Source organism: Aeromonas sp. 603079 (assembly GCF_049172135.1).
Classification (GTDB): domain Bacteria; phylum Pseudomonadota; class Gammaproteobacteria; order Enterobacterales; family Aeromonadaceae; genus Aeromonas; species Aeromonas veronii.
Window position 1 is genome coordinate 1 of the sequence record NZ_JAAKPX010000014.1, and the last position, 115343, is coordinate 115343.

At 59.9% G+C, this 115343-nt stretch carries 104 protein-coding genes and 1 riboswitch (1 of these 105 running past the window's edge); of the genes, 64 read left to right on the forward strand and 40 right to left on the reverse strand.

Translation table 11 applies throughout. The features are described 5' to 3' along the window. Positions 1–131 precede the first annotated feature (131 nt). The 6 genes from G5287_RS11835 to G5287_RS11860 form a co-directional block, all read right to left on the reverse strand. Positions 132–2687, reverse strand: coding sequence for a TRAP transporter permease (locus G5287_RS11835; protein WP_421231340.1), 2556 nt, complete (start codon positions 2685–2687; stop codon positions 132–134). A 103-nt stretch (positions 2688–2790) separates the two neighbouring features. Then, positions 2791–3762, reverse strand: coding sequence for a TAXI family TRAP transporter solute-binding subunit (locus G5287_RS11840; protein WP_005339950.1), 972 nt, complete (start codon positions 3760–3762; stop codon positions 2791–2793). A gap of 413 nt (positions 3763–4175) precedes the next feature. Then, positions 4176–6329, reverse strand: coding sequence for a S9 family peptidase (locus tag G5287_RS11845; RefSeq protein ID WP_227341535.1), 2154 nt, complete (start codon positions 6327–6329; stop codon positions 4176–4178). Positions 6330–6563: 234 nt separating this feature from the next. Continuing rightward, positions 6564–6995 (reverse strand): DUF411 domain-containing protein, encoded by a 432-nt coding sequence (locus G5287_RS11850; protein WP_005339953.1) that lies wholly within the window; start codon positions 6993–6995, stop codon positions 6564–6566. A gap of 46 nt (positions 6996–7041) precedes the next feature. Then, positions 7042–7365 (reverse strand): hypothetical protein, encoded by a 324-nt coding sequence (locus tag G5287_RS11855; protein WP_021231559.1) that lies wholly within the window; start codon positions 7363–7365, stop codon positions 7042–7044. Positions 7366–7453: 88 nt separating this feature from the next. Beyond that, entirely contained in the window at positions 7454–8176 is a 723-nt protein-coding gene (locus G5287_RS11860) for an SDR family oxidoreductase (RefSeq protein ID WP_005348556.1), read from the reverse strand. A 142-nt stretch (positions 8177–8318) separates the two neighbouring features. On the opposite strand from G5287_RS11860, the gene G5287_RS11865 reads away from it, so the two are divergent. The 5 genes from G5287_RS11865 (at position 8319) to G5287_RS11885 (ending at position 13440) form a co-directional block, all read left to right on the forward strand. Beyond that, positions 8319–9161 (forward strand): LysR family transcriptional regulator, encoded by an 843-nt coding sequence (locus G5287_RS11865; protein ID WP_199416573.1) that lies wholly within the window; start codon positions 8319–8321, stop codon positions 9159–9161. A gap of 101 nt (positions 9162–9262) precedes the next feature. Beyond that, entirely contained in the window at positions 9263–9859 is a 597-nt protein-coding gene (locus G5287_RS11870; RefSeq protein WP_005339958.1) for an NAD(P)H-dependent oxidoreductase, read from the forward strand. A gap of 67 nt (positions 9860–9926) precedes the next feature. Then, positions 9927–11780, forward strand: coding sequence for a monovalent cation:proton antiporter-2 (CPA2) family protein (locus tag G5287_RS11875; RefSeq protein WP_139732146.1), 1854 nt, complete (start codon positions 9927–9929; stop codon positions 11778–11780). Next, positions 11777–12163: a SirB2 family protein gene (locus tag G5287_RS11880; RefSeq protein ID WP_164537853.1), complete on the forward strand. Its 387-nt coding sequence runs from the start codon at positions 11777–11779 to the stop codon at positions 12161–12163. Before G5287_RS11875 ends, G5287_RS11880 begins: the two co-directional genes overlap by 4 nt. A 290-nt stretch (positions 12164–12453) precedes the next feature. After that, the gene (locus tag G5287_RS11885) at positions 12454–13440 is read left to right on the forward strand and encodes a helix-turn-helix transcriptional regulator (protein ID WP_005339987.1); all 987 of its coding nucleotides are present in this window, start codon (positions 12454–12456) and stop codon (positions 13438–13440) included. Positions 13441–14310: 870 nt separating this feature from the next. On the opposite strand, the gene G5287_RS11890 is transcribed toward G5287_RS11885, so the two are convergent. Together G5287_RS11890 and rsmD are read right to left on the reverse strand one after the other, a co-directional pair. Then, a complete protein-coding gene (locus G5287_RS11890; RefSeq protein WP_227341533.1) occupies positions 14311–14622 on the reverse strand; it encodes a DUF1145 domain-containing protein in 312 nt (103 codons plus the stop codon). Next, entirely contained in the window at positions 14606–15235 is a 630-nt protein-coding gene (gene rsmD / locus G5287_RS11895) for a 16S rRNA (guanine(966)-N(2))-methyltransferase RsmD (protein WP_075112753.1), read from the reverse strand. The genes G5287_RS11890 and rsmD overlap by 17 nt, the downstream gene beginning before the upstream one ends. Positions 15236–15345: 110 nt before the next feature. Here rsmD and ftsY point away from each other — a divergent pair, with 110 nt between their 5' ends. The 10 genes from ftsY (at position 15346) to hutH (ending at position 27191) form a co-directional block, all read left to right on the forward strand. Continuing rightward, positions 15346–17076 carry a signal recognition particle-docking protein FtsY gene (ftsY, locus tag G5287_RS11900; protein WP_227341532.1) on the forward strand — a complete coding sequence of 577 codons (1731 nt, stop codon included), beginning with the start codon at positions 15346–15348 and terminating at the stop codon, positions 17074–17076. Positions 17077–17134: 58 nt separating this feature from the next. Continuing rightward, positions 17135–17803 carry a cell division ATP-binding protein FtsE gene (gene ftsE / locus G5287_RS11905; protein ID WP_005339995.1) on the forward strand — a complete coding sequence of 223 codons (669 nt, stop codon included), beginning with the start codon at positions 17135–17137 and terminating at the stop codon, positions 17801–17803. Continuing rightward, entirely contained in the window at positions 17803–18756 is a 954-nt protein-coding gene (ftsX, locus tag G5287_RS11910) for a permease-like cell division protein FtsX (protein WP_005342860.1), read from the forward strand. Before ftsE ends, ftsX begins: the two co-directional genes overlap by 1 nt. 451 nt (positions 18757–19207) lie before the next feature. Continuing rightward, entirely contained in the window at positions 19208–20062 is an 855-nt protein-coding gene (gene rpoH / locus G5287_RS11915) for an RNA polymerase sigma factor RpoH (protein WP_005339997.1), read from the forward strand. Positions 20063–20187: 125 nt separating this feature from the next. Further along, complete coding sequence (gene can / locus G5287_RS11920) at positions 20188–20847, forward strand: carbonate dehydratase (RefSeq protein WP_005339998.1); 660 nt, start codon at positions 20188–20190, stop codon at positions 20845–20847. 11 nt (positions 20848–20858) lie between these two features. Next, positions 20859–21563: a histidine utilization repressor gene (gene hutC / locus G5287_RS11925; RefSeq protein WP_041202413.1), complete on the forward strand. Its 705-nt coding sequence runs from the start codon at positions 20859–20861 to the stop codon at positions 21561–21563. Between the two features lie 154 nt (positions 21564–21717). After that, positions 21718–22953, forward strand: coding sequence for an imidazolonepropionase (gene hutI / locus G5287_RS11930; protein WP_227341531.1), 1236 nt, complete (start codon positions 21718–21720; stop codon positions 22951–22953). Then, positions 22946–23890 (forward strand): formimidoylglutamase, encoded by a 945-nt coding sequence (gene hutG, locus G5287_RS11935; protein ID WP_421172666.1) that lies wholly within the window; start codon positions 22946–22948, stop codon positions 23888–23890. The genes hutI and hutG overlap by 8 nt, the downstream gene beginning before the upstream one ends. Before the next feature lie 54 nt (positions 23891–23944). Next, positions 23945–25654, forward strand: a complete 1710-nt coding sequence (hutU, locus tag G5287_RS11940; RefSeq protein WP_421172667.1) for a urocanate hydratase — start codon at positions 23945–23947, stop codon at positions 25652–25654. 4 nt (positions 25655–25658) lie between these two features. Beyond that, positions 25659–27191, forward strand: coding sequence for a histidine ammonia-lyase (gene hutH, locus G5287_RS11945; protein WP_421231341.1), 1533 nt, complete (start codon positions 25659–25661; stop codon positions 27189–27191). Between the two features lie 145 nt (positions 27192–27336). Here the strand turns inward: hutH and G5287_RS11950 are convergent, their stop codons facing one another. Both G5287_RS11950 and G5287_RS11955 read right to left on the reverse strand, forming a co-directional pair. After that, complete coding sequence (locus tag G5287_RS11950) at positions 27337–28434, reverse strand: calcium:proton antiporter (protein WP_266134562.1); 1098 nt, start codon at positions 28432–28434, stop codon at positions 27337–27339. A 265-nt stretch (positions 28435–28699) separates the two neighbouring features. Further along, complete coding sequence (locus G5287_RS11955; RefSeq protein WP_421231342.1) at positions 28700–30229, reverse strand: EAL domain-containing protein; 1530 nt, start codon at positions 30227–30229, stop codon at positions 28700–28702. Between the two features lie 495 nt (positions 30230–30724). Here G5287_RS11955 and G5287_RS11960 point away from each other — a divergent pair, with 495 nt between their 5' ends. Continuing rightward, entirely contained in the window at positions 30725–32653 is a 1929-nt protein-coding gene (locus tag G5287_RS11960) for an EAL domain-containing protein (RefSeq protein ID WP_421231343.1), read from the forward strand. Positions 32654–32717: 64 nt separating this feature from the next. Here the strand turns inward: G5287_RS11960 and G5287_RS11965 are convergent, their stop codons facing one another. Continuing rightward, entirely contained in the window at positions 32718–33641 is a 924-nt protein-coding gene (locus tag G5287_RS11965) for a 1-aminocyclopropane-1-carboxylate deaminase/D-cysteine desulfhydrase (protein ID WP_216952742.1), read from the reverse strand. An 86-nt stretch (positions 33642–33727) separates the two neighbouring features. Between G5287_RS11965 and G5287_RS11970 the strand changes: the two genes are divergently transcribed. The 27 genes from G5287_RS11970 to G5287_RS12100 all read left to right on the forward strand — a co-directional run bounded on the left by G5287_RS11970 (position 33728) and on the right by G5287_RS12100 (position 63421). Next, positions 33728–34591 carry an MSHA biogenesis protein MshI gene (locus tag G5287_RS11970; protein WP_421205609.1) on the forward strand — a complete coding sequence of 288 codons (864 nt, stop codon included), beginning with the start codon at positions 33728–33730 and terminating at the stop codon, positions 34589–34591. Positions 34592–34691: 100 nt separating this feature from the next. After that, positions 34692–35285 carry a PilN domain-containing protein gene (locus G5287_RS11975; protein WP_421231344.1) on the forward strand — a complete coding sequence of 198 codons (594 nt, stop codon included), beginning with the start codon at positions 34692–34694 and terminating at the stop codon, positions 35283–35285. Then, positions 35285–35932, forward strand: a complete 648-nt coding sequence (pilO, locus tag G5287_RS11980; protein ID WP_421231345.1) for a type 4a pilus biogenesis protein PilO — start codon at positions 35285–35287, stop codon at positions 35930–35932. The genes G5287_RS11975 and pilO overlap by 1 nt, the downstream gene beginning before the upstream one ends. Next, positions 35925–36254, forward strand: a complete 330-nt coding sequence (locus G5287_RS11985) for a SctD/MshK family protein (RefSeq protein WP_106844136.1) — start codon at positions 35925–35927, stop codon at positions 36252–36254. The genes pilO and G5287_RS11985 overlap by 8 nt, the downstream gene beginning before the upstream one ends. Positions 36255–36324: 70 nt before the next feature. Further along, positions 36325–37998 (forward strand): pilus (MSHA type) biogenesis protein MshL, encoded by a 1674-nt coding sequence (gene mshL / locus G5287_RS11990; protein WP_421231346.1) that lies wholly within the window; start codon positions 36325–36327, stop codon positions 37996–37998. A gap of 92 nt (positions 37999–38090) precedes the next feature. Beyond that, a complete protein-coding gene (locus G5287_RS11995) occupies positions 38091–38987 on the forward strand; it encodes an ExeA family protein (protein ID WP_216952746.1) in 897 nt (298 codons plus the stop codon). Beyond that, positions 38984–40066: a tetratricopeptide repeat protein gene (locus G5287_RS12000; RefSeq protein WP_266134568.1), complete on the forward strand. Its 1083-nt coding sequence runs from the start codon at positions 38984–38986 to the stop codon at positions 40064–40066. The genes G5287_RS11995 and G5287_RS12000 overlap by 4 nt, the downstream gene beginning before the upstream one ends. A gap of 73 nt (positions 40067–40139) precedes the next feature. Next, positions 40140–41849 carry an MSHA fimbrial ATPase MshE gene (gene mshE, locus G5287_RS12005; protein WP_106844139.1) on the forward strand — a complete coding sequence of 570 codons (1710 nt, stop codon included), beginning with the start codon at positions 40140–40142 and terminating at the stop codon, positions 41847–41849. Positions 41850–41852: 3 nt separating this feature from the next. Continuing rightward, positions 41853–43073 carry a type II secretion system F family protein gene (locus G5287_RS12010; RefSeq protein WP_005340027.1) on the forward strand — a complete coding sequence of 407 codons (1221 nt, stop codon included), beginning with the start codon at positions 41853–41855 and terminating at the stop codon, positions 43071–43073. A 145-nt stretch (positions 43074–43218) separates the two neighbouring features. After that, positions 43219–43680, forward strand: coding sequence for a hypothetical protein (locus tag G5287_RS12015; RefSeq protein WP_421231347.1), 462 nt, complete (start codon positions 43219–43221; stop codon positions 43678–43680). 77 nt (positions 43681–43757) lie between these two features. Continuing rightward, complete coding sequence (locus G5287_RS12020) at positions 43758–44429, forward strand: prepilin-type N-terminal cleavage/methylation domain-containing protein (RefSeq protein ID WP_106844142.1); 672 nt, start codon at positions 43758–43760, stop codon at positions 44427–44429. A gap of 14 nt (positions 44430–44443) precedes the next feature. Continuing rightward, entirely contained in the window at positions 44444–44875 is a 432-nt protein-coding gene (locus tag G5287_RS12025) for a prepilin-type N-terminal cleavage/methylation domain-containing protein (protein ID WP_106844143.1), read from the forward strand. A 58-nt stretch (positions 44876–44933) separates the two neighbouring features. Further along, entirely contained in the window at positions 44934–45422 is a 489-nt protein-coding gene (locus tag G5287_RS12030; protein WP_128834795.1) for a type II secretion system protein, read from the forward strand. Then, complete coding sequence (locus G5287_RS12035) at positions 45409–45969, forward strand: type II secretion system protein (protein ID WP_128834797.1); 561 nt, start codon at positions 45409–45411, stop codon at positions 45967–45969. The genes G5287_RS12030 and G5287_RS12035 overlap by 14 nt, the downstream gene beginning before the upstream one ends. After that, on the forward strand, positions 45969–46898 hold the full coding sequence (locus G5287_RS12040; protein WP_421231348.1) for a PilW family protein: 930 nt from the start codon (positions 45969–45971) through the stop codon (positions 46896–46898). Before G5287_RS12035 ends, G5287_RS12040 begins: the two co-directional genes overlap by 1 nt. Before the next feature lie 37 nt (positions 46899–46935). After that, positions 46936–47361 (forward strand): MSHA biogenesis protein MshP, encoded by a 426-nt coding sequence (locus G5287_RS12045; RefSeq protein ID WP_144716014.1) that lies wholly within the window; start codon positions 46936–46938, stop codon positions 47359–47361. Continuing rightward, on the forward strand, positions 47358–51014 hold the full coding sequence (locus tag G5287_RS12050; protein WP_421231349.1) for a DUF6701 domain-containing protein: 3657 nt from the start codon (positions 47358–47360) through the stop codon (positions 51012–51014). Before G5287_RS12045 ends, G5287_RS12050 begins: the two co-directional genes overlap by 4 nt. 204 nt (positions 51015–51218) lie before the next feature. After that, positions 51219–52259: a rod shape-determining protein gene (locus G5287_RS12055; RefSeq protein WP_005340051.1), complete on the forward strand. Its 1041-nt coding sequence runs from the start codon at positions 51219–51221 to the stop codon at positions 52257–52259. Positions 52260–52301: 42 nt separating this feature from the next. Then, positions 52302–53195 carry a rod shape-determining protein MreC gene (mreC, locus tag G5287_RS12060; protein WP_005342907.1) on the forward strand — a complete coding sequence of 298 codons (894 nt, stop codon included), beginning with the start codon at positions 52302–52304 and terminating at the stop codon, positions 53193–53195. Next, entirely contained in the window at positions 53195–53680 is a 486-nt protein-coding gene (mreD, locus tag G5287_RS12065; RefSeq protein WP_227341518.1) for a rod shape-determining protein MreD, read from the forward strand. Before mreC ends, mreD begins: the two co-directional genes overlap by 1 nt. Positions 53681–53682: 2 nt before the next feature. Then, the gene (locus G5287_RS12070; protein ID WP_421231350.1) at positions 53683–54270 is read left to right on the forward strand and encodes a Maf family protein; all 588 of its coding nucleotides are present in this window, start codon (positions 53683–53685) and stop codon (positions 54268–54270) included. 95 nt (positions 54271–54365) lie between these two features. Then, positions 54366–55835, forward strand: coding sequence for a ribonuclease G (gene rng, locus G5287_RS12075; RefSeq protein ID WP_005340056.1), 1470 nt, complete (start codon positions 54366–54368; stop codon positions 55833–55835). Further along, complete coding sequence (locus G5287_RS12080; protein ID WP_421231351.1) at positions 55836–59729, forward strand: YhdP family protein; 3894 nt, start codon at positions 55836–55838, stop codon at positions 59727–59729. It begins immediately after the preceding gene. A gap of 34 nt (positions 59730–59763) precedes the next feature. Beyond that, complete coding sequence (locus G5287_RS12085) at positions 59764–60084, forward strand: Dabb family protein (RefSeq protein WP_042052565.1); 321 nt, start codon at positions 59764–59766, stop codon at positions 60082–60084. Positions 60085–60109: 25 nt separating this feature from the next. Continuing rightward, positions 60110–60943 (forward strand): carbon-nitrogen hydrolase family protein, encoded by an 834-nt coding sequence (locus G5287_RS12090; protein WP_421172672.1) that lies wholly within the window; start codon positions 60110–60112, stop codon positions 60941–60943. Between the two features lie 133 nt (positions 60944–61076). Continuing rightward, positions 61077–62525 carry a metalloprotease TldD gene (gene tldD / locus G5287_RS12095; protein ID WP_421172673.1) on the forward strand — a complete coding sequence of 483 codons (1449 nt, stop codon included), beginning with the start codon at positions 61077–61079 and terminating at the stop codon, positions 62523–62525. A gap of 32 nt (positions 62526–62557) precedes the next feature. Further along, complete coding sequence (locus tag G5287_RS12100; RefSeq protein ID WP_041209636.1) at positions 62558–63421, forward strand: SIS domain-containing protein; 864 nt, start codon at positions 62558–62560, stop codon at positions 63419–63421. Positions 63422–63489: 68 nt separating this feature from the next. On the opposite strand, the gene G5287_RS12105 is transcribed toward G5287_RS12100, so the two are convergent. The 8 genes from G5287_RS12105 to G5287_RS12140 all read right to left on the reverse strand — a co-directional run bounded on the left by G5287_RS12105 (position 63490) and on the right by G5287_RS12140 (position 70987). Next, positions 63490–64125 (reverse strand): DUF2057 family protein, encoded by a 636-nt coding sequence (locus tag G5287_RS12105; RefSeq protein ID WP_227341513.1) that lies wholly within the window; start codon positions 64123–64125, stop codon positions 63490–63492. A gap of 41 nt (positions 64126–64166) precedes the next feature. Further along, positions 64167–65240 (reverse strand): porin, encoded by a 1074-nt coding sequence (locus G5287_RS12110; protein ID WP_421231352.1) that lies wholly within the window; start codon positions 65238–65240, stop codon positions 64167–64169. 102 nt (positions 65241–65342) lie between these two features. After that, positions 65343–66797: a PTS N-acetylmuramic acid transporter subunit IIBC gene (gene murP, locus G5287_RS12115; protein ID WP_421231353.1), complete on the reverse strand. Its 1455-nt coding sequence runs from the start codon at positions 66795–66797 to the stop codon at positions 65343–65345. A gap of 96 nt (positions 66798–66893) precedes the next feature. Beyond that, positions 66894–67790 (reverse strand): N-acetylmuramic acid 6-phosphate etherase, encoded by an 897-nt coding sequence (murQ, locus tag G5287_RS12120; RefSeq protein WP_227341511.1) that lies wholly within the window; start codon positions 67788–67790, stop codon positions 66894–66896. A 262-nt stretch (positions 67791–68052) separates the two neighbouring features. Beyond that, positions 68053–68256: a hypothetical protein gene (locus G5287_RS12125; RefSeq protein ID WP_041209699.1), complete on the reverse strand. Its 204-nt coding sequence runs from the start codon at positions 68254–68256 to the stop codon at positions 68053–68055. A gap of 181 nt (positions 68257–68437) precedes the next feature. Beyond that, positions 68438–68641: a hypothetical protein gene (locus G5287_RS12130; protein WP_216952760.1), complete on the reverse strand. Its 204-nt coding sequence runs from the start codon at positions 68639–68641 to the stop codon at positions 68438–68440. Positions 68642–68800: 159 nt separating this feature from the next. Further along, on the reverse strand, positions 68801–69523 hold the full coding sequence (locus tag G5287_RS12135) for a MarC family NAAT transporter (RefSeq protein WP_151287145.1): 723 nt from the start codon (positions 69521–69523) through the stop codon (positions 68801–68803). Positions 69524–69667: 144 nt separating this feature from the next. Next, the gene (locus G5287_RS12140) at positions 69668–70987 is read right to left on the reverse strand and encodes an MFS transporter (RefSeq protein ID WP_421231354.1); all 1320 of its coding nucleotides are present in this window, start codon (positions 70985–70987) and stop codon (positions 69668–69670) included. A 166-nt stretch (positions 70988–71153) separates the two neighbouring features. Between G5287_RS12140 and G5287_RS12145 the strand changes: the two genes are divergently transcribed. After that, complete coding sequence (locus G5287_RS12145; RefSeq protein ID WP_216954501.1) at positions 71154–71834, forward strand: adenine nucleotide alpha hydrolase; 681 nt, start codon at positions 71154–71156, stop codon at positions 71832–71834. On the opposite strand, the gene G5287_RS12150 is transcribed toward G5287_RS12145, so the two are convergent. From G5287_RS12150 to G5287_RS12170, 5 genes are read right to left on the reverse strand one after another with little or no spacing between them, the layout of a single operon-like run. Beyond that, entirely contained in the window at positions 71831–73033 is a 1203-nt protein-coding gene (locus G5287_RS12150) for an HD-GYP domain-containing protein (RefSeq protein ID WP_216952761.1), read from the reverse strand. The two genes, G5287_RS12145 and G5287_RS12150, sit on opposite strands and share 4 nt — an antisense overlap. Further along, on the reverse strand, positions 72972–75638 hold the full coding sequence (locus G5287_RS12155) for a response regulator (RefSeq protein WP_216952762.1): 2667 nt from the start codon (positions 75636–75638) through the stop codon (positions 72972–72974). The genes G5287_RS12150 and G5287_RS12155 overlap by 62 nt, the downstream gene beginning before the upstream one ends. Beyond that, positions 75639–76703: a SpoIIE family protein phosphatase gene (locus tag G5287_RS12160; RefSeq protein WP_421231355.1), complete on the reverse strand. Its 1065-nt coding sequence runs from the start codon at positions 76701–76703 to the stop codon at positions 75639–75641. A 6-nt stretch (positions 76704–76709) separates the two neighbouring features. Beyond that, positions 76710–77081 carry an anti-anti-sigma factor gene (locus G5287_RS12165; protein WP_216954502.1) on the reverse strand — a complete coding sequence of 124 codons (372 nt, stop codon included), beginning with the start codon at positions 77079–77081 and terminating at the stop codon, positions 76710–76712. A 15-nt stretch (positions 77082–77096) separates the two neighbouring features. Continuing rightward, positions 77097–78317: a PAS domain-containing protein gene (locus G5287_RS12170; RefSeq protein ID WP_216952764.1), complete on the reverse strand. Its 1221-nt coding sequence runs from the start codon at positions 78315–78317 to the stop codon at positions 77097–77099. A 174-nt stretch (positions 78318–78491) separates the two neighbouring features. Between G5287_RS12170 and G5287_RS12175 the strand changes: the two genes are divergently transcribed. Next, the gene (locus G5287_RS12175) at positions 78492–78767 is read left to right on the forward strand and encodes an HAD family acid phosphatase (protein ID WP_321537281.1); all 276 of its coding nucleotides are present in this window, start codon (positions 78492–78494) and stop codon (positions 78765–78767) included. A 72-nt stretch (positions 78768–78839) separates the two neighbouring features. Here G5287_RS12175 and G5287_RS12180 read toward each other — a convergent pair whose 3' ends face one another. Next, on the reverse strand, positions 78840–79106 hold the full coding sequence (locus tag G5287_RS12180; RefSeq protein ID WP_106844155.1) for a hypothetical protein: 267 nt from the start codon (positions 79104–79106) through the stop codon (positions 78840–78842). A 169-nt stretch (positions 79107–79275) separates the two neighbouring features. Here G5287_RS12180 and G5287_RS12185 point away from each other — a divergent pair, with 169 nt between their 5' ends. Next, on the forward strand, positions 79276–80097 hold the full coding sequence (locus G5287_RS12185; protein WP_201937502.1) for an HDOD domain-containing protein: 822 nt from the start codon (positions 79276–79278) through the stop codon (positions 80095–80097). A gap of 130 nt (positions 80098–80227) precedes the next feature. Then, positions 80228–80725 (forward strand): GNAT family N-acetyltransferase, encoded by a 498-nt coding sequence (locus tag G5287_RS12190; protein WP_227341506.1) that lies wholly within the window; start codon positions 80228–80230, stop codon positions 80723–80725. Between the two features lie 153 nt (positions 80726–80878). On the opposite strand, the gene G5287_RS12195 is transcribed toward G5287_RS12190, so the two are convergent. Together G5287_RS12195 and G5287_RS12200 are read right to left on the reverse strand one after the other, a co-directional pair. Beyond that, on the reverse strand, positions 80879–81055 hold the full coding sequence (locus G5287_RS12195) for a hypothetical protein (protein WP_005340085.1): 177 nt from the start codon (positions 81053–81055) through the stop codon (positions 80879–80881). Positions 81056–81561: 506 nt separating this feature from the next. Beyond that, positions 81562–82839, reverse strand: a complete 1278-nt coding sequence (locus tag G5287_RS12200; RefSeq protein WP_019446508.1) for a cation:proton antiporter — start codon at positions 82837–82839, stop codon at positions 81562–81564. 216 nt (positions 82840–83055) lie between these two features. Here G5287_RS12200 and metH point away from each other — a divergent pair, with 216 nt between their 5' ends. After that, the gene (gene metH / locus G5287_RS12205) at positions 83056–86751 is read left to right on the forward strand and encodes a methionine synthase (protein ID WP_421231372.1); all 3696 of its coding nucleotides are present in this window, start codon (positions 83056–83058) and stop codon (positions 86749–86751) included. A 231-nt stretch (positions 86752–86982) separates the two neighbouring features. After that, positions 86983–87879 (forward strand): 30S ribosomal protein S6--L-glutamate ligase, encoded by an 897-nt coding sequence (gene rimK / locus G5287_RS12210; RefSeq protein WP_005340088.1) that lies wholly within the window; start codon positions 86983–86985, stop codon positions 87877–87879. Between the two features lie 95 nt (positions 87880–87974). On the opposite strand, the gene G5287_RS12215 is transcribed toward rimK, so the two are convergent. Next, complete coding sequence (locus tag G5287_RS12215) at positions 87975–89219, reverse strand: sensor histidine kinase (RefSeq protein WP_043822633.1); 1245 nt, start codon at positions 89217–89219, stop codon at positions 87975–87977. After that, complete coding sequence (locus tag G5287_RS12220) at positions 89216–89884, reverse strand: response regulator transcription factor (protein WP_005340090.1); 669 nt, start codon at positions 89882–89884, stop codon at positions 89216–89218. The genes G5287_RS12215 and G5287_RS12220 overlap by 4 nt, the downstream gene beginning before the upstream one ends. Positions 89885–89972: 88 nt before the next feature. On the opposite strand from G5287_RS12220, the gene G5287_RS12225 reads away from it, so the two are divergent. The 10 genes from G5287_RS12225 (at position 89973) to G5287_RS12270 (ending at position 102556) form a co-directional block, all read left to right on the forward strand. Next, positions 89973–90395: a hypothetical protein gene (locus G5287_RS12225; protein WP_005340092.1), complete on the forward strand. Its 423-nt coding sequence runs from the start codon at positions 89973–89975 to the stop codon at positions 90393–90395. A gap of 86 nt (positions 90396–90481) precedes the next feature. Continuing rightward, the gene (locus tag G5287_RS12230; protein WP_042052581.1) at positions 90482–90967 is read left to right on the forward strand and encodes a hypothetical protein; all 486 of its coding nucleotides are present in this window, start codon (positions 90482–90484) and stop codon (positions 90965–90967) included. A 260-nt stretch (positions 90968–91227) separates the two neighbouring features. Then, the gene (gene aerA, locus G5287_RS12235) at positions 91228–92691 is read left to right on the forward strand and encodes an aerolysin AerA (protein WP_319920168.1); all 1464 of its coding nucleotides are present in this window, start codon (positions 91228–91230) and stop codon (positions 92689–92691) included. Between the two features lie 270 nt (positions 92692–92961). Next, positions 92962–93074, forward strand: a riboswitch (TPP riboswitch). 280 nt (positions 93075–93354) lie between these two features. After that, positions 93355–95346, forward strand: a complete 1992-nt coding sequence (gene thiC, locus G5287_RS12240) for a phosphomethylpyrimidine synthase ThiC (RefSeq protein ID WP_421231356.1) — start codon at positions 93355–93357, stop codon at positions 95344–95346. After that, a complete protein-coding gene (thiE, locus tag G5287_RS12245; RefSeq protein ID WP_421231357.1) occupies positions 95343–96950 on the forward strand; it encodes a thiamine phosphate synthase in 1608 nt (535 codons plus the stop codon). Before thiC ends, thiE begins: the two co-directional genes overlap by 4 nt. Beyond that, positions 96940–97734, forward strand: a complete 795-nt coding sequence (locus tag G5287_RS12250; protein ID WP_421231358.1) for a HesA/MoeB/ThiF family protein — start codon at positions 96940–96942, stop codon at positions 97732–97734. Before thiE ends, G5287_RS12250 begins: the two co-directional genes overlap by 11 nt. Further along, positions 97731–97937 carry a sulfur carrier protein ThiS gene (gene thiS / locus G5287_RS12255; protein WP_421231359.1) on the forward strand — a complete coding sequence of 69 codons (207 nt, stop codon included), beginning with the start codon at positions 97731–97733 and terminating at the stop codon, positions 97935–97937. Before G5287_RS12250 ends, thiS begins: the two co-directional genes overlap by 4 nt. Before the next feature lie 85 nt (positions 97938–98022). After that, positions 98023–98790, forward strand: coding sequence for a thiazole synthase (locus tag G5287_RS12260; protein WP_204480810.1), 768 nt, complete (start codon positions 98023–98025; stop codon positions 98788–98790). Between the two features lie 35 nt (positions 98791–98825). Continuing rightward, the gene (thiH, locus tag G5287_RS12265) at positions 98826–100046 is read left to right on the forward strand and encodes a 2-iminoacetate synthase ThiH (RefSeq protein ID WP_421231373.1); all 1221 of its coding nucleotides are present in this window, start codon (positions 98826–98828) and stop codon (positions 100044–100046) included. A 557-nt stretch (positions 100047–100603) separates the two neighbouring features. Further along, the gene (locus G5287_RS12270; RefSeq protein WP_421231360.1) at positions 100604–102556 is read left to right on the forward strand and encodes a helix-turn-helix domain-containing protein; all 1953 of its coding nucleotides are present in this window, start codon (positions 100604–100606) and stop codon (positions 102554–102556) included. A gap of 113 nt (positions 102557–102669) precedes the next feature. On the opposite strand, the gene G5287_RS12275 is transcribed toward G5287_RS12270, so the two are convergent. Together G5287_RS12275 and G5287_RS12280 are read right to left on the reverse strand one after the other, a co-directional pair. Continuing rightward, on the reverse strand, positions 102670–103110 hold the full coding sequence (locus G5287_RS12275) for a hypothetical protein (protein ID WP_421231361.1): 441 nt from the start codon (positions 103108–103110) through the stop codon (positions 102670–102672). A gap of 66 nt (positions 103111–103176) precedes the next feature. After that, a complete protein-coding gene (locus tag G5287_RS12280; RefSeq protein ID WP_421231362.1) occupies positions 103177–103590 on the reverse strand; it encodes a GNAT family N-acetyltransferase in 414 nt (137 codons plus the stop codon). Positions 103591–103877: 287 nt separating this feature from the next. Between G5287_RS12280 and G5287_RS12285 the strand changes: the two genes are divergently transcribed. Then, positions 103878–104459 carry a penicillin-binding protein activator LpoB gene (locus tag G5287_RS12285; RefSeq protein WP_257725757.1) on the forward strand — a complete coding sequence of 194 codons (582 nt, stop codon included), beginning with the start codon at positions 103878–103880 and terminating at the stop codon, positions 104457–104459. A gap of 89 nt (positions 104460–104548) precedes the next feature. Here the strand turns inward: G5287_RS12285 and G5287_RS12290 are convergent, their stop codons facing one another. Together G5287_RS12290 and G5287_RS12295 are read right to left on the reverse strand one after the other, a co-directional pair. Then, the gene (locus tag G5287_RS12290) at positions 104549–105184 is read right to left on the reverse strand and encodes a Vat family streptogramin A O-acetyltransferase (RefSeq protein WP_257725758.1); all 636 of its coding nucleotides are present in this window, start codon (positions 105182–105184) and stop codon (positions 104549–104551) included. A gap of 23 nt (positions 105185–105207) precedes the next feature. Then, positions 105208–105525, reverse strand: a complete 318-nt coding sequence (locus G5287_RS12295) for a DUF6968 family protein (protein ID WP_058056329.1) — start codon at positions 105523–105525, stop codon at positions 105208–105210. Between the two features lie 350 nt (positions 105526–105875). Between G5287_RS12295 and G5287_RS12300 the strand changes: the two genes are divergently transcribed. Further along, positions 105876–106766, forward strand: coding sequence for a sensor domain-containing diguanylate cyclase (locus G5287_RS12300; protein ID WP_159158084.1), 891 nt, complete (start codon positions 105876–105878; stop codon positions 106764–106766). Between the two features lie 152 nt (positions 106767–106918). On the opposite strand, the gene G5287_RS12305 is transcribed toward G5287_RS12300, so the two are convergent. Continuing rightward, complete coding sequence (locus G5287_RS12305) at positions 106919–107173, reverse strand: hypothetical protein (RefSeq protein WP_421231363.1); 255 nt, start codon at positions 107171–107173, stop codon at positions 106919–106921. 64 nt (positions 107174–107237) lie between these two features. Between G5287_RS12305 and G5287_RS12310 the strand changes: the two genes are divergently transcribed. Continuing rightward, positions 107238–108512: an amino acid permease gene (locus G5287_RS12310; RefSeq protein ID WP_421231364.1), complete on the forward strand. Its 1275-nt coding sequence runs from the start codon at positions 107238–107240 to the stop codon at positions 108510–108512. Between the two features lie 66 nt (positions 108513–108578). Here G5287_RS12310 and G5287_RS12315 read toward each other — a convergent pair whose 3' ends face one another. Continuing rightward, a complete protein-coding gene (locus G5287_RS12315) occupies positions 108579–109217 on the reverse strand; it encodes an exopolysaccharide biosynthesis protein (RefSeq protein WP_201298789.1) in 639 nt (212 codons plus the stop codon). 248 nt (positions 109218–109465) lie between these two features. Between G5287_RS12315 and G5287_RS12320 the strand changes: the two genes are divergently transcribed. Then, positions 109466–110089 carry an outer membrane beta-barrel protein gene (locus G5287_RS12320; RefSeq protein ID WP_421231374.1) on the forward strand — a complete coding sequence of 208 codons (624 nt, stop codon included), beginning with the start codon at positions 109466–109468 and terminating at the stop codon, positions 110087–110089. Positions 110090–110180: 91 nt separating this feature from the next. On the opposite strand, the gene G5287_RS12325 is transcribed toward G5287_RS12320, so the two are convergent. Then, positions 110181–111104 carry a GGDEF domain-containing protein gene (locus G5287_RS12325; protein WP_421231365.1) on the reverse strand — a complete coding sequence of 308 codons (924 nt, stop codon included), beginning with the start codon at positions 111102–111104 and terminating at the stop codon, positions 110181–110183. A gap of 504 nt (positions 111105–111608) precedes the next feature. Here G5287_RS12325 and amt point away from each other — a divergent pair. Then, entirely contained in the window at positions 111609–113036 is a 1428-nt protein-coding gene (amt, locus tag G5287_RS12330; RefSeq protein WP_421231366.1) for an ammonium transporter, read from the forward strand. 82 nt (positions 113037–113118) lie between these two features. On the opposite strand, the gene G5287_RS12335 is transcribed toward amt, so the two are convergent. The 4 genes from G5287_RS12335 to G5287_RS12350 form a co-directional block, all read right to left on the reverse strand. Further along, a complete protein-coding gene (locus G5287_RS12335; RefSeq protein ID WP_421205526.1) occupies positions 113119–113586 on the reverse strand; it encodes a glycine zipper 2TM domain-containing protein in 468 nt (155 codons plus the stop codon). Positions 113587–113705: 119 nt separating this feature from the next. Continuing rightward, a complete protein-coding gene (locus tag G5287_RS12340) occupies positions 113706–114182 on the reverse strand; it encodes a GNAT family N-acetyltransferase (protein WP_139405189.1) in 477 nt (158 codons plus the stop codon). Positions 114183–114294: 112 nt separating this feature from the next. Then, the gene (locus G5287_RS12345) at positions 114295–114699 is read right to left on the reverse strand and encodes a nitrous oxide-stimulated promoter family protein (RefSeq protein WP_139405190.1); all 405 of its coding nucleotides are present in this window, start codon (positions 114697–114699) and stop codon (positions 114295–114297) included. Between the two features lie 88 nt (positions 114700–114787). Continuing rightward, positions 114788–115343, reverse strand: the 3' end of a protein-coding gene (locus tag G5287_RS12350; protein WP_421231367.1) for an aminopeptidase P family protein. Its footprint extends 1247 nt past the window's final position; 556 of the gene's 1803 nt are visible here — the last part of the coding sequence; the start codon falls outside the window, past its right edge; its stop codon occupies positions 114788–114790.

Here is a 115343-nt window from a genome sequence, read left to right on the forward strand (position 1 = left end):
GTCCGTTTCACACCTTGTCCCATCGGGTTCTCCATTTATTGGGGGGGAAAGGTGTAAACCATATTCAGGACGGGACATATCCATAAAAAGAGGGCCGCAATCGCGGCCCTCTGTCTTATTTGCCTGGCGGATTAACCGGCCTTGACGCTGCGGCGACGCTGCAGCCAGACGATCACCCCGAACAGCAGGAAGCCCGGGATCCACATCCACTCCTTGCGCCAGCGATCGGTGGGCGCCTTGACGGTGAGGATCTCCTGATCGAACTCCAGCCCCATGGTGGCGGCCGGGCTGCCAAAGGCGACGTTGTCGATCAGCGTTTTGCCATCTTGCTCATAGAGGCTCAGCCCCAGATTGGCCAGCCGATCTTCGCCATTTGCCCCATCCGGTACGGCGACCAGCAGGGTGAACTTGCGTGGCTTGCCCACTGCATCTTCACCGAGGATCCGCAGCCGCAGGGTGCTCTCCGCCTCCACTTCACCCATGGTCTGGGCCAGCTGGGCAGGCGGGGTCTCGCGATAGGGGTCGTGCACCATGTCCATCCAGAAACCCGGGCGGAACAGGGTAAAGGCGACCAGCAACAGCAGCACGCTCTCGTACCAGCGGCTCTTCACCAGGAACCAGCCCTGGGTGGCGGCGGCGAAGATCAGCATGGCGATGGTCGCCACGATGAAGATCAGCACCCCGTGGGCGAAGTCCACGTCGATCAGCAGCAGATCGGTGTTGAAGATAAACAGGAACGGCAGCGCCGCGGTACGCAGGCTGTAGTAAAACGCCGTGATCCCGGTCTTGATGGGATCGCCCTTGGAGACAGCGGCAGCCGCGAAGGAAGCCAGCCCCACCGGCGGCGTCACATCCGCCATGATGCCGAAGTAGAAGACGAACAGGTGCACCGCGATCAGCGGCACGATCAGCCCGTTTTGCTGCCCCAGCGTCACCACCACTGGTGCCAGCAGGCTGGAGACCACTATGTAGTTGGCAGTGGTCGGCAGCCCCATGCCAAGGATCAGGCTCAGCAGAGCGGTTAGCAGCAGCATCAGCAGCAGGTTGCCCATGGAGAGGAACTCCACCAGATCCGCCAGCACCAGACCGACCCCGGTCTGGGAGACCGCACCCACGATAATCCCCGCGGTGGCGGTGGCAATGCCGATACCGATCATGTTGCGGGCACCGGCGACCAGCCCTTCCCGCAGATCCACCACGCCGTCAGCGACGGTGCCGTAGTCGTGCTTGCCGTCCTTGCGCAGCCAGTTGAGCAGCGGGCGCTGGGTCAGCAGGATGATCACCAGCATCACGGTCCCCCAGAAGGCCGACAGCCCCGGCGAGAGGCGTTCCACCATCAGGCACCACACCAGTACCACCACCGGCAGCAGGAAGTGCAGGCCGGAGAGCAGCACGGCGCGGGTGTTGGGCAATTCGGTGAGCGGCTTGTCGGGATCTTCGGCAGGCAGCGGTTCATTGCTGGCGGCGATCTTCAACAGGGCCACATAGGTGGCAGCCAGCAGTACCGAGATCCCCGGCAGGGCGTAGTCACCCAGTGCAGGTTTGAGCCAGCCGAGGCCATAGTAGACCGCCAGTGACAGGCCGCTGATGAGGGCCGCGCCAAAGGCAAAACCGGTCAGGCGACGCAGCCAGGGTTTGGGTTGATGGTTGCCGATGGGCTGCATGCCCAGTTTCAGCGCCTCCAGATGGACGATGTAGAGCAGCGCTATGTAGGAGATGGTGGCAGGCAGGAAGGCGTGCTTGATGATCTCCACATAGGGGATGCCCACGTATTCGACCATCAGGAAAGCCGCAGCCCCCATCACAGGTGGCATGATCTGGCCGTTGACCGAGGAGGCCACTTCCACCGCCCCCGCTTTCTCTGAACTGAAGCCCACCTTCTTCATCATCGGGATGGTGAAGGTGCCGGTGGTCACCACGTTGGCAATCGACGAGCCGGAAATCAGACCGGTCAGGCCGGAGGCGACCACTGCTGCCTTGGCCGGGCCGCCGCGCAGGTGACCGAGCAGGCTGAAGGCGAGCTGGATAAAGTAGTGACCGGCACCGGCACGCTCCAGCAGGGCGCCAAACAGCACGAACAGGAACACGAAGCTGGTGGAGACGCCAAGGGCAATGCCGAACACCCCTTCGGTGGTGATCCACTGGTGGTTGGCCAGCGCGGTAAAGCCTACCCCGCGATGTGCCAGCAGTCCCGGCATCCAGGGGCCCGCCAGGCTGTAGATCAGAAAGACGATGGCGATGACCGCGAGTGCCGGCCCCAGGGCGCGGCGCGCCGCTTCCAGCAGCAGCGGAATGCCGATGCAGGCGGTCACCAGATCGGCGGTGGTGAGGGTGCCGGGACGCAGTGCCAGCGCTTCATACATCACGAACAGGTAAGACGCGGCGCCAGCAGCGATCAGACCGAGGGCGATATCGCCGAGGGGAACCCGATCCCGCGGCGAGGAGCGAAATGCCGGGAACACCAGAAAAGCGAGCAACAGGGCAAAGGTGAGGTGAATGGAGCGGGTTTCGGTGTCATTGAGTACGCCAAACCCCACCATGAAGGGGAGTGGCGAGGCGATCCAGAGCTGGAACAGCGACCAGGCCAGCGCCAGTGCGGTGATGAGCCAGCCCATGATGCCAAGCGGCAGGCGAGCGCCCACATCCTGGGCGATCAGTTCCTCGGTAGAGAGTTGTTTATCTTGCATAGGGTTAACTTGTGCCAACGAGTACAACAAGAGCGACACCCGCCCCCGCAATCAGGCGGCAGACGGGTGTCGAAGAGAGTGACAAAGGCCCCGGGGCCTTCAATCAGAGCCAGCCGCGCTCTTTGTAGTAGCGGGCAGCCCCTTCATGCAGCGGTGCAGAGAGACCCACCTTGATCATGTCGGCCTCTTTCAGGTCGGCAAAGGCAGGGTGCAGGCGCTTGAAGCGATCCAGGTTGTCGAACACCGACTTGACCAGCTGATAGACCACTTCCGGATCGGTTTTGGCGCTGGTGGAGAGCACCGCTTTGCCACCGATGGAGGGGGTCGGTTTATCGCTGCCCTTGTAGATGCCGCCCGGGATCTCGGCCTTGCTGTAGTAGCTCTTCTCGGCCAGCAGCTTGTCGATGTCGGCGCCGGTCACAGGTACCAGTACTGCATCTGTGGTGGTGGAGGCTTCCTGAATGGCGCCGTTCGGGTGACCGACGAAGTAGCTCATGGCATCGATGTTGTTGTCACCGAGGGCGGAGGCCTGTTCGGCCGGTTTCAGCTCGGAGACCAGACCGAAGTCACCCTTTTTCCAGCCTTTGACCGCCATGATCTCTTCCATGGTGTCACGCTGGCCGGAGCCCGGGTTGCCGATGTTGACGCGCTTGCCCTTCAGATCGTCGAAGCTGGCGATCTTGGCATCGCGGCGAGCCAGGATGGTGAACACCTCGCTCTGCAGGGAGAAGACGGCGCGCATATCGTCCATGGCCCCTTCGGCCTGGAACGGTGGCAGCCCTTTCATCGCCTTGAACTGGTGGTCGGATTGCATGATGCCGAAGTTGAATTCACCGCTGCGGATGCCGTTGACGTTGGCAACACCGCCGCCACTGGCCGGGGCGTTGCACTTGATCTGGTGATCGGCGGCGCCGCGATTGAGGAAGCGGCAGATGGACTGGCCAGCGACATAGTAGACGCCGGTCTGACCGCCGGTGCCTATGGTCACGAAGCGCTCCTGCGCTTGTACCGGACCACCGAATGAGACACCGACCAGAGCCGCCGACAGGGCGCATGCCAAAGTTAATCCTTTCATTTTTTCTCCCTTTTCTTTGATTTTGTTTATCCGATCCCCGGATAAATTGATGGCAATCCCGTTCTGCGCCGGGCTTGCCTGCTCTTCTCGTTGCGCGAAAGCGGGGGAGTTGATTCCCCCCTTTCCGGCAGTCACCCTCATCCTGTGGTGAGGCTACCGACCTCCTGTCGGTCGAAGATAAATTGGCCCCTGAGGGGCCAAATAAAAAGTTGCAAGCACTCCGATTAAGCACATTCACCCAACATAAATCAAACGAAATGGCAAAATCACGGAGTTTAATCTTGAGAAACATGACCTTGATCATTCATTTTCTAGCCGAAGATTAATTTGATATGAAGGGAAATGGAAGAGGGAAAAACTAGGAGGGGATTCTTATGCGGCCCTTGTGTGACAAGGGCCGGGGTCATAATGGATCAGTTGGCCGGGGTGGCCAGATCCAGGATAAAGGCATACTCCAGCGCGATATCTTCGTAGGCTTTGAAGCGGCCCGACTTGCCACCGTGGCCGGCGTCCATGTCGGTGTTCAGTAACAACTTGTTATCATCCGTCTTCAGCTCGCGCAGCTTGGCGACCCACTTGGCGGGCTCCCAATACTGCACTTGAGAGTCGTGCAGTCCGGTGGTGACCAGCAGGTTGGGATAGGCTTGTGCCTTGACCTGATCGTAGGGGCTGTAGCTCTTCATGTAGTCGTAGTAGCGCTTCTGGTTCGGGTTACCCCACTCGTCATACTCCCCGGTGGTGAGGGGGATCGACTCGTCCAGCATGGTGGTGACCACATCGACGAACGGCACCTGCGCCACCACGCCGCGATAGAGTTCGGGCGCCTGATTGATGACTGCCCCCATCAGCAGGCCGCCGGCGCTGCCGCCCATGGCGTAGACCTGATCCCTGGCACCGTAGCCTTGCTCCACCAGCGCCTTGGTGACATCGATGAAGTCATTGAAGGTGTTCTGCTTTTTCAGCAACTTGCCATCTTCGTACCAGTGACGGCCCAGCTCTTCACCACCCCGGATATGGGCGATGGCGTAGACGAAGCCTCTGTCCAGCAGGCTCAGGCGCGAGCTGCTGAAGTCGGGATCCATGCTGGCGCCGTAGGATCCATAGCCATAGACCAGCAGCGGATTCTTGGGCGCATCAGCCTGCTCTTTCTTGAACTTGTCCTTGCGATAGACCAGCGACACCGGCACCGATACGCCGTCGCGGGCGGTCACCCAGAGCCGCTCGCTGGCGTACTGGTCGGCCTTGAAGCCGGCCACCGGTTGCTGCTTGAGCAGGATGCGCTTGCCGCTCGCCATGTCCAGCTCATAGGTGGAGGCGGGGGTGGTCATGGAGGAGTAGCCATAGCGCAGGGCGCTGGTATCCGGCTCCGGGTTGTAGGCGAGCCAGGTGACATAGGCGGGATCGTCGAAGGCGATCTCCTTCTCTTCACTGCTCTGCCAGTTGATCTGGCGCAGTCGGGTCAGCCCCTTGTTGCGCTCTTCCAGTACCAGCCAATCCTTGAACAGGGCGTAGCTCTCCAGCAGCACGTCCGGATTGGGGGCGATCACCGCCTTCCAGCGATCGACCGGGCTCTCTTTGGTCTCGTAGAGGCCGAAGTTCTTGCCGTCCTTGTTGGAGCGCACATAGAAGCGGCCGCGGTAGTGATCCAGGCTGTATTCGTGATCCACCTGACGGGGCAGGAACAGGCGGGGGGCGTGCTCCGGCTGGTTGGCATCGATCAGCCGTGCTTCGCCTGTGGTGGTGCTGGAGAGGGCGATGACGATGAAATCTTCCGAGGTGGTGGCGTAGAGGCTGATGTAGAAGGAGTCATCCTTCTCCTCGTAGACCAGCTTGTCCGTGGCCGGATCCGTCCCGAGCGTGTGGCGATAGACCTGATAGGGCAGCAGGGTCTGCGGGTGCTTGCGCACATAGAAAACGGTCTTGTTGTCGTTGGCCCACACCAGATTGCCGGAGGTATTTTCCAGTTTGTCGGTGGCCCACTGGCCGCTCTCCAGATCGAGGAACTGGATCTGGTACTGACGGCGGGAGAGGAAATCTTCCGCCACCGCCAGCCAGCGGTTGTTGCGGCTCACCTCAAGGGCGCCGAGGGCATAGAACTCGTGCCCTTCAGCCCGCAGGTTGCTGTCGAGCAGCAGGCTCGCCTGCTCTTCACCGAGCTTGGTGCGCGAGTAGATCCCGTACTCCTTGCCCGGCTCATAGCGGGTCTGGTAGCGGTAGCCATTTTTCACATAGGGCACCGACTCATCCTGCTGGGGGATGCGGGCAACCATCTCTTTGTAAAGCTGTTCGCGCAGGGGTTGGGTCGGCTTGAGCATGGCCTCGGTATAGGCGTTCTCGGCCTTGAGATAGTCCAACACCTCGGGCTTCTGCCGCTCGTCGTCACGCAGCCAGTAGTAGTTGTCGATGCGGGTATCCCCGTGTTTTTTCAGAGTGCGGGGATGTTTGGCGGCCACGGGCGGCTGGATTGGATGTTCGCTTGTCAGCATGGCGGGCTCTTCATTGGCATAAGTGGGGGGGAGAACTGTCAGAAAGGCTAGCAGCAGAACTCCTCGGGAAAAGGTAAACATGTCGCATCCTTGGCGCTGGAAAGGGTTGGTAGACCTGAGCATCGGCTCCATGAATTGGCGTTAAATCTGCCCCTTGTTGCCGGTGGTTGCAAGCAATCCCTTGTTATTGCAGGAAATGTAATCAAAAAAAGCCGCTATCTCGCGATAGCGGCCCTCTTTCTGGCCATGAGCGGCAAGAGTCCGCTCAGGTGTGCCTCACATGATATGGGAGTGCCCTCTCATGGCCAGTTTTCGTCAGCCGGGGTAGCTCGACCAGCGGTTGGTCGCGCCCTCGTTGCTGATACTCAGTACCTCATAGGGATGGCCCGGAATATCCATGCCCGGCGCACTCTGGGGCATGCCCGGAATGGTCAGGCCACGGATCGCCGGTTTTTCCCTGAGCAGCTTCTGTACATCGGCGGCCGGTACATGCCCCTCGATCACATAGCCATTTACGATACCGGTATGGCAAGAAGCCAGTTCCGGCGCGATTCCGTATTGCTGCTTCACTGCGCCAAGCTGCTCGGTTTCGATAACCTCCAGTTCGAAGCCATTCTGCTCCATGTGCTCGTTCCAGCTTTGGCAGCAGCCACAATATTTGGATTTGTAGACGGTCATCTTCTCGGCCGCGAGGGCCGAAAAGCTGACGGTACCGGCCAGCATGGCCAGTAACAGGGGTTTGTACATCACTCACCTCAGATTGAAAGAAAAGATGCCCGATACGGGATGCGTTTCAGATCTGGGGGCGTGGGGGACGTTCGAGCCGCTCGCACGGAGCGTCCGGCATAAAGAGAGAGGGGGAGGCGAAGTCGGGGGTATCCGGTTCCAGCACGGCTACCGTCAGGCTGTCGCTGCCTACCAGCGTCATCGAGAGGGCGGTGGTAAAGCTGCCGCAGGGCATTGCTTTTTCCAGGGTTCGCTCGCTCTGGCTGCAGTGGGTGGTCAGGGTACAGAGGTCGGTTGCGGCCCGACTGCCAAACGACATCAACACCAGCACCAGACTCCACAAGGGGAGCCAGCGACGGGCGTGAGCGAGTTGGCGACGGGTGAGAACCATGGAATGACTCGAAAATAACAAGGGGCACATGGTAACCCTGTGCCCCGGGGGAGGGTCAAGCCCTCCCCATAGAGTCAGTCAGCCAGGATTAAGGTTGCTGACGGGTCGCCGCCAGCACGATCTCGCGCACGCAGACGTTGGCAGGCTGGTTCCAGGCGTAGAGCACGGCATCGGCGATCACTTCCGGTGCAATGACGCCGCCCATCTGATCTTTCCAGTCGTGGTAACCGGCCTTGATGCTCTCGTCAGTGGTGTGGCTGAGCAGCTCGGTTTCGACCGCACCCGGGGCGATGGTCACCATCCGCACGCCGACATCGGCCACCTCTTCCCGGATGTTCTCGGTCAGGGCGTGCACGGCGAACTTGGTGGCGCAGTAGGCAGCATGGTTCGGGAAGGTCTTGCGACCGGCGATGGAGCTGATGTTGATGATGGTGCCGCTGCGGCGCTCCTTCATGCCTGCCAGCACTGCGTGGACGCCGTTCAGCACCCCCATCACGTTGATGTTGAGCATCTGCTGCCATTCGGCGGGATCCTGCACATCTGCCTGACCCAGCAGCATGACGCCGGCGTTGTTGACCATGCAGCCGACCGGGCCAAATTTGGCTTCTGCCTGCTGGACTGCGGCCTTCATGGCGGCGGTGTCGGTCACATCGACCCCGATGCAGAGGGTATCGGGCAGGTTCAGCGCCTGCATCGGCTCGACCCGGCGGGCCAGCAGCAGCAGCGGATGACCGGCGGCAGAGAAGGCACGGGCGATGGCGGCACCGATCCCGGCGGAGGCGCCGGTGATCACGACGAGAGATTTGGACATGGGTCTTTCCTTCTGATTAAAGAGTCGGTTTGAGCAAACAGGTGGCTGGCCAGCACGGAACCCAATCACTATAGTCACTGTATCTATAAGTGATAAATATTGTTTTCCGCTGGTTATCATCTGAAAAAACTATGGTTGGTTTATGCTGGACTTGAGATTGCTGCGTTTCTTCATCGCCATCTATGAAGAGAAGAACATCACGGCGGCGGCCGAGCGCTGCCACGTCAGCCAGCCCTCCCTCTCGGCGGGACTGCGCCAGCTGGAAGAGGCGCTCGGTGACAGCCTGTTTGTCCGGGGCAAGAAAGGGGTGGTGGCGAAAGATCCGGCCCACTATCTCTATCCTCACGCGGTCAAGCTGGTGGAGGAGGCGCGCCGTCTGCCGGAACTGTTTCGCCAGAAAGCGACGCGTGCGAGGCTCAATATCGCCATCATGCCGGACTTGAGTCGCCGCCGGGTGGCCGGGCTGCTGCAGCAAGTACAGCGCGTGCTGCCGCAGCTGGATCTCACCCTCTCCGACTACGCTACGCCCGCCGATTGCCGCTTGACGCTGGATGTCCTGCGCCGGGAGGACGAGATCTTTCTGCCGCTGTGGGAGGAGGATTACGTGCTCTGCGTGCCGGTCGATCATCCCCTGGCCAGTCGCGAAAGGATCGAGTTGGCCGAGCTGCAACATTATGATTTTATTGAGTGCCCGCCCTGCGAAGCCCATCAGCAGACTATCGGCCTGCTGGCCTGTGACCGCCTTACCCTCAATCTGGTGGCCAAGGCCGAGAGCAAGGGGCTGGTGATGGCGCTGGTGCTGGCGGGGGTCGGCATCAGTTTTCTGCCGGACGGGCTGGTGGAGGATGAGGCAGGGCTCTGTACCTTGCCGGTGAGCGGGCCGCGGATGTTTCGCCGGATCGGGCTCTGCTATCCCGCCCACCAGACCCTCAATCCGGCGCTGCGGGAGCTGATCCCCGAGTTGGCAGGCTATGGCGCTTCCTGATAAGGTCGCTCTCCTGTGCACCTTTACGATGCAGCTCCCCAGACTCCCCTTTTCTGTTTACCTCGCCTTGCACCGCAAGGCTTTGTTCGGGTGATGTGGTCATGAAACGCATTCTGGTTATTTTTTCCCATCCCGCGCTGCAGAGCTCGCGGGCCAACAAGCAGCTGTTGCAGGCGATTGAGGGGCTGGAGGGGGTCACGGTTCACGACCTCTATCAGCACTATCCCGACATGTTTATCGATGTGAAGCGGGAGCAGGCGCTGCTCTGTGAGCACGACATCATCGTCTTCCAGCACCCGTTTTACTGGTACTCCTGCCCGGCCATCATGAAAGAGTGGATGGATCTGGTGCTGGAGTATGGCTATGCCTACGGCCCTGAAGCCCACGCCCTCAAGGGCAAGCAGTGGCTGAGCGCCATCACCACCGGCGGGGCGCCGGAGTCCTACTGCAGCGAGGGTTACAACAGCCGACCGCTGCTCGATTTTCTGCTGCCATTTCAGCAGGCGGCCACCTTGTGCGGCATGAACTGGCTGCCCCCTTTCGTGCTCCACTCCTTTCACAAGATCAAGGATCCCGCCGCCCTGCGCCGCTGTGGGCAGGACTACCGCCAGCTGCTTTGCGCCCTGCGTGACGATCAGCTGACCCCGGAGCAACTGGCCGGGCGCCCTTATCTGCGCGACTTGCTGGAGGTGCTCTGATGAAACACGGGCAGCTTGCTGGCCGAGCTTATGAGCCGGATCTGATGTTCACACGGAGGGCTGACTGATGGGCCACGGGATCCTGTTTGATGCCTTTATCTACCTCTCCGCCGCCGTTATCGCGGTACCGCTGGCCAAACGCTGGGGGCTGGGCTCGGTGCTCGGCTACCTGCTGGCGGGGATCATCATAGGCCCCTTTCTGCTGGGGCTGGTGGGGGAACAGAAGGATGTGATGCACTTCGCCGAGTTTGGCGTGGTACTGATGCTGTTTCTGGTCGGTCTTGAATTGCGTCCTGCCCTCTTGTGGCAGCTGAAAGGGCCGATCCTCGGCACCGGTGGCCTGCAGGTGCTGCTCACCACGGCGGCGTTGACCGGCGTGGCGCACCTGATCGGTCTGCCGCTGCAACAGGGACTGGCCATCGGCCTCATTCTGGCACTCTCCTCGACCGCCATCGTGTTGCAGAGCCTGCAGGAGCGCAAGCTGATGCAGAGCGAGAGCGGTCGCTCCGCCTTTGCGGTGCTGCTGTTTCAGGATATTGCGGTCATTCCGATCCTGGCGATCCTGCCGCTGCTGGCCATGGCGCCGGTCGCCAGCAATGGTGGCTCCGAGCTGGCGGGGTGGCAGCATGGTCTGCTGGTGGTCGCGGCCATCTCCGGCATAGTGCTGGGTGGCCACTATCTGATGCGGCCGGTATTTCGTGCCATCGCCCAGTCCCATATGCGGGAGATCTTCGTCGCCGCCGCCCTGCTGCTGGTGATCGCTATCGCTGTGCTGATGGAGTCGGTGGGGCTCTCGCCCGCTCTCGGCTCCTTCCTCGCCGGGGTGGTGCTGGCCGACAGCGAATATCGCCATGAGCTGGAGGCCGACATAGAGCCGTTCAAGGGCTTGCTGCTCGGCCTGTTCTTTATGTCGGTGGGGGCGGGGATCGACTTCGGGCTGTTTGCCGAGCACCCCTTCCTGATACCCACTCTCGTCGTTGGCCTGATGGTGCTCAAATGGCTGGTGCTGATGGCGCTCGGCTTCATTATCCGCATCTCGCCGAGCCAGCGCTGGACCTTCGCGCTGGCGTTGGCGCAGGGGGGCGAGTTTGCCTTCGTGCTCTTTTCGTTTGCCGCGCAAAACAGGGTGCTGCCCGGTGAGACCATCTCGCTGCTGACGCTGGTGGTAGCGCTCTCGATGGCGCTCACCCCACTGCTGCTGATCCTCAATGATCGGGTGATCCAGCCCTGGTTCGATTACCGTAACCAGAGCGATGCGCCGCAGCATGAGCAACCTGAGCTGGTGGAGCATCCGGTGATCATCGCGGGCTTCGGCCGCTTCGGTCAGATCGTGGGGCGTCTGCTGCACGGTCACGGCATCGGTACCACCATCCTCGAGCAGGATGCCAGCCAGATAGAGACCCTGCGCAAGTATGGCTATCAGGTCTTCTATGGCGATGCCAGCCGGATCGATCTGCTCCATGCCGCAGGGGCGCACAAGGCGAAGCTGCTGGTGCTCTCCATCAACGATCCGGCTACCTCGCTGGCGGTGATCGAGATGGTGCAGAAGCACTTCCCGCACCTGAAGATCCTGGCGCGAGCGCTGGATCGACCCCATGCCCACGAGATCCTGCGCCACGGGGTCGAGAGCGTTCACCGGGAAACCCTGGGCTCGGCGGTCGATCTGGGGGTGGAAGCCCTGACCCAGCTTGGGTTTAGGGCCAACCAGGCCTGGCGGGCGGGGCAGACCTTCAAGCAGCACGATAACTGGCTGTTGCGCGAGCAGGTCAACTATCTGGATGACGAACACACTTATATCAACAAGAGCCTGCAATACCGGGAGATCCTCTCCGATCTGTTGCAAGACGACGAGGAGGGGCAGGAGCGTATCCATGCCCACAACTGGAATAGCGGGCTACCCGACGACAAGGAAGCAAAATGATTGCCTATTACCCCATGTTCAAACACCTGCATATGACGCTGGCGCTGGTCAGTCTGCTGCTCTTTATCTATCGCTGGAGTCTGGCGCTGGCCGGCAGCGATCGGTTGCAGCAGAAGTGGCTGAAGATCCTGCCGCATATCAACGACACCTTCCTGCTGCTGTTTGGTGTGTTGCTGGCGGTGGCCTTGCAGTTGAGCCCAGGTCAACAACCCTGGCTGATGGCCAAGCTGGTTGCACTGGTGTTCTATATCGGTCTGGGTGTCATGGCGCTCAAGCGGCCGGCCCGCGGTCAGAAGCTGGTGGCCGGTGTGGCGGCACTGGCGGTATTTGGGTACATGGTCGGTGCGGCCATCACCAAGTCAGCCTGGTCGTGGCTGATGTGATTTGGCTGGGAGGGAGGATTGCCTCCCTCCGGCTATCTCAAAAGAAAAGATTCAGAAAAATCCTAAGCCCCTCTATGTTAGCCTGCCTCTCCATTTAGTTTTCTTCGATGCGCTTAGCTTGTCTGAAAACGTCAAGTTAGCCGTTTTTATTCATATTTTTTCTTAAAAATCAAATACATGTGTAGTTTTGTATGAAAATGGCGACAGTTGTCGCTACAAAACTTGCGACATAGACTGTCGCAAGTTGCGACTAGCATACAGTCAACGCTAAACCAGTGAAGGCATGCACCATGAGTAAGAAGCTGTTACGACAACTGACCTTGGCGCGTTGCATCCCGCACCGCCCTTACAAGCTGACCGCCAGCCAACTTCAGGTAAAACTGGAAGAGGAAGGCATCCATGTCAGTCTGCGTACCGTGCAACGGGACCTGGAGGAGATGTCCGGCATGGGACTGTTCGACCTCACCTCGGACGAGCGCAGCAAACCCCATGGCTGGTGCTTCGAGCGCCACGGCCTCAACGACTTTGCCAATATCATGCCGCTCTCGCTGGCGGTGGCCCTGAAAACCTGGAGTGATCAGGCGAGCCAACTGTTGCCGGCGAGTGTACTGACTGAATTGAATCCGCTGGTCGACAAGGCGAGCCAGGTGATCCGCGACAGCCAGAGTGAACTGGCCGAACGCTGGCTGGAGAGTGTCCACCAGTCACCGCGCCCGTTTGCCGGCAACCCGGAGATCCGTCGCAGCACCCTGATCCGCGATGCGCTCTGGCGTGGTCGCAAGTTCAGTGCCGAGATCCAGCGTGTGATCAAAGAGCGCACCGTGTGGCTCTGCTACGACCGTATCAACCCGCTCGGCATTCTCAATCAGCCGGACGGGCCGATCCTGCTCTGCACACTATCCGAGCTGGATCCCAAGGTTTACGGCATCCCGTTTGACCATATCAAGAACGTGGAGCTGACCAACTTCAGCGCCACCCAGCCGAAGGATTTCAATATCCAGAAGCTGATCCGCGATCAGGGCTATCAGGATGTGAGCGGCCCGATCCGCTTCGTCGGCCGGATCGATGCCAACAGCCAGTCGCTGGTGGATAACCAGATCCCCGGCAACAATCCACGCATGACCCGCTATGACAAGCGCAGCGTGGTGGTGGAGACCGAAGTGCAGGACACCCCGGAGTTTCGCAGCTGGTTGAACAACATCGGCGGTGAACTGGAGGTGCTGGCACCGGAATCGTTGCGCAAGGCCTATCTCAATCCGGCCAACCGCTTGAGCTGATTAAAATTGAGCTGATTAAAAAATTGGAATGTTGAATAGTCGAGCCTGGTCTCGGCTCTTTTTTTGCGGTTTTTTTAAGCATATTTATTCAACTAATTTTTAAGTCTTAACGTCAGGATTGAACCGTTTTCCTGCCCCGTTTTTGGGGGGCGAAACCCGTGTAAGAGATCTGCCATAGCGACTGTAAGAGGCTGGCGCTTTGAGCCGTACGCGAAGCCATGCCAGAATGATCGAACTTTCCCGTGAAACTAAATAAATAACTGATATTAAAGGGTTAGTTTTTAAGTTTGTTTTTTGGGATGAGAGCCGCATCGGATCTTTATCATCGGATGGCCCTTGTTCGGGGGGCGCATTTCCTTAGTATGGGTTTCACAAGGACGGAGCTGGTCCGGCAGGATGCAGGGCAGCGCATAAAGATGGAATAGTCCGCAGGATGTGGACAAGGGACACCTCAGGATGAGCTCGATAATCAGGATGATTATCGTCACGGATGAATAAAGGAACACCGCGGGATGCGGCAGGACACTCTCGGGATGGGAGTAGAACGAACGGAACCTCGTTCTTCAGGATGAACAGGACCTCGCCGGATGCGAGAGGAATACTTCAGGATGAAGTGAGATAACCCGGATGGTTATCTGTCAGGAAGACGCAAGGAACCCCACAGGACGTGGTAATGGACACCTCCAGGATGGAGACAGGGAAGCAGTTCAGGATGAATTGCCAGGCCAGGAACGCCGCAGGACACGCCAACGGATTGGAAAGGGGATATTCCAAAGGATTAGGATAACGTCAGGGATTGCAGGGAGCATTGCAGTTCTACGGACAGGACGACACGACTCTAGGGGACGGCTACCGCCGTCCCCTTTTCTTTTATGATTTGTCCGAGAGATTGCCGCGCTGGGCGGCGTTGACGATCTCTTGCAGGCGCTGACGAATGTCGACCATGCCAAACACACCAAAGATCAGCACAGTGACAAATTCGGCCTTGGTGACAGCGAAGTAGCGTTTGCAAGCCGCCTTGATCATGCTGGCCTGCAGCCAGTGCAGCAGGGCGACGATCACGCCGCAGACCGGCAGAAAGCCGTTGAGTTTGCCGGGCAGCGGGGCAATCAGGCTCACCAGCACGCCAAACCAGAAGAACAATATCAGCCCCATCGCCAACAGATTAAAGACTCGCTTCATTGTTTACCTCTCTTAGATAGAGTTGATAGCAGACCTGACCGGCCTGTTTGTCCTTGAGTAGTTGCCAGCTGGCGGGCAGCGCTAGATCGGCCATCTCTTTTTCCCGCTCCAGATAGATGAGGGCGTCCGGTGCCAGCCAGCCGCGCTGCTCCAGCAGTTCGCACACTTGCGGCAGCAGCTCGCGGCGAAACGGTGGATCGAGGAAGACCAGATCGAAGGGAGTGGCGGGGCCTTGCAGCCAGCTCACTGCATCTGACTGGATCACCTGACCCTGACTGCTGCCGAGGGCGGCCAGGTTCTTCTTGATCTGGTCGGCGGCCCCTTTGTCCATCTCGATCAGGGTCACCTGCTCGGCATAGCGCGACAGCGCCTCCAGTCCGAGTCCGCCGCTGCCGGCAAACAGATCCAGGCAGCGGGTGCCGCGAATATGGGGGGCCAGCCAGTTGAAGATGGTTTCCTTGACGCGATCCGTGGTGGGTCTGAGCCCCTCCACATCCTTGACCGGCAATTTGCGGCCTCGCCACTGGCCGCTGATGATTCTTACAAAGCCCGATTTTCCTTGCGGGGCGGGACTCTTGCTCGGGTTGCTACGGCTGGATTTCACTCTGGGCATCGCGTTTCATCGTCAGAAAATAAAGTGGTAGTATAAGGCGGTTCATTTTTATGCCGACCCGCCAAGGGACGGCTATCTTAGCAGTCAGCCTTTGATGTGAGTATTTTTAGATGGCAAAAGGTTTGTTTTCCTGGCTGGGTTTCGGCCGCAAGAAAGAAGAGGCTGAGGCTGTCCAACCACAGACACCCCAAGCCACCCCCGTTACCGTTGAGCCCGAGGTCACTGCTACCCCCGCTCCCGTTTCCGATACCACTGTTTCCGATAGTACGCCGGCCGTTGCCCCCGAAGTGCCTGCCAGCGCACAGAATTCCGTTTTGCAAGATGATTGCTGCCTGCCGACCGAGCTGGACGATCACGGCCCGCTGGTGGTGGAGGAGTGCGCCTCCGATCTGGAGCCGGTGATCGTCAACGAAGCGCTGATCGCCGAAGAGGAGCGTGCCGCTGAAGCCGCTCGCACTGCCGCTGAGGTCAAGGCAGCCGAAGAGGCTCGTATCGTTGCCGAAGCCCGCGCTGCGGAAGAGGCTCGCATTGCTGCCGAAGCCCGTGCCGCGGAAGATGCTCGCATTGCCGCCGAAGCCCGCGCTGCGGAAGAGGCTCGTATTGCTGACGAAGCCCGCGCTGCGGAAGAGGCTCGTATCGCTGCCGAAGTCCGCGCCGCGGAAGAGGCTCGCATCGCTGCCGAAGCCCGTGCTGCGGAAGAAGCTCGCATTGCTGCTGAAGCTCGCGCTGCGGAGGAGGCTCGTATTGCCGCTGAAGCTCAGGCTGCTGAAGAAGCCCGTATCGCCAAAGAGGCCCAACGCGCGGAAGATCTGCGCCTGGTCGCCGCGATGGAGGCTGAGGCCGCCGCACTGGCTGCTCTGCCGCTGGCCGCCAAGGTAGACGACGACACCCAGGACAAACCGCAGCGGGAGGGCTTCTTTGCTCGCCTCAAGCGCAGTCTGGTGCGCACCAAGGAGAATATCGGCTCCGGTTTCTTCGGCCTTTTCCGTGGCAAGAAGATCGACGATGAGCTGTTTGAAGAGCTGGAAACCCAGCTGCTGACCGCCGATCTCGGTGTGGATACCACCACTCGTATCATCGAGGGGCTGGTGCAGCACGCGGATCGCAAGCAGCTCAAGGATGCCGAGGCGCTCTACGGTTTGCTCAAACAGGATATGGGCGAGATGCTGGCCAAGGTCGAGCAGCCGCTGATGATCGACACCAGCAAGAAGCCTTACGTGATCCTGATGGTCGGCGTGAATGGCGTCGGCAAGACTACCACCATCGGCAAGCTGGCCAAGCAGTTCCAGGCTGAAGGCAAGAGCGTGATGCTGGCAGCGGGTGACACCTTCCGTGCCGCTGCGGTCGAGCAGCTGCAGGTATGGGGCCAGCGCAACAACATTCCAGTGATTGCCCAGCATACCGGTGCCGACTCCGCCTCCGTTATTTATGACGCCATCGAGGCCGCCCGCTCCCGCGGGGCTGACGTGCTGATCGCCGACACAGCCGGTCGCCTGCAGAACAAGAGCAACCTGATGGAAGAGCTCAAGAAGGTAGTACGGGTGATGAAGAAGCTGGATGAAGAGGCCCCCCACGAGATCATGCTGACGCTGGATGCCGGCACCGGCCAGAACGCCCTGAGCCAGGCCAAGCTGTTCAGCGAGGCGGTTGGCCTGACCGGCATCACCCTCACCAAGCTGGATGGCACCGCCAAGGGCGGCGTCATCTTCGCGGTGGCCGACAAGTTCCAGATCCCGATCCGCTATATCGGGGTGGGCGAGGGGATCGACGATCTGCGTCCCTTCGTTGCCAACGATTTCATCGAGGCGCTCTTCAGCCGCGATGAGTCAGCTCAGCCGTGATGATTAAGTGTTCCATACCCCGACTTCGGTCGGGGTTTGTCAATGTCAGGGAACCGTTATGATTCGTTTTGACAAGGTCAGCAAGGTATACAGCGGCGGCCATCAGGCGCTGCAAAAGGTCAGCTTTCACCTGCGCAAGGGAGAGATGGCCTTTCTGACCGGGCACTCGGGGGCGGGCAAGAGTACCCTCCTCAAACTGATCAGCGTGATGGAGCGTCCGACCGATGGTCGCGTCTTCTTTCATGGTGATGATGTCAGCCATATCCAGCGCAGCCAGATCCCCTATGTTCGCCGCCAGATCGGGATGATCTTTCAGGATCACCGCCTGCTGATGGACCGCACCGTGTTCGACAACGTAGCGCTGCCGCTGGTGATCGATGGTTACAGCCATGCGGACATCAACAAGCGGGTGGCGGCGGCATTGGACAAGGTAGGGTTGCTCGGCAAGGAGCGTTACCAGCCGCGGATGCTCTCCGGGGGTGAACAGCAGCGGGTCGGCATCGCCCGTGCCATCGTCAACAAGCCGCCGCTGCTGCTGGCGGATGAACCGACCGGCAACCTGGATCCCCAGCTCTCCATGGATATCATGCGGCTATTTCAGGAGTTCAACAATTTTGGGGTCTCTGTACTGATTGCTACTCACGATCTGGGGCTGATCGCCCGCATGCGCTATCGCACCCTGACCCTCAAGGCGGGTCGCATGTATTCGGCCGGGGAGGAGCTCTGATGGCTATCGTTCGTCACAAGCAGCCGCCGCTGCGTCGTCTGATGATGTACGGGGTTGACCATGTGCGGCAGGCGTTTGCCAGTCTCGGGGAGCTGTGGCGAAATCCGCTCGCCTCCCTGATGACGCTGGCGGTGCTCGGTGTCAGTCTGGCGTTGCCCTCCTGCTTCCACGTATTGTTGAAAAACGCCGAGGTGGTGGAGGGGAGCTGGCAGAACAGCTCCCAGATCTCCCTCTATCTGCGCAAGGATCTGCCGGAGCAGAGCATTCTCGATCTGCAGCACAGGATCCTGCTCTATCCCGAGGTGGATTCGGTCACCTACCTGAGCCGTGACGATGCGTTGCGGGAGTTTCGCGAGATCTCCGGTTTCGGCGATGCCCTCGATTATCTGGACAGCAACCCGCTACCGCCGGTGCTGAGCGTCATTCCGGATCCGCGCTGGCAGAATCCGGAAGGGGCCGCCGAGTTGCTCGGCAAGCTAAACAATGAGGATGGGGTCGAGCAGGGCAAGCTGGATCTGCAGTGGCTGACCCGCCTGCAGGGGATCATGAACCTGCTGCGTCACACCATTACCGGTATCGCCGTGCTGCTGCTCTCCGCCGTGCTGCTGATCGTCGGCAACACCCTGCGTCTCAACATCCTCAACCAGCGTTCAGAGATCGAGGTGCTCAAGCTGGTGGGGGCAACCGATGCCTTCATCCATCGCCCTTTCCTCTATACCGGCATCTGGTTCGGGGTGATCGGCGGCATGCTGGCATGGTGGCTGACCGAGGTGATGGTGATCTGGAGCGAAGGGGTGGTGAAGGAGCTTGCGGGCTTGTATAACAGTAACTTCCGGCTGGTTGGCATGGGTCTGGTAGATGGGGTGAACCTGATCCTGCTGGGGGCCTTGCTGGGGCTGATTGCTTCCTGGTTTTCGGTTCATCGTCACATTCGAGATATAGAGCCATCCTGATTAATTTATTATCAAAGTAAATCGCTGGATTTTGAGAGGTGGATCAAGTAAAAGAGGCTCCGTTTCTGGCTTGGCCCCCATAGTCAGAGTATTCTGAATAACAATGATCTTCCGGATCTTCGCTAGATCCAGTGAACCTTCTGATTTATAAGCAGTCTATTAAAGCTGAAGCATTTATACGGGTGTGGCCCCTCTGCCTTGCTCGTCAGACTTGGCAAGCATGTGAAGGTTGCGAGCTCCGCAACAATGGACTTAGCATGCTACTTTTCGGGGGTCCTTCATTGTGACCCCCTTTTTTTGACTGTTCATTCATGATTCATCCTGCAGGCTTAAGATAAGCCGGTCTAAAACTGGGCATGTTCTTTGATACACGCCGCAGAATGGCATCCGGTCAGTAGACAGACCCTCTCAGGGTGTTAGACTGATTTGATTGAAAAGTAAGAGGTAACAGATGGGAACTTCATTGCAGCGCACTATGGCTCTGATTCCGCAAGGTAGTCTGGAAGGCTATATCCAGGCAGTAAACTCTATTCCTGTGCTGAGCGCAGAGGAAGAGCGTGAACTGGCTGAGCGTTTGCAGCAGGATGGCGATCTCGAGGCTGCTCGTCAGCTGGTTATGTCGCACCTGCGCTTTGTCGTTCATGTCGCCAAGAGTTATGCCGGTTACGGCCTGCCTCAGGCCGATCTGGTTCAGGAAGGCAACATCGGCCTGATGAAGGCGGTCAAGCGCTTCGACCCGACGGTCGGCGTGCGTCTGGTCTCCTTTGCAGTGCACTGGATCAAGGCCGAAATCCACGAATATGTCCTGCGCAACTGGCGCATGGTCAAGGTGGCGACCACCAAGGCCCAGCGCAAGCTCTTCTTCAACCTGCGCAAATCCAAAAAACGTCTGGGCTGGCTGAACCACGAAGAGGTTCAGGCCGTGGCGGCCGATCTCGGCGTCTCTGCCGCTGACGTGACCGAGATGGAAGCGCGGATGGCCAACTACGATCAGGCGTTCGATCTGGTTGGTGATGATGAAGAAGAGGGCGGTTTCGCTCCGGTTCACTATCTGGAGGATAAATCCTCCGATCTGGCCGCGACCATCGAGAATGACAACTGGGACGATCATGCCACCCGTCGTCTGAGCTCTGCCCTCGCCACCCTGGATGAGCGCAGTCAGCACATCATCCGCGCCCGCTGGCTCGATGATGACAGCAAGACCACTCTGCAGGAGCTGGCCGATACCTACGGCGTCTCTGCCGAGCGTGTGCGTCAGCTTGAGAAAAACGCACTCAAGAAGCTGAAAGATGCCATGGAAGCCTGATGCTTCCTCTCATAAAAACAGGGCCTGATGGCCCTGTTTTTGTTTCGCAAGGATCTGGTCGGCCTTGCTTTGGTTACCCTTGAGTGTGTTATGTTGCCGCCACTGCCACATTAGGGAGAGCAGAAGTGAAACTGTTGAACGACCTGTTTACCAACAACCGTGAGTGGGCCGAACGGATCAAAGCCGAAGATCCCGCTTTCTTTGCCACCCTTTCTGCCCAGCAGGCCCCCGAATACCTCTGGATCGGTTGTTCCGACAGCCGGGTCCCCGCCAACCAGCTGATGGGGTTGCTGCCGGGGGATGTCTTCGTCCACCGCAACGTCGCCAATCTGGTTGTACATACCGATTTCAACTGCCTCTCCGTGCTGCAATACGCGGTAGAAGTGCTCAAGGTGAAGCACATCATCGTCTGCGGTCACTATGGCTGCGGCGGCGTCAAGGCCGCGATGCAGAATCAGGAGCTGGGTCTCATCGACAACTGGCTGCGCAACATCAAGGATGTCTACTTCAAATATGGTGAAGAGCTCGAGGCCATCGAGGATGAGCACGAGCGCTTCGACTACCTGTGCGAGCTGAACGTGGCCGAACAGGTCGCCAACGTCTGCCACACCACCATCATCCAGAACGCCTGGCGCAAGGGGCAGGAGCTGGCGGTGCATGGCTGGATCTACGGGATCAAGGATGGTCTGCTGCACGATCTCGATCTCTGCATCAGCGGCCCGGATCAGATCCCCGACGTCTACCGCGCCTGGCCGGATATGCGTCCGCCCCACCGTCGGCGCTAGGGAGCTTCATGGTGGCGCCAGCCCTCTATCTGCAGATCAAGCAGCACATTCTGGACGGAATCCGCGAACGCCACTATCAGGCGGGGGACAGGATCCCGACCGAAGCGGCCCTGTGCGAGCAGTTCACCGTGAGCCGGATGACGGTCAACCGGGCGTTGCGGGAACTGGTGGCTGAGGGGTGGCTGGTGCGTACCGCCGGTTCCGGCAGCTTCGTGGCGGACAGGCGAACCGAATCGCCGTTGCTGGCCATTCGCAACATCGCTGACGAGATCGCCGAGCGTGGCGGCGAGTACAGTGCCCGGGTGATCCGGCTGCAGCGGCTGGCCGCCGACGAGAAGGTGGCGGTACAACTGGGGCTGCGGGTAGGTGCCCCTATCTTTCACAGCCTGATCGTCCATCAGGCTGATGGTGAGCCGTTGCAGCTGGAGGAGCGCTTCGTCGATGCCGGGCGCTTGCCGGGCTATGGCGAGCAGGATTTTACCCAACAGACCCCCAACCGCTATCTGATGGATGTCTGCCCCCTCTCCGAGATGGAGCACGTGGTGGAAGCCGTGTTGCCGAGCGCCGGTGAGGCGGGATTGTTGCAGATCCGCGTAGATTCCCCCTGCCTGTTGTTGCACAGACGCACCTGGTCGGAGGGGCATCTGGTCTCCTACGCCCGTTTGCTCTCCCCCGGTTCCCGTTACAAGCTAAGCTCCAAGACTCAGCTGGAGTAAATGTCTATACAACTTGATTTTGCAAAGCCCACCTCCTGGTGGGCTTTTTTGTGCTTAAACTCTAAGTTTGATGCTGTTATCAGGATGTGAATTTCGCTCTTTCTTTCGTCATAGAGATCGACTATAAGAATATGTATATACATTTGAGGTCGCTATGAACAAGGAACTGTTGAACTGCGAGCGGGTCTGGCTCAACGTGACGCCCGCTACCCTGAATGATGAGCTGGCCGACTACGGCCTGCTGCCGCTCCACGCCATCGGCGTGAAGGATGGCAAGATCCACGCGCTGGTGCCGATGGCCGAACTGAAGGGGTCGTATCCCGCTCACTGGCAGGATATGCGGGGCAAGCTGGTCACCCCCGGCCTTATCGATTGTCACACCCATCTGGTCTTCGCCGGCAGCCGTGCCGAAGAGTTCGAGCTGCGTCAGCAGGGAGTGCCCTATGCCGAGATCGCCCGTCGGGGCGGTGGCATCATCAGCACGGTGCGTGCCACCCGTGCCGCCAGCGAAGAACAACTGTTCGAGCTGGCGTTGCCGAGGGTGGCATCCCTGATCCGCGAAGGGGTCACCACGGTGGAGATCAAGTCCGGCTATGGCCTCACTCTGGCTGATGAACTCAAGATGCTGAGGGTGGCCCGCCGACTGGGAGGGGCGCTGCCGATCCGGGTCAAGACCACTCTGCTGGCGGCCCATGCGGTGCCGCCGGAGTATCGCGACGATCCCGATAGTTGGGTCGAGACCATCTGTCAGGAGATCATCCCGGCCGCCGCCGAGGCAGGCTTGGCCGATGCGGTGGATGTCTTCTGCGAGCACATCGGCTTCTCGTTGGCCCAGACCGAGCAGGTCTATCTGGCGGCGGATCAATACGGCCTGCCGGTGAAGGGGCATATGGATCAGCTCTCCAATCTCGGTGGCAGCACACTCGCTGCCAACTTTGGCGCCCTCTCGGTGGACCATCTGGAGTATCTGGATCCGGAAGGGATCCTGGCGCTGGCCCACCGTGGCGTGGTCGCCACCCTGCTGCCCACCGCCTTCTACTTCCTCAAAGAGACCAAGCTGCCGCCGGTCGCCGCGCTGCGCAAGGCGGGGGTAGCGATGGCGGTCTCCTCCGATATCAACCCGGGTACGGCCCCTATCGTCTCGCTGCGGATGGCGATGAACATGGCCTGCACCCTGTTTGGCCTGACCCCGCTGGAGGCCATGGTCGGGGTGACCCGTCACGCCGCCAAAGCACTTGGCGAGCAGGATCGTCTTGGTCAGCTCAGGGTCGGCATGGCGGCCGATTTCCTGATCTGGCACTGCGCCCATCCGGCCGAGCTGAGCTACATGGTCGGCGTCGATCAGCTGGCAGGCCGCATCTTCAACGGCGAGGAGACCCTCCATGGATAAGTTCAACCCGATCGACATGTCGCTCTGGCAGGGGCGGCAGGATCCGGAAGATGGCGAACTGGCCCTGCGCTGGCACGACAAGGTGCTGCCCTGGACCGCCGGAGCACAAGACTCTGCCGGTGTAGTACTGCTTGGTTTTGCCTGCGATGAAGGGGTGCGCCGCAACAAGGGGCGCATTGGTGCTGCCGGGGCGCCGCTGGCGGTGCGCAAGCTGCTGGCCAACACTGCCTGGCACCTGAACCGTCCCGTCTACGATGGCGGAGATGTGAGCTGTACCGATGGCAATCTCGACGCCGCCCACGGCCATCTGGCCGAGCGGGTCGCTGCCGCGCTCGATTTGGGCCACTTCCCGCTGGTGCTGGGGGGCGGTCACGAGGTGGCCTTCGGCAGCTGGAGCGGCCTCAACTTGCATCTGGCGGGTCAGGGGCGAGTCGGCATTATCAATTTTGACGCCCACTTCGACCTGCGCATGAAGCAGGAGCAGGCCAGCTCTGGCACCCCCTTTTTCCAGATTGCCGAGCAGTGCGCCGCTCAGGGCACACCGTTTCACTACGCCTGCCTTGGGGTGGCCGAGACCGCCAATACCCAAGCCCTGTTTGCCCGTGCCAAGGCGCTGGGTGTGTGGCATGTGCTGGACGAGGCGATGACCCAGACCGAGCTGCCAGCCTTGCTAAGCGGGCTGGACGCCTTTATCGCCGATTGTGATCACCTCTATCTGACCATCGATCTCGACGTGCTGCCCGGCGCCGTTATGCCGGGAGTGAGCGCTCCCGCCGCTCGCGGCGTGGAGCTGGCGGTGATCGAACCGCTGATCGCCCATATCCGGGCCAGCGGCAAGCTCAGGCTCGCCGATCTGGCCGAGTACAACCCGACGCTGGATCAGGACAACCGCAGTGCCCGCGTGGCCGCGCGACTGGTTCATCTGTTGACCCGTTAACCCTTTTGGCCGCCCGTCGCCGAAGGCACCCTATTGATACAACAAGGAGTGTGTATGTCTGTGCAACAGCAGGATCCCCGTCATGATCCTAACCGCGTGATCCGTGCCCCGCGCGGCACCGAACTGACCGCCAAGAGCTGGCTCACCGAAGCGCCGCTGCGGATGCTGATGAACAACCTGGACCCCGAGGTGGCCGAGCATCCCCAGTCGCTGGTGGTCTATGGCGGCATCGGTCGCGCCGCCCGCAACTGGGCCTGCTTTGACAAGATCGTCGAGGTGCTGACCCGGCTCGAGGAGGATCAGACCCTGCTGGTGCAATCCGGCAAGCCGGTCGGGGTGTTCCAGACCCACAAGGATGCGCCGCGGGTTCTGATCGCCAACTCCAATCTGGTGCCGCACTGGGCCAACTGGGAGCACTTCAACGAGCTCGATAAGAAGGGCTTGATGATGTACGGCCAGATGACCGCGGGCTCCTGGATCTACATCGGTACCCAGGGGATAGTGCAGGGCACCTACGAGACCTTCTTTGCGGTGGCCAATCAGCACTTCAACGGCGAACCCAAGGGGCGCTGGATCCTGACCGGTGGTCTCGGCGGCATGGGCGGCGCCCAGCCGCTGGCCGCCACCATGGCCGGCTTCTCGATGATCGCCGTGGAGTGCGACGAGACCCGCATCGATTTTCGTCTGCGCACCCGTTATGTGGACAAGAAGGCTCACAGCCTGGATGAGGCGCTGGCCATGGTCGAGGAGGCCAAGCAGAGCGGCAGCGCCATCTCCATCGGTCTGCTCGGCAACGCCGCCGACGTGTTCGCCGAACTGGTGGCCCGTGGCATCACCCCGGACGTGGTGACCGACCAGACCTCCGCCCACGACCCGGTGCACGGCTACCTGCCGCAGGGCTGGAGCGTGGCCAAGTGGCGCGAGCTGCAGCAGAGTGCCCCGCAGGAGGTTAATCTGGCCGCTCGTCGCTCCATGGCCCGCCAGGTGGAGGCGATGCTGACCCTGCAGGAGCGCGGCGCGGCGACTCTGGATTACGGTAACAACATCCGCCAGATGGCGCTGGAGGAGGGGGTGGCGAACGCCTTCGACTTCCCCGGCTTCGTCCCCGCCTATATCCGCCCGCTGTTCTGCGAGGGGATTGGACCGTTCCGCTGGGTGGCCCTTTCCGGCGATCCGGAAGATATCTACAAGACCGATCAGAAGGTGAAAGAGCTGATCCCCGACGATCCTCACCTGCACAACTGGCTCGACATGGCCCGCGAGCGCATCGCGTTTCAGGGGCTACCGGCTCGGATCTGCTGGGTCGGGGTCAAGGATCGGGTACGCCTCGGTCTGGCCTTCAACGAGATGGTGAAAAACGGCGAGCTGAAAGCCCCCATCGTCATCGGCCGCGACCATCTGGATTCCGGCTCGGTGGCGAGCCCGAACCGCGAGACCGAGTCGATGATGGATGGCTCCGATACCGTCTCCGACTGGCCGCTGCTCAACGCCCTGCTCAACACCGCTGGCGGCGCGACCTGGGTGTCGCTGCACCACGGCGGCGGGGTCGGAATGGGCTTCTCCCAGCACTCCGGCGTGGTGATCGTCTGCGATGGTTCCGATGACGCTGCCAAGCGCGTCGGTCGGGTGCTGCGCAACGATCCGGCCACCGGGGTGATGCGCCACGCGGATGCCGGCTACGAGATTGCCATCAACTGTGCCCATGAGGCGAAACTGGATCTGCCGATGATTGACGGCGCCAACGGTGTCAAAGGAAAGGTGTAACACCATGTTTGAATTGACTATTACTCCGGGCGAGCTGGATCTTGCCACCCTGCGCCGCGTCAGCCGCGAGCCGGTACATGTTTCACTGGATCCGGCCGCGCTGCCGGGGATCCACGCCTCAGCTGCTGTGGTTACCAAGGTGATCGAGCAGAACCGGGTGGTGTATGGCATCAACACCGGCTTTGGCCTGTTGGCCAACACCCGCATTCCGGTGGAGCTGCTGGACGAGCTGCAGCGATCCATCGTGCTCTCCCATGCGGCAGGGATTGGCGAGTACATGGATGACGCCACCGTGCGGCTGATGATGGTGCTCAAACTCAACTCGCTGGCGCGGGGCTTCTCCGGGATCCGGCGGACGGTGCTTGAGGCCTTGATGACCCTCATCAACGCCGAAGTCTATCCGGTGGTGCCGAAGAAGGGATCCGTCGGCGCCTCCGGCGATCTGGCGCCGCTGGCTCATATGAGCTGCCTGCTGATCGGGGAGGGCAAGGCTCGCCACAAGGGCGAGCTGATCGACGCCGCTACTGCCCTGAAAATTGCCGGGCTCGAGCCCATCGCGCTGGCGCCCAAAGAAGGATTGGCGCTGCTCAACGGCACTCAGGCCAGCACCGCCTTTGCGCTGGAAGGGCTGTTCCATGCCGAGGATCTGTTCGCTGGTGCCATCACCATCGGCGCCATGAGTGTGGAGGCTGCGCTCGGCAGCCGCAGGCCGTTCGATGCTCGCATCCACGCGGTGCGCGGTCAGCGTGGCCAGATCGACGCGGCCGCCTGCTATCGCCACCTGCTGGTGGATGGCAGCGAGATCGGCATGTCCCATCACAACTGCGAGAAGGTGCAGGATCCCTACTCATTGCGCTGCCAGCCGCAGGTGATGGGGGCCTGCCTGACCCAGATCCGTCAGGCCGCCGAGGTGCTGGTGTGCGAGGCCAACGCGGTCTCCGACAACCCGCTGGTGTTTGCCGATGATGAGGAGATAATCTCCGGCGGCAACTTCCACGCCGAGCCGGTGGCCTTTGCGGCCGATAATCTGGCGCTGGCCATCGCCGAGATAGGTTCCCTCTCCGAGCGGCGGATGGCGCTGCTGATTGACTCTCGGATGTCCGGTCTGCCGGCGTTTCTGGTCAACAACGGCGGGGTGAATTCGGGCTTTATGATCGCTCAGGTCACCTCGGCGGCGCTGGCCTCCGAGAACAAGACCCTGGCCCATCCCGCCTCGGTGGATAGTTTGCCCACTTCCGCCAATCAGGAGGATCACGTCTCCATGGCGACCTTCGCCGGTCGTCGATTGGCTGACATGGCGGAGAATACCCGCGGCATTCTGGCAGTCGAACTGCTGGCGGCGGCACAGGGGCTCGATTTCCGCGCGCCGCTGCGCAGTACCGAGCTGATCGAGCTGGCCAAGGGACGACTGCGGGCAGAGGTGAGCTTCTACGACAAGGACAGGTACTTCGCGCCGGATATCGAAGCGGCCGCCGCCCTGCTGGGCCGTGCCAGCTACAACGACCTGATCCCGGCCGGGGTGCTGCCCAGCCTGTAAGCCTTGATCACCCTTCTCCCCTGGCGGGAGAAGGGTGGGGGATGAGGGGGAAGCCGCTTCACTGGCACCGGTGAGAGCCGGGAGCAGATGACAAAAGACCGCCCAATCGGGCGGTCTTTGCGTTTCTGACGTTGGTTGAACGCGGTTATTCGTGTTCGAACATCAGGAACAGATAAACCACGAACAACACCAGATGGGTCGCACCATGGAGCACATTGGTGCGGCCGCTGCTGAAGGTCACTTTACAGACCATCAAGGTCGTGACCAGCAGCACCATATCGGCGGGGGAGAGGCCGAGGCGTACCTCCTGACCCAGCATGGAGCCGATAAAGAGCACGGCAGGCACGGTGAGGGCGATGGTGGCCAGCACCGAGCCGAAGTAGAGGTTCATTGCCCGCTGCAGCTGGTTGTTGAAGGCGGCCTTGATGGCGCCGACTGCTTCGGGAGCTAGCACGATACATGCGACGATAAAGCCGCCCAGTGCCGCGGGCGCGTCCATCACATGCACCCCGTAGTTGATGGGGATGGCCAGGGTCTTGGCCAGCAGGATCACTACCAGCAGGTAGGCGAGCAGCAGGATGGTGTGATAGACGTTGCTCTGCAGCGGGCCGTGGTGCTCCTCGTAATCCTCGTGATCGCTGTCGACGAAGAAGTGGCTGTGGCTGCGGGTCTGGATCAGCAGAAAGACCCCGTAGAGCAGGATCGAGATGATGATCAGCATCCACGACATGGCGCGCGACATACTGCCGATTGCACCACCTTCGGTGAAGTTGGGCAGCACCAGACAGAGCAGGGCCAGCGGGATGATGGCCACCAGATAGGATTTGACCCCGTCCAGATTAAAGCTCTGGGTGTGGTAGCGCCAGCCGCCAAACAGCAGGGTGAAGCCCACCAGACCGGTACTCACCAGCATCACTACCGCAAACATGGTATCGCGGGCCATGGTGGGGTTGGGCTCGCCGGTCAGCATCACCGAGGAGATCATCACCACCTCCAGCGAGATGACCGAGAGGGTGAGGATCAGGGTGCCGAAGGGCTCGCCCAGCTTGATGGCGAGGGCATCGGAGTGGCGCACTACCGAGAAGATGGCCCAGGTTACGATGGCCAGTAGTGCCGCCGAAACCGGAAGATAGATCCCGAGCGGAGTTGTCTCTGTCAGCAGGTCGCTCCCGATCGTCTTGAAAAAGAGCAGGGTCAGCAGGCCGACGGGCAGGGCAATCTCTTGCCGGATAAATGTCTTCATAGGCAATGGTTCTCATCTCGGGACGGCGCTGGCCGACAGGGATTGATGGGAGGCGTGCGTGAAGGTGCTCACGGTAGCCGAATGCTTATGATAAGGGTTCCATCCTCTCAGGGGCAGATCATTTTGTTGCTGAATGTAAATGGTGGTTCAAGGGCGATGAGCCAGGTCGTGGCAGAGGCTTTGGGAGTGTCAGCCTCTGTGCAAAAGGGTGCGTGTGCTCCCGGTGGGGGGAGCCCTGCCAGCGCTGGCCTGTGCAATATCGGTGTCAGCTCTCTTGCGAATATTGTGGAGGCCATGTCTGCTGCCAGATGGCAAGATCTGCCAGCGCCATGGGCCTGCCAAAGACGTAACCCTGGATCAGATAGACGCCGTGTTGCCGCAAGTAATCAACCTGTTCCCGCGTCTCAACCCCTTCCGCAATCATCTCCATGCCTGATTCCAGGCCAAACGTGATGATGGCATCCAGCACGCTGCGTTTGAGGTCGTTGGTGCCTATGGTATCGACGAACATCTTGTCGATCTTGATCTGGCGGATCCCGAGGCTCTGCAGGTAGGCAAAACCACCGTAGCCGGTACCGAAATCATCCAGTTTGAAGTGATATCCCATCTGCTGCAACAGGGTGATCTCCTCGGTAGCGGCTTTGATGTCGAGGATCGGCTTGCGTTCTGTCAGCTCGAAGGTAAGGCGCTCGGGCGAAGGGTTATGGTGTTCACTCAACATGTTGCGCAGCAAGGGTTGTTCGATATGGGTGGCCATCAGATTGACACTGATCCACTGCTCTGGTGGCAACAGCGGCAGATCCGTGATCACCTGCTCCAGCAACTGCCTGGTGATAGGCAGGATAAGTCCCTGATCTTCAGCATATTCGATGAAAGCGCTCGGGGGGATCAGCTCGTGTCCACGTTGCCAGCGTAGCAGCGCCTCAAAACCGGCAACCTGCCAGGTTCGAAGATCCACCACGGGTTGATAGAAGGGGATGAACTCCTGGCGCACCAATCCGGCCTGCAATAGCCCCTTGAGCGAGCGGCGATAGTTTCGCAGCGACCAGTAAGCGGTCACCAGCAGCAGGCCCAGGATAGTGCCGCTCCAGAGTGCGATTCGTCTGACTTGCTCGCGAGCATACAGGTCCAGTGCAGAACCGGCCCAGATGGTTTGTCGGGTCAGTTTGTCCTGATCAAAGAAGCTCAGGCTGCGGCTGCCCTCTTCCAGCTTGATGGTCCGGTCACCGCGCGGGAAGCGGGGGGTCATCGCTGCGGGATCCCGCTGGCTGAACTCCAGATAGAAACAGTCACTGCAGGGGAGCTGTAGCAGATCGTGGCTCCAGCTGTTATCGAGCACCCAGTAGGCAATGTTGCCGCCGTTTTTGTAGTAGGCAACCATCTCCTGTTCCGTATTGAAACTGGCCGTTGTAGCAGTCAGCCCCAGTTTGTCGGGGAGGGCGCCATCCTGGTTGGCGTTTTTGATGAGCGAAATACCCACACCCAGGCTTGAGCAGCTTTTCCCTGATGCCAGTTCCAGCCCCTGCAGACGAATATGGGTGTTGTAAAAGCGGGGATCCCGCAGCAGTGCCATGTCGTTGGCACCACAATCGAAATCAAACAGCGTCAGCTGCTCGCTCATGGCCTTGTCCAGCGTGTGATGGCGTATCGCCATGGCTCGCTTTATCTCGGCCACCTTCTGCTCAAGCAGGTGGTTGGCCATCGGTTTTGTTAGCCACAGACCGACGGGCTGGCTTGCCAGGATGGGCAAGAGCAGTAGCAGTACAGTGATCCAGAGGGGGGTGATGCGTAACAAGGGCGCCTGCCAGTTTTACGAGACACAAATGGGTCAAGCCATCATAGTGCATTAGTACAATCAATTTGAGCTCTACTTGTCACACTTATTAGATGATTTTTTAAATGTATGATTTTAAATGTTTTTATTGTTAACCTTGAAAAGATTCAATCGCTGACCTGTCATAAATGACAATTGCTCAACTTATCCGAACTGCTTTAGAGTACCCCTGCGGTTTGACTCACCGTGTGTTCAATACTCCTGTATCTGTTTTTTGTCAGTAGCACAGAGTGTTAGTTTTGATATGAGTGTTCCTTTTGGTCCCTTTTGAGGGACCATTTTTCTGTCTGCTATCTTCCCCTGCTCCACCTGTGTACCTTCCTTGGTATTCTCCCGCTGCTTTGGGTATGCTGCCCCGCTTAAATTACAGAAGCGGGATCCCCGTCCATAGTGATGGCCACAGCGCCACTGCTACCATGAACTCCAATGGATGATGCCGGGCACACGGAAAGGCACATGAAACTCACAACACATCTTGTCTCGTTTATTACCTTGTGCGTGATCGCTGCCATGGCGACCGTGCTGATTGGCGGGGTGTTCAGCTTTCGCGAGCTGGGCATGGAGTTGCAGCAAAAGAAGGTCGATGCGCTGGTCGAGGTGATCGACAAGCAACTCGACGTTGCTCACGGTATGGAGGATATGAGCCGCTGGTTGCCCACCTTGCTGCGGGCGGCTCATGTGGTGGAGCTGGAGGTGCGCCAGAATGACCAGCGGGTCTACTGGTTCCGTGACGTACAGCGTCCGGTTGATGAACCGCTGCTGGTGCCATACAGCCATCCGCTGCCCCATCAGGCTGGCATGCAGGCCAGCTTCAAGCTGGAGCGCCCCTTCAAGGAGGCGGAGTACTCCATCAAGGCGATGTCGGGCATCTCGTTCGGGATCTTCATCGTGGTGTTCGGTCTCTGGTACTCCATCCGCTGGTTGCGTCAGCAGTTGCGCGGCGCCGAGCTGCTGGGCATTCGCGCCCAGCTGATCCTCGATGACAAGCTCTCCAAACTGAGCCATGACCCCGTCGAAGAGTGGCCGGTGGCCGCCAGTCAGGCCCTCGATCATCTGCTCGCCGAGCTGGCGGATGCCCGCAAGGAGCGCAGCCGCTTCGACAACTTCATTCGCAGCAACGCCTTCGTCGACAAGATGACCGGCATCGGCAACCGCCTCTTCTTCGATAACCGGCTCGAGAGCGCTATCATGGAGGCGAGCGTGATGAGTGGCGGTGTCTTGCTGATTGAACTCGCCTGTCTGGAAGAGCTGGAAGCGGAGCAGTTCGAGCTGCAGGGGCATGATCTGCTGCTGGAGGCGAGCGCCGTGATCAGTGCTTTTGTGCGCAAGCATAACGGTGCCTTGCAGGCTCGTTATGCCGGACATGTCTTTGCGGTATTGTTGCCCAACATGTCGGAGAGCGAGATGGTGGACAGTGCCAGCCAGCTGCTCAAGAGTCTGCAACGGCTACACTGGCCGCAGCAGGTCAATCCGGAGACGGCCATCTATATCGGGGCTGTCTGCTACCAGGCGCAAGACACTCTGCTCAAGGTGCAGGAGGAGGCCGAGCTGGCCCTCAAGAGTGCACGTCTGCAGGGGCACAACGGCTGGTTCCTCTACGAGAAGCAGCTGGACGAGGAGCAGAGCAGCAAGGGGACGGTGCGCTGGCGCACCCTCATCAGTCGCCGTCTTGAAGAGCAGGGGATCGATTTTTATACCCAACCGGTCCAGCAGGATCGGGATCAGGTGGTACTGCAGCAGGATCTGCTCACCTATATCCACGATGAGCAGGGGAGGGAACTGCAAGCAGGGATCTTCATGCCAATGGCGGAGAAGGTGGGCCTGCTGCTGCAACTGGATCGGCTGGTGGCGGAGCAAACGCTGGTGTTGCTGCGCCAGCGTTCCGAGCAGAGCTGTCCCATCACTCTGACCCTGAGTGCCCAGAGTCTGCTCAACCGCGAGTTCCAGCGCTGGCTCTTCTTCGCCCTGTTCCAGCTGCCGCGCAGCACCAACGAGCGGTTGATCCTGCAGCTCTCGGAGGCTCAGGTCACACGCCACTTCGAAGCACTCAAGCGGCCGCTGCGCTCCCTGCGGATGCTGGGCTGCCAGCTGGCCATCGATCATGCTGGCCAGGATGTGGTGAGCACCCAGTACATCAAGGAGTTCGAGATCAACTTCCTCAAGCTGCACCCCAGCCTGGTGCGGGAGATTCACGCCCGACAGGTGAACCAGATGGCGGTCCGCAGTCTGGTGGGGGGCTGCGCCAATACCCGTACCCGGGTGCTGGCGGTGGGGGTAGAGAGTGGCGATGAGTGGAAGATGCTGCGCCACCTCGGGGTGCATGCCGGGCAGGGGCCCTGGTTTGCCGAGCCACGCCGGTTGGTGCAGGAGCCGGCTGGTGATTGAGATAAACAAGAGAGGGTCGTCGTGGGGCGACCCTCTCTCGTTTTCGGTTGCCGTCAGGCGGGGCTCACAGTCGCCCCTGCTCCCGCAGTCCGGCCAATCCCTGCATGCCGCCGGTATGGATAAAGACAATCTTGCTGCCGGGGGCGATGCGGCCCGCAGCCAGCTCGCGAAACAGCCCCCACATCGCCTTGCCGCTGTAGATGGGCTCCAAAGGCAGACCTGTTTCGGCGCTGAAATCTTGAACCCACTGCCAGAGGGCCGGGCTGAATTTGGCGTAGCCACCATCGTGGTGATCGAGTGCGACCCGCCAGCCGGGGATGCTGGCGGCAGCGGGATGGAGGCGACACACCTCGTCAGCGATAAAGCCGCCTCCTTTCAGTACCGCAATGGCGAGGATCTGCTCCCGGTCCTGTTTGCCAGCGATTAGGCCCGCCAGGGTGCCGCCGCTGGCACAGGGCAGTACCCAGAGATCCGGCGAGAAGGGTACCTCGCCGACCAGTTCGGCAACCCCGGGGATAGCCAGCGGGCTGCTGCCCCCTTCCGGCACGATCAGGGTATCGGGTGCATCGAATTGGGCCAGCCAGTCGGGATCCTGGCGACGGCGGTAACTCTGGCGGTCGACGAAAACGAGATCCATACCCCAGCGTCTGGCATCCCTCAGGGTGGTATTGCTGACGGCATCAGATTCGCCCCGTATGATACCGGTAGTTCGAAGGCCAGATTGGCACCCTGCTGCTGCCAGTGCATGGATGTGATTGGAGTAGGCGCCGCCAAACGAGAGTAGATGCCGTTTGCCGTGCTCTCTGGCATGAAGCAGGTGGTATTTGAGCTTGCGCCACTTGTTGCCGGAGATGGTCGGATGGATCAGATCATCCCGCTTGCACCAGAGTTCGACGCCGTAGCGGGTCAGCAACGGGTGGTGGAGGGGGTGCAGGGGGGAGGGCAGGATAGCTGACCCCTCTGGCTCGGCTGGAAGGCTGGCTTGCAATGGTGAGTCCGTCTTTTATATAGAGGCTAATCTGCTGTTTATGTTAATATTTCATACATTTAATCACTATTGATGGGCGGGCTTACATGAAAAAACTGTTCAGACGGTCGACGCCAAGCCGCCAGGTCGGGCTCTTGTTGGCCAATGACAGGATCATGCTGGCTGCAGTGGGCAATCCCCCCGTCTTCGCGACGCGCACCATCAACGGCCCACAGGAGTGGGCTGTGGCCATGAACGAGCTGTTCAGCCGTTATGGGCTGGCCAAGTCTAAAGTGCGGGTAGCCCTCGCCGCCAGCCTTTATCAACAGATCCAGATCGACAAGCCTGCCGTGCCTGACGCCGAGATGGCGGGGGCGCTCCCCTGGGCCATCAAGGACTATGTCAGCGAACCCGTGCTGCAACTGGCGATGGATTATGTGGACTTGCCCACCCCGCCTGCCGGTCGTCCGCGCATCAATGTGATCTGCCTGCCCAAGAGCCGGGTGCAACAGCTGGCCGATGCCATCAACGGCATCGCCACCCTGCAATCCATCATCAGCGACGAGCTGGCGCTCACCTCTCTCTATGAAGCGGATGACACTGTGCGCATGCTGCTGTGGCAGCCCAAGGGGCAGGATCTGCAACTGCTGGTCTTCCATCAGGGCGGGCTCTGCTTCTCCCGCCAGCTGCGCGGTTTCACCAGCCTGACCGGCGAACATGAGCCTGACGCCATGCTGCTCGATTCACTGGCGCTGGAGATCCAGCGCTCCCTCGACTATCTGGCGGGCCAGCTCAAATTGCCCGAGCTGGGGCAGATGCAGTTTGCCGTCGCTTCGCCCTTTATCGGTACCTTGGTGCGTCACATGGAGCAGACCTTCGGCTTTGCCGTCTCCGCCATGGCCAACAAGGCGGTGCTGGCCGGCGTCGAATACCTCTCGGCTTATGCTGCCGCATTGGGGGATGATCAATGAGAGTGTTATTCCCCCTTGCTGCCATGGTCAACAAGACAATGTTGCTGGCTGGCGTCGAATACCTTTCTGCCTACGCAGCCGCCATCGGGGAGGATGCGTGATGAAACGTCAGATAAATCTCTATGGTGCCGAGTTTCGTCCCAAGCGGCAGTGGGCCAGCCTCAATCAGATGGCGTTGGTATGGGGTGTTGCGCTGTTGCTGATCCTGCTGACGGCTATCGGTTACAGCTGGCAGCAGCAACAGGTCAGCCGGGCGCTAGCGCAACGCACCGCCGAGCTGGAGCTCAAGCGCAGCGAGGCCAGACGCCTCGATGCCGAGCTGGCGCGCCATCAGGCAGATCCCCGGCTGCAACAGCAACTGGTCAATAAACGGGATGAGCTGACCGCCAAGCAGGGGCTGATGCGTCAGCTCGGTAGCCTGTCTCTGCAAAAATCCCAGGGCTATGCCAGCGTGATGGCGGATCTCTCCCGCATTCGCAGCAGCAACCTCTCGTTGCAGCGCATCGAGATCAACGAAGGGCGGATCAACCTCTCCGGTTTTGCCGGACGCAGTCAGGATGTGCCGGCCTGGGTCAACCGCTTCAAGCAGACCCCGAGTCTGGTAGGCAAGGAGTTTGGTGAACTGACCCTCGGCCGTGACAAGGAGGGCCGTCTGACCTTCCAGTTGAGCGGCATTGCGCGGGAGAAACCCTGATGAATCTGAAAGCACAATGGCAGGCATGGGGCCAGCGTATCGCCGTGTTGAGCCAGCGGGAGCGGGTGTTGATCCTGCTGACCGGTCTGGTGCTGCTGGGCGCGGCCGGACTCTACGGCTGGATCGATGGCGCTGATACTCGCCTGCAGCAGGATCGCATGGCCCTGAGCGCCGCCGAGCGCGACCTCGAAATCATGGAGCTGGAGAACCTCGGCAAACAGGCTCGGCTCAAGCGGGATCCCAATCAGGGCGTTCGCGACCAGCTGGCGCAGGTCGAAGCGGATCTGGCCCGGATCGACGATGAGCTGAAGGCCCAGACCGTCGATCTGATCCCGGCGCACGAGATGCCGCAGGTGCTGGAGGCGCTGCTCTCCCGCTCCGCCAACCTTCACATGCTGGCGCTCAGTTCGCTGGAGCCGACCCCGCTGATGGCGGGAGAACAGAAGGTCAATCTCTACAAACATGGTATCCGGCTTCAGCTTGAAGGTGGCTATTTCGATGTTTATCAATATCTTAAAGCGCTGGAAGCCTTGCCGCGCCACTTTTACTGGAAGCAGTTCGACTACCGGGTCAAATCCTATCCCGGCGCGGTGGTGGAGATGGAGATCTACACCCTGAGTACCAGCAAGGAGTTTATCCGTGGCTAGAGTGTTTGCGTTGTGCTGTTGCCTGTTCAGCGTGCTGGTAAAGGCGGAGCAGGTCGAGGTATTGCAGGATCCCACCGCACCGCTGGCGGATGTGGCGATTGGCGCCCGTGCGACCGGCGAGAGCAACACCGGTTTACCGAAGCTGCAGAGTGTGGTGCTGGGCAATGGCCCGGCGCTGGCGGTGCTCAATGGCAAGAGTTATCGGGTCGGGCAACAGGTGGATGGCTATACGCTGGTGGCCATCACGGCAGATGCCGTGGTGCTGGAAAAGGCGGGCAAACGCCACGCGGTCACACTCTTTGCCAGCAAGATCCGGGTTTGAGTCGTGCTTGCCTTTCGAGAGGTGGAGCGGCTTTATCGAGTTTAATTGCAAGTCAGGGTGCTCTAATTACATGAAAAAACACCGTCTCTGTCTGATCACCATGGCCATGATGGCCGCAGGCTGTACCACGTATCAGCACCCCGAGCCGACCCAGGCCAAGGATGCTCTCAAACAGGCCATGAACGAACAGCAGAAGCAGGCTGCCCCGCTGACCGCCTTGCCCAAATCGGTGCAGAGTGAATTGCTGCAGCTGAACCGGCCGCAGATGCCGGTCGGCATGCCGGAGAAGCGGCTGCGCATCGCGGCTCACGACGTGGAGGCGGTGGAGTTTTTCGGTTCCCTGTTCAAGGGCTCCCGCTACAGCGTGGCGGTTCATCCCGGGGTGGCCGGGCTGGTCTCGGTCGAGCTCAAGGATGTGACCCTGCCGGAGGTGCTGGCGGTGGTAGGTGACATGTATGGCTTCGACGTGCAGCGCAAGGGCAATGTCTTCCACATCTATCCGGCGGGTCTGCGCACCGAAACCATTCCGGTCAACTATCTGATGATGTCCCGCCGTGGCCTATCCCGCACCTCGGTCAGCACCGGCGGGGTGACTGCCAATGACAACAATGGCAGCAATAACAGCAGTTTCGACAGCGCGTCCAACAACAGCGGCAGCAACAGCTCCTCCAGCAACAACTCGAGCGGTGACAACAGCAACGGTACCCGGATCGAGACTGACACCAACAGCGACTACTGGACCGATCTGCGCGACTCCCTGCAGACCCTGATTGGCACGGGTGATGGTCGCGCCGTGATCACCAGCCCGCAGGCGGGTCTGGTCACTATTCGCGCCTATCCGAAGGAGCTCAAGGCGGTACGTGAATTCCTCAATCAATCCGAGAGTCACCTCAAGCGCCAGGTGGTGCTGGAGGCGCGGATCATCGAAGTCGCCCTCAACGAAGGGTATGAGCAGGGGGTTGACTGGAGCGGTCTCTCCGCCAGTTGGGATGGCGGCAAGGGTATTACCGGCGGCCAGTCACTTGCCAAGACCCAGCTGCCCACCACCCCCAACCAGATCTTCAGTGCGCTGGGCGGCGGCGCCGGTTTCACGATCTCTGATGGCAACTTCGAGGTGGCGGTCAACCTGCTCAAGACCCAGGGCGATGTGAATACCCTCTCCAGCCCGAGGGTCACTGCGACCAACAACCAGAAGGCGGTGATCAAGGTGGGGACGGACGAATATTTCGTCACCAATGCCTCGACCACTACGGTGACCTCGACCGGCACGGCCGAACCTATCGTGACCCCCAATGTGGAGCTGACCCCCTTCTTCTCCGGTATTGCGCTGGACGTAACGCCGCAAATCGATGAAGAGGGCAAGGTGCTGCTCCATATCCACCCTTCCGTTATCGACACAGAAGAGCAGAAGAAGACCATCAACGTCGGTACCGCCAAACCGCTGGAGCTGCCGCTCGCCAAGAGCTCGATCCGCGAGTCCGATACCGTGGTGCAGGCCAATAACGGCGACATTATCGTCATCGGTGGTCTGATGAAGACCGACAAGCAGGAGATCGTCAGCAAGGTGCCGCTGCTGGGAGATATTCCCTGGGTGGGCGAAGCCTTTACCAATCGTCGCGAGAGCACCAAGAAGGTGGAGCTGGTGATCATGCTCAAACCGACCGTGGTGGAGAAAGATACCTGGCAAAACGAGCTGCAGCGTTCCGCAGATCTGCTCGACAAGTGGTATCCGGCGAAGGGGTAAGCCATGAGCTGGCGATTGGCATCTTTCCATTCCGCCGTACTGCGGGCCGAGGCTCGCGGTCGCAGGTTCCCCGTACTGGCTGGTGAGCGCCCATGTACCTGAGCCACTTCGGCCTGCAGGAGGCGCCGTTCGGCCTCACCCCCAATACCGGCTTCTACTACGGCTTGCCCCCTCACGAGGAGGCGCAACAGGTGCTCAATTGGGCGCTGGCGCAAGGGGAGGGATTTATCAAGGTGACCGGCGAGGTGGGTACCGGCAAGACCCTGCTCTGCCGAAAACTGCTGAGCGAGCTGGGCTCGGAAGAGTGCCCGGTGCGGCTCGCCTGGTTGCCCAATCCCCACCTCAGCCCGGCCGAGCTGCGCACAGCGCTGGCGCTGGAACTGGGGTTGTCGGTGCGGGAGCAGAGTGAGCTGGATCTTACCGATCGCATCCATCGTCACCTGATCAGCCTGCACCAGCAGGGCAGTCGGGTGGTGGTGCTGATCGATGAGGCCCAGGCGCTGCCTGACGAGACTCTGGAGGCGATTCGCCTGTTTGGCAATCTCGAGACCGAATCGAGCAAGCTGCTGCAGATTGTGCTGTTCGGCCAGCCGGAGCTGGATATCAGACTGGCCAGGCCCCACCTGCGCCAACTGCGCCAGCGGATCGGCTTTTCATACTGCCTGCGCCCGCTGCGCTTTGACGAGACCCGCGCCTATCTGGAGCACAGATTGCAGGTCTCCGGCTACCGCGGGGCACCACTGTTTGCCGGCCGCGCCATGCGGATGCTGTGGCGGGCCTCGCGAGGGATCCCGAGACTTATCAACATCCTGGCGCACAAGTGCCTGATGCTGGCCTACGGTCAGGGGAGGCGCCGGATCGATAGCCGTCTGGTGAGGCTCGCCATTCGCGATACCGACGATGCCAGCCGCTTTGCGCCATTGCGCTGGTGGCCCCTGTTACTGTTACTGTTGCTGGGGTGCGCCCTGGCTTATGGAGTCTGGCCATGAGCGTTATCAACCAGATGCTGAAAGATCTGGATCGGCGCCAGCAAGGCGCCGAGGGAACTGCCGTCTATATTGCCCCTGCGCGCCAGCAGGGGTGGTGGATGTTGCTGCTGACCCTGATCTGTGGTCTGGCATTGGGGATCCTCGGTTGGCGCACCTGGATCTACTGGCAGCAGACACACCCTGTCGTCGCCGCCAGCGAAGTGGTGGTTCCCGATGTGGTGACACGGGCCGCCGAGCCAGTCAATCCGCCCGAGCCGGTCGCAGTGGCCGCTGCGCTGCCGTTGCCGGGTGGGGATGAGAGAGTGGCTGATACCGCTGGCGGGCAGGTAGAGGGAGAGATGGCCGATGGTGCCCCCTTTGATGCCTCCAGCGATGTTGACGATTCGGAGCCGACCGATGAAGAGCTGCAGCCCGAGCTCTACGCCGAACTGGCGGCAGAGCAGCAGGCTGTCGCCAGCGCCCCGCGTAAACCGGGCATATTGAAGATCGAGACGGTCGAGCTGTCGGCCAAGGAGCTGGCGGCACTGGCGGAGCGCAAGGCGACGACCGCCATGGCCAAGGGAAGCCTGCGGGATGCGCAGGACAACTACTATCAGGTGCTGGCCCACGACCCCTATAACCAGGGGGCGCGCGAGCAACTGGCGGGGTTGCTCTACGGCGAGGGGCGCCTGACCGAGGCGCGCCAGCTGCTGGAGGAGGGGATCCGGCTCGATCCCCAACAGGCCGATTTTCGTCTGCTGCTGGCCCGTCTTGCCATCAACGAGGGGCAGCAACAGCAGGCGCTTGGCTGGTTGTCCGGTTATCAACCTGATCTTGCCAGCAACCTGGACTATTACGCCACTTGGGCGGGTCTGACCCAGGAGCTGGGTCAAAATGCCGATGCGGCGGCGCTCTATGTGAAGCTGCTGCGCCAGCAGCCGGATCAGGGCCGCTGGTGGCTTGGTCTCGGTGTCGCCGAGGATGGTCAGGGGCACAGCCAGCGGGCACTCGATGCCTATCGCAACGCCCTGCTGCACGGCAATCTCGGCGAGGCGTCGACCAACTGGCTGGAACAACGAATTGGCCAACTAACCCCTTGATAAACGCAGATTCGATGAGCGAAGCCTCATCGGATGCGGCAACGGGTGTGAAGTAACAGATATCGGAGCAAACATGGCACAACCCAGACTGAAAATGCGCCTCGGCGACCTGCTGGTTCAGGAGCAGATCATCTCTGATGATCAGTTGCAGCTTGCCCTGCAGCAGCAGCGTCAGACCGGACGCAAACTGGGCACCACTCTGATTGACCTCGGCTTTATCAGCGAGGTACAGCTGCTGCAGTTCCTCGCTCGCCAGCTGGATGTACCCTTCTTCGATCTCAATAACCTCACCATCGATGCCGCCGCGGTGCCGCTGCTGCCCGAAGTGCAGGCGCGCCGTTATCGGGCGCTGGCGGTCAACCTTACCGACGACAAGGTGACGGTGGCGATGTCGGATCCGGCGGACTTGAGTGCGCTGGATGCCATTGCTGCCTTGCTGAGCCCGCGGGAGATGGTGCTGGCGGTCGCGCGGGAAGGGCAGTTGCTGGACTATTTTGACCGCCTCTATCGCCGCACCCGCGAGATTGAGAGCTTCGCCGAACAGCTGCAGGAGGAGTATCAGGACTCCGGCTTCGAGTTGGGTTCAGGTAATCTGGGGGCCAATGACGAGGGGGAGGCGACGGTGGCCAAGCTGCTGCGCTCCCTGTTCGAGGATGCGGTGCAGGTGGGAGCGTCGGATATCCACATCGAGCCGGACGAGAAGGTGCTGCGCATTCGCCAGCGGATCGACGGCATCCTCCACGAGAATATCCTCAACGAGGTGCGCATCGCCCAGGCGCTGGTGCTGCGTCTCAAGCTGGTGGCCGGGCTCGATATCTCCGAGAAGCGCTTGCCGCAGGATGGCCGTTTCAACATGAAGGTGCGCGGCCGTGATGTGGATGTGCGGATGTCCACCATGCCGGTGCAGTATGGCGAGTCTGTGGTGATGCGTCTGCTGGATCAATCCTCCGGCATCCTGTCGCTGACCGAGACCGGCATGCCGCCGGAGATCCTGACCCGTTTCCGTCGTCAGCTCAAACGCCCGCACGGCATGATCCTGGTGACCGGCCCCACCGGTAGCGGCAAGACCACCACCCTCTATGGCGCGCTCTCCGAGCTCAATCAGTCCAGCAACAAGATCATCACGGTCGAAGACCCGGTGGAGTATCGTCTGCCCCGTATCAGCCAGGTGCAGGTCAATCCCAAGATCGGTCTCACCTTTTCCCACGTGCTGCGTTCCACCCTGCGCCAGGACCCGGACATCCTGCTGGTGGGTGAGATGCGTGACAACGAGACGGTGGAGATCGGCCTGCGTGGCGCCATCACCGGTCACCTGGTGCTGACCACCCTGCACACCAACGATGCGGTGACCAGTGCCTTGCGCCTTATCGACATGGGGGCGCCCGGCTATCTGGTGGCGAGTGCCCTGCGGGCTGTGGTCGCCCAGCGGCTGGTGCGGCGGGTATGTGAGCACTGCGTCGAGGAGAAGGCGCCCGACGAAGGGCAGGCCACCTGGCTCACCGTGCTTTCCGGCGAGGCGCCTGGCCAGCATACCTATCACAAGGGCCGGGGTTGCCAGAGCTGCAACTTTACCGGTTATTCCGGCCGGATCGGGGTCTACGAGCTACTGGAGCTGGATCAGCCGATGATGGATGCCCTGCGCCGCAACGATGCGGAAGGGTTCGCCAAGGCGGCCCGTCAACACGAACACTACCGGCCGCTGGCCCTCACTGCCCTCGATTATGCCCGTCAGGGGATCACCTCGGTGGATGAGGTGTTGCGACTGGCCGAGGATTTGGGGTAAGCGATGGCTAACTTTGCTTACAAGGGGCGTGACAGCCAGGGCAACGCCACCAGTGGCGTGGTCGAAGCGGCCAACGAGATGGCGGCCGCCGAGCAGCTGATGCGCCGTGGTGTGATGCCCACCGAGCTCAAACCGGGCAAGGCCAAGTCCGCCGCCATCGACTGGTCACTGTTGCTGGAAGGTGGCGTCAAGCTGGATGAGCTGGTGATCTTCAGCCGCCAGATGTATGCCCTGACCCGGGCCGGGATCCCGATCCTGCGTGCCATCGCCGGGTTGGAGGAGAGTACCCACAGCAAGCCGCTCAAGCGGGCGCTTCACTCGCTGGGGGAAGATCTTGGCAACGGTCGCCCGCTCTCCAGCTCGATGCAGGCGCACCCCAAGGTATTCAGCAGCCTGTTCGTCGCCATCATCCATGTGGGTGAGAACACAGGTCAGCTGGAAGAGTCCTTTTTGCAGCTCGCCAACTATTTCGAGCTGGAGCTGGAGACTCGCAAGCGGATCAAGACCGCGATGCGCTACCCCAGCTTCGTGATGATCGCCATCGGTATCGCCATGGTGATCCTCAATATCATGGTGATCCCGGTGTTTGCCGGCATGTTCGCCAAATTCGGGGTGGAGTTGCCGCTGGCGACCCGCATTCTGCTCGCCACCTCGCACTTTTTTGTCAACTACTGGTGGCTGCTGCTCGCTATTCTGGCGGGGATGGTGTTCGGTTGGCGCCGCTGGGTCGCCACCACCAAGGGCAAGCTGACCTGGCACCGCTGGCAGCTCAAGTTGCCGATCGTCGGCACCATCATAGAGCGCTCCCTGCTGGCCCGTTTTGCCCGCAGTTTTTCCATGATGCTCAAGGCAGGGGTGCCGCTGAACACCGCGCTGACCCTGGTGGCCGATGCGGTGGATAACGCCTATATGGCGGGGCGGGTACGGGATATGCGCGCCGGTATCGAGCGGGGCGAGAGCCTGCTTCGCACCGCCAGCAGCAGCGGCCTGTTCACCCCGCTGGTGATGCAGATGATCGCCGTGGGTGAGGAGACCGGTCAGGTCGATGACCTGCTGCACGAAGCGGCCGAGTATTACGAGCGCGAGGTGGATTATGACCTCAAGAGTCTCACCGCCCGCATCGAGCCGATCCTGATCGGGATCGTGGCAGTAATGGTGTTGATCCTGGCGCTGGGTATCTTCACGCCTATGTGGGACATGATGAGGGCCGTAAGAGGCAAGTAACCCCGTATCTTCACGCCAGAATGGTGGGACATGATGCGAGCGGGATGTGAGTGGTTCGTAGCAAGTAACTCGGCATCTTCACACCTGAGTGGCTGGGCATGATGAGCGTCGTAAGAGGCAATAGGGCGAGGGAGTCGAGGAGTGGATGAACAGACAGACACAACAGGATGATCGCTGGCTGGCCGGATATCGGCGGATCGCCGTGATAATCCTGCTGATGGTGATCGTCACGACCCTGGTGCGCAGCTATCAGATCAACCGGGAGGAGGCGCAACAGCTTTCGTTCACCCTGCTGGGGGAGCAATTTGCGGAGCGGGCACAGCGTTTGCACGGGATCTGGCTGAATGAACGGCGCCCCGACACCCTGCATAGCGCGGGTCATGGTTGGCAATTTGATGAGCGTGGCTGGCCACTCGGACTGTTGCCCCTGCAATCACCATCAGAAAATTGTCGTCAGTTGTGGCTGGCGTTGGTGGGAGAGACGGAGGGGGGCATGCCACCCTTGCAGTTTCTGGCCCGCCCCGATGGCAGCGGGTGCGAGATGGGGTGGGATGGTTATTGGCTGGTTTATCTGTTTTCCGACGGGCGAGTGATTAAAAAGCCTTGAATGAGGCTAATCATATGACCCAACTACATGATTTTTTTAGGTCTGCATGAAATAATATCGGCCATTACCAAGGGAGCATGAAAATGAAACCAATGGCACCATCAATGCCAAATAACGGGATGACAAGAGTGACCGCCGGCTTCTCCCTGATTGAGCTGGTGATCGTTATCGTGATCCTGGGGATCCTGGCGGTAACAGCATTGCCCCGTTTTCTGGATGTAACCGACGAGGCGAAAAAGGCCAGCGTCGAGGGCGTCTCGGGTGGTTTTGCAACAGGAGTGTCGCTAGTGCGGGCCCAGTGGGAAGCGGAAGGGCGCGCCAAACAGGATAGCCTCAATACCGTGCTCTATGACGGCAGCCGCTTCTATCTGACCACGCCGACCGATGCCCAGATCAGCAACGGCGAGTTGTCTCCCGGCTATCCCATGGATACTGCGGCTAGCGGCAATCCGGATGTGGATCCGGCCAATCTGAGCGCAGAGCGTTGTCTCAAGATTTGGGAGGGGTTGCTGCAAAACCCGCCCAAGGCTACGGCCAACTTCAATGAAGTACGCGGTAGCGGCAATGACCTGAAATACTATGCCACTGTGAGCAGTAATGGACTGGATTCGGTCTGTCGTTACTATCTGGTCAATAGTTTGAGTAAGGGCAGCGATGGCAAGTATCAGGATCCGCAAGGCAGTACTGATGCATTCATGAGTTTCAGTTACCGTCCGGCGTCCGGTCAGGTGACTACCAACATCAATTGACAGAGGAAAGTGAAATGAAAAAACAGGCGGGTTTTACCCTGATCGAACTGGTTATCGTGATCATTATTCTGGGGATTCTGGCGGTCACCGCTGCACCCAAGTTCCTGAATCTGCAGGATGATGCGCGTAAAGCAGCTGCTGATGGGGTCAAAGCATCACTACAGAGTGCGGCTCAGATGATTTACAGTAAGGCGGCTATCCAAGGTATTGAAAACTCTTCTTCGGCAGTCTCTGTTGCTGGCACTACCGTCGATGCCAAGTATGGCTATCCGACAGTAGGTACCATTGCAAACGCCGTTACTTTAGATGGGTGGGATGAAGTATCTGCATCCAAAGGGACCTTCAAGCCCAAGGCGGCTGGCAATAACGCTAATTGCCAAGTTAAATACAATGAGGCCACTTCAGCCGCTGCATTCAGTGTTGATGTGACAGGTTGTAGCAACTGATTGAATTATCAAGCGAGGCTTTGGCCTCGCTTTCTTCTTTCCCCCTATGAGAAAAACCATGCCTGCAACCAAGGGCTTTACCCTGATTGAACTGGTTGTGGTGATCCTGTTACTCGGGATTCTCGCCGCCTTTGTCGTGCCCAAATGGCTGGGCAAAGGCGGCGTTGAAACTCAAACTGTGCGTGATGAACTGCTGACCCGTCTGCGGTTGGTACAGACCGTCAATATGCATGAGCCTGCCAACCGCTGTACCCTGCTGGTGGTCGCCTCTCCCCGTTTTGCCCACCGTACTTATGCGGCGTGTCCCGCCAGCGATGATCTGGGCAGTGGTTGGACCGATAACCTGCGCACCCGTGGTCGGCTGGTGACCGCCTCTGACGGAATCACGCTTTCCCTGAACAGCAACAGAAGCTTCGTACTCCGCTTCGATCAGATGGGCAGACCGCTAGGCAGCTGTGCCAACGGTTGTACCTTGCTGGTGAGTGATGGTCGCGAAACCAGCCGCATCCAGATTGAGTCTGAGGGGTATATCCATGAGATCCCTTAAGCGCGGCTTTACCCTGATTGAGCTGATTGTCGGCATAGTGCTGCTGGCGGTGGCCTTGACCGGCATTTTGGGGCTGCTGATCAATCAGGCGCCCCGGGCGGTGGATCCGGTACAGCAGGTGCGTGCCGCCCAGCTGGCCCAGCGCCTCTCCGGCGAGATCCTGCAAAAGTCGTTTGATGAACATTCGGATCATAATGGTGGCCGTTATCGTTGTGGCGAGCAGGTGGCGGGGGTGAACATAGCTCCCTGCTCCGGCAGTTATGGCCCCGATGGTGAGCCGGCTCCCTACGCCTATAACGATGTGGATGACTTCGATACTGCGGGAAACTGGCGGGATGCCAGCTGGTTTACCCAGACGGCGGCGGGGATCAGCGGCGAGGAGTATCGCAACTATCAGGTCAGGATTGCGGTCAGCGCCGTCGATTTTAGCGATGGCACCTTCAAGAGTTGTACCGCGCCCTGTTCTGTGGGCAAGCGGATTGATCTGCAGATCAAGCTGCCGGATGAGAGCGTACTCGACTTCTCCTTCTACCGGGGGAACTACTGATGAATCGTTCCGCTGTCGGGTGTTGCCTGCCTGTCCGAAAGTCCGCTCCTGTAACCACTTCCGGCCTCCGATTATGTCTGGCGGCTAGTCGAACTTACCGTAAACCTGGGGGTAACAGTGGCTTTACCCTGGTCGAGCTGGTGATGGTGATCCTGCTGCTGGGCATCATGGCGACATTTACCAGCCAGTTTATCGGCATCGGCAGCCAGATCTATGGTGATGCCAGCAGTCGTGAGCAGTTGATGAGCGATGCCCGCTTCGCCATGGAACGGCTTAATCGCGAACTGCGCGATGCGGTGCCGGGAGCGGAGCGGATCGAGACGCTTGATGGTACCTGGGTTGACTCGGGGGCTTGCCTGCGGTTCTGGCCTATCAGCACCTCCAGCCGCTATCTGGCGCTTAACCGTGCCATGTCGGGGAGCACGGCCACCCTTGAGCTGGTGATGGCGACCCCGGCTTCTGCTGCCAGCCCGTCGAGTGCAGATCCGTTAGCCGTCGGCAAAGGTGACTGGATGATCGTTTTCCCGGTACCTGACCCAAGTGCAGGGTCGCTGCTGAGCAATTGTGAATATGGCCGCTGTGTGGCCAGGGTTGCTGATGTGCTGGCGCCCGTCTCCGGCGCACAAACGATCCGCTATACCAATAGCGAGAGTCTGGCTGGCCTCTCTCCCGGTAGCCGTGTCTACTTTGCCAATCAACAGGTACGTTATTGCGTTGATGGGGGCACCCTCACTCGTGCCAGTGCCGCAATCGGTGCTCCTTTACCTGCGCAAGGCGTGCTGATGGCAGAGTCGCTCCGCGCTGGCGGTTTCTATCGGGAAACATCGGCATTCAACGCGGAAGGGGAGTTTGGCATGCGGTTCTTGTTCGAACGCAAGGGGGAGTCGGTCACCTTCAGCCACAAGATCGAGGTGTTCAATGTCCCGTGATGCACTCCCGGCAGGACGGATGCGTGGTAGCGCCCTGATGATCGCCCTGTTTGTGATCGTGGTGATGGCGCTGCTGGCGGCCGCCATGGGCCGTTTTCTGGTCGACAGTAGCGAGAAAAATACCGTGGAGGTACGCAGTGTGCGTGCTCTGCTGGCCGCCCAGAGCGGGCTGGAGATTGCTCTGTATCAGCTGTTTCCGAACCGGCCTGCTGCGCCATCTCCCCAGGATCGTTGTGACTGGATCAGCCCGACCCCCTCGTTCACCGGCGTTACCGGTCTGGTGCAGTGCCAAGTTGCTGTGCGTTGCACTCAGATTCCGGTGACCTATAACGGTGCCGTGACTAATGGCTATCGTCTCGAGAGTGTCGGAACCTGTGGTTCCTCTGAACTGGATAGTGCGAGTCCCGATTTTGCCGTGAGCAGAACTCTGATGCTTGAAGCGTATGACGGAGGCGGACAATGAAATGGGTATGGGCGCTTGCCCTCTTTACTGGCCATGTCTGGGCCTTCGACCCTATCGACACAGGCACGCTCTTTCCGGATGTGGTGCAAGGGCATCATGGCAACAACAATAACGTTTGCCATCAGATTAGCGGCTACCAGCTTAGCCAACTCAACAACGCCAAGATCAACGGTTCCGGCGGTTTGCCTCTCAACTTCTGCTCCATCCAGCCGGATCAGAACAATACGCCGCGCTGCGATGATGGTACTGGCGGCTACATGGTTTGTAGCGTTACTGGCAAAGATATCCGCGGGCTGTCCCTGAGCGGGAATAATGCTTTTCCCGCCATCACCTCCAATTCGACCCAGCTCTGTTCGTTTGGTTCGCAAACGGCTTCCAGTACCTCTTATGGTGCGATGACGGTAGAAAACTGCACTATGACGTTCCCCAGCCGCAGCACCTACCTGATCAAGACGCTGACAGTGCGCAACAACGCGATCCTGGTGCTGGGGGAGGGGGATTACTTCATCGACAAGCTGATTCTGGACAGCGGTACCATCCGTCTCTCAGGCAGTGGCACCACCCGGATTTTCGTCAATCAGGATGTCAAGCTGGTCAATACGGTCAATATCAATGCCAATAATCAGGGCAGTCTCATCTGGGTTAACTATAACGACATGGTGATCGACAACCGCACCACGTTTTATGGTTATCTCTATGCCGATGGGAAGCTCACCATGAACAATAATGCCACCGTCTATGGCAGGGTGACGGCCCGCTATCTGGCCATGGATGCCCAGTCCAGCATCAATGAAGCGGTACTTCCGCCGATGCTGACCTGTTTTGTCGACGGTTTCGAAAGCAGCCAGATCAACCCCGACAGTTGGGTCGTGGCTCAGCGCAACAACAGCACATTGCCATCGGTGCAGAATGGTCGCCTGCGTCTCACCCAGAACGTCACCAACCAGGCCACGTCGGCCACTTTCCAGCGCCTCTTCCCCGGTGCAGGTAACCTGGTGACGGTCGAGTTCGATCAATACGCCTACAAGACTTCCGGCACAAGCGGGGCGGATGGCATGGCGGTGGTGCTCTCGGATGCCACCCTGACGCCACAACCTGGTGCATTTGGTGGCCCCCTGGGATACGGTTTCAAGACCGGGATCAGTGGTTTTGCGGGCGGCTGGCTTGGTGTCGGGATCGACGAATACGGCAACTACGCCAATGAGGGGGGGTCTTATAATATCGGCTCCCGACCGCAGGCCGTCTCTATTCGCGGATCCGGCTCCGGTACCTCCGGTTACCGCTACCTGGCCGGAACCGCCAGCAATCTCAACCCGACCGTCGACAGCGGTACCAACAGCAATCGCCCCCACCGCTATCGCATTACGGTCGACTCTCGCACGGCGGGCAACTCGGTGGCCACCGTCGAACGGGATAGCGGTGACGGGTTTCGTACGCTCGTTGGTCCAATCAACATGACGAGCCAGACCGGCCAAGCGACAGTACCGGGCAACTTCCTGCTGTCATTGACTGGGTCCACCGGGTCGGTGACCAACTTCCACGAGATCGATAACGTGCGGATCTGTGCGCTGCGTTCCAGTCCAGTGGGCACCCAGATCGATCATTTCGAATTCGATCACAGCGGCAATGCGCTGACCTGCAACCCTGAAACCCTGACCATTCGGGCCTGTGCCAATGCCGACTGCAGCCTGTTGGTGACCGAACCCGTGACTGCCACCCTGCAACCCGCAACGAGTAGCAGCGGTGGTTGGGTGGGAGGCAATCAAGTGAGCTTCAGCGGAGGAACCACCACGCTGGCGCTGCGACAGAATACCGCCGGTACGGTGACCGTCGGGGTCAGCGGCTCGACGCCCTCGACCAAACCGTTGAGTACCACCCTGTGCCGGGTTGGCGGTGGCGCCAAGAGTGCGGCTGCCTGTACGCTCACCTTTGCCGACAGCGGATTTATCTTCGACGTGCCCGACACCTACTCGAACCAGCCGCAGACGGTGACCATCAAGGCGGTCAAAAAGAGCGATGTGACCAAGCAGTGTGTGCCGGGGTTTGCCAGCCAGACCAAGAGCGTCAAGTTCTGGAGCAGCTATATCACCCCCACCAGTAACCCCTATAACAGCCAGATGAGCGTCAACAGCAGTACGATTGGTGCCAGTCAGGGGGCTGCAACGCCGCTCTCCCTCGTATTCGATGCGCAGGGGCAGTCGAGCATAACGGTTAAGTACCCGGATGCGGGCAAGGTGCAACTGGATGCTCGTTATGATGGTACTGGCAGTGAAGCCGGTCTGGTGATGCTAGGCGCGGATCAGTTTGTGGCTCGCCCGGTCGGTCTGTGCATCACGCCCCCGCAAGGGGTCTGCGCGGCAGGTGACAGCAGCTGTCCGGTATTCAAAAAAGCGGGGGAAACGTTCCAGGTAGATATCAAGGCGATGGCCTGGGAATCCGCCAATGATGGGGATATCTGCGCAGGGAATCAGACTACGCCCAACTTTGCCCTGCCCAATATTGCTCTGGGCAGTACGCTGGTGGCACCCAATCCGGGCACTAATGCAACGCTGGGTACTACCACCTATAACCATGTTTCTGCGGCCAACAGTATCAATAGCGTTAGCCAGACTGTGAGCGAGGTGGGAGTATTCCGGATGACGGCGACGCCGCCAGTCAATGGCTACTTCAATTACACCATCCCATCAACCCAGAGCCAGCCGGTGGGGCGTTTTATTCCTGCCGACTTCAATCTGGTGAGCGGCGACATAGTGCCAGCCTGCAATGCGTTCTCCTATATGGGGCAGCCCTTTGGCGTCATGCTGGATGTGCTGGCTCGTAATACGATGGGCGTACAGACCCGAAACTATACGGGGCCCTTTGCCAAGGGCGAAGCCTATCTCTCGGTTGCCAATGATAAGGATGGTAAATCCCTGTCGAGCCGCTTGCGCAGTCTGCAGCCGCTGCCATGGCTCGATGGCCGTGCGGCCTTGACTACCGGTAGCAGCGAGTTTGTGCGCCTCTCTGGCACGCAACCGGATGGTCCCTACAACTCTTTGTTGTTTGGTCTGTATATGAGGGATAACGATGGCGACAGAACGCTGATTGCCAGCCCGAATTTCAATGATGCCGTGGTAGGTAACTGCAGTGGCAGCGGCTGTAATGCCCGTCAGATAGACAGTGTGCCTATGAAAGCCTATTTTGGCCGCCTGCAGGCGGGCACGGCGGCGGGTCTGGCCTCGGCACCGCTGGCCATTCCACTGCAGATGCAATATTACGAAGGGGGCAACTGGCTGCAAAACAAGGAAGATCAATGTACCCAGCTCTCTTTGGCCAATCAGGGGTTCACTTTCCTCAATCCGAGTCACACCTTTGATGCGGCGACTCGCGAGCTGAATCTGGGGGCAGGTCGCAAGATCAAGCTGGGATTGGGCAGTTCGGCACCGGGTGGGGATGCTGCACTGGCGAAAGACGGGGAGATCCTGTTCCACTTTGCCAAGCCGGACATCTCGGTGCGCATCCCCTACAAGGTCGAATTGGCAAAACAGCCATCATCGCCACTCTGGTTGTCTGACCCAACGAGTGCCAATGACGGCAACCTGCAAGGTGAGGCCATTTTCGGCTCCAGCCGGGGTAATGACAGAATTATTTATCGGCGCGAAGTATTGCAGTAATTGATGTGTAAGGGGGGTTGGCTCAACAGCATCCCCCTAAATCCTTGTTTATTAGTGTTTGCAAGCGTGTGCGAGTGAGTGATGACTCGCATTTTTGTCGCGCCTGATTGATTGGCGACAGTTTGAGCGCTTGCCGATTGGGGTGGGCATTGGTAAAGTTAGCCGGTTTTCTGCACCTCCAAATTCTTAGGATTTCCCGTAGCCATGTTCAAAAAGCTCAGAGGCGTCTTTTCCAACGATCTGTCGATCGATTTGGGAACTGCCAACACCCTGATCTATGTAAAAGATCAAGGGATCGTCCTTAACGAACCCTCAGTTGTCGCCATTCGCCAAGAGCGCGGGAACGCCAAATCGGTCGCTGCTGTCGGTCATGCCGCCAAGCAGATGCTGGGCCGTACCCCGGGCAACATTTCCGCAATCCGCCCGATGAAAGACGGCGTGATCGCCGATTTCTACGTGACCGAGAAGATGCTGCAGCACTTCATCAAACAGGTTCACGACAACAACTATTTCCGCCCCAGCCCGCGCGTGCTGGTGTGTGTACCGTGCGGTTCAACCCAGGTTGAGCGTCGCGCCATCAAGGAGTCCGCACTGGGCGCCGGTGCCCGTGAGGTCTACCTGATCGACGAGCCTATGGCTGCTGCCATCGGTGCCGGCCTGCCGGTATCCGAAGCGACCGGTTCCATGGTGGTTGATATCGGTGGTGGTACCACTGAAGTGGCCATCATCTCTCTGAACGGTGTGGTCTACTCCCAGTCCGTCCGTATCGGTGGCGACAAGTTTGACGAAGCGATCATCAGCTACGTCCGTCGCAACTACGGCAGCCTGATCGGTGAAGCGACTGCCGAGCGCATCAAGCACGAGATCGGCTCCGCCTATCCGGGCGAAGAGGTGCGCGAGATCGAAGTCCGTGGTCGCAACCTGGCTGAAGGTGTACCGCGCAGTTTCACCCTCAACTCCAACGAAATTCTGGAAGCGCTGCAAGAGCCGTTGTCCGGTATCGTGGCTGCCGTCATGGTGGCGCTGGAGCAGTCTCCGCCGGAACTGGCTTCCGACATCTCCGAGCGCGGCATGGTGCTGACCGGTGGTGGCGCACTGCTGAAAGATATCGACCGTCTGCTGATGGAAGAGACCGGCATTCCTGTCGTCGTGGCCGAAGATCCCCTCACCTGTGTGGCCCGTGGCGGCGGCAAGGCGCTGGAGCTGATCGATATGCACGGTGGCGATCTGTTCCACTACGAATAAGACCCAAAGCCGGCCAGCGTGCCGGCTCTTTTTTGACGACCCATGAAACCCATTTTTGGTAGAGGCCCTTCGCTTCAGTTACGGTTGTTTCTCGCCGTCATCATCTCCATCGCTGCCATCGTCGCGGATTCCCGCTTCGGTGTGTTTACCCATGTCCGCGTCTACCTCAGTTCGTTAGTCAGTCCCCTGCAATACATGGCCAATGCGCCCGGTACCCTGCTCGACACCATGTCGACCCAGGTGCAGACCCGTGCCGATCTCATCGAGCAGACCAAGCAGCAGGAGCAACAGCTGTTTACCCTGCGCTCTCGCCTGCTCAAGATGGATCATCTGGAGCACGAGAACCAGCGTCTGCGCGAGCTGCTGGGTTCACCGGTGCACAAAGAGTCCCGCAAGATGGTGGCCGAGCTGCTTTCGGTGGATTCCGACCCCTTCAGCCATCAGGTGCTGATCAACAAGGGGGCGCTGGATGGCGTCTATAACGGTCAGGCGGTGATCAACGATCAGGGGGTGATTGGTCAGGTGCTCCACGTGGGCTCCACCACCAGTCGCGTGCTGCTGATCACCGACTCCAGCCACGGTATTCCGGTGCGGGTGCTGCGCAACGACTTGCGCGCCATCGCCTCCGGCAGTGGCGAGCTCGACAAGCTGGAGCTGCGCAACCTGCCGCGCAACACCGATATTCAGGTGGGGGATCTGCTCGTCACCTCGGGTCTGGGTGGCCGTTTCCCTGAAGGTTATCCGGTGGCGACCGTGACCCGATCCGAATATGTGGAGGGCAAGCCCTTCGCCCAGGTCGAGGCCAAGCCGCTGGTAGAGCTGGATCGGCTGCGTTATCTGCTGCTGCTGTGGACCGACAAGAAACCCGAAGTACATGATGATGAGAATGGCGAACGGGTGGCAACGGCTGCCTCCGCCGCTGGAGCCACTCGCTGATGCTGCAACCCGCCAGCGGCAGGATCTGGATCTGGATTTCGATCCTGCTGGCCTTGAGCCTGTCGATCCTGCCGCTTCCTTTCGAATTTGATCCATTCCGTCCGGACTGGCTGGCCATGGTGCTCATTTACTGGGCACTGGCCTTGCCGCACCGGGCCAATGTCGGCACAGCCTGGGTGGCCGGCCTGCTGCTGGATGTGCTGCTTGGCAGCACCCTCGGTGTGCGGGCGATGGCGATGGCCATTACTACCTATCTGGCCGCCTTCCAGTTCCAGAAGATCCGCAACTTTTCCCTCTGGCAACAGGCCCTGATCATCGGTGGGCTGTCGCTGGTGGGCAAGCTGACGGTGTTCTGGGCCGAGCACCTGTTCAGCCGGGCCAGCCTCAACTTCGCCTACTTTTGGTCGATGTTGACGACGATGCTAATATGGCCCTGGGTATTTCTGGTGCTGCGCAAGGTGCGGCGCCGCTTCAATATCAGGTAAATATGAGCAAAAACAACGAACTGCAACTCTATCTCGCCTCGGGTTCTCCCCGTCGTCGCGAACTGCTGACCCAGCTTGGCTACCGTTTTGATGTGCTGAAACTGGATGTACCGGAGCAACGGGAAGAGGGGGAGAAGCCGCAAGATTATGTCTGTCGTCTCGCTCGCGACAAGGCGATGGTGGGTGTGGCGTGTGCGCCGACAGCGTTGCCGGTGCTGGGGGCCGACACCATAGTGGTGCTGGGGGATAGGGTGCTGGAGAAACCGTCCGATCTGCTCGATGCCAAGGATATGCTGGAGGCGCTCTCCGGCAAGGTGCATCAGGTGATGACCGCGGTGGCGCTGGCCAGCCCCGAGCGTTGTGACGTGCGACTGGTCACCACCAACGTGGCGTTTCGCAAGCTGGACGAGGCCGAGATCGAGGCTTATTGGCAAACCGGCGAGCCCTGTGACAAGGCCGGGGCCTACGGCATTCAGGGTATTGCCGGCAAGTTTGTCAGCCGTATCGAAGGGAGCTACAGCGCCGTGGTCGGCCTGCCGCTGCTGGAGACGGATCTATTGATCAAGCAGCATCTGGAACAACACAAGTAATTTTCCGTCAGCTGTGCTCTGCTGCGTTCTTCCTTGCGCGCGTTGTACCGGATTGGCTGTATAAGAATTCAAAACTGGAACAGGCAAGGTTAGTTATGTCGGTAGAACTGCTGGTTAACGTTACCCCCTCCGAAACCCGGGTCGCTCTGGTCGAAAACGGTCTGCTGCAAGAAGTGCATGTAGAGCGTCAGGCCAAACGCGGCATTGTCGGCAACATCTACAAAGGCAAGATAAGCCGGGTGCTCCCTGGCATGCAGGCAGCCTTCGTCGATATCGGCATGGACAAGGCGGCCTTTTTGCACGCCTCCGATATTGTGCCCCATACCGAGTGTGTGGCGGTGAAGGAGAAGGAGCAGTTCCAGGTCGGCAATATCGCCGAGCTGGTGCGTCAGGGGCAGGACATCATGGTGCAGGTGGTGAAAGACCCGCTGGGTACCAAGGGTGCCCGTCTCACTACCGATATCACCTTGCCTTCCCGCTATCTGGTTTTTATGCCGGGCAGCGCTCACGTCGGCGTCTCCCAGCGAATCGAGTCCGAAGCGGAGCGGGAACGCCTCAAGCGCACCGTGGCCGGTTATGTGGATGAGCTGGGTGGCTACATCATCCGTACCGCCGCCGAAGGGGTGGGGGAGCAGGAGCTGGAGCAGGATGCCGCCTTCCTGAAGCGGCTGTGGCGCAAGATCCTCGAGCGCAAGCAGAAGTATCCCCCCTGCAAGATCCTCTACGAGGATCCCAGTCTGGCCTTTCGGGTGGTGCGCGATTTCGTCGGTGCAGAACTCGACAAGATCCGCGTCGACTCGCGCCAGAGCTTCGATCAGCTCAAGCGCTTCACCGAAGAGTACGTGCCTGAGCTGGCCAGCAAGCTGGAGTACTATCCCGGCGAGTCGCCCATCTTCGATCTCTACGACGTGGAGAACGAGATCCAGCGGGCGCTGGAGCGCAAGGTGGAGCTGAAATCCGGCGGCTACCTCATCATCGACCAGACCGAAGCCATGACCACGGTGGATATCAACACCGGCGCCTTTGTCGGCCACCGCAATCTGGAAGAGACCATCTTCAATACCAACGTCGAGGCGACGGCGGCCATCGCTCGTCATCTGCGCCTGCGCAACCTTGGCGGCATCATCATCATCGACTTCATCGACATGCAGTCGGAAGATCACCGCCGCCGGGTGCTGCACAGTCTGGAGCAGGCGCTGTCGAAGGACAGAGCCAAGACCAACGTCAACGGCTTCTCCCAGCTGGGTCTGGTAGAGATGACCCGCAAGCGCACCCGCGAGAGTCTGGAGCATGTGCTCTGCTCCGAGTGCCCCGAGTGTAAGGGGCGCGGCCGGGTCAAGACGGTGGAGTCGGTCTGCTTCGAGATCCTGCGGGAGATCATTCGGGTCAATCGTGCCTACGATGCGGATCAGTTTACCGTCTATGCGGCCCCGGCCGTGGCCGACTACCTCCATGGCGAGGAGTCCCACAGTCTGGCTGAGCTGGAAGTGTTCATCGGCAAGCAGGTGCGGGTAGTGAGCGAACCCCTCTGTGGTCAGGAGCAGTTCGACGTGGTGATGATGTAATTGGTCTCTCGCTGGCTGAGTCGGGGCTGGTTGGCCCTGGGGGTCCTGTTCGTACTGATGGCCATGCTGGTCACCTTGGTACGGGTTGGGGGCCCTTTGCTGAATCAGTATCGAGAGAGCCTTATCCACACTCTGCTCGGCGATTCGCAAATCAAGGTCAGCGTCGATCAAATTGGACTGAGCTGGACACAATCAGGCCCGGCCCTCGAACTGCAACAGCTCGCCGTTGCCCCCGACTCCAAACGCTATACCGTCAAGCTCGGCAAGGCCTGGGTGCATCTCGACTTCTGGCGCACCATTAACGAGCTAAAGCCGGTGTTTGGCGAGCTGATCCTGAGCGATGGCGATATCACCCTCGACTTGCGCCAACCGGCTGACGACAGCCCTTCCGGCGATCCCCAGCAGGGCGCCCTGCTGCGCTTTCTGCTGACCCAGCTCTCCACCTTTGACATCCACAACACCCGGCTCAATGTCACCACCGCACTGGGCGACATGCGAGCACTCGACATTGCCCAACTGCGCTGGCAGAATCGTGGCAAGCGCCATCAGGGGGTCGGTAAGGCCTATCTCATCAACGGGGTAGGCGAGAGCACCCTGGACCTGATACTCGATGTAGATACGCCACAAGATCGGCTCGATCGCCTCAAGGGGCAGCTCTATATGGGTGCCCGCCAGCTCGATATTACCCCGACCCTCGCCAGGATCCATGCTGGTGAACCCAAGGTGGCCGGGCAGCTCGATTTCCAGCTCTGGAGCGAGTTTGACAGCGGCAAGCTGGGCAACACCCTACTGGCCTTTGGCAACAACTACCTGATCTGGAAGGATCCCAAGAAAGGGGAGATGCACCGTTTCGGCCTCGATGGCGGCAAGGTTCAGCTACGCCGCGATGGTGAAAACTGGCAACTGGCCAGCCATGGCGTCACCTTCAAGCTGGATGGCAAACCCTGGTTGCAGAGCCGCTTGCAACTGGAACGGATCGGGGATCGGGTGCAGGGCTATCTGCCCAGCATAGAGTTCGACAAGATCACCCAGATCAGTCAGCTGGTCTCGGCGCTCTACCCCACTCTCTGCGAGACCCTGCGCCAGACCAATCCGCAGGGTTCGGTGCAGGATCTGACGCTGCTGGCCAATGCCGACTGGCAGGATCTCTCCCTCAGCGGCCGCTTCAGCAAGGTGCGCCTCAAGGCGTGGCAGGATATACCCGGGATGCAGGATCTCAACGGTGAATTCTGGCTCACCCCCAAGGGGGGCAGCGCCAGAGTGGCGCTGGCGAACGACAAGGTGGATCCCGCCCGTCACTTCAAGATGCCGATCCCGGTCGACAACTTCTCGGCCCGCCTCGACTGGTGGCGCGAGGAACAGGGCTGGGTGCTGTACGGGCAGGATATCGCGCTGGATAACCCGGATCTGACCCTGTCCAGCCGTTTCCGCCTCGATCTGTTCGAGCACCCTTTCCTCGCCCTGACCGGTCGCATCGATGTGAAGAATGCGGGCCATGCGGATCGCTACTTCCCGCTGCAGGCGATGGACAAGGGGCTGGTGGATTACCTGAGCGGTGCCATCAAGGGGGGCAAGGCCAAGGGGGCCGACCTGCTCTGGTATGGGGAGTTTCGGGATTTCCCTTATGAGAAAGGTGATGGCATCTTCCAGGTGGCGGTGCCCCTCGAGCAGGCCACCTACGAGTTCTTCCCCGGTTGGCAACCGCTTACCGATCTGCAGATCGATCTCTTGTTCCAGAATGCCGGTCTCGATATGCGCAGCCGCTCCACCCGACTTGGCAAGGCGAGCTCCGACTCGGTGCATGCCTGGATCCCGGATCTCTCCCCCGGCGCTCACCTCTATGTGGATGCCAAGGTGCAGGGGGAGGGCAAGGCCATCAGCGACTACCTGCAGGATTCCCCGCTGGGCAGTTCGGTGGGACAGGCGCTGCGGGAGATCGAGATCCGCGGCCCGATGGCCGGTTCGGTCAAGCTCGATATTCCTCTCGATGGCGAGAGCGAGGTCAAGGCGAGCGGCGATGCCACCTTCAGCAACAACAAGGTGCGGGTCGCCAGTCTGGACCTGCCGCTGGAGAAGGTGCAGGGGCGCCTTGAATATGACAACCAGCAGACCCGTTTCAACAACCTCAAGGCGAGCCTGTGGAACCAGCCGCTGACCCTCGACTATCAGGGGCGCCAGCATCCGGATCACTATCAGGTCGACCTCGATTTCAAGGGGCAGTGGGATAGTCGCCGCCAACCCGCCGCCATCTCTTCATTCGGCATTCTCAACGGCCGCAGTAACTGGGGCGGCAAGCTCGGGTTGACCCTGCCCGACAGCAAGCCGTTCAGCTTCCAGCTGGCGCTCGACTCCAACCTGCAGGGGATGGGGCTGGATCTGCCGCTGCCGCTGGCCAAGAGCAGCGCCAGCCGGCTGCCGCTCAAGGTGATCGCCCGTGGCCGGGATGGCAGCGCCGACATTCGCGCCGTGCTGGGGGCTGATGTGGATATGCAGACTCGGCTGGTCTACGGCGAGGGGGTGCCTTATCTCAGTCGGGTGCGGGTTGATGTGGGCCAACCGGGCGCCCGGGTGCTGCGCGATGCCCCCATGCTGCTCGCCATCAACCAGCAGGAGGCCGATGTCGGTGGCTGGCTGGCCAGACTCAAGCAGTGGTTGCCAGCGCAGAACCAGACTGGCAATGCGGTGGTTGGACCCGCCTTCCTGCCGCAGGAGTGGTGGGTGGATGGACAGCTGGCTCGCGCCTATATCGGCAGTGCCACCCTCAAGGCGGCGCGTTTCACCGTGGGGCCGACCAATCAGGCGACCGAGGTGATGATCGACAGTCCCGACGTGATGGGGGTGATCCGCCTGCCTGCAGTAGCCAATCGTCCGGTGGATGCCAAGTTTGCCCGTATCTACTGGTCCGGCAAGAGTTCGGATCTCAGCCCGGATCCCGATGCCAAGCAGGACAACGCCATCATGGCCTCCATCCCCTGGCTGACATTCAGCTGTGTCGATTGCCGCTTTGGCACATTGCCGCTCGGTGAAGTGAAAGGCGAGCTGGTGCCCGGCGCCAACAAGGTGACACTCAAGGGGCTGGATGTGCGGCTGGCGGGGAGTCAGCTCACCGGCAGCGTCGACTGGCTGGCCGATGGCAACCGGATGCAGACCCGTGCCCGTGGCAAGCTGACCAGCAACAACAGCGAGCTATTGCTCAAGCGGCTGGGCTACACCTCACCCATCGGCGATGCCCCCGGCTCCCTCGCTTTTGATCTGAACTGGCAGGATGTGCCCTATCGCCCGAGCCTGCCGACTCTGGGGGGAAGTGCCAACTATCAGCTGGAGGGTGGCACCCTGCGGGAGATCAACGACAAGGGGGCACGGCTGCTCTCCCTGCTCAGCCTCGACTCCCTGCTGCGCAAGCTGCGGCTCGATTTTCGCGATGTGTTCGACAAGGGCTTCTACTTCGAATCCATGTCCGCCTCCGCCAAGATCAAGCAGGGGGTGGTGGACAACCGCGACTTCTACATGAAGGGGGCGGCCGGCAACCTGCGCGGCGAGGGGATCGCCGATCTGGTGCGCTGGCGGCTCGACTACGAGCTGAGCTTCTCTCCCAATCTGGGGGGCACCCTGCCGGTGGTGGCGGCTTTCTCCATCACGCCGGTCACGGGTCTCTATGTGCTGGCCCTCTCCAAACTGCTGGAGCCGGTGGTGGATGTGGTGACCCGCATCGATTTTCGCATCTCGGGCCCGCTCGACGCACCCAAGCTGATCGAGGCGGGGCGCGATCGCGCGCGCATCAAGCTCAACCAGCAGCAGAAAGAGGCGGTAGATGCCGTTGCCCCCAGCCTGCCGACCCAAGAGGTGACCCCTTTCCTGCTGAGCCCCAAACACGCAGGGCCCGCTCAGCGCTGAACGAGCGGCCCGGCACCATCACAAGGAGTGAGCCATGATCCGACATATCCTGCTGATCGCCTTCAAGCCGGACACCCAGCCTGCCCGGGTAGATGCGGTGCGTACCGCCTTTCTCGCCATTCCCCATCAGGTCAGCGGCGTGACCGCCGTGGAGTGGGGGGAGAATGACAGCCCGGAGGGGAGGGATGATGGCTTTACCCACAGCGTGCTGATGACCTTCGCCGACGAAGCAGCCCGCCAGCGCTATCTGCCCCATCCGGATCACGATGCCCTCAAGGCCATCTTCCGCCCGGTGCTGGCGCGCATCATAGTGCTGGATTACACCCTGCAGGCAGGGGATGCTGTCACCGTCTGATGGCCCAAGCGACAAGGAGAACGTCATGTGGTTAGCCGCAATACAGCTGGTATCTGGCCGTCACTGGCAGGATAACCGGGAGCAGATCGCCGCCGAGCTGGCCGCCTTGCCCAAAGAGCGGCCGCTGCTGGTGCTGTTGCCGGAGAACTTTGCCCTGTTTGGCGAACGGCAGGGTTATCTGGATGGGGCCGAGGCAATCGGCTCCGATCCCAGCGCCACTCTGAGCGGAGCAACGCCCATTCAACAACAACTGGCCGAATGGGCCCGCGATTATGGCATCTGGCTGGTGGCCGGGGCTATGCCGACCACCATCGCAGGTTCTGACCATATCCACACCAGCTCGCTGGTGTTTGACCCAAGCGGTGAGCTCAGGGGCTACTACCACAAGATCCACCTGTTCGACGTGGATGTGGCGGATAATCACGGCCGCTATCGGGAGTCGGAGACCTTCAGCCCTGGGGAGGCTCCTGTGTTGGTGGACTCCCCCTTTGGTCCCCTCGGCCTCTCGATCTGTTATGATTTGCGCTTTCCCGAGCTCTACCGCCAGTTGGCCCGAGTTGGAGCTCGTGTGCTGCTGGTGCCTGCCGCCTTTACCGCCGTGACAGGCGAGGCGCACTGGGAGCCGCTGCTGCGGGCTCGCGCCATCGAAAACCAGTGCTACGTAGTCGCGGCCAATCAGGGCGGCACTCACGAAACGGGGCGCCAGACCTGGGGCCACAGCATGGTGATCGACCCCTGGGGCCGGGTGCTGGCCAGCAAAGAGTCCGGGCGCGGCACAGTGCTGGCGAAGATGGAGCCCGGGCTTATCGACGAATTGAAACGCACCATGCCAGTGCTGCAACACGCCCGTTTGCTCTGATGGTGTGGTGAAAAATTGAAACGCAGCCGTTTGCCCGTGCTGGAGCATGCCCGTTTGTTGTGATGGTGTGGCTTGTTGCCAACCCGTCGGCAAGACGATTTAAAACAGCTCGTTACGAGAGTGGAGAAGAAGATTGAGTCTATTGAGCCAGGTTAGTGCCTCCCTGTTGGCCCCGAACGACCTCGACGAAGGGCGCCTGCAGCAGCTGCTCTGCAGCCTGATGAGCCATCAGGTGGAGTTCGGCGATCTCTATTTCCAGCGCAGCTGGCACGAGTCCTGGATGCTGGAAGATGGCATCGTCAAGGATGGCAGCTACAACATCGATCAGGGGGTCGGGGTGCGCGCCGTCAGCGGCGAGAAGACCGGCTTCGCCTACTCGGACGAGCTGAGCCTGCTGGCGCTGCAACAGTCGGTGACTGCTGCTCGTGGCATCGCCGCTGCCGGTGCTCACGGCAAGGTGAAGGCGTGGGCGCGCACCGAAGCGAACCTGCTCTATCCGGCCATGGATCCGCTACAGACCCTCGACAAGCAGCAGAAGATCGCCCTGCTGGAGCAGATGGACAAGTTTGCCAGAAGTCTGGACCCCGCCATCAACCAGGTGATGGCCTCCATCAGTGGCGTCTATGAAGAGGTGCTGGTGGCTGCGACCGACGGTACCCTGGCTGCCGATATTCGCCCACTGGTGCGGCTGTCTGTGACCGTCATTGCCGAGAAGGGCGATCGTCGCGAGCGCGGCAGTGCCGGTGGCGGCGGCCGCTTTGGTTACGACTGGTTCCTCGAACTGGACGGGCTGGAGAGCCGTGCCTTTGGCTATGTGCGCGAAGCTGTGCGTCAGGCGCTGGTCAACCTCGACGCCATCGATGCGCCGGCCGGCACCATGCCGGTGGTGCTCGGCGCCGGCTGGCCCGGCGTGCTGCTGCACGAGGCAGTGGGTCACGGTCTGGAGGGGGACTTCAACCGCAAGGGCTCTTCCGCGTTTGCTGGCCGCATCGGCGAGCAGGTGGCCTCCAAACACTGCACCATCGTCGATGACGGTACCCTGCCGGGTCGGCGTGGCTCCGTCAGCATAGATGACGAGGGGACGCCGGGTGGCTACAACGTGCTGATCGAGAATGGCATTCTCAAGGGTTACCTGCAGGACAAGCAGAATGCCCGTCTGATGGGGGTGCCGCTCACCGGCAACGGTCGCCGCGAATCCTACGCCGCCATGCCGATGCCGCGCATGACCAACACCTACATGCTGGCGGGTCAGTACGATCCGGCCGAGATCATCGCCTCGGTAAAGAAGGGTATTTATGCCCCCAACTTCGGTGGCGGTCAGGTGGACATCACCTCCGGCAAGTTTGTCTTCTCCGCCTCCGAGGCTTACCTCATCGAGGATGGCAAGATCACTGCCCCCATCAAGGGGGCGACCCTGATCGGCAACGGCCCCGAGGCGATGAGCCAGGTCTCCATGGTGGGTAGCGATCTTGCACTGGATCGCGGAGTCGGTATCTGCGGAAAAGAGGGGCAGAGCGTGCCGGTCGGTGTCGGCCAGCCCACCCTTAAACTGGATCAGCTCACCGTGGGTGGCACCCAGTAAGCCTCGACGCAGAACAAGAACAGAGAGAAACCATGCTTACCCTGTCGAAAATATCCAATATCAGGAGCCAGCTCTCCCCCAGCGAGCTCAAGATTGCCGATTACATCCTCTCCTGTCCGGAACAGGTGACCCACTTCTCCTCTCAGGAGCTGGCCCAGCAGGCGGAGGTGAGCCAGTCGAGCATAGTGAAGTTCACCCAGAAGATCGGGTTCAAGGGCTTCACCGCCTTCAAGCTGGCGGTCAGCGAGGATCTGGGGCGCAAGCATGCCATCAAGACCGACACTGTCGGTGATCTCTACAATGGCATCGGGCGAGACGATGATCTGGAGACCATGGCCAAGAAGCTGGCGCAGGAGAAGATAAATTCTATTATCGAGACCACTCAGGCTCTCGACAGTGCTCTGCTGAAGCAGGTACTCGACACCATAGATGGCGCCGGGCGAGTACAGCTGGTGGGGATTGGCGGTTCGGCACTGACCGCCAAGGATCTCTGGTACAAGTTGCTCAAGATCGGCGTAACTACCCTGTTTGCCCAGGATAGCCATGTGCAGATCTCCATCGCCCAGACCCTGGGGCCGGGTGATGTGCAGCTGGTCATCTCCTATTCTGGCGCCAGCCGTGATGTGCTGGCGGCGGCCGAGCTGGCCAAGCGCAATGGTGCCACCCTGATTGCCGTGACTTCGTTCCGGCAAACCCAGTTGCGCCAGATGGCCGACATGGTGCTGGATACGGTGGCGGAGGAGAACGAACTGCGTATCTCTTCCATCTCCTCCCGTACCGCCCAGAACACCATTACCGACATCCTGTTCCTTGGCCTGGTGCAGCGCAGAGACGAGCGAGCCTGGGCCCTGATCGATGGTACCCGGGATGCCATCGACCGACTCAACAAGGAGTGAGGCCGGCTCTCCCGCTGCATCATCCGTACAACAAAAAACCACCTGAACAGGTGGTTTTTTGTTGTCTGCTAGAGGTCAAGGGCCCAGCGGATAAAGGCTTTACGCCGCTTGGCATCGGCCGCCAGATAGAGTTCCCGCAGGGTGGCATCCGCCTGCTCCGGCGTAAGTGCCGAAGCTGTATGAGCAGTAGTTGCGGCCTGTGTTGCGAAAATGGGGGCCGGGCTTACTGTTGGCGTATGGCTTTCCAGCAGGGCCTGGTAATCGGTGCCCAGACTATCCTGGCTGCGTGGCAGGGCTTGTAGTGCCAGCGGCTGTGAGGTGCCCTTGTCGTCACTCAGCAGCAGGGCCGGGCTGGCGGCAAACTGGCGGATAGCCGAGGAGCTGGTCAGCACCGGGGGGGTCAGTTGCAGCGTCCCTTGTGATGGTGCTGTAAGGGTAACCAGCAGAGGAGCCGAGGTCACGCGTCCCTGGCTCTCGTTGGTGGAGCGAGGGTCACTTGGGCTGTCAAAGCGCACCAGCAGTCGGGACTCTCCCGCCGGGAGCTCAATGGTCCGGGTGAAGGCCGAGGGTTTGCCCTGTGGCGAAGCGAGCAGGGTGAGGGTATCGGCCAGCTCCAGTCGGGCGGCCGTGGCCGGTACGCTGAGCAGCAGGGCAAACAGGGGGGATAATAGTAGGGGAGAGAGCAGGGAGGATCGTGCCATCATAAGACTCCATGAAGGAGCCGGCCCGCAGGCCGGCAACCAGATCAGAATTCGTAGCGCAGGCCGAGGTGGTAGAAGCTCTCGCTGTTGCTGCTGCCACCAAAACTGGTGATGGTGCTACCAGCCAGACCATCTTCACCATTGCGGATCACATAGGCGCTGTAGAGGGAAGATCGCGGGGTGAGCTTGTATTGCAGTTCCAGCGTAGTATCGCGCAGTGCCATCTGGTCGCCCCCCTCGTTGACGAGGTGACGATAGCCTGCGCGGGCCGCCCACTTCTGGTTGATGTCATACACCGCGGTCAGTTCCCACACCTTGTCTTCACTGTCGGCACGGCCATCGCGATAGGTCACCTGATCCTTGCTATAGAGGGCGCCCAACATCAGAGGGCCGAGATAGTAGCGGGTACCGATCCCGGCGAAGCGATACTCATCGGCATTGGGATCGACCTTGCTGCCACTGCTCTGGGCGGCTTTGGTCTGCTGATACGCCACGACTGGAGCCAGTTTGCCTGCATTGCCCAGATCGAAGGTGTAGCGCAGGGCGCCGTTGTAGCCGTAATCAAGATCCGAGGTACCGTTACCAAGGATGTAGGCGAGCGAGAGATCCAGATTGCCGAGGGTGTTCTGGTACTGCAGGGTGCCATCCTGACGGAACACCTGCACGGCGGTGGAGTCCACCTTGCTGGCCTGACGAGCCATGGAGACATCAGAGGCGGCAAACACATCGCTAATATCGGTGAACATGATGAGGCCGGAAGAGACGCGCCCGCCGGTCACCTTGCCCCACTGACCACCATCGATCCCTGCCCAGACGTAACGGGCAGTGAGGTCGCTGCTGTTCTTCTGCACGTTGTTGGCGTATTCGGCTGCATTGACCTGATATTGCGCCATGCCGATCACTGCGACATCGTCATTGACGGTCTGACGGGCGGTAAAGCCGATACGGCCATCGAAGTCACCCTGATCATTGCCGCTCTTCTTGTCGGAAATATTGAAGCCAAGACGGCCGTAGAGGTCGACGTTGGAGCCATCGTCAGCCTGATAGATGACGGCCGCATGAGCGGAACCTGTGCCGAGCAGTGCGGGAAGAACCAGAGCAAGCATGGATTTTTTCATTTTTTATCGTTCCTGTACGGGCTCTGTGCCAGAGCCGGGATGAGTTTGGCCATGACCCCGATTGCTCGGGGCCAGACCTTGGCTAGAAATCCGGAGGAGTGATTAACTCAGATCGACGTTCTTGCAGCCGAACATCAGGGTGAAGAGGTAGCCGCCGAGGTAGGCGACGGTGAGGCCGACCGCATAGACCATCATGCCGGGGAAGATCCCCTGGGCGGAGGTCATCAGCGGCAGGGCGACGATACCGGATGGGCCAAAGACGGTGTTGAGGCCGACCGGCAGACCCATCCAGGAGATCAGGCCAACCACGAAGCCCCCCAGCGAACCACCGCAGCAGGCCGTGATGAAGGGTTTGACCCGCGGCAGGGTGACGCCGTAGATCAGCGGCTCACCGACCCCGAGAATGCCTGGGATGATGGTGCCTTTCACCTGAGTGCGCAGCAGAGAATCTTTGCCTGCCCGGCTGTAGAGCGCCAGTGCTGCGCCGACCTGCCCGGCGCCAGCCAGTGCCAGGATGGGGAACAGGGAGTTGAAGCCCTGAGCATCCATCAGCGCAAAGTAAACGGGCACGAACCCCTGATGGATACCGAACATCACCGAGATAAGGAACAGTCCGGCCAGAATAGCGGTGCCGAACGGATTGCCATTGAGGTGGATAAAGAGCCAGGACATGCCGTTATAGAGCTGTACGCCGAGGGGCATGATCAGGACAAAGGTGACAGCCCCCATGAGTAGCAGGGTGATGCAGGAGGTGAGGATCATATCCAGACTGTCCGGTATGTAGCGGCGAACCTGGCGCTCAACCGAGGCGCCTATGATGCATGCGATCAGCACACCGATGATGTTGCCGCGGGGATCGATCTGATGGCCGAAGAAGTCGGTGATACCGGAATAGATTCCGCTGCTGGCCTGGGGGTCATAACCCATGACGAACAGAGAGGCGATGATGGCGCCGTTGACCCCGGACCCGCCAAACGCCTTTTGGGCGTTGTAGCCGATCAGTATGCTGAGGAAGCTGAACAATCCCTTGCTGAAGAGCTTCATGTAGCCAACAAATTCGGCCAGCATGCCTCCTGTCTGCTGCCCTTCCAGCAGCAGGGTTTGCTCGATCAGTGTGGCGCAGCCGAGCAGCAGACCCGCAGCGATAAAACCGGGGATCAGCGGAGTGAAAATGGTGGCAAACTTGGCCAGGAAGCGATGCGCCGCACTGCTCTGCTTCTGCTTCAGCGCCTGCTTGTTGGCGGCGGCGATGTCGACAAGATCCGCTGATTGCGGGCGGGGGGCGGTGAGGATGCCCGCGTCCGCACTCAGCATGCCGTTCATCATTTCGCAGGCGGTCTGGGCTTTGCCCGGACCAAGCACGATCTGGAACTGGTTGTCGCTTTCAATCACCCCCATCACCCCGGCGATCCGTTTGATGGTATCGCGATCGGCATGCAGGCTGTCCGCCAGGCTCAGCCGCAAGCGGGTCATGCAGTGGCCACAGTTGGTGATGTTATCCCGGCCGCCGATGGCCTGGATGATCTGGCCAATCATGGAATCAGTTATTTTTGCCATAAAGAACCCGGTCAGTCTGATGTGAGGGGGCGGATGCCCCCGCTTATGTTGTTATCCTGTCGCCATTGCTGGCGCGGCCAATGTGCGGTCGGCCGATTAATCTGTGCATTTGCTGATAAAGCCGCCGCTGCTTTTCAGCCGCTCTCGTGCTTCGCTGGCGGAGATATTGGCCAGGATCATTACGATGGCGGTCTTGCAGTGGTTATCTGCGGCGGCGAGAGCCTGCTCGGCCGTGCCACGGTCACATTCGGTTGCTTCCATGACGATGCGCTTCTGGCGCTCCACCAGTTTGGCGTTGGTCGCCTCCACATCCACCATCAGATTGCCGTAGACCTTGCCGGTACGGATCATGGCGCCGGTCGAGAGCATATTGAGGATCAGCTTCTGGGCTGTGCCCGCTTTCATGCGGGAGGAGCCGGTCACAATCTCGGGGCCGACCACGGCGACCATGCTGATGTCGGCCGCTTTGGCGAGCGGGCTGCCCGGGTTGCAGCTGATGCTGCACACTGTGGCACCCAGGCTCCTGGCATATTGCATGGCGCCCAGCACATAGGGGGTTCGCCCGCTGGCTGCGATACCCACCAGCACGTCGTGGGCACTGAAGTGGATATTTTTAAGATCGTTGGCACCGAGTTCTGCATCGTCTTCGGCATTCTCCACCGCCTGCAGTATGGCCTTGTGGCCCCCGGCAATCAGGCCGATGACCAGCTCGGCAGAGACCCCGTAGGTGGGCGGGCATTCGCTGGCGTCCAGGATGCCGAGGCGTCCGGAGGTGCCAGCCCCGATGTAGATCAGGCGGCCGCCTTTGCCAAATGCGGCTGCAATAGCATCGACCGCCTTGGCGATCTCGGGCAGCAGTTGGCCTACAGCCACTGCAACGTGTTGATCTTCTTGATTGATGATCCGCAGCATATCCAGCGTCGGGAGCTGATCGATCTCGATGCTGGCTGGATTGCGGGTTTCGGTAATCATGCTTGATAGGTCAATGGTCATCGCTTCCTCTACTTCAGGTCGTCGCCATTCCCGGCGTAAATCATTCTTCTCGATGCGGGTCATCATGCTCGATTTTTGATTTTTATTATGAGATCGGTATCGCATAATTAATTATTCCAATTAATTTGTTTTTAAAGGAGGTAAAATTCCATTAGAGGAGTATGGAGAGAAGAGGGGGGGACAGGGGGATTGGCTAGCCTGCTTGATGGGCATGCAACAAAAAGCCCCGGTCAGTAGGCCGGGGCTTGCAGAATCATCGGTGTTAATTGACCGAGATGGCGCGGGCGTCGATGAAGTAACGGGCTTTGCCCTGTTTGTCGATCTGGATTTTGGCGAGCAGCCTCTCTTGCTGCCTGTGTTCCCACAGTTGTTCTATGTTGGCAAGAGCTGGATTGGCTATGCCGAGCACATTCAGGTATTCGTGAAACAGGCTATGACTGCCGATTTCGGTCAGCATCTTGGTCATATGGGCACTCTTCTGGAACAAGGGGGGCAGATACAAGATAGCCATGTCGAGCTGAATGAGCGCTGTACAAAAAACAAACAGAGCTTCTGGCAACAGCAGAGATAATGCGGGTCAGCGAGTGCGGGATCGCAGACAACAAAAAGCCCCGTTCGGTGGAGCGGGGCTGGCTGGTTATTCGGTATCAGTTGATGGATATGGCGCGAGCATCGATGAAGTAACGGGCATTGCCCTGCTTATCGATCTGGATTTTGGCGACCAGCTGCTCCCGCTTTTTATATTCCCAGTGTTGCTCAATCTTGGCGAGGGATGGGCTCGCAATCCCAACCACGTTCAGGTACTCGTGAAACAGGCTATGGCTCCCTATTTCGGTCAGTATCTTCTCCATCTGCATACTCTCCTGAAGTTGAGTGGGTATTCATCAACAAACCTATCAGCGTCCGTCTGAATAAAGTCTGTATAAAAAACAAACTAACCCATTTTTGTGTCAATAACATGATCAGGAACAAGATCAGTGCAGATCGTCAGGGACTTTTTGATACCGTTTTCAATCAGGGCTGACGGGCTTTTGCGGCAACTGATCAAACGTGCCGGAAGCCTGCGGTAGCGCCGGTGCGGTTTGCACGGCCTGGCCACCGTGGAAGACCGGATCCTGTGCCACTTCCTTGATGCCGTTGATGCAAAACTGCATACCCATGCAGACCAGCAGGAAGCCCATGATGCGGGTCATGGCATCGATGCCGGTGGCGCCAAGGATCTTGCAGACCGGATCCGCCAGCTTCAATACTCCCCAGCTGATCAGGCTCATCAGGGCAAACGCAGTGACCATGGCGCCATAGATGGTGAGGCGGTTGTACTCGTCAGGCAGCTCGGCAATCTGGGCTGCCCCGCTTATTACCAGCGCCATGGTGCCCGGCCCGCACATGCTGGGCATGGTGAGTGGTACGAAGGCGATGCTCTGGTTGATATCGACCCCGCTCTGCTGGCTGGGGGCGGGGAACAGCATGCGAAAGCCGATAAAGCCGATGATGAGCCCCCCGGCCAGGCGCAAACCCGGAATGGAGATACCGAACAGATCCAGAATCGAGGATCCGATAAAGAAAGTGATGCAGAGGGTGCAGAACAGATAGATGGCCGCCATATTGACCTGACGTCGCACATGTTCGCGCGACATCCCCTTGCTCAGCCCCAGCAGCAGGGTGGCCGTGGTAGGCGGATTGACCATGGGCAGCAACGCCAGCAAAGCGAGAAATACGACCTGAAAGAACATGTTGAGCCTCGGATAGCAGGGATGAATGGGAATACCTTGATCCAGGTGGTCACCTGACTCAAGAGGGAGGCTATCTTATGCTGGCGAAACTGAACATAAGCAGTACAAAAAAGCCCCGGCAGATACCGGGGCTTGTTGTTCGGGTCAGGCCGCTTGCGGTGCTTGCTGCTGCCGGATGGCCCGTTGCTGGAACCAGAGCCAAAGACCGATGGCGAAACCCAGCACCGACAGGCTCACCACATAGTGGGAGGGGGCCAGCATGTCGCTCTTCATCCATAGGGTCACCGCCATCGGGGTGAGGCCGCCGAAGATGGCGTAGGCCACGTTGTAGGAGAATGACAGACCGGAGAAACGCACCACCGGCGGGAAGGCGTTGACCATCACGTAAGGCACGGCGCCGACAATCCCGACCGCAAAGCCTGCCAGCATGTAGAGCGGCACCAGCTGGCTCGTACCGGCCGCCAGACCGTGATAGAAGGCGTAGCTGGAGCCCGCCAGCAGCAGGGAGCCGAACATGAAGGTGAGACCGCTGCCCAGCAGGTCGATCAGTCGACCATAAACGATGCAGCCGAGGGTCAGGGCCACGATCGCCAGCGAGTTGGCGGTCAGGGCGTCCGCCGGGCTGATGCCATAGACCTTCTGCAGATAGGTCGAGGTCATCAGGATCACCACCACGATACCGGCGGAGAGCAGCCAGGTGAGCAGCATGGAGACCACCACGCTGCTCTTGTGGTTGCGCAGCACCGACTTGAGGGGCAGCTCGTCAGCCAGGGTCTTGTTGGCCTTCATCTCGGCGAAAACCGGGGTCTCGTGCAACCAGCGACGCAGGTACATGGCGACGATGCCGAAGATACCGCCCAGCAGGAAGGGAACTCGCCAGCCCCAGTCACTCACTTCGGCCGGGGTCAGGCTCTTGTTGACCGCAGTGGCGATGAGGGAGCCGAGCAGGATGCCGGCCGTCAATCCCGCCGTGAGCGTGCCGCAGGCGACCCCGACCCGACGGGCAGGAACGTGCTCGGCGACAAATACCCAGGCGCCCGGCACTTCACCGCCGATGGCGGCGCCTTGCAGGATCCGCAATCCCAGCAGGGCGATGGGGGCGCCGATGCCGAGCACCGCATAGGTGGGCAGCAGACCGATCAACAGGGTCGGCAGCGCCATCATGATGATGCTGAGGGTGAACATCCGCTTGCGACCGATGAGATCGCCAAAGTGGGCCATGATGATGCCGCCAAGCGGGCGGGCCAGATAACCGGCGGCGAAGATGCCGAAGGTCTGGAACTGGCGCAGCCACTCGGGAATGTCGGCCGGGAAGAACAGCTCGCCGATGACCACGGCGAAGAAGACGAAGATGATGAAGTCGTAAAACTCCAGCGCGCCGCCGAGGGCAGCCAGGCTCAGAGTTTTGTAATCCTGTCGATTGAGGGGGCGGGCGTGATCGTGTTGTTGTGTGGTCGTGGTCATATCCGTATGTTTCCCATCGGTTTTTTTAGTTATTGTCACCCCGGACAAGGGGTATATACAGGTGATCGAGAGTATGCTGCCTGCCTCTTGTGTGTAAATCGCGCAATTCGCAACACTGTCTTGCATCTTTTTGGGGCAATCCGAGTGCCCCGCTGGCGGAGGAATGATGGAAAAGAAACGGGTACTGCTCTCCTGGAGCAGCGGCAAGGATTGCGCATGGGCTCTGCATCAGTTGCGGCAGGATCCCGCCATCGAGGTGGTGGGGCTGTTTACCACCCTCAATCAGGCATTCGAGCGGGTGGCGATGCACGGGGTGCGCAAGCAGCTGTTGACCGAACAGGCCGCCTGCGTCGGGCTGCCCCTCATCACCATCGATCTGCCCTGGCCCTGCAGCAACGAGGATTACGCCCGCATCATGACCGGCTTTATCGCCGATGTGGTGGCACAGGGGATCCGCCATATGGCCTTTGGCGACTTGTTCCTTGAGGATGTGCGCGCCTACCGTGAAAAGCAGCTGGCAGGCACCGGCATCGAACCACTGTTCCCGCTGTGGGGCAGCAATACCCGTGAACTGGCGTCGCAGATGGTGGCCGCTGGGTTGAAGGCGCGGATCAGTGCTCTCGACCCGAACAAGCTGGATGCCAGCCTGGGGGGCCACGATTTTGACGAGGCACTGCTGGCGGCGCTGCCGGCGGGGGTCGATCCGTGCGGCGAGAACGGCGAGTTTCACACTCTGGCCTGGGATGGTCCCATGTTTCTGCGCCCGCTGGCGATCTGCACGGGGGAGACGGTGGAGCGCGATGGTTTCATCTTCACTGACTTGTTGCCTGCTGATTCCAGCACCTAGTCGAGTTTGGCCTCCTGATCGCTCTTGTCGTCGTTGTAGCGCAGCGCGATCTCGTGAAACTGCACGTGGATGTGAGCGAAGGCATCCGTGATGTCGGGATCAAAATGGTTGCCCCTTCCCGCCAAAATAATGGGCACCACCTCTGCATGGGTCATGGCTGCCTTGTAACACCGCTTGCTGATCAAGGCATCGTACACATCTGCCAGCGCCATCAGTCGGGCCGAGAGGGGAATTTCATCTCCTATCAGACCGTAGGGGTAGCCGGTGCCATCCCACTTCTCGTGGTGGTAGCAGGCGATCTCCTTGGCCAGTCTCAGAAATTCCACCTCTACCCCCAGCGCTTCCTCGGCGTGGACTATGGCCTCCTTGCCAAGGGTGGAGTGGTGTTTCATCTGGGCGAACTCATCTTCATCGAGTTTGCCAGGTTTGAGCAGGATCCGGTCCGGTACGCCGACTTTGCCGATATCGTGCAGGGGGGCCGACTTGAACAGCAGCTCTATTGTCTTGGGGGTCAGCTCGGCACGAAAGCGAGGGTGCTCGCAGAGAGTTTCCGCCAATAGCTTCACATAATGCTGGGTGCGCAGAATGTGGTTGCCGGTCTCGTTGTCCCGGGTTTCGGCCAGAGAGGCGAGGGAGTGGATGGTGATGTTCTGGATCAGCTCGTTTTCTCGGGTGCGTCGTTCCACCTCCTGCTCCAGATAGGCATTTTGGTCATGTAGCAGATCCCGTGCCGCCTTCAGCTCAAGGTGGTTTCTGACGCGGGCCAGCACGATGGCGGGGGAGATCGGCTTGTGAATATAGTCCACGGCGCCGAGAGCCAGTCCATGTGCCTCGGCGCTCTCCTCTACCTTGGCAGTCAGAAAAATCACCGGAATATGCCGTGCCTGCGGCATCTCCTGCAATGCCTGCATCACCTGATAACCATCCATCCCGGGCATCACGACATCAAGCAGGATCAAATCTACCCGGGAGTCTGATGACAGTATCTCCAGTGCCCGCTGGCCACTGATGGCGACCTTGACCCGGTATTGTGGGCTGAGCAAGGCGCTGAGCAATGAGAGGTTTTCAGGGGTGTCATCGACCACCAGCAGGGTGGGCTTGGTATCGGGATCCAGCAGGTTGAGCATGGTGGTGCCCTCACTCTTGGTTGAACAGATCGGGCCTGAGGGCCCGGACTCGTTGCAGATGTGCAAGTGCATCCGTAAAACGGAAGCCGGTAATGGCGTCAGCCATCCTGGATGCCGTCTCTCCCAGCACTCTCGTCAGCTGCTGCTGATGCTGCTGGAACAGGGTCAGAGCTCCGGCATCATCTTCCGCCAGCAGCCGGATCAGCTGCGCCAGCAGGGGCGCCAGGTCGACTTGTTCTTGCTCCGGCAGGTCGGCTGTGGTCTGGGTGGGTAGCAGGGCCTGTAGGCCATCGCTCAGTTGCTGCTGCATCTGCAGCCCCTGTTCCGCCAGTGGAAGCAGGCTGGTGGTGTCATCCCCCCGGGAGAGTGCACTCTCCAGCCTGGCCGAGATACCCCGCAGTGGTTCGGCGCCCAGAGTGGCGGTAATCCCCTTGAGGGTATGGGCCTGACGATGGGCCTCCTCCCGGTCGTTCTTCTGCAGGGCGGCGATCAGGCTCTGCATGGGCCGGGTGCCCTGTTGGGCAAATCGTTGCAGCAGATCCTGATACCACCCCCAGTTGTACATCAGCCGTTGCAGGGCGGCTTCGGCATTGAGTCCGAGCGCTCTTAACTGAGGCTGCAATGGCTGGTGCTGTGGTGAAGGTGCGCTCTTGGGTATTGCATCGGTTTCAACGCTGAAGGCAGGGGCCCAGCACTGCAGTGCGGCATAAAGCTTGTCGGGGTCGATGGGCTTGGCGATGTGGTCATCCATACCGGCCGCCAGACAGCGTTCCCGGTCACCGGCCATGACATTGGCCGTCATGGCGAGGATCGGAGTGTGGTGCCCTTCGCTCTCTTGCTGGCGCAACTGACGGGTGGCAGTCAGTCCATCCATCACCGGCATCTGCATGTCCATCAGGATCAGGTCGTATGGTTGTTGCGCAGCCATTTCCAGAGCAATGGCACCATTGGCAGCAATGCTGACGTCGATGCCCGCCGCTCGCAGCAGTTCCATGGCCACCTGCTGATTCAGCTCGTTGTCTTCTGCCAGCAGTATACGGAGTCCCTCGAAGCGATAGTTGTGGGTAGGCTGGGTGGGCTTCAAGGCAGTCGCCGTGGTTTGCTGGCCGAACAGCCCAATGATGGTATCAAACAACACAGAGGCACAGACTGGTTTGACCAGTACCCTATCAAAGCCGGCGGCCTCTGCTTCGCGAAAAATCTCTTCCCGCCCATAACCTGTCACCATGACCCGATAAAGCCGCTTGCCAAGGCCGCGGGCGATGAGGCGGCGCCCCGTCTCTATGCCATCCAGCCCGGGCATGTGCCAATCCAGCAGCACCACCTCGTAGGCGTTACCTTCCTGCTCGGCACAGGCGATCATCTGCAGCCCTTGCTGACCCGATTCGGCGGTGTCGACCACGAAACTCATGCTGCGCAGCAGGGCAGCCAGTATGGTGCGGGCGCTGGCACTGTCGTCGACCACCAGTATGCGGCGGCCACGCAGATCCAGACTTGGCAGATAGCGTGAGCGGTATCTGCCGCGGCCGAGTCGGGCAGTAAACCAGAAAGTGCTTCCCTTGCCCGGTTCGCTCTGCACGCCGACCTCCCCTCCCATCAGTGCCGCCAGTTCGCGGGAGATGGCGAGCCCGAGGCCGGTGCCGCCGTATTTGCGGGTGGTGGAGCTGTCCGCCTGCTGGAAAGACTGGAACAGCCGTTGCTGCTGCTCCTGGCTCATGCCGATCCCCGTGTCCTGCACCGAGCAGTGCAACAGCACCTCTTGCGGTCGTTTCTCCAGACAAGTGACCTTGACCAGTATCTCCCCCTGCTCGGTGAATTTGACTGCGTTGTTGGCGTAGTTGATCAGGATCTGGCCGAGCCGCAGGGGATCGCCATAGAGCAGGGTGTCTAGCTGGTGATCGACCTCGAACAGCAGTTCTATGCCTTTGGCTTCGGCCTTCTCGCCCACCAGGGTTGCCAGATTTTCCAGCACATGGTCGAGATCGAACTCGATCTGCTCCAGATCCAGCTTGCCCGCCTCGATCTTGGAGAAGTCGAGGATATCGTTGATGATGCCGAGCAGGTGATGGGCCGAGCGCTGGATCTTGCCCAGATAATCAGCCTGCTGCGAGTCGAGGCGTGTTTGCAGGGCCAGGTGGGCCATACCCAGAATGGCGTTCATCGGGGTGCGGATTTCATGGCTCATGTTGGCGAGAAAATCGCTTTTGGCCCGGGTTGCGCTTTCTGCCAGCTCATAGGCCTGCTCCAGCTCCTGATTCTTGGTCTGCATCACGGCGAACAGCTCATCCCGGGTCGGTTCAGCGAACTGCTGCTGCATCTGCAACAGCAGAGCGTCATCGGGCCAGTGTGGCAGGTGGCATACCAGAGCGATGGCGGTGTCAGCATGAGGAACCAGCCGGATGCTGCCATGGGTTGCACCGGGTGCGTTGTGCTGCAGTGGCTCGTCGGCCGAGAGGGAGACCCACAGCTCCCGCGTATTGCTCTCCAGCCAAAGCTGGAGTTGCAGCGAGTCGATGGTTGCCGTCAGCTGGCGCACCAGCTCCGAGGTGGTACCCGCCAGCGGCGCCACGAAGGTGGGGCTCTTGTCGATGCAGGTGAGCACCTGGATCACCTTGCGTCTGGCGGTGAGGGCTGCCGTCGGGCCAGAGAGCCTGATATCACCGATCAGCTGCCGCATCTAGCGCTCCTTCTCTGGTTGTACCCGCAGCACAATACAGCTCGCATCGTCGGTGCTGCGCCCACTATGGTCTATGACTTGACGGGCCAGAATGACGGGATCAGCCCCCAGATCCAGTGCGCCGTCACGCAGGTTGAGTGACTCGCTGATGCCATCCGAATAGAGCATCAGCACATCCCCCGGCTTGATGGGCTGGCGTTGCAGCAAGGGGGTGGGGAAGCGCTCCCCCAGCACCCCATCACGGGAGATACCGCGCCAGAGGTCATGGCCGCGCAGACAGATGCGGGTGTTGCCGATGCCGGCGTAGCTCAGTTCCCCCCGTTCACTGTTGACTAGGGCTATGCCAGCGGCCGCTCCCCGGGTACCGATGCAGTGTTGGTGCAACAGCTGCAGCAGAGGTGCCGGCTCCTGTTCAGGGGTGTTTTGCAGCGCCTCTTGCAGTATCAGTGCCAGCTTGTTGGCCGAGGCGCCGTGGCCGCTGACATCGATCAGTACCAGCAAGACGCCGTCGGATGTGGGCCGGATAAAGACCAGATCGCCGGAGACCTTTTCCGGATAACAGGGTCTGTTTTCGCTAGCCCAGACCAGTGTCAGACCTGCCTGCCCCCATTGTTGGGTGGGCGTGATGAGACGTGGGACCGAGGGTACAGAAACCAGCCATTTGCGCGCCTGCACCAGGGTGCCCCCTTCCGGCGGTGTGCTGATGGTGAGCTCTGACATCATGCGCCGCACGCCGGGCAGTCCCAGTCCCAGGGTGCCGGAAGTGCTGTAGTGATCCTGCAGGGCCTGATAGACATCCGATATGCCGGGCCCTTTGTCACGGGCGATGATGTCGATGCAGGATCTCCCCTTCGGGTGATGGAGCATCAGGGTGATCTCCCCCTGCCCGGCGTATTTCAGGATATTGCTGCCAAGTTCGGAGACCACGGTGGAGAGCATGGCGCGATCCACGTCGGATAGGTTGGCGATAAATGGGAGCCGACGAACCGACATCACAGCCAGGTGCAGATCGATATCGTGGCGTAGCGGATAGCTGGCCTCCCGGGTCGCATGCTCTTGTATCATGGCGGTTTACTCCTCGCCCTGGAGGCGGCTGACATGGGCAAAAGCGTCGTCCATGTCGATGAAGCAGCGCAGTGGCCCGGGCTGTGCCTCGGCTAGCGCCAGAAATGCGGCGATCCCGGCATTGAGCCCTACCAGCAGGCAGGTGGCACCCAACAGACGGCACACCTCGGCAAGTTTGCAAACCTGTCTGAATTCATGGTGATCCAGTAGCATGACGCCGGAGAAGTCGAGCAAGACTGCATGGTGACGCCCGTGTACCAGTCGCTGGGAGAGGGCCTGCATCAGCATCTGCATGCCGTCGTCTCCGAGATCGGGGCGCATGCTGACTACTATGCAGTCGGCCATATCGGCGATGCCAAGATCGTTGTTGAGCTGCATGGTCATTGCCGCGACCTAGAGGGCTGAGCCAACCCGTTTGAGCGCTATTTCGAAGGCGTCTCTCAGGGTCGCCGTGGTACGGACGTCACCGACCGACACCCCCAGCTCCACCATGGTACGGGCAATGGCGGGGGATACTCCCGAGATGATGGCTTCACAGCCCATAAACTGGGTCGCCTTGGTGATCTTGATCAGCTGGTTGGCGACGCCAGTGTCCACGGTGGCGACTCCGGCAATATCCAGCACAAAGACCCGGGCGCGGGTTTCGGCAATCTTGGTGAGCGACTTGTTCATCACGTCGGCAGTGCGCATGGAGTCGATGATCCCAACCAGTGGCAGCAGCAGGATCCCGTCCCAGATAGGGGTGACAGGGGTCGACATCTCTTGCAGAGACTTGTGCAGCTCCTCGCGCACTCTGGCGGCCTCTTCCGCTTCCACCATCGCCTGTTTGAGCTGGCGGTGCTGCTCCACCTGCGCCGTGATGTCGGTGGCAAACTTGACGATTTTACTGGGCTTGCCGTTCAGATCCAGCACGGGGTTGTAGGAGCCCTGGATCCATACCTCCTGTCCCTGCTTGTTCAGGCGGCAGAATTCGCCAGCCAGAAACTCGCCCCGGCGCAGCGTGTCCCAGAAGGCGAGGTAATCCGCCGACTGGGCGTAGTCTGGGTCAACCAGCAGCCTGTGGTGTTGCCCTTTCAGCTCTTCCAGCTGGTAACCCACTATGTCGAGAAAGCGTGGATTGGCATCCAGTATGGTGCCCTCCAGCGAAAACTCGACCTTGCCCATGACCCGGCTCAGCGCATTGAGCTGGCCCTCGAAGCTGGCCGTGAGCTGCTTCTGCCCGGTCAGATCCATGGCGTACAGAGTCATACGAGATAGTTGTCCATTGTCATCCAGAACCGGGCTGCAGGCTCCACGGATCCAGACATCCCGTCCCGGCTTGTCCAGCAGGTGAAGCTCGTCCTCCTGCGAGGAGCCGCTGCGCAGTGCGGCCTGAAAGGTGTCATGTGTGGCGGATTGCACCTGGTCCGGGGAGAGCAGCATGCCGTAGTGCTTGCCGGAGAGCTCATCCAGCGTGTAGCCCATGAGGCTCAGAAATCGCGGGTTGGCATCAAGGATCTGCCCCTCTGGCGAGAGTTCGAGCCGTACCAGCACCTGATCGAGGGTGTCTATCCCGGCATGATGAGTGGAAGGGGCCGAACCTGTGGTATTGGAAGAGGAAGTGTGCGCGTCCATGGCATCTCCAGAGAGAGTCGTTGATTTTGATATCAATAGCGGGTGTTAAGCAGTTATAGCCCACTCTGGCTCTTCCAGCCGATATCTAGGGTCAAAAGAGGCTTGTCATATCCTGGTTGGTGGAGGCTTATCCCGGGCGGATAAAATGGGGGGCTAGCCACCAAGACCGAGACCGTGAGCCAGATCCTGCAGCAGACCATGAATATTCCGGCCGACCAGCTCAATCCGGTGATCTTCGCCGGTGATCAGCCGGGCCAGAACACCAAGGTGCAGTGGCTCAAGGATAAGCAGATGACGCTCTTCTACGGCGACGCCGATGGGGATATCAAGGCGGCGCAGGAGGTCGGCATTCGCGGCATTCGGCTGCTGCGGGCCGCCAACTCCAGCTATCGGCCACTGCCGTTGGCAGGGGCGCTGGGGGAAGAGGTGATCATCAACTCCCAGTTCTGATCCGGAGTGGATCCATGCAAAAGGGCGGGACCATTGGCACCCGCCCTTTTTGCATCCGTTATCCAGCTCGGGTCAGTCGTCTGCCCACGGCATCTCGGGCAGGCTGTCGAGGAACTCGCCGTAACGGGCCAGATTGAAGGGGCCCTGATCGGCCTCCATCGCCATCAGCTCGGCCCCGAGGGCGCAGGCGATATATTGCAGCGCCTCTTCCCGCGGGGTGCCCTTCATTACCAGCCGCATCAGGGTCGCCTTCACATGGGGCGGGTGACCGTCGTTGAGCTGGTTCTCCACCATCTCCAGCAGCGCGTCTTCATCAAAAAATTCCTGAGTGTCGTTCATGGGATATCCGCAACAGTGAATGTGGCGGCCAGTATAGCCTGAATGGGACTAACACCTTGAACAGCCAGCGAATAAACAATCCGATGGGGAGGCCATTTGTTACCCATAATTAGGAAGAGTTTGCCAAGGCAAACAGGTTGGAACACAGATAACATGGATGGACACGCCTATGCCCACGATAGATTCCCTGCTGGCCGAGCCCAAGCTACTGCCCCAGATCCCGGAAGTGATGCGCGATTTGATCCAGACCTTCAATGAAAAGGATCCGGATCTGCTGAAGATCAGCAAGTTGATCAACAAGGACCCTGTCATCTCCGCCAAGTTGCTGCGGCTGGCCAACTCGGCCAAATTCGGCAGCAGTCGTCAGATCGGCACCGTCAATGAAGCCGCGGTGCGGCTTGGACTGGCGATGGTGCGCAACATGGTGCTGGCCTGCGGGCTCACCGAATCGGTCAAGGCCGTGCCCGGCATTGATCTCAAACATTTCTGGGGCTGCGTCTTCAACGTGGCTGAACTGGCCCGCCGTCTGGCGGTGAAGAAAGGGATGAAGGGAGATGAGGTTTTTACCTGCGCTCTGCTGCACGATCTTGGCCGGCTGGTGATGCACGTGGGGCTGCCTGAAAACACTGTCCACCACATTCACGATCTGGAGCTGCACAAGGGGCGGGCCAAGGCAGAAGAGCTGGTGGTCGGCTTCAACTATGCCCAGGTCGGGGCGGCCATGGCTCGTTACTGGAAGTTTCCCGATACCATCAGCAATGCGGTGGAGTATCACTACAATCCCATGCTGGCCAAGGTATTTTCCGCCGAGGCCGGGTTGATCCATCTGGCCATTGTGCTGGCGGCCCAGTCCGATGTGGGGGAAGAGGCGCCCCCTGAGTGGCCCCACAAGGTGGCAGATGCGTTGGGGCTGAGCTGGGCCGATTGCGCTGCCCAGTTCACTGCGCTGCGCGAGCAGGGCAACGGCTATGCCGGACTGCTGGCCGCCTGAGCCCGTTTCTCCCATCTCGTCAGGGGTCGCACTGCGGCCCCTTTTGTATGAGTGATGGTGCCACAGGCTTGCCAGCCCGGGAGTGACGGGGCACTCTTTGCCCTTCACTTTCCGTTTGAGAGCCCTTGCCATGATTGCCTCCTCCCGCCTGATCCTGCGCGAAATGATCGCCACCGACGCCCCCTTCATCCTTGAGCTGCTCAATGACGGTGACTTCTATCGCTACATCGGTGATCGGGGCATTCGCACCCTCGAACAGGCGCAGGAGTATATCCAGCAGGGGCCGGCAGTCAGCTATGCCCGTCATGGTCATGGCCTCTATCTGGTGGAGCGCAAAGAGGACGGTGCCAGCCTCGGTATATGCGGTCTGATCAAGCGCGATACCCTGGAGCAGGTCGATATCGGTTACGCCTTCCTGCCGCAATATCGCGGTCAGGGCTACGCCATTGAAGCGGCGCAGGCCGCTCTTGCCGATGGCAAAAGCCGATTGGGGATCGGGCAGGTAGTTGCCATCGTCACTCCGGGTAACGAGCGATCCATCGGCCTGCTGGCCAAGCTGGGGCTGGTGCGCAGTCGACTGGTCAAATTGAGCGAAGATGCCGATGAGTGCCTGCTGCTGGAGCAGTGATCAAGGTCAGAGAGCTGAAAAGCGAATGGCGAGGTAGCTGTCAGGTTGAGTGACAAGCAAGAGCCCGGGTCTGGCGAAAGGCGTGAGAGAAGCAAAGAGGCCGCCGTGAGTTGCGGCCTGTCTGCATCGGGCGCTGCCGGAGGGCAGGCAGGATCAGTTGAGGTCTTCGATGGAGAACTCGCCAGCGATACCATCACAGGAGATGGCGAAACCGCCGCTGAAGCGGGTGCTGAACTGGATCAGAAACGCATCATTGTCGTGCTCTTGCACAGGCAGGTTGATGGGCTTGCTACGACGCAGGGGCTTGTGTGTTTGTACTGCTTTCATCATGGTATTTCTCTATATAAATTAGGTGTTTGCTCCTTGTATTGGCAAATGTCAGGTCAATGGGCGCGGTCGATTGGGTGAACGACAAGCGCGCAGGAATACCCAGCCCGGTTAAAGGGCGTCTGCACTTTCAAGGAATATGCTGATGCATAAATCAAATTGGGTGGGCAGATCGGGTCTGCACCGTGAGAGCCGGGCAACGCAGGCAGACAGCCTGACGGTTCTCAAGGCGAGTAAATCAGAAGAAGGTTATGCGGGTACTGGCAGGATTCATCGTGAGGTGAAGCATTGCAGGGTAAACATAAACAGGGCTGATTAACTAGCCGACGAGCATTCTCTCCTCGAAATGAATAAAAAGCAAACAATAATTTGCCGATGTTGAAGTCAGTACGCTTTTCCTCTGTGTAATCAAGGCGCTATCAGCAGCAAATATTCGCAACTATCCGCCATAAAAAGAGGGCTCCCGACGGGAGCCCTCTCTCATTCTGCAATCAGCACAGTGGGCCGACTCAGTAGTCGCCACAGGCCTTTTTGGCAGCCGTGATCATCGGGGTGATGGTCATGCCTTGCACCACGATGGAGAACATCACCACCGAGTAGGTCATCACAAGGATGACCTCCCGCAGGTCGACGCCATGTTCCGGGATCATCATGACGCCGGAGGGGAGTGCCAGTGCCATCGCCATGGCCAGACCACCGCGCAGGCCACCCCAGGTGAGGATCCGCACCGAGAAGGTGTTGTAATTGCGGAATCGGCGGAAAGCCACATAGGGCAGCGACACGCTGATAAAGCGGGCACCCAGGCAGAGCGGCACCGCAATGACCAGCAGGATCCAGTCACGCCAGGCGAGATCCAGCAGTACCAGCGCCAGACCGATCAGCAGGAACAGCAGGGCGTTGAGGAACTGGTCCATCAACTCCCAGAAGTGATCCAAGTGATGGCTGCTCTGCTCGGAGAAGCCGGAGTGACGGGTCCAGTTGCCGATCATGATGCCGGTGACCACCATGGCCAGTGCGCCGGAGACGCCGATCATGTTGGCAAAGGCAAAACCGGCGGTCGGGATGCAGAGGGTCAGCAGCAGCTCCAATGAACCGTCATCGGTGGCGCTGATCATCACGTGGGCGATAAGGCCCAGCACGGCGCCGAACAGAATGCCGCCTAGGGCCTCGTGCAGGAACAGACCGGCCACGCTACCGAAGGTGGGCTCGACACCACCAAAGGCGACGGCAAACACGGTAGCGAAGATGACGAGGCCAACACCATCGTTGAACAGGGATTCCCCTTCGATCTGGATGGCGATCTGGGGTGGCGCCTTCATCTTCTTGACGATGGCCAGTACGGCAATCGGGTCAGTGGGGGAGATCAGCGCGCCGAACAGCATGCAGTAGACCAGCGGCAACTCCCAGCCCAGCAGCTTGGCGATAAACCAGAAGCCGTAGCCGATGAGGAAGGTGGAGAGCAGGGTGGCAATGATGGCCAGAATGGTGATCTCCCACTTCTGGCTACGCAGCGCCTTGAGGTTGATGCCAAGGCCCCCGGCGAACAGCAGGAAGCCCAGAATCCCCTTCAGCAGGAAGTTCTGGAAGTCGATGCTCTCCATGGTCTTGACGGCAAGAGGTTCCAGGTTGAACCAGCCCAGTTTGCCAAACAGCACCAGCAGTGCGGAGATCAGCATGGAGCCCGCAGTAATGGCGATGGTGGTCTGGATCTTCACAACATACTGGTTGGCAAAGGCGATAAAAATCGCCAACGCTGCCAGAAAACAGAGTGTGTAGTAGACGCTCATAGTTATTTTTTTCTCGTTGGTAGACAGCAAGCACGTATCCCTATGCAGGACGGGCATAGGTTACTCTCGGGCCCTATGTTACTCATTACCCATAAATGAGTATATGGTGGCGCATTTGGACTGATAGACGGCTAGATTTCCATTTTATTTGTTTGCTGTTAGGATGCTGTTTACGCAGTTGCATGGATGTAAGAGGAACACGCGGTGTCGAACGTAATGTCGAGCAGAGAGCCGAGCAAGCAGTCGGACGTAACAAAGAAGCTGGAAGCCTGCCTCAGGGAGCGGATCCTGATCATCGACGGGGCCATGGGCACCATGATCCAGGGCTACAAGCTGGGGGAGGCGGATTATCGGGGTGAGCGGTTTGCCGACTGGCATACCGACATCAAGGGCAACAACGATCTGCTGGTGCTGACCCGTCCGGCGGTGATCCGCGAGATCCACGAGCAGTATTGCGCTGCCGGGGCCGACATTCTCGAGACCAACACCTTCAACGCCACTCGCATCGCCATGGCCGATTACGAGATGGAAGAGTTTTCCGCCGAGATCAACCGTGAAGCCGCCCGTCTGGCCCGCGCCGTGGCCGACGAGTGGACGGCAAAAGATCCCGCCAAGCCGCGCTTCGTAGCAGGGGTGTTGGGCCCCACCAACCGCACCGCCTCCATCTCGCCGGATGTGAACGATCCCGGCAAGCGCAACGTCACCTATGACCAGCTGGTGGCCGCCTACACCGAATCGACCCATGCCCTGATCGAGGGCGGCGCCGACATCATTCTGATCGAGACCATCTTCGATACCCTCAACGCCAAGGCCGCCGCCTTCGCGGTGGAAGGGGTGTTCGAGGCGCTGGGCTTCAGCCTGCCGGTGATGATCTCCGGCACCATTACTGACGCCTCCGGTCGTACCCTCTCCGGCCAGACCACCGAAGCCTTCTATCACTCGTTGCGCCACGTCAAACCGGTCTCGTTCGGCCTCAACTGTGCGCTTGGGCCCGATGAGCTTCGCCAGTATGTGGAGGAGCTGTCGCGCATCAGCGAATCCTGCGTCAGCGCCCACCCCAACGCCGGTCTGCCCAATGCGTTCGGCGAGTACGACCTCGATGCCGTCGAGATGGCGGAGCATATCCGCGAGTGGGCCCAAAGCGGCTTCCTCAACATGGTCGGCGGTTGCTGCGGCACCACCCCGACCCATATTCGTGCCATGGCCGACGCCGTGGCGGGCATCAAGCCGCGCGTGCTGCCCGAGCTGCCGGTAGCCTGCCGCCTGTCGGGCCTCGAGCCGCTGATCATTACCCCTGAATCCATGTTCGTGAACGTAGGGGAGCGCACCAACGTCACCGGTTCGGCCAAGTTCAAGCGGCTGATCAAGGAGGGGCTCTACGACGAGGCGCTCGACGTTGCCAAGCAGCAGGTGGAGAACGGCGCCCAGATCATCGATATCAACATGGACGAGGGGATGCTGGACGCCGAAGCGGCCATGGTGCGCTTCCTGAACCTCATCGCCGGTGAGCCGGATATCGCCAGGGTGCCTGTGATGATCGACTCCTCCAAGTGGGAGGTGCTGGAAGCGGGCCTCAAGTGCGTGCAGGGCAAGCCGGTGGTCAACTCCATCTCCATGAAAGAGGGGGAGGAGAAGTTTATCCAGCAGGCCAGATTGCTGCGTCGCTACGGCGCCGCCGTCATCGTGATGGCGTTCGATGAGGTGGGTCAGGCCGACACCCGCGCCCGCAAGTTCGAGATCTGCCAGCGCGCCTACCGGATCCTGGTGGATCAGGTCGGTTTCCCGCCGGAAGACATCATCTTCGACCCCAATATCTTCGCGGTGGCGACCGGCATCGATGAGCACAACAACTACGCGGTGGACTTCATCGAGGCGGTGAAGGACATCAAGACACACCTGCCCCACGCCATGATCTCCGGCGGCGTCTCCAACGTCTCGTTTTCGTTTCGCGGCAACGAGCCGGTGCGCGAAGCCATTCACGCCGTCTTCCTCTACCACGCCATCAGGAACGGTATGGACATGGGGATCGTCAACGCCGGCCAGCTCGCCATCTATGAAGACATTCCGGCGGAGCTGAAAGAGAAGGTCGAGGCGGTGGTGCTCAACCTCAATGACAACGCCACCGAAGAGCTGCTGGCCATCGCCGAGAAGTATCGCGGTGCCGGTGCCCAGGCGGAGGATCCGCGGGATCAGGAGTGGCGCAGCTGGCCGGTGGGCAAACGGCTGGAGCACGCACTGGTCAAGGGGATCACCGACTTTATCGAAGAGGATACCGAAGAGGCGCGCGCTGGCGCGGAGAAGCCGCTGCACGTCATCGAAGGGCCGCTGATGGATGGTATGAACGTGGTCGGCGACCTGTTCGGCGCGGGCAAGATGTTTCTGCCGCAGGTGGTGAAATCGGCCCGGGTGATGAAGCGGGCGGTGGCCTATCTGCAGCCCTATATCGAGGCGGAAAAATCGGGCGGCTCCAGCAATGGCAAAATCGTGCTGGCCACCGTCAAGGGTGATGTGCACGACATCGGCAAGAACATCGTCGGGGTGGTGCTGCAGTGCAACAACTTCGAGATTGTCGACCTCGGGGTAATGGTCTCCTGCGAGACCATTCTCAAGACTGCGCGTGAGGTCGGCGCCGATATCATCGGGTTGTCGGGTCTCATCACCCCGTCCCTGGACGAGATGGTGCACGTGGCCAAAGAGATGGAGCGTCAGGGCTTCAAGCTGCCGCTGCTGATCGGCGGTGCCACCACCTCCAAGGCCCACACTGCGGTGAAGATCGAGCAGAACTACTCGGAGCCTGTGGTCTATGTCTCCAACGCCTCCCGCGCGGTGGGGGTGGCCCAGAGCCTGCTCAGCCCGGATCTGAAGGAGGCGTTTGTCGCCCGCATTAACAAGGAGTACGAGATCGCCCGGGATCAGCATGCCCGCAAGCAGCCGCGCTCCCGCCCGGTCAGTCTGGCCCATGCCCGCGCCAACCGGCATCAGCTGGATTGGGTTGGCTACCAGCCACCCAAGCCCCGCGAGCTCGGGGTGCAGAAGTTCGAAGATGTGTCCATTTCGGTGCTGCGCCCCTACATCGACTGGACGCCGTTCTTCCTCAGCTGGGAGCTGGCGGGCAAGTATCCGCGCATCCTTGAGGACGAGATCATCGGCGAGGAAGCGACCAAGCTGTTTGCCGACGCCAACGCCATGCTGGATCAGCTGGAAAAGGATCAGAGCGTGCGCTGCGCCGGGGTGATCGGCCTGTTCCCGGCCAACGCGGTAGGGGATAGCATCGAGGTTTACAGCGACGAGTCCCGCACCGAGGTCATCAAGGTGCTGCACCACCTGCGCCAGCAGAGCGAGAAGCAGGGCTTCCCCAACTACTGTCTGGCGGACTATGTGGCGCCGAAAGAGAGTGGCAAGCCCGACTGGATCGGCGCCTTCGCGGTGACCGGCGGCATCGGTGAGGAGGCCATCGCCAAGGCCTACAAGGTGCAGCATGACGACTACAATGCCATCCTCATTCAGGCGGTGTGCGACCGTCTCGCCGAAGCCTTTGCCGAGTATCTGCACGAGCAGGTGCGCAAGGTTCATTGGGGTTATGCTCCCGACGAGGCCCTCAGCAACGAGGAGCTGATCCGCGAAAACTATCAGGGCATCCGCCCGGCCCCCGGTTATCCGGCCTGCCCGGAGCACACCGAGAAGGGGAGCATCTGGGAACTGCTGGAGGTGGAGCAGGCTATCGGCATGCAGCTGACCGAATCCTACGCCATGTGGCCGGGGGCGGCGGTGTCGGGCTGGTACTTCTCCCACCCCGAGAGCAAATACTTCGCGGTGGCGCAGATCCAGCAAGATCAGGTGGAAGATTACGCCGCCCGCAAGGGGATGACGCTGGCCGAGGCCGAGCGCTGGCTGGGGCCCAACCTGAACTGACTCCCGCGTGACATCGGTTGATCTTTAACGAGAAACGGCGGCATCCTTGCTCGGGTGGAACAATCTGCGCAGAGCCGCCGTTTAACCTGTTGGTCACAGTGATGTGGTAGCGTGCGGTTTGGTGTGGTTTGTCTTGTTGTCAGGATAAACAATTGGCGTTGTCTTGGCGCTGTGGCACCTTATACTCTCCCGCCCCATCCTGCCCAGGCACAGCCTTCTAGCGGAATTGTCATGAAGATCGCCATTTTATCCCGTGAGCCGAAAAACTACTCCACCCGCCGTCTGGTCGAGGTGGCGCAGGCGCGCGGTCATCAGGTAGAGGTGCTCGACACCCTGCGCTGCTATATGAACATCGCTTCCCACAACCCCTCCATTCACTACGAGGGTGGGGAGCTGGGAAGCTATGACGCCGTGATCCCGCGGATCGGGGCCAGCATTACCGCCTACGGCACCGCCGTGCTGCGCCAGTTCGAGATGATGAACACCATGGCCCTCAACAGCTCGGTGGCCATCAGCCGTTCCCGCGACAAGCTGCGGGCGATGCAGCTGCTCTCCCGCCACGGCATCGGCCTGCCCATCACCGGCTATGCCCACAGCACCCACGACGTGCCCGACCTCATCACCATGGTGGGCGGGGCGCCGCTGGTGGTGAAACTGCTGGAGGGAACCCAGGGGATTGGCGTGGTGCTCTGCGAGACCCAGAAGGCCGCCGAGAGCGTGATCGAAGCCTTTATCCAGACCAACAACAACATTCTGGTACAGGAGTATATCCGCGAGGCCAATGGTGCCGATATCCGCTGTCTGGTGGTCAATGGCAAGGTGGTTGCCGCCATGCGCCGTCAGGCCCAGCCGGGGGAGTTTCGCTCCAACCTGCACCGTGGCGGTACTGCCGAAGCGATCAAGATCACCCCGGAAGAGCGCGCCACCGCGGTGCAGGCCGCCAAGATCATGGGGCTGGATGTGGCGGGGGTCGATATCCTGCGCAGCGCACGTGGCCCGCTGGTGCTGGAGGTTAACTCCTCCCCCGGATTGCAAGGGGTGGAAGCCGCCTCCGGCAAGGATGTGGCCGGCAAGATCATCGAGTTCCTCGAACTCAAGGCGAGCCGCAAGAACAAACCCGCGGAGTGAGCCTCAGGCTTGCATCCGTCAGATAGAAACAGGGCGCCCTCGGGCGCCTTGTTGCTATCTGGCTGGTGGGTTGGCGGTGCCACTGCGCCCTCACCCTAACCCTCTCCCAAAGGGAGAGGGAACTGTTCGGCAGTGATCATCGCCAATCGGGCGCTAAATACGCCATCCTCCAGCCGGGTATCGATCTGCCAGCCCAGCTTCTCGCAGATGCGCTGGATGATGGTGAGGCCACAGCCGTAGCCGAGGATCTGATCCGGCGCCGCCGCCGTCGGGTTGCTGATGGTGAGCACCGGGCCACACAGCTCGATGTCGATATGTCCCTCGGCATAGCTCAGGGCATTTTTCAGCAGGTTGCCGAGGGCGATGGCGAGCAGGGAGAGGGGGGCGTTTACTTCGCTGCTCTCGTCCAGATTAAGCCGGATATCGAGGGCCTCCCGCTGCAACAGCGGAGCGAGGCGGGCCAGCTCCTGACGGATCAGCGGGGTCACCTGTTGCAGTGGCCGCTCCACCGCCTCCTTGCGGCCCAGCAGCAGGAAGGTCTCGGTGAGCAGCGCCATCTCGTCGGCGGCGGCGCGGATGCGGGTGGTGGCGCGGGCAGCTGGCGCGGGCAGATCCGTCACCTTGCCGAGCAGGGCGGCCGAGCCCTGGATCACCATGTTGGGGGTGCGCAGCTCGTGGCTGGCGAAGCGACTGAACTCCTGCTCGCGGGCGAACACTGCGCTCACCTCCTGCTTGCCGGCCAGCAGCGCCAGCTCGATATCCCGCAGCTCCTGCCAGGGGGCGTCGGGCTCGAAATCCGCCTGATCCGGGGTGAGGTGGGCGACCCTCTGTTGCAGCCGTTGCAGCGGCCCTGTGATATGGCGCACCAGCCAGATGCCGAAGCCGAGGCAGCCCAGCAGCAGGGTCACCCCGATCAGCCGGGTCGCCAGATGCAGCTTGTCCTCGTAGGGGTCGAGGTAGTCGTCGGCGTCGTCGTTGAACACCAGATAGAGCAGTCCCTCGCCGGAGGGGTGACGGGCCACCAGAAAGTGTTTGTCCTCCTTGCCCAGCTGATGCTCGAAAAAGCCGGGGGTCTGGTAGGGCTTCAGCCATTTCGGCAAGCGGCCCGCCTCGGTCCAGTAGCTGGAGAACTGTCTGGGGCTCGGGGCGGCGGCCGCCGGGCCGAGTCGCAGCCAGTCATCGCTGTAGCGGGTCACTTCGGCTTCCAGCCAGTGGCGCAGGCTCAGCTCTTCCATCTTGTCCTCGGCCACCAGCATCAGGCCGGAGAGCAGGATCAGCAGCACCACCCCGGCGCCGCCGAGCGCCATGATCAGGCGGCGGCGCAGGCTCGGCAGACTCATGCGCTCACCAGTCGGTAGCCCTGGCCGTGCAGGGTCTCCAGCATGGGAGTGGGGAAGGGCTTGTCGAGCGCGTTGCGCAGGGCGTAGATGTGGCTGCGCAGGGCATCGGAGTCGGGCTCCTCATCCCCCCAGACGGTGTCGAGTACCTCCTGACGGCTGACGATGGCGGGGGCGCGGCGGGCCAGCAGGGCGAGGATCCGGAACGGGATCTTGCCGAGCTTGAGGGGCTCACCGGCACGGGTGGCGCGGCCGCTGGCGACGTCGACCGTCAGATCGCCAAAGCTGATGGCCCCCACATCGCCGCGCGGGCCGCGCAGGCTGAGGGCTTGCAGTCGCACCTCCAGCTCCTCCATGGCGAACGGCTTGACCAGATAGTCATCCCCTCCCGCCTTGAAGCCCGCCAGCTTGTCCTCCAGGCTGTCGCGGGCGGTGAGAAACAGCACGGGAGTGGCAATCCCCTGCTCGCGCAGGCGCGCCACTGTGCTGAGGCCATCGAGGCGCGGCATCATCACGTCCATGATGATGACGTCGAAACGCTGCTCCTCCAGCAGTTGCAGCGCCGCCTGACCGTGATAGGCACAATCGAGGCGGTGACCGGCCAGCTCCAGATAATCCATGATGGTTTCCGCCACCTGAGGATTGTCTTCCACTACCAAAATCTTCATGCTTTGCTCTCCTGGTTGGCGAGCGTTTCACGCTCTTTTCACACCGGATTCGGCATCCTGTTTGCCAGTGTAACCCCGAGGATCCCTGATGAAGAAGTCTCTCTGCGCCCTCCTGTTGCTGATCTTGTTGCCACTTGGCACCGCACAGGCGACCGAATTCAAACTGACCGGCCGCACCACCTGGCAGCTTGGCCAGTTGATGGTCAACGGCATGCCGTTCGTGATCGACGACCAGACCCGCTTCAAGGATTGGCTCAACGAGGATGATCTCGGCGGTACCTGGGTCGAGATGAAGGGGGTGGTGGAGAACGGCGTGCGCTATGTGCGCAAGGTCGAAGCCCTCGACGAAGATGACAAGGACGAGATGGATCTGGAGGGGCCGGTGGAAGGGGGGCGGATCTGGGGCTACACCACTTCGGATAACAGTCTGGCGCCGTTTGAAGGGCGCTGGCTTGAGCTGGAGTGCAAGTTTGACGGCATGCGTCTGAGCCGCTGCCGCGAGGATGACTGATCCGATCTCTGCGTCCCGATTAGAAATGCTCCCGAATGAAGCCCATGCTTGTCCAGCATGGGCTTTTTGTTCAGGGACGAACGAAGATGGAACAATCGAGGAAGTGGTGTGCATGGATGCTGGGTCTGCCGCTCTGGGCGGCGCAGGCGGGAGCCGACGAATTGTGGCTGGTGGAGCTTGAGCACAGCGACGGCATCCGCCTGCAATTTCAGGGGGCTGAAGTGGAGCAGGGCAGTGCCGCCGTCTGGCGGCAGGGGGAAATTTGGCCGCAGCCACTCAAACCCGGCGACCAGCTCGCCCTGCTGGTGGCAGATGGCGTTGCCACCCGCATTGAGCTGCTGGCCGCCAGAGCCCCGCTGGCCAATCAGCCCTGGCAGCGGGCGCAAGATCGCCTGCAATCCTTCGATGACCGGCAGCTCACGCTGGCAACCCTGGGCACTGTGCCACTCAATCCGCAGGTGCGCTGGGTCAACGGTTCGGTCGCCGATCTGCACGCCGGGAGCGAGCTGGTATTGATCCGTTCGGCGGATGGAATATTGCAGGGAATTGAAGTGATCAATCCGGAAGAGTAATTCAGCATCTTCTTATTTAATATGGTTTCACCATATTGTGGCAGCCATTAAATAATGACTGTCACAATATTTATGATTTATTCCTCAATAAAGTCATCGCTCTAATTATTTTCCTGTATCACCATTATTTTGTTTGTCATGGATGTTTTTTGGTGGTTTATTTTATTTGTGTCAGGTTTTGTCGGAGTCCATACCTGTCAAATGAAAAAGGATATTTCTACACAATAACAATTATCGTATGTCTGAAAGAGGGATAAATGATGAATAGAATAATTACCGCCAATCTGGCGTTTTTGGCGTCTTCATTGATGCTCGCTCAGGTGCAGGCGGCTGAACCTGTCTACCCTGATCAGGTCAAGTGGGCGGGCCTTGGCACGGGCGTCTGTGCCAGTGGTTACCGTCCTCTGACCCGCGATGAAGCCATGAGTATCAAGGGTAATCTGGTCAGCCGCATGGGGCAGTGGCAGATCACCGGGCTGGCTGATCGCTGGGTGATTATGGGGCCGGGATATAATGGCGAAATCAAACAGGGCACTGCCGGAGAAACCTGGTGTTATCCTAACTCACCAGTTTCCGGAGAAATACCAACACTCTCTGACTGGAATATTCCGGCGGGTGATGAGGTCGATGTGCAATGGCGGCTTGTCCACGACAATGATTATTTTATCAAGCCAGTCAGTTATCTCGCCCATTATTTGGGATACGCCTGGGTGGGTGGAAATCATAGCCCCTATGTCGGGGAAGATATGGATGTTACCCGGGTTGGCGATGGCTGGTTGATAAAGGGAAATAATGACGGCGGCTGCTCCGGATATCGTTGCGGGGAGAAGAGCTCCATCAAGGTAAGCAACTTCTCATATACCCTGGAACCCGACTCCTTCAGCCATGGTCAGGTCACCGAGAGCGGCAAGCAGCTGGTGAAGACCATCACGGCCAATGCGACCAACTACACCGACCTGCCCCAGCAGGTGGTGGTGACCCTGAAGTACGACAAGGCCACCAACTGGTCGAAGACCGACACCTACAGTCTGAGCGAGAAGGTGACCACCAAGAACAAGTTCCAGTGGCCGCTGGTGGGTGAGACCGAGCTTGCCATCGAGATTGCGGCGAGCCAGAGCTGGGCTTCCCAACACGGGGGCTCGACCACCGAGACCGTCTCGGTTGAAGCGCGCCCCACGGTGCCGCCTCACTCCAGCCTGCCGGTGCGGGTTGCCCTCTACAAGTCCAACATCTCCTACCCCTACGAGTTCAAGGCCGAGGTCAATTATGACCTGACCATGAAGGGCTTCCTGCGTTGGGGCGGCAATGCCTGGTATACCCATCCTGAGAATCGTCCCACCTGGGAGCACACCTTTGCCGTCGGCCCGTTCCGCGACAAGGCCAGCAGCATCCGCTACCAGTGGGACAAGCGTTATATCCCGGGTGAAGTGAAGTGGTGGGACTGGAACTGGACCATCAGCGAGTATGGTTTGTCGACCATGCAGAATAACCTGGGTCGTGTGCTGCGCCCGATCCGTTCGGCAGTGACCGGTGACTTCTACGCCGAGAGCCAGTTTGCCGGCGATATCGAAATCGGTCAGCCCCAGACCCGTTCCGCGAAGTCTGCCCAGCTGCGCAGTGCCTCTGCCGATGAGGTGGCGCTTACCGGTGTGGATCTGGACAGCGAGGCCCTTGCTAACGAAGGGTTTGGCAACGTATCCCTGACCATAGTTCCGGTTCAATAACCTCCCTCACAGGCCCCTTTCATAGGGGCCTGTTTCTGTTCTGCGCAAGACGATGCACTTGCCCAGCGCCCTCGATTTTCCCTCTTTTTCTCCTCTTGTCCCTGCATGATCACAGCGGGAAGCTGTGGCTTGCCAAGGGGATGCCAACGCAGGTTTGCCCTCTGTTTGGGGTGGCCCCGTGAGCGAGGCATTGTTCACTCATTTGTTGAAAGAGGCGTGTTGGCCAGATTGTTAACGGCTTGTGCTTTAGATTTTCTCCCTTATACTGGCGCCATCTTGTCGGAGTGCTGACCGTCGAACGACGCAAAGCTGAGACCGTTAATTCGGGATCCGTGGAACCTGATCAGGTTAAAACCTGCGAAGGGAACAAGGGTAACTTGCGGGTTACCGCGCCGGAGGAGGGACAAGCCTCTTCCGCTCATCGAAGGGATCATCCTTGATGGGTCAGGGCGCACAGGAGGGAGTCTGTCCCGTCCGGTTGTCCAGCACGTGGGGCGCCTTGCCCACAGCATGCAGAGAGCGGGAAGCGGCAGAACAGCAGCGCGGAGATCCATCCCGCGCGCACTCCCTCCCGAGATAAACACCCCGCCGCAAGTTCATCTTCTCCTCGAACTCCAGACAAGCAAATACCCATAACTTCAACCAGTTAATGTGAGTTTTGCTATGTCTACTTCCGTATCTGATACCACCAAATCCAGCCGCCGCGAGCAGCGTTCCAGCGCTCAGGCCTTTATCGACAGCCTCAAGGGGATGGCTCACCCCAACTCCCGCCGCATCTTTATCGAAGGCTCCCGCGCCGATATCCGGGTGCCCCTGCGTGAAATCCAGCTGGCCGACACCTTCGTCGGCGGCACCAAAGACGATCCCAAGTTCGAACCCAACGAGCCGGTGCCGGTCTACGACACCTCGGGCCGTTACGGGGAGGAGGGGGTCGCCATCGACGTGCGCCGCGGCCTGCCGCGCCTGCGGGAAAACTGGGTGCTGGAGCGCGATGATACCGACGAACTGCCGGGACTCAGCTCTACCTTCACTCAGGAGCGGCTGGTCGATGAGGGGCTGGATCACCTGCGCTTCGAGCATCTGCCGAAACCGCGCCGCGCCAAGCCGGGCCGCCGGGTCACCCAGCTCCACTACGCCCGTGCCGGTATCGTTACTCCCGAGATGGAATTTATCGCCATTCGCGAGAACATGGGTCGCGAGCGGGTGCGCTCAGAGCTCCTGCGTACCCAGCATCCGGGCCGCGATTTCGGTGCCCGCCTGCCGGAAAATATCACCCCCGAATTTGTCCGTGATGAGGTGGCCGCCGGTCGCGCCATTATCCCCAGCAACATCAACCACCCGGAAGCGGAGCCGATGATCATCGGCCGCAATTTTCTGGTGAAGATCAACGCCAACATCGGCAACTCGGCGGTCACCTCCAGCATCGAAGAGGAGGTGGAGAAGCTGGTCTGGTCGACCCGCTGGGGCGCGGACACAGTGATGGATCTCTCCACCGGCCGCTATATCCACGAGACCCGCGAGTGGATCCTGCGCAACAGCCCGGTGCCCATCGGTACTGTGCCCATCTATCAGGCGCTGGAGAAAACCAACGGCATCGCCGAAGACCTCACCTGGGAGCTGTTCCGCGACACCCTGCTGGAGCAGGCCGAGCAGGGGGTGGACTATTTCACCATCCATGCCGGCGTCCTGCTGCGCTTTGTGCCGATGACCGCCAAACGCCTCACCGGCATCGTGTCGCGCGGCGGCAGCATCATGGCCAAGTGGTGCCTCTCCCACCACAAGGAGAACTTCCTCTACCAGCACTTCCGAGAAATTTGCGAGATCTGCGCCGCTTATGACGTGGCGCTGTCGCTGGGCGACGGTCTGCGTCCGGGCTCAGTCTATGACGCCAACGACGAGGCTCAGTTCGCCGAGCTGCGCACCCTGGGCGAGCTGACCAAAATTGCGTGGGAGTACGACGTACAGGTGATGATCGAGGGGCCGGGTCATGTGCCGATGCACATGATCGAGCGCAACATGACCGAGCAGCTGGAGCACTGCCACGAGGCGCCTTTCTACACCCTGGGCCCGCTCACCACCGATATCGCGCCGGGTTACGATCACTTCACCTCCGGCATCGGCGCCGCGCTTATCGGCTGGTACGGCTGCGCCATGCTCTGCTACGTAACCCCCAAGGAGCATCTGGGGCTGCCCAACAAGGAGGATGTGAAGCAGGGGCTGATCACCTACAAGATTGCCGCCCACGCCGCCGATCTGGCCAAGGGTCATCCGGGGGCCCAGATCCGCGACAACGCCATGTCCAAGGCGCGCTTCGAGTTTCGCTGGGAGGATCAGTTCAATCTGGCCCTCGACCCCGACACCGCTCGCGCCTACCACGACGAGACCCTGCCGCAGGAGTCCGGCAAGGTGGCTCACTTCTGCTCCATGTGCGGGCCCAAGTTCTGCTCCATGAAGATCACTCAGGACGTGCGTGACTACGCAGCAAAGCTGGAGGCCGTTGAGATCAAGCTGGTCGGTATGGATGGCCAGCAGGAGCAGGTGGTGGCTCAGGTGGAGAGCGGCATGGCCCGCATGGCCGAAACCTTCAAGGAGACCGGCGGCGAGATCTACCATCAGGCGGCGGCGCTGAAACAGGCTGCAGGGGAGGAGGCGTGAGCAGTGCAAGCGGGGCTGTCAGCCCCGCCGATCTACTGCCTGTGACGGACTCGCTACCTGTGGTCTGGACCATCGCCGGTTCAGACTCCGGCGGCGGCGCCGGCATTCAGGCCGACTTGCACACATTGCACGACCTCGGCGTGCACGGCTGCTCGGTCATCTCCGCCATTACCGCCCAGAACTCGGTGGCGGTTAAGATGGTCGACCCTGTGCTGATGCAGACCTTCACCGCCCAGATCGACGCCCTTAGCGTCGATCTGCCGCCCGCCGCCATCAAGATCGGCCTGCTGCCGACCCGGCTTCACGTTGAGGTGCTGGCCCGCCGACTGGCGGCTACCCCGGCCCCCTTCGTGGTCTACGACCCGGTGGCCATTGCCAGCACCGGCACCCCGATGGCGGAGCCCAATATGCTGGAGGCGGTGCGCGAGCAGCTGTTGCCACGTCTGTCGCTCATCACCCCCAACGGCCCCGAATTGGAAGCCCTGACCGGACTGCCGGTCAGCAGCCCCGAACTGGTGCGCCTCGCCGCCCGCCGCCTGCGCGAACTCGGCGCCCGCGCCGTGCTGGTCAAGGGGGGCCATCTGGAGTGGAGCGGCGATCTCTGCCTCGACTACTACCAGGATGAGACCCGCGAATTCTGGCTGGCGGCGCCGCGCCTCGATACCCGCCACGGTCACGGCACCGGCTGCTGCTACGCCAGCGCCATCGCCGCCGTGGTGGCGCAGGATTATCCGGTAGAGGACGCCATCACCCTGGCTCGTGCCTACCTGCAACAGGGGCTGGCGGCGGCGCAAGGGGTGGGCGCAGGCCCCGGCCCCATCGCCCATCTCGGCTGGCCCGCCGATCTTGCCCACTTCCCCCGTGCCGTGCTGGCGGGGTCAACCCTCGATCGCCGTTTCGGGCTTTATGAGACAAGCCGTGCCCGCCTGCCGGATGGCCCCTTTGCGCCGACCGAACACAACCTTGGCCTCTATCCGGTGGTCGATTCGGTCAAGTGGCTGCGCCGCCTGCTGGGGCAGGGGGTCAAGACCATCCAGCTGCGGATCAAGGATCTGCCCGCCGCTCAGGTAGCACCGGCCATTCGCGATGCGGTTGAGCTTGGTCGCCGCCATGGGGCGCGACTCTTTATCAACGACTACTGGCAGCAGGCCATCGAGGCGGGCGCCTGGGGCGTGCATCTGGGGCAGGAGGATATGGAGACCGCCGATCTCGCCGCCATTCAGGTGGCCGGGCTGCGCCTTGGCATCTCCACCCACGGCTACTTCGAGCTGATGCGGGCCCGCGAGCTGGCCCCCTCCTATATGGCGCTGGGTCATATCTTCCCGACCAATACCAAGGCGATGCCTTCGCGCCCGCAGGGGCTGCTGCGGCTGCACCGCTACCGCGCCCTGATGGCGGAGTGGCCGACGGTGGCCATTGGCGGCATCAGCGAGGAGCGGGTGGCGGCGGTCAAGGAGAGTGGGGTCGGCAGTATCGCGCTGGTCTCGGCCATCACTGCCAGCGACGACTGGCAGGGGGTGACCGAACGGCTGCTTGCCGCCGTGGGGGCGGGGGATGAGCCGCGTTCGGCCACTGTTATACGGGAGGCTGAACATGCGCTCTGATGCCGCTTCTCTTAGTGACAAAGAGTATCTGAGATACGGCCGCCAGCTGATGCTGGCGGAAGTGGGGGAGGCGGGTCAGGCGCGGCTGAAAGATAAGTCTGTGCTGATCGTGGGCTTGGGAGGGATCGGCTCGCCGCTCGCCCTCTATCTCGCCGGGGCCGGGGTGGGCACCTTGTGGCTGGCCGATGGCGACACGGTGGACTCCAGCAACTTGCCGCGCCAGATCCTGTTCGATAGCGAGGCGGTCAACCACTCCAAGGCGGAGCTGGCCCGCGAGCGCTTGGCCGCCCACAACCCGCTGGTGGAGCTGATCGCCATCAACCAGCGGCTCGATGCCGCCAGCCTGCCGGAGTTTGTGGCCGAGGTAGATCTGGTGATCGACTGCTGCGACAACCTCGCCACCCGGCAAGCCATCAACGCCGCCTGCGTGGCTCAGGGCAAGCCCTGGATCTCCGCCGCCGCAGTGGGTTGGCAGGGGCAGCTGATGGTGCGCACCAGCAGTGAGCACGCCTGCTACGCCTGCCTCTATCCGCTGGATACCAAGGTGAGTCAGAGCTGCGAGACCAGCGGCGTCACCGGCCCGCTGGTCGGGGTGATGGGCTCTTTGCAGGCGCTGGAGGCACTGAAACTGCTGCTCGGGATGCCAAGCCCGGTCGCCGGCACACTGCGCCGCTTCGATGCTTTGACCCATCAGTGGCAGACCCTCACTATGGCCCCCGATCCCGATTGCCCGGTTTGCGGACAGCGCCGATGCCCGACACACGATAAGGAGATCACCCCATGACCTTGACCATTCGACTCAACGATAAAGCCCAGTCGCTGGCGGCAGGGCAGAGTGTGGCCGACCTGCTGGTGGCGCAAGACGTTAATCCACAGGGAGTGGCGGTGGCCCTTAACGGCGCCGTGCTGCCCCGTGGCCGCTGGGCCGAGACCCGTCTCAATGACGGGGACGAAATTCACCTCTTTACCGCCATTGCGGGAGGCTGATCCATGATGCTTGCGTTCCCAACTTCGAGTGCTCTGCCTTGCGGCGGAACTTCATCTCTTCTTACCACTGTGGCCGGAGGCTGACATGCTCAAAATTGCCGATCACACCTTCTCCTCGCGCCTCTTTACCGGCACCGGCAAGTTTGCCCGCCCGGATCTGATGGCCGCCGCCATCGAGGCGAGCGGCTCCCGGCTGGTCACCATGGCCATCAAGCGGCTCGAACCGGGCAAGGCCCACGACGATATCCTGAGCCCCTTGCTGCAACTCGGGGTCAAGCTGCTGCCCAACACCTCAGGCGCCAAGACCGCCGCCGAGGCGGTATTTGCCGCCCATCTCGCCCGCGAGGCGCTGGGGACGAACTGGCTCAAGTTGGAGATCCACCCCGATCCTCGTTACCTCTTGCCCGATCCCATCGAGACACTCAAAGCCGCCGAGCAGCTGGTGAAAGAGGGCTTTGTGGTGCTGCCCTACTGTGGCGCCGACCCCGTGCTCTGCAAGCGGCTGGAAGAGGTGGGCTGCGCCGCCGTGATGCCGCTCGGCGCGCCCATCGGTTCCAATCAGGGGCTGGTGACCCGGGAGTTTCTCGCCATCATCGTCGAGCAGGCCAATGTGCCTGTGGTGGTGGATGCGGGGATCGGTGCGCCGAGCCATGCCGCCGCTGCCTTTGAGCTGGGCGCCGATGCCGTGCTGGTCAACACCGCCATCGCGGTGAGCGGCGACCCGGTCGCCATGGGCCGCGCCTTTGCGCTGGCCTGCACCGCCGGGCGCAGCGCCTATGAGGCAGGCCTTGGCGCCCGCGCCCTGCAGGCCCAAGCCTCCAGCCCGCTGACCGATTTTCTGGGGGCGTTATGAGTCATGATGCTGGCTCGGGGCAAGAGCCAATCGCCATGTCCTCTTTCTCGGTTTCTCCCGAGGCTGATGTGTTTAGCCCCCCTCTCCCTCAGGGAGAGGGGCTGGGGGTGAAGGCACTGGGTGTAAGGGCTAAGGAGCCTTCCTTTCTCGACCGATGGCAGGAGCTGGATTGGGACGATATCGGCATGCAGATCCGCGCCAAAACTGCCGCCGATGTGGCACGCGCCCTGAGTGCCCCGCGCCGCACGCAGGCCGATTTTATGGCGCTGATCTCGCCAGCTGCCGAGGCATTTTTGCCGCAGATGGCGGCCGAGGCCGAGCGGCTCACTCGCCAGCGCTTTGGCAACACCATCAGCTTCTATGTGCCGCTCTATCTGTCGAACCTGTGCGCCAACGACTGCACCTACTGCGGCTTCTCCATGAGCAACCGCCTCAAGCGCAAGACCCTGAATACAGAGGAGATTGAGCGCGAGTGTCTGGCCATCAAGGCGCGCGGTTTTGACAGCGTGCTGCTGGTGACCGGCGAGCATGAGCACAAGGTGGGGCTCGCCTATTTTCGCGAGGTGATGCCCATCATCCGCCGCCACTTCAGCACGGTGGGGATGGAGGTGCAGCCCCTCTCGCAGGCCGAATATGCCGAGCTGAAAAGCCTCGGCCTCGACGCCGTCATGGTTTATCAGGAGACCTACCACGCCCCCACCTACGCCCGCCACCATCTGCGTGGCAACAAGCAGGACATCGCATGGCGCCTCGCCACGCCGGATCGGCTGGGCTGCGCCGGTATCGACAAAATCGGCTTGGGGGCGCTGATCGGTCTCTCCTCGGATTGGCGCGCCGACAGCTACTTTGTCGCCGAGCATCTGAGCTGGCTTGAGCGCCACCACTGGCAGAGCCGCTACTCGCTCTCCTTTCCGCGCCTGCGCCCCTGCACCGGCGCTCTGGAGCCTGCCGTGGTCATGTCGGATCGCCAGCTGGCCCAACTTATCTGCGCCTGGCGCCTCTTCTCGCCCACGCTGGATTTGTCCCTCTCCACCCGTGAGTCGGCCACCTTTCGCAACGGCGCGGTGCGTCTTGGCATCACCCAGATGTCGGCCGAGTCGCGCACCCAGCCGGGTGGCTATGCCGAGGGGGATAAAGAGGAGCTGGAGCAGTTCGCCATCCACGACGACCGCCCGGTGGGTGCAGTGGCCGCCGCCGTGCGGCAGGCGGGGCTGCAGCCGGTGTTCAAGGACTGGGAACCCTTCTTGGGCCGATAGGGGCGGCCACGCCCCCCCTTTGCCGGTGGCATCCCGGCGTCCAGCCAGACTCCGTGCCTGTGGCGAGCAGGCACGGCTGCGCCGAGTAATCGTAGGGTCGATTAGCCGGTAGGCGTAATCGTCCGCTCCGTGTGATGGGGGAATGGCACGGCCTTGTCGTGCAGGACGCGAGGCCGCTGGCCTCGAAGGTCTTCTCCCCCGTTTATTCGCCCGACTTCGTCGGGTGCCTTCGTCTCACTCGCTTGTCCGACGGCACGCGCCGACGTGCCTTTGGCCTTCGCCATCCATGGCTTCGGCCAAAGTCCGTTTCGAACATCCCTGTTCTCGCAGCCTGGACAAGTGAGCTTGCCTCAGTGAATAAGATGGGGTTAATGAAAACTCCTATCTCATCGGGAGTCTAAAGCGGCAATAGTCCCAGCTTTTACTTGAGCTCAATCACACTTGCATTGATTTTAAATGGCGACAAGATATATCAAAGATATTACCACTGGACTGAAGTTGATTTTTTGTACAAAAAGAGTAGCTTTTTTGTGTGTTTCTATGGATGGACTCATAACATGAACTTAATTGATTTTGGTCAGTTGATTAAAATTTATCGTGAACACAGTAATATCTCACAAGAAAAACTATCTGAAGTGATTGGTGGTGATATTAACCGCTCTGTTATAGCGCATCTGGAACAAGGGGTTAGATTACCTAAGCCTGAACAGATTAAATCAATATGTTCCGAATTAGATATCCCCAAACCAATGTGGTGTCATTTTGCCGATGTTACATCACAAAGTAGATTAGATTTTGAAGGGATCTTGAAAGAGCTTGTAGGTGAGACTCTAGAGGTCGGTAATCACGATGCTCAGTCAATAATGGCTCTGGATGAACTGATAAAGTCCTTGTTTAGTAACATCCCAAGTCACCAGCAAAAACATGATATATTTAATAGCGTTTTGGTTTTCTATAATAAAGGGCCTATATCTATATCATTTTTTGAAAAATACTTCAAACGTTCAGCTTTTAGTGACATGGACTCATTTCAAAGAGCAGTAGAAGCATATCAAATAGATGCAATAAGGATTTATCCTACATTTGAGGATGCATTTATGTCTATGTCATCCTCAGAGGATATTTCTAGTATTCTTGCTCAAATCACAAAAAAAGACACTGCAGCCTATGGAGATAGAACGGAATGGTGCTGTATTAATCACATAGAAGATAAGCTGCTTCCTGACTTGGGTTATATATCAGCTAAGCAGGTTCGACAAGAAGTCACAGAGCGAAAATGGCTTATTGAACAGCTTGAGGTGTTGTCAAATAAGGACGAGAAATATCTAAAGGGATTAACTATAAAGAAGAAAAATAAAATTGACGCTTATTTGAGAAAATTTGATTCTATATTTTCGCATGGCATTAACTCGTCATTGTTTGTGTTTGATAGAGACGAACTATCTAGAGAGGCCGCTAGATTGGCTCCTTTACAGGAAGATGGGCGTTTAACTCAGATGGAGAAAACTCAGAAGGTTGCATTACAGAATCTATCTAATTATCTTGCTGCAGACTATATGGATGTATATATAGCAACATCGATGCGTTCGGATGCTGATTACATATCAGTTAACAGCTTTGTAAAGTCTCTTTTTGATACCCCTAGTATTAGAGAGCTAAAGCTGAGATATTTTAATCCCACGCAGTCTTGGATAGATGACCGAGTGGCCAAGGGGCTGGTTGAGGCTCTGATGTTGAAGCGTGCTTCGATGACCATATATATGGCACAGAAATCAGATACCTTTGGTAAGGATTCGGAGGCATCCGTTGCTCTTGGGCAGGGAAAGCCGGTAATAGTATATGTGCCTAAGCTGGTTATTGATGGAAAAGAAAAAATTGATGTTGAAGATTATTTCAAGAGTTCTAGGGCAAGCCTCGCCGATCTTTATAACTCCTTGCCTGCAGAGGAAAATGGGGAAGAGGATGAAATAAATGACACAATTGATGATGAAGCACTTATATCAACCATTTTGAACAGTAAAATTAACTCAGCAGATGATGCTTCGATCTGTGATGCGGTTCGTAGCATATGGGCTGATTTCGATCTTTATAATGAAGTACATAGAGTGCCTGATGATTTAAAAGAAAAATATAGGGAGTGGTTAGACTCTGTAATTGGTGATGGGAATATTAAAACCATAGATGTGAGCATTAGAGAATATCTAGTTAAAGTCTTGATTGCCACATCCATAAACTTTGAAAAAAGAGCGAAGGTTTTTAGAGAGGTCCATCCATTGGCATTACAAGTAATATTATCCTCTGGTGTATTAAATGGCATCCTTGTCACGAGAACTGTCGCTCAGTGTGCAAAAATTGTTGAGTGTATTGTAAAAAATGAGTTTTCTCTTGTGATGAATCGTGATGAGGATAACTATCGAGTTATAGAGTCTAACACGGGTTCAACAATAAGAGTGATATCAAGACATGCCCTGCTGAGGAATGCATTTCAATCATATTACAAGGGTTGTTGAGTGTAGTTTTGAGCAGGCATTATGGCCTGCTCTTTTATTTCAATGACATCTAGAGTGCTCGTAGTTAATTAAATTTAATTTGTGAGATATAAAATAAATAATTTTTATCAGCTTTACCGCGTAATATTGCCAAGTTGTTTGAGGTAATTTGTCAGTGAGAAAGGCTGAGCAAATTCCTTCATCCCGGCTAATCTATCCAGCTCTGCTTGGCCGACTTGCTGCAACTGAGCTTGCCGGGCGGGAGTGAGCGTGGTGGTTCTCGCCTTGATCAGGGTGTCGAGAAAACTGCGGTTTCCCTCTACCGCCTGATGGAACGCCTTGAGCGCCAGCGCATCGACTTCTGCTGCGGTGCAGCGCTCCATGCTTTTCTCATGCAGATAGATCAGCACGGTCGCCTGCTGTGCTTTCTCCAGTGACCAAAAGGGGTCGCTTTTCGCGGGTAGTGTGGCGCTGTGTTGTGACTTGATCGCTTCGCACCGCTCAAATGCCGGATCCAGATCGTGTAGTGACAGGGCAAAGGCGCTGGAGCTGGTTGCAAGCAGCGCAAAGAGCAAGGCAAGGCGCAGCTCCTGCTACCCGGCGCCTTGTCTATTGCAGGGCTGTTGCGGCTGATCATCGGCTTATGACTGCTTTTTCAGGAAGTAACTGATATGCCCCGGCGGCATATCGGGCAGCTGGCCAAAGACTTCGTAACCCTGCTTCTGATAGAAGGGGAGGGCCTGAAAACTGGTGGTTTCCAGATGGTAGTTGCTGATGCCTTTGCTTTGGGCGTACTGCTCCATGGCGCCGAGCAGGCGGCCGCCCCAGCCATCGCGGCGGATACTTTCATCGATCCAGAGCCAGTCGACATGCAGCCAGCCCCACTTGATGTCGGCGATGATGCCGCCGTGTACCTTGCCCTCTTCATCCTTGATAAAGCTGGCGATCCGCTCGCGCAGATGGGTACCGGCGTGTTCCTTGTTGTAGCCCGAGAGACCAATGCGCAGGGCTTCGATCTCATCGTCCTGAGGCGGTTGGGGTGGGGTGAGTTGCATAGTGCTTCCTGCTTGAGTGTGATGATCTCTGTCGGGTTGCGACGTGTTGTGCGCCGGGCTTACCGCTGCGTTACTGTTGATGTTTTACCGACACTACCCTAACGGAATCGGGTGGAGCCGTGCCAGCTTTTTCGTGGGCCCAGGTTCGCCAGTCTCTGTCGCCCTGTGGTGGTGGGCGTATCGACCCCGCCGGGGTTTGTCCCTAGCATAAGGAGGATGCGGGGCAGGGGCTCCGCCATGCGGGCATGTGTTGATGCCCGTTTACGGATTTCTGGCGGAGAGAAAAGATGAAGCTGCGTTCCTTGTTGATGGTGGGGGCCCTGCTGCTGGGCGGTTGTGCGGTCAATCCCTACGGTGGTACTCAGGCTCCTGTCAGTGAACCCGATCAGCCAGTGAGCCAGCCGGACAAGCCGGTGACCAAACCGGATAGCGGGGACGTTCAGCCCAAGCCGGTGGCGCCGACAGGACTGGCGCAGGCCATGGCCGATCTCTTTGTGCAGGCCCCCGAGGTGCGGGAACTGGCGCAAACCGGTCAGCCGGTGCTGCTGCTCACCCCGCCCCAGAACGGCACCGGCGAGCCGGTGGACACCCGCGCCATGGCGGCGGCCATGAGCAAGCGCATCCAGAGCAAGAGCGGTTTTCACTTTGTCGACCAAGGGCAGGTGGCAGCCATCACCGGCCAGCTGGAGTATCAGCAGGGCAGGATGAACCCGGCCTCCCTGGTGCGGCTTGGCCGTCAGACCGGCGCCGGCTACATGCTCTACGGGGATCTGGTGACAGAGGGGAGCCGTTATCGGTTGTCGATGACCCTGATGGAGCTGCGCAGCGGCGAGCTGATCTGGAGCGGTAGTCGCTCCGCCAGCCACTGAGCGGTCTGCGACCAATCAAAAAGAGGGTTGAGTGCCTGTACGCTCAACCCTCTTCTCATTTCTGGCCCTATGCCTGATGGGGCTTGTCTCTAGCGGATTGCCGCTTCCAGCGCGGCTATCTCGCCGCCGCTGATGAGCGGCAGGTTGCGGCTGATCTGCTCCACCGGCCAGTCCCACCAGGCGATGGCGTTGAGACGGGCGATGGTGTCGTCGTCGAAGCGGTAGCGGATCACTTTGGCCGGGTTGCCGCCGACCACGGCGTAGGCGGGCACGTCACCGGTGACCACGGAGCGGGCGGCGATAATGGCGCCGTTGCCGACCTTTACCCCCGGCATGATCAGAGCCTCATAGCCAATCCAGACATCGTTGCCGATGACGGTATCCCCCTTGTAGGGGAGGCTGCCCGGGGCGGGGGCGGCGCTCTCCCAACCGTTGCCGAAGATAAAGAAGGGGTAGGTGGAGAAGCCGGAGGTCTGGTGGTTGGCGCCGTTCATGATGAACTTCACCCCGCGGGCGATGGCGCAGAACTTGCCGATGATGAGCTTGTCGCCGATGAAGGGGAAGTGGTAGAGGACGTTGCGCTCGAAGCCCGCCGAATCCTCCGGGTCGTCGTAATAGGTGTAGTCACCCACCTCGATATTGGGCCCCTTGATGGTGTTCTTGATAAAGCACACCTGGGGGAAGCCATCCATGGGGTGGGGATTGGCGGGATCGGGTCCGTGCATCCGGGCTCCTAGGGTTGGCCGGGCTAGAGCGCCGGGAAGTAGCAGGCGCTCATGTCGATAGGGTGATCGGGGCAGCCTGGCAGATAGAATTGCCAGCCCGCATCGGAGAAGGCGCGCAGTTCAGTTTCGACAAACTTGATGGCGAGGCTCAGGGCCTGCAGGCTGTCGATGCCGTAGATAAAGGTTTTGTCGCTCAGCCCCGCCAGCTTCACCTTGCAGCGCCAGTCACCGCTGGCGGACTTGGGATCCGGCTCGGGGGCCTTGATGGCGATCTTGAGGGTGAGCTGTTCCCCTTCGGTACTGATAGCGTCGAAGCGGGCGGTAACGATGGCGTTTTTCATCTGGCGATTCCTTTTCCGTGGTACAGCCCCTGCGGTTGCGGGGGGGCTGGCGTTCCTGATGGCTGATGAGGTGAAAACTGGACTCGTGACGGCCAGCGTAAATGAACTTGTGAGTTGAAACAATGAGATATCATTGAGCGAGGGAGGGGCCATCCGCCACTGCGAACGGTCGCAAGTCAGAGCGGCGGTGGGCGCAGGCAATCCTTGCTGGCCGAGACGTCTGCATGCTGCTAGATGTAAAGGATTGTTGGCTATGACGGCAGATTTTTCTCCGTTGCCGATGAGGGCGAGTGAGTCCTTTTAAGGCAGAATATCTCCCCCCTGTTTGACCCTAACGTACAGGAGTCTCCGTGGCGCTTTCGGTAACCCAGCTTTATGAAGTGATGGCCCAACTGCCAGATCCCATCTTCATCCTCAGTGAAGATGGTTATTACGTGGAATATATCGGCGGCATGGAGCAGCAATCCTATCACGATGGCAATCCGCTGGCGGGCAAGCAACTGGCCGATGTGCTGCCACCCGAGATGGCCATGTGGGTCAAGGCACAGGTTGCCGAGTCACTGGCGAGCGGTCAGGTGCGGGTGGTGGAGTATGAGCTATCAGCAGCCGAGGTGGGGGGGATCAATGCCGCCGTCGGGCCGCAGGGGGTACAACGCTTCGAGGGCAAGATTGCCCCGCTGCCCTCCCTCTATGACGGCAAGCGGGCGGTGGCCTGGGTGACTCGCAATATTACCCGCCAGTACGAGTTGCAGCAGCGACTGCAGCGCCAGAGCGAGACCGATCAGCTGACCGGTCTCTACAACCGCCGCTTCTTCTTCGAGCACTGCCAGCCGCTGCGGACAGGGGAGGCGCCCTGTGGCCTTATCATGCTCGACATCGATCACTTCAAGCAGATCAACGATCACTACGGCCATCAGCAGGGAGATCGGGCCTTGCAGCGATTCAGTGGCTGCATCGATGCCCTGTTGCGGGCGGACGATCTCTTTGTGCGCAGCGGCGGCGAGGAGTTTCTTATCCTGTTGCCACGGATCGATGAGGCCGGTTTGCTGCAGATGGCGGAGCAGATCCGTGCCGCTGTCGAAGCATTGCCTGCCGATCCGGTCGCCATCACGGTCAGTCTGGGCACAACCCTGGTGCAGCCGGAGGAGGAGATCAATCAGGCGCTGGCCCGGGCCGACGAGTGGCTCTATCAGGCCAAGCGGGCAGGGCGCAACCGGGTGGCACACTGCCCGGCACGCTGAGCTGATTGGTCCTGTTATCGGCAGACATCACCTTTCCTTTTGCCATAAATAAATTGGCTGACATCACTGTCAATTAGTCGAAAAGTTGGCCGAATTATTTCACTCATATTCCACAGGTTAAGGTGTTAATATTATCGGCCTGATCGCTGGTCTTATTTGTGTTGTTGGGCAACAGCATGAGGTTTTATCGGTATGTTATCAAAAGGGTTTGGATCTGGTTCTGGATGACGAATGTGACACATTTCATTGTCTTTTGAAACAATCCGATTCAAACGGTCATGAATTATTAACCTTGACCAGGTTGGCGATTTCAACGATGGTAGCGTGGCAGCTCCGTTTCTCTGCAGTGGCCCTGTTGGCCACTGGCGGCGTTGTTTTTTCATGTGCAGGGCGATCTGCCATGACATATCGCCAGCCTGTTATTCGGGCCAATAAAAATAATGATGACAGACTAATAAGGTATATATTGCAATGAGTGTTTCTATTGCTGAAAAGAGTAACTCTGTTTCAAAATTGAAATGGGAGAAAAGCGATTCGGTATGGACCATGGGCCTATATGCCACTGCTGTCGGTGCCGGTACGTTATTTCTTCCTATTACTGTCGGCAGTAATTCCCCGGTTATTTTGCTGTTTATTTTATTGCTGGCTTTTCCGCTCTCTTATTATTCCCACCGGGCATTGAGCCGCTTTGTGCTCTCCAGCTCCCATAAGGAAGGGGATATCACCCATGTGGTGGAGGAGCACTTCGGTGCCAGGGCGGGCAAGCTGCTGATGCTGGTCTATCTGATGGCCTTCTACCCCATCATTCTGGTCTACAGCATCTCCATCACCAATGCGATCCAGAGCTTCGTGGTACATCAGCTGGGGGATGCCGAGCTTCCCCGCGGCTTGCTGGTGCTGGGGGTGATGCTGGGCCTGCATCTGGTGCTGCTGGCCGGCAAACAGATCGTGGTGTCGGCCATCAGCGTGCTGGCGCTGCCCATGGTCGCCTTTCTGATTGGCCTCTCCATCTATCTGCTGCCCCAGTGGAGCCTCTCCTATTTCACAGAGAGTCAGGCAGTGGAGTGGCGTGACCCGGCGTTCTGGAAATCCCTCTGGCTGATCGTGCCGGTGATGGTGTTCTCCTTCAGTCATGCGCCCATTATCTCCTCCTTCAGCGCGGCGCAGAAAAAGCGCTGTCAGGAGAGTGCCGACCTGCGTGCCAAGCGGATCATCAAGTGCAGCAGCATGCTGATTTGCGGCAGCGTGCTCTTCTTCGTGGTGAGCTGCGTGATGAGCCTGAGTCAGGCCGAGATGGCGCTGGCCCGCACCGACAATATCTCCGTGCTGTCGGCGCTGGCGAACAAGTTTTCCAATCCGCTGATCGCCTATGTGGGGCCGCTTATCGCCATTCTGGCCATGTCCAAATCCTTCCTCGGCACCTCCATGGGGGTTAGCGAGGGGACGGTGAGCATGGTGAGCGGTGCCTGTCAGGGGCTGGAGCTCTCTCTCAAGGAGTCGACCATCGCCCGGGTGTCGTCGGTGATCCTGTTTATGGTGACCGCCCTCATCACCTATCTGAACCCCAATGTGCTCGACATCATCGAGCGCGTCAGTGGCCCGCTGATCGCGGTGATCCTGTTTCTGCTGCCGGCCTGCTCCATCTATCGCTTACCCGCACTCAAGCGTTATCGCGGGCCGAGTACCCTTTTTGTGTTGGTGATGGGGCTGCTTGCCATCTCGGCCCTTATCTACGATCTGCTTTGACCGGGCAGTATCCCGCACAAATCCAAAAGGGCGACCATCTGGTCGCCCTTTTTCTGTGCATCGGGGTTAGCCGAGCAGGCCGGTGGCGCTCTGGCCCGCCATCAGCAAGCCGATGGCCAGCACGCTGAACCAGACCAGGGTCGCACTTACCAGCAGATAGCCGCTGGCAACGAACAGACCGTCCCGCTGCAACATGCCGGTGCAGAGCAACAGGATGGCCCAAGCAGGCATGGCATTGGTGAAGGGGATGGCGCCCAGGGGTAGCATCAGCAGCAGGGCGGCCAGCATGATCAGCAGACCGTTGCAGCGGTTGACCGTGCTGCTGCCGGTCAGCACCAGCAGGCGCGGGCGGATAACGCGATCGACACGGGCCAGCAGATCCGCACCCTTGTGCAGGGTCGGCTTGAGCTGGTCGGCGGCGAAGCGGCGTTCCATCAGGATGGCGGGCAGCCAGGGCACCCGGTTGAGGGTGATGCCGATGCCGATAAAGAGGATCAGCAGACCAAACGGGGTGCTGACCCCGGGAATGGAGACCGGTAGCAGGAAGGGGACGGTGAGCAGCACGCAAAACAGCAGCATGCCCTGCTCGCCCACCAGCTCCAGCATCTGGCGCAGGCTGATATGGCTCTCGTCGATGGCATGCGCGGTGGCCCGCAGGGTATCCGCGAGGGTTGTTTTGGGGTCGTTGAGTTGCGCGGCAACCATTCCCTGATGTCCTTCTGAGTGGTGATAACGGGCTCCGATGACCCGATTTGGCGCCAGCATACGTGGCAGAGGTTAACCGTCGATGAATGGTGGCGGGGAGTACGGCAAGGCCACAATGGTACTGCTTTGCCGCGCCATCGATGAGTGTGATCCCCCCCATGAAAGTGAACCGGTACAGCTGCCATTTAGGATGAGCGCAGGATGCCTCTGGTATGCTTTCTGCACAATCACACAGGGAGCAGGGGATGATGAAGAGAGCCGGGATAGCGATGATGGGGTTGTTGCTGCCACTCGGGCAGGTCTGGAGTAGTGAGGCAGCAACCACATCCGGTTGGCAGGTGACGCCGTTTTTCGGCTACAGCTCAGCCATCGACTTCGAGAAGAGTGACGAGGTGGTGCAGCCGGTCTCGCGCTCGGCCTCGCTCGATTCACTGCAGGGGCAGGGCTCCGGCAGTTGGGGTCTCTTTATCAGCAAGGAGGTGGATGATCCGGGCATGATCGAGCTGCTCTACAGCCATCAGTCCACCACCCTCTCTCCCGACCAGCCGGATCGCCTGACGGTGGACATCCTGCACTTTGCCGGTGCTCTGACCCTCTCTGACAACCTGATGGCGCCCTATATCGGCGCCGGGATCGGGGTGACCCGCTTTGCCGCTTACGACAGCGAGGTGACCCCTTCCATGTCGCTGGCGCTCGGGGTGCAACCGCGCCTCGCCGAGCATCTGGCGCTGCGGGCCGAGGTGCGCGGTTATGGCTCGCTGATTAACGACAACAACCAGTTTCTCTGCAACCCGGAGCAGTGCGTGTTCAAGGTACGCGGGGAGCTGGTGACCCAGTGGCAGGCCAATATCGGTCTTACCTTCCGCTTTTAGGTGGGGGGATTTCCCCCCATAAAACAGGGGCCCCTGGGCCCCTGTTTCAGCAGCAATGTTTCGCCGTGATCGCCAATCAACCTGCAGATCTTCATACCTCCTTGTTAATCGGCATCGCCCATACCGCGCAGTTTCTGCCCGCCTCCTTGGCGCCATAAAGCGCCTGATCCACCCGTTTGAACAGCGAGACTGCCGGCTCCTTGGGCTCGCGGATCCCCACTCCCAGGCTGACCGTCATGGTATGGGCCGGGTCGGGTGCTATGGTGCGGGTCGCAGTGAGCAGGGTGTTGGCCAGTTGCTGCAGCTCGGCTTCGTGGGCGACGGGCAGCAGCAGGGCAAACTCTTCACCCCCGACACGGGCCGCCAGCGCACCGGGTGGGCAGTGCTGTTGCAACAGCTCGCCAAACTGCTGCAACACACGATCCCCGATATCGTGGCCGTAGTTGTCATTGATCCGCTTGAAGTGATCGAGATCCAGCAGGATGAGGGCGTGGCAAATCCCTTGTTCCAGAAACAGCTGCTGATGAAAGTAGCGCCGGTTTGGCAGCCGGGTCAGATCGTCGAACAGCGCCTGCTGTCTGAGCTGGGTATTGATGTGGAAGAGGTGGTGCATGGTGCTCAGGATGCCGATGCTGCTGAGCAGGATGCCGCTGGAGCGCAGCAGATCCTCGGCATAGATGGCGAGCCAGAGTGGCTGCGCCACCAGCTCATCCATGATGTCGGCGGTGGCCCCCATGATCCACAGCATCAGACCGCAGGAGAGCATGCGGTAGGTGTGGGTGGGCAGGTGGGCGCACTGCACCACCCAGAACAGGAACAGCATGGTGAGCCAGTTGATCACCTCGAAGCCAAAGCTGACGGCGTAAAAGCGCTCGTAGGGGAAGTGGGGCAGCAGCAACAGATGAAGGGTCATGATGGCCAGCATCAATCCCCCCAGCAACAAGATGTGGGAACGATGCTCCCGATCGAGCTGATGGTAGTGGGAGAGGCTGATATCGAGACGATCAAACTGCATGGTGTTCCTCGGATTGGGCCCGCCATCACGTTGCAAACAAGGCGCTGCGTAATGGTATGCCGTAGTCGGATAACAGAAACGGCTGGTCTGCCAGTGTAAACGAGTTGGCCCGCAGCGCGCGATATCGAGGGCTTCAGCTTGTGGGCTGGTTCAGGATTTGCGCATTTGTGGTGCGCCGGCCATGCCCTGCCCTGTCACAGGGCGGTTCAGTACCGGTTAGCGCAGAGCGTGCGCCATTTTGGTGCGTTAACGATGGCTGAGATAGTTAATTTAATGATTTTTAAGGATTTAAAATTATGGCCCACTTTATGCTTTTTACATGTCAGACGGTCTCTTGCGCTCATCGGCGGCAGACGCAGTGATGAGGAAGTGGCAAGATACATCCCCGTGCCGGGCGCGGGTGTGATTCTGGCGGGTTGCAGCAACACCTTGCGGTTCGCCACAGATTCAATCAGGGAAACGGAGCCGGTCTTGTACCGGTACGACAGGGAAGGAGAGTGCTCTATGGTCAAAAAATGGATGATGGCGGGTCTGACGATGTTGCCTGCCTTGCTGGTTACCCCAAGTTGGGCCGAAGAGGTCGCTCAGGTACAGGCGGCGGTGGCACCGGTTGCCGCCATGACAATCAACAAGGGTGACAACACCTGGATGCTGCTCTCGGCGGCCCTGGTGATCCTGATGTCGATCCCCGGTCTGGCCCTCTTCTACGGTGGTCTGGTGCGGGCCAAGAATATGCTGAGCGTGCTGATGCAGGTCTTTACCCTGTTCTGCCTTATCTGCGTGCTCTGGGTAATTTACGGTTATTCACTGGCCTTTACCGAGGGGGGCAATTTCTACGGCTCCTTCAGCAAGGTGCTGCTCAAGGGGGTGACCCCTGACTCCATCGCCGCCACCTTCAGCAAGGGTGTCGGGATCAGCGAGCTGATCTATGTGGTGTTCCAGGGGGCCTTTGCCGCCATCACCTGCGGCCTTATCGTGGGGGCGTTTGCCGAGCGCATCAAGTTTGCCGCCGTGCTGCTCTTCTCGGTGATCTGGTTCACCTTCGCCTATATCCCGCTGGCTCATATGGTGTGGTATTGGGCGGGTCCGGATGCCTATACCAGCGCCGAAGCCGCAGCAACCGCGACCGCAACTGCCGGGTATCTGTTCCAGCATGGTGCGCTGGACTTTGCTGGCGGCACCGTGGTGCACATCAACGCCGCCGTGGCGGGTCTGGTGGGGGCCTATCTGGTGGGCAAGCGTCTGGGCTACGGTCGTGATCCCATGACCCCCCACAGCCTGACCATGACCATGATCGGCGCCTCCCTGCTCTGGTTCGGCTGGTTCGGTTTCAACGCGGGCTCCGCGCTGGAAGCCAACGGGGTGGCTGCGCTCGCCTTTATCAACACCTGGGTGGCACCGGCTGCGGCAGCTCTGTCATGGACGTTGGCCGAGTGGGTGATGAAGGGGCGTCCCTCCCTGCTGGGTGCGGCGTCCGGAGCGGTGTCCGGTCTGGTGATGATCACCCCGGCGGCCGGGTTTGTCGGTGTCGGTGGCGCGCTGGTGATGGGTCTTGTCAGTGGTGTGGCCGGTCTGTGGGGCGTCCACGGTCTCAAGCGTCTGCTGGGGGCCGATGACAGCCTGGATGTCTTCGGTCTGCACGGGGTGTGCGGCATTCTCGGCGCCCTGCTGACCGGCGTCTTTGCCAGCCCGGATCTGGGCGGCACCGGGGTGTGGGACTATGTCACCAATCAGGTTGCCGATGGCTACTCCATTCTGACTCAGGTGAAGATCCAGGCCATCGGGGTCGGTGTCACCCTGTTCTGGTCCGGTGCCGTGGCGGCGATTGCCTTCAAGGCGGTCGACATGCTGGTGGGTCTGCGGGTGAACGGCGATGCCGAGCGGGAAGGGCTGGATGTGACCACGCACGGCGAGAAGGCTTACAGCATGTAATCCCGAATGCCAGACAACAAAAAACCGCCGGAACCGGCGGTTTTTTTATGACTCTAAAGCTGCAAAGCCTGAGTTCACACGCTTAGTTCACGACGGCCACGTTGATGCTGCCATTGCCCTGGGTCATGCGCACGCGAGCACCCGGGGTGAAGGTGGGGCTGGCTTTCTGCACGACCACGATGGCTTCGCCGTTCTCTTTCTTGATCTCCAGCTCGACGCCGTCGACCTGGTTGAGTTTGTCGCCAGCGGCCTTGCCGGCTGCCGCGCCGGCAATGGCACCACCTGCTGTGGCGATATCACGGCCGGTGCCGCCGCCTATGGTGCTGCCCAGCAGGCCGCCGACCACGGCGCCGCCAATAGTGCCGAGCAGGGAGTTTTCATCAGCCTGGATCTTCACCGGGCGGGTGGAGATGATGGTGCCATAGCTTACGGTTTGTACCTGTTTGGCACGGTCTTTGGTGTAGACATCGCCAGAGTAGACATCGCTGTTGGCGCAACCGGTGACGGTAGTGGCGGCCAGCAGGGCAATAAGGGTCATACGTTTCAACATGATGGGCCTCCAAGGCTGAATAGAATTCAAACAATCAGTTTGATGAATTGAACTTTACTCCAAGCAAGCGGGACATGAAATCGGCAAAATGTAACCAATTATGCGTTCTGTAACCGGTTTTATCCTTGAATCGCAGCTGTACCGGAGAGGGTTTTAACCAGCACAAGCCGATCCTCGCCGGGGCCGAAGTAGTCGGCGACCTCTTCAACCAGTTGATAGCCAAGACGGTAGTAGAGGCGCTGGGCCGGATTGGCCGGATCGACCGTGAGCCGCAGTTCGCTTATCTGCAGCGCCTGCTGGTTGGCCTCCATCTGGCGCATCATCCGCTCCGCGAGGCCGAAACCGCGCGCCTCGGGCAGCACCGCCAGCGAGAGCACCCAGCCTTGCGACCGCTCCTGACCAAAGCCACCCAGCACATAACCCACCAGTTGCCCCTCGTATTCGGCCACCAGCAACAACTCGGGCCACAAATCCATCGCCTGACGGAAGAAGAAGGCGGGATAGACATCTTCGCCAAACACCTTGGCATCGATCTGCCAGATGGCGTGCATGTCATTGTGGGTGGCGGTGCGTAGCAGGGGCGGGTTGTGGTGCATCAGGACTCCATCGGCAGAAAACGGATCGGCAATGCCGCTGACCTTGGGGCCAACGGCAGAAAAGGAGTCATAGGGTAGTGGTCATCCCCTGCCGGATGCAAGGGATTGGCGGTTATGGCGGCAGCGGTCTGCTGTGGGGCAGTTTGGGAGCCTTGCGCAAGCCGTCGAGCAGGTGGCGAAGGGTGAGCCAGGGGTGGCGCAGCAACATGCGCGGGCCGCTCCACTTCATCACCTGCTGGATCTGTTTGCGCATCGCCGGGGCGTAGCAGTGGATATTGCAGTTGGCGCAGGTGGGTTTGTGGCCGTGGCCATAACGGCAGCGACGCAGGCGCTGATGGGCGAAATCCCGCAACTGGCGACAGTGGCGGCAATGGGGATCCTGATGATGGTGCTGGCAGTAGAGGCGGATCATGGCGCTGACCGTCTGCTGCTCGCGCATGAGTCTGGGATGGTCACTCGCCTTTTTGCTGGCTGCGGCGTGTGAGCCCCGGGCTGGGCTGGCATGATGACTTTTCATGCTCGCCATTCTCCTGACCTGCTCGCTTTGGGTGTTGATACAGGTCAAAAGGGGGGGATAAAAAACAGGGCCCGCAGGCCCTGTGTCATCAGATGAGGCTGGTTGCCTGCTCCAGCCAGGCGAGATCCTCGCCTTCGAGCAGCGGGCTCAGGCGGCGGAACACCTCAACGTGGTATTCGTTGATCCAGCGGAATTCGGCCGGACTCAGCAGGCTGCGGTCGATCAGGCGGGTATCGAACGGCACGTAGGTCAGACGCTCGAAGCCCAGCATCGGCAGCTCGCCAACCTGTTCCAGCTCGGTCACCACTACCAGGTTTTCGCAGCGGATGCCGAAGCCATCTTCACGGTAGTAGCCCGGCTCGTTGGAGAGCACCATGCCCGGTTGCAGGGCAACCATGCTCCCTTTCGGCGCAATGCGCTGGGGCCCTTCGTGGACGCTCAGGAAGTGGCCGACGCCGTGGCCGGTGCCGTGGTCGTAGTTGTAACCGGCTTGCCACAGCGGCATGCGGGCCAGCACGTCGAGCTGGATCCCGGCAGTGCCGCGGGGGAAGCGGGCCTGATCCAGCGCGATATGGCCCTGCAATACGCGGGTAAACATCGCTTTCTGCTCGTCGGTCACCTCACCCACCTTGATGGTGCGGGTG

Bases quoted from the DNA above. Each gene is read 5' to 3' on its own strand.
- G5287_RS12295 (WP_058056329.1), bottom strand. From the start codon at position 105,525: ATGAAAAACGCCATCGTTACCGCCCGCTTCGACGCTATCAGTACCGAA.
- G5287_RS11960 (WP_421231343.1), top strand. From the start codon at position 30,725: ATGAAACTCACAACACATCTTGTCTCGTTTATTACCTTGTGCGTGATC.
- G5287_RS12150 (WP_216952761.1), bottom strand. From the start codon at position 73,033: ATGCACTTGCACATCTGCAACGAGTCCGGGCCCTCAGGCCCGATCTGT.
- hutI (WP_227341531.1), top strand. From the start codon at position 21,718: ATGAACAAGGAACTGTTGAACTGCGAGCGGGTCTGGCTCAACGTGACG.
- G5287_RS12110 (WP_421231352.1), bottom strand. From the start codon at position 65,240: ATGAAAAAATCCATGCTTGCTCTGGTTCTTCCCGCACTGCTCGGCACA.
- G5287_RS12030 (WP_128834795.1), top strand. From the start codon at position 44,934: ATGCCTGCAACCAAGGGCTTTACCCTGATTGAACTGGTTGTGGTGATC.
- mshL (WP_421231346.1), top strand. From the start codon at position 36,325: ATGAAAAAACACCGTCTCTGTCTGATCACCATGGCCATGATGGCCGCA.
- mshE (WP_106844139.1), top strand. From the start codon at position 40,140: ATGGCACAACCCAGACTGAAAATGCGCCTCGGCGACCTGCTGGTTCAG.
- G5287_RS11950 (WP_266134562.1), bottom strand. From the start codon at position 28,434: ATGAAGACATTTATCCGGCAAGAGATTGCCCTGCCCGTCGGCCTGCTG.
- G5287_RS12230 (WP_042052581.1), top strand. From the start codon at position 90,482: ATGGAACAATCGAGGAAGTGGTGTGCATGGATGCTGGGTCTGCCGCTC.
- G5287_RS12140 (WP_421231354.1), bottom strand. From the start codon at position 70,987: ATGACCACGACCACACAACAACACGATCACGCCCGCCCCCTCAATCGA.
- G5287_RS11975 (WP_421231344.1), top strand. From the start codon at position 34,692: ATGAAACGTCAGATAAATCTCTATGGTGCCGAGTTTCGTCCCAAGCGG.
- G5287_RS11840 (WP_005339950.1), bottom strand. From the start codon at position 3,762: ATGAAAGGATTAACTTTGGCATGCGCCCTGTCGGCGGCTCTGGTCGGT.
- G5287_RS12000 (WP_266134568.1), top strand. From the start codon at position 38,984: ATGAGCGTTATCAACCAGATGCTGAAAGATCTGGATCGGCGCCAGCAA.
- G5287_RS12225 (WP_005340092.1), top strand. From the start codon at position 89,973: ATGAAGAAGTCTCTCTGCGCCCTCCTGTTGCTGATCTTGTTGCCACTT.
- G5287_RS12070 (WP_421231350.1), top strand. From the start codon at position 53,683: ATGAGCAAAAACAACGAACTGCAACTCTATCTCGCCTCGGGTTCTCCC.
- mreC (WP_005342907.1), top strand. From the start codon at position 52,302: ATGAAACCCATTTTTGGTAGAGGCCCTTCGCTTCAGTTACGGTTGTTT.
- hutG (WP_421172666.1), top strand. From the start codon at position 22,946: ATGGATAAGTTCAACCCGATCGACATGTCGCTCTGGCAGGGGCGGCAG.
- G5287_RS11860 (WP_005348556.1), bottom strand. From the start codon at position 8,176: ATGTCCAAATCTCTCGTCGTGATCACCGGCGCCTCCGCCGGGATCGGT.
- murQ (WP_227341511.1), bottom strand. From the start codon at position 67,790: ATGACCATTGACCTATCAAGCATGATTACCGAAACCCGCAATCCAGCC.
- murP (WP_421231353.1), bottom strand. From the start codon at position 66,797: ATGGCAAAAATAACTGATTCCATGATTGGCCAGATCATCCAGGCCATC.
- G5287_RS12180 (WP_106844155.1), bottom strand. From the start codon at position 79,106: ATGAACGACACTCAGGAATTTTTTGATGAAGACGCGCTGCTGGAGATG.
- G5287_RS12290 (WP_257725758.1), bottom strand. From the start codon at position 105,184: ATGCACGGACCCGATCCCGCCAATCCCCACCCCATGGATGGCTTCCCC.
- G5287_RS12010 (WP_005340027.1), top strand. From the start codon at position 41,853: ATGGCTAACTTTGCTTACAAGGGGCGTGACAGCCAGGGCAACGCCACC.
- mreD (WP_227341518.1), top strand. From the start codon at position 53,195: ATGCTGCAACCCGCCAGCGGCAGGATCTGGATCTGGATTTCGATCCTG.
- G5287_RS12035 (WP_128834797.1), top strand. From the start codon at position 45,409: ATGAGATCCCTTAAGCGCGGCTTTACCCTGATTGAGCTGATTGTCGGC.
- metH (WP_421231372.1), top strand. From the start codon at position 83,056: ATGTCGAGCAGAGAGCCGAGCAAGCAGTCGGACGTAACAAAGAAGCTG.
- ftsY (WP_227341532.1), top strand. From the start codon at position 15,346: ATGGCAAAAGGTTTGTTTTCCTGGCTGGGTTTCGGCCGCAAGAAAGAA.
- G5287_RS11885 (WP_005339987.1), top strand. From the start codon at position 12,454: ATGAGTAAGAAGCTGTTACGACAACTGACCTTGGCGCGTTGCATCCCG.
- G5287_RS12085 (WP_042052565.1), top strand. From the start codon at position 59,764: ATGATCCGACATATCCTGCTGATCGCCTTCAAGCCGGACACCCAGCCT.
- rpoH (WP_005339997.1), top strand. From the start codon at position 19,208: ATGGGAACTTCATTGCAGCGCACTATGGCTCTGATTCCGCAAGGTAGT.
- thiH (WP_421231373.1), top strand. From the start codon at position 98,826: ATGTCCTCTTTCTCGGTTTCTCCCGAGGCTGATGTGTTTAGCCCCCCT.
- G5287_RS12340 (WP_139405189.1), bottom strand. From the start codon at position 114,182: ATGCACCACAACCCGCCCCTGCTACGCACCGCCACCCACAATGACATG.
- G5287_RS12020 (WP_106844142.1), top strand. From the start codon at position 43,758: ATGAAAATGAAACCAATGGCACCATCAATGCCAAATAACGGGATGACA.
- G5287_RS12155 (WP_216952762.1), bottom strand. From the start codon at position 75,638: ATGCGGCAGCTGATCGGTGATATCAGGCTCTCTGGCCCGACGGCAGCC.
- G5287_RS12050 (WP_421231349.1), top strand. From the start codon at position 47,358: ATGAAATGGGTATGGGCGCTTGCCCTCTTTACTGGCCATGTCTGGGCC.
- G5287_RS12185 (WP_201937502.1), top strand. From the start codon at position 79,276: ATGCCCACGATAGATTCCCTGCTGGCCGAGCCCAAGCTACTGCCCCAG.
- G5287_RS12045 (WP_144716014.1), top strand. From the start codon at position 46,936: ATGATCGCCCTGTTTGTGATCGTGGTGATGGCGCTGCTGGCGGCCGCC.
- rimK (WP_005340088.1), top strand. From the start codon at position 86,983: ATGAAGATCGCCATTTTATCCCGTGAGCCGAAAAACTACTCCACCCGC.
- rng (WP_005340056.1), top strand. From the start codon at position 54,366: ATGTCGGTAGAACTGCTGGTTAACGTTACCCCCTCCGAAACCCGGGTC.
- G5287_RS12135 (WP_151287145.1), bottom strand. From the start codon at position 69,523: ATGTTCTTTCAGGTCGTATTTCTCGCTTTGCTGGCGTTGCTGCCCATG.
- G5287_RS12090 (WP_421172672.1), top strand. From the start codon at position 60,110: ATGTGGTTAGCCGCAATACAGCTGGTATCTGGCCGTCACTGGCAGGAT.
- G5287_RS11845 (WP_227341535.1), bottom strand. From the start codon at position 6,329: ATGTTTACCTTTTCCCGAGGAGTTCTGCTGCTAGCCTTTCTGACAGTT.
- G5287_RS12270 (WP_421231360.1), top strand. From the start codon at position 100,604: ATGAACTTAATTGATTTTGGTCAGTTGATTAAAATTTATCGTGAACAC.
- G5287_RS12170 (WP_216952764.1), bottom strand. From the start codon at position 78,317: ATGGACGCGCACACTTCCTCTTCCAATACCACAGGTTCGGCCCCTTCC.
- G5287_RS12310 (WP_421231364.1), top strand. From the start codon at position 107,238: ATGAGTGTTTCTATTGCTGAAAAGAGTAACTCTGTTTCAAAATTGAAA.
- hutU (WP_421172667.1), top strand. From the start codon at position 23,945: ATGTCTGTGCAACAGCAGGATCCCCGTCATGATCCTAACCGCGTGATC.
- hutH (WP_421231341.1), top strand. From the start codon at position 25,659: ATGTTTGAATTGACTATTACTCCGGGCGAGCTGGATCTTGCCACCCTG.
- G5287_RS11865 (WP_199416573.1), top strand. From the start codon at position 8,319: ATGCTGGACTTGAGATTGCTGCGTTTCTTCATCGCCATCTATGAAGAG.
- G5287_RS11850 (WP_005339953.1), bottom strand. From the start codon at position 6,995: ATGTACAAACCCCTGTTACTGGCCATGCTGGCCGGTACCGTCAGCTTT.
- G5287_RS12215 (WP_043822633.1), bottom strand. From the start codon at position 89,219: ATGAGTCTGCCGAGCCTGCGCCGCCGCCTGATCATGGCGCTCGGCGGC.
- G5287_RS12280 (WP_421231362.1), bottom strand. From the start codon at position 103,590: ATGCAACTCACCCCACCCCAACCGCCTCAGGACGATGAGATCGAAGCC.
- G5287_RS11880 (WP_164537853.1), top strand. From the start codon at position 11,777: ATGATTGCCTATTACCCCATGTTCAAACACCTGCATATGACGCTGGCG.
- G5287_RS12055 (WP_005340051.1), top strand. From the start codon at position 51,219: ATGTTCAAAAAGCTCAGAGGCGTCTTTTCCAACGATCTGTCGATCGAT.
- thiS (WP_421231359.1), top strand. From the start codon at position 97,731: ATGACCTTGACCATTCGACTCAACGATAAAGCCCAGTCGCTGGCGGCA.
- G5287_RS12250 (WP_421231358.1), top strand. From the start codon at position 96,940: ATGCGCTCTGATGCCGCTTCTCTTAGTGACAAAGAGTATCTGAGATAC.
- rsmD (WP_075112753.1), bottom strand. From the start codon at position 15,235: ATGCCCAGAGTGAAATCCAGCCGTAGCAACCCGAGCAAGAGTCCCGCC.
- G5287_RS12025 (WP_106844143.1), top strand. From the start codon at position 44,444: ATGAAAAAACAGGCGGGTTTTACCCTGATCGAACTGGTTATCGTGATC.
- G5287_RS12125 (WP_041209699.1), bottom strand. From the start codon at position 68,256: ATGACCAAGATGCTGACCGAAATCGGCAGTCATAGCCTGTTTCACGAA.
- thiC (WP_421231356.1), top strand. From the start codon at position 93,355: ATGTCTACTTCCGTATCTGATACCACCAAATCCAGCCGCCGCGAGCAG.
- G5287_RS12105 (WP_227341513.1), bottom strand. From the start codon at position 64,125: ATGATGGCACGATCCTCCCTGCTCTCTCCCCTACTATTATCCCCCCTG.
- G5287_RS12335 (WP_421205526.1), bottom strand. From the start codon at position 113,586: ATGTTGAAACGTATGACCCTTATTGCCCTGCTGGCCGCCACTACCGTC.
- G5287_RS12315 (WP_201298789.1), bottom strand. From the start codon at position 109,217: ATGGTTGCCGCGCAACTCAACGACCCCAAAACAACCCTCGCGGATACC.
- G5287_RS12145 (WP_216954501.1), top strand. From the start codon at position 71,154: ATGGAAAAGAAACGGGTACTGCTCTCCTGGAGCAGCGGCAAGGATTGC.
- G5287_RS12260 (WP_204480810.1), top strand. From the start codon at position 98,023: ATGCTCAAAATTGCCGATCACACCTTCTCCTCGCGCCTCTTTACCGGC.
- G5287_RS12345 (WP_139405190.1), bottom strand. From the start codon at position 114,699: ATGAAAAGTCATCATGCCAGCCCAGCCCGGGGCTCACACGCCGCAGCC.
- G5287_RS12160 (WP_421231355.1), bottom strand. From the start codon at position 76,703: ATGATACAAGAGCATGCGACCCGGGAGGCCAGCTATCCGCTACGCCAC.
- G5287_RS12190 (WP_227341506.1), top strand. From the start codon at position 80,228: ATGATTGCCTCCTCCCGCCTGATCCTGCGCGAAATGATCGCCACCGAC.
- G5287_RS12200 (WP_019446508.1), bottom strand. From the start codon at position 82,839: ATGAGCGTCTACTACACACTCTGTTTTCTGGCAGCGTTGGCGATTTTT.
- G5287_RS11995 (WP_216952746.1), top strand. From the start codon at position 38,091: ATGTACCTGAGCCACTTCGGCCTGCAGGAGGCGCCGTTCGGCCTCACC.
- pilO (WP_421231345.1), top strand. From the start codon at position 35,285: ATGAATCTGAAAGCACAATGGCAGGCATGGGGCCAGCGTATCGCCGTG.
- ftsE (WP_005339995.1), top strand. From the start codon at position 17,135: ATGATTCGTTTTGACAAGGTCAGCAAGGTATACAGCGGCGGCCATCAG.
- G5287_RS12130 (WP_216952760.1), bottom strand. From the start codon at position 68,641: ATGGAGAAGATACTGACCGAAATAGGGAGCCATAGCCTGTTTCACGAG.
- G5287_RS11870 (WP_005339958.1), top strand. From the start codon at position 9,263: ATGAAACGCATTCTGGTTATTTTTTCCCATCCCGCGCTGCAGAGCTCG.
- ftsX (WP_005342860.1), top strand. From the start codon at position 17,803: ATGGCTATCGTTCGTCACAAGCAGCCGCCGCTGCGTCGTCTGATGATG.
- G5287_RS12165 (WP_216954502.1), bottom strand. From the start codon at position 77,081: ATGCAGCTCAACAACGATCTTGGCATCGCCGATATGGCCGACTGCATA.
- amt (WP_421231366.1), top strand. From the start codon at position 111,609: ATGGTCAAAAAATGGATGATGGCGGGTCTGACGATGTTGCCTGCCTTG.
- G5287_RS12100 (WP_041209636.1), top strand. From the start codon at position 62,558: ATGCTTACCCTGTCGAAAATATCCAATATCAGGAGCCAGCTCTCCCCC.
- aerA (WP_319920168.1), top strand. From the start codon at position 91,228: ATGAATAGAATAATTACCGCCAATCTGGCGTTTTTGGCGTCTTCATTG.
- G5287_RS12220 (WP_005340090.1), bottom strand. From the start codon at position 89,884: ATGAAGATTTTGGTAGTGGAAGACAATCCTCAGGTGGCGGAAACCATC.
- G5287_RS11835 (WP_421231340.1), bottom strand. From the start codon at position 2,687: ATGCAAGATAAACAACTCTCTACCGAGGAACTGATCGCCCAGGATGTG.
- G5287_RS12305 (WP_421231363.1), bottom strand. From the start codon at position 107,173: ATGTCATGGCAGATCGCCCTGCACATGAAAAAACAACGCCGCCAGTGG.
- G5287_RS12325 (WP_421231365.1), bottom strand. From the start codon at position 111,104: ATGCAGTTTGATCGTCTCGATATCAGCCTCTCCCACTACCATCAGCTC.
- G5287_RS11875 (WP_139732146.1), top strand. From the start codon at position 9,927: ATGGGCCACGGGATCCTGTTTGATGCCTTTATCTACCTCTCCGCCGCC.
- G5287_RS12285 (WP_257725757.1), top strand. From the start codon at position 103,878: ATGAAGCTGCGTTCCTTGTTGATGGTGGGGGCCCTGCTGCTGGGCGGT.
- G5287_RS11970 (WP_421205609.1), top strand. From the start codon at position 33,728: ATGAAAAAACTGTTCAGACGGTCGACGCCAAGCCGCCAGGTCGGGCTC.
- G5287_RS11855 (WP_021231559.1), bottom strand. From the start codon at position 7,365: ATGGTTCTCACCCGTCGCCAACTCGCTCACGCCCGTCGCTGGCTCCCC.
- G5287_RS12015 (WP_421231347.1), top strand. From the start codon at position 43,219: ATGAACAGACAGACACAACAGGATGATCGCTGGCTGGCCGGATATCGG.
- G5287_RS12040 (WP_421231348.1), top strand. From the start codon at position 45,969: ATGAATCGTTCCGCTGTCGGGTGTTGCCTGCCTGTCCGAAAGTCCGCT.
- G5287_RS11890 (WP_227341533.1), bottom strand. From the start codon at position 14,622: ATGAAGCGAGTCTTTAATCTGTTGGCGATGGGGCTGATATTGTTCTTC.
- G5287_RS12195 (WP_005340085.1), bottom strand. From the start codon at position 81,055: ATGATGAAAGCAGTACAAACACACAAGCCCCTGCGTCGTAGCAAGCCC.
- G5287_RS12320 (WP_421231374.1), top strand. From the start codon at position 109,466: ATGAAGAGAGCCGGGATAGCGATGATGGGGTTGTTGCTGCCACTCGGG.